Origin of the sequence: Citrobacter freundii complex sp. 2024EL-00216 (assembly GCF_043945515.1) — a bacterium.
In the GTDB taxonomy this organism is placed as follows: domain Bacteria; phylum Pseudomonadota; class Gammaproteobacteria; order Enterobacterales; family Enterobacteriaceae; genus Citrobacter; species Citrobacter portucalensis.
Genome location: NZ_JBIMRA010000007.1, coordinates 172,872 through 287,110, shown reverse-complemented (window position 1 = coordinate 287,110; position 114,239 = coordinate 172,872). Strand labels below are relative to the sequence as shown.

113 protein-coding genes and 1 riboswitch (2 of these 114 cut by a window edge) are annotated in these 114,239 nt (G+C 51.7%); of the genes, 62 read left to right on the top strand and 51 right to left on the bottom strand.

Annotated elements, in window-relative coordinates; genetic code table 11:
• Positions 1–50 carry the beginning of a dicarboxylate/amino acid:cation symporter gene (locus tag ACHHZ7_RS12135; RefSeq protein WP_003833882.1) on the bottom strand. It extends 1,210 nt beyond the left edge of the window, so the window shows 50 of its 1,260 coding nt (coding positions 1–50); it begins with the start codon at positions 48–50; its stop codon lies beyond the left edge, outside the window.
• Positions 51–456: 406 nt separating this feature from the next.
• Between ACHHZ7_RS12135 and tar the strand changes: the two genes are divergently transcribed.
• The 10 genes from tar (at position 457) to ACHHZ7_RS12085 (ending at position 11,976) form a co-directional block, all read left to right on the top strand.
• Complete coding sequence (gene tar, locus ACHHZ7_RS12130) at positions 457–2,112, top strand: methyl-accepting chemotaxis protein II (protein ID WP_003833879.1); 1,656 nt, start codon at positions 457–459, stop codon at positions 2,110–2,112.
• Between the two features lie 43 nt (positions 2,113–2,155).
• The gene (gene tap, locus ACHHZ7_RS12125) at positions 2,156–3,757 is read left to right on the top strand and encodes a methyl-accepting chemotaxis protein IV (RefSeq protein ID WP_048224218.1); all 1,602 of its coding nucleotides are present in this window, start codon (positions 2,156–2,158) and stop codon (positions 3,755–3,757) included.
• Positions 3,758–3,776: 19 nt separating this feature from the next.
• Positions 3,777–4,649, top strand: a complete 873-nt coding sequence (gene cheR / locus ACHHZ7_RS12120) for a protein-glutamate O-methyltransferase CheR (protein ID WP_060683686.1) — start codon at positions 3,777–3,779, stop codon at positions 4,647–4,649.
• Positions 4,646–5,695 (top strand): chemotaxis response regulator protein-glutamate methylesterase, encoded by a 1,050-nt coding sequence (locus ACHHZ7_RS12115; protein ID WP_003833872.1) that lies wholly within the window; start codon positions 4,646–4,648, stop codon positions 5,693–5,695. Before cheR ends, ACHHZ7_RS12115 begins: the two co-directional genes overlap by 4 nt.
• A gap of 17 nt (positions 5,696–5,712) precedes the next feature.
• On the top strand, positions 5,713–6,102 hold the full coding sequence (gene cheY / locus ACHHZ7_RS12110) for a chemotaxis response regulator CheY (protein WP_003034656.1): 390 nt from the start codon (positions 5,713–5,715) through the stop codon (positions 6,100–6,102).
• Between the two features lie 10 nt (positions 6,103–6,112).
• A complete protein-coding gene (gene cheZ / locus ACHHZ7_RS12105) occupies positions 6,113–6,757 on the top strand; it encodes a protein phosphatase CheZ (RefSeq protein WP_003034659.1) in 645 nt (214 codons plus the stop codon).
• Between the two features lie 158 nt (positions 6,758–6,915).
• Positions 6,916–8,067, top strand: coding sequence for a flagellar biosynthesis protein FlhB (flhB, locus tag ACHHZ7_RS12100; protein ID WP_003833866.1), 1,152 nt, complete (start codon positions 6,916–6,918; stop codon positions 8,065–8,067).
• Entirely contained in the window at positions 8,060–10,138 is a 2,079-nt protein-coding gene (gene flhA / locus ACHHZ7_RS12095) for a flagellar biosynthesis protein FlhA (RefSeq protein ID WP_003833865.1), read from the top strand. Before flhB ends, flhA begins: the two co-directional genes overlap by 8 nt.
• The gene (flhe, locus tag ACHHZ7_RS12090) at positions 10,138–10,530 is read left to right on the top strand and encodes a flagellar protein FlhE (protein ID WP_003833862.1); all 393 of its coding nucleotides are present in this window, start codon (positions 10,138–10,140) and stop codon (positions 10,528–10,530) included. Before flhA ends, flhe begins: the two co-directional genes overlap by 1 nt.
• A 306-nt stretch (positions 10,531–10,836) precedes the next feature.
• The gene (locus tag ACHHZ7_RS12085) at positions 10,837–11,976 is read left to right on the top strand and encodes a glycoside hydrolase family 105 protein (protein ID WP_060683687.1); all 1,140 of its coding nucleotides are present in this window, start codon (positions 10,837–10,839) and stop codon (positions 11,974–11,976) included.
• Here ACHHZ7_RS12085 and mrdA read toward each other — a convergent pair.
• Positions 11,948–13,885: a penicillin-binding protein 2 gene (gene mrdA / locus ACHHZ7_RS12080; protein ID WP_192464124.1), complete on the bottom strand. Its 1,938-nt coding sequence runs from the start codon at positions 13,883–13,885 to the stop codon at positions 11,948–11,950. The genes ACHHZ7_RS12085 and mrdA overlap by 29 nt on opposite strands.
• 230 nt (positions 13,886–14,115) lie before the next feature.
• Positions 14,116–15,849, bottom strand: a complete 1,734-nt coding sequence (gene argS, locus ACHHZ7_RS12075; RefSeq protein ID WP_003833857.1) for an arginine--tRNA ligase — start codon at positions 15,847–15,849, stop codon at positions 14,116–14,118.
• A gap of 238 nt (positions 15,850–16,087) precedes the next feature.
• Between argS and ACHHZ7_RS12070 the strand changes: the two genes are divergently transcribed.
• Positions 16,088–16,654, top strand: a complete 567-nt coding sequence (locus tag ACHHZ7_RS12070) for a VOC family protein (RefSeq protein ID WP_003833855.1) — start codon at positions 16,088–16,090, stop codon at positions 16,652–16,654.
• Between the two features lie 2 nt (positions 16,655–16,656).
• Complete coding sequence (gene cutC, locus ACHHZ7_RS12065; protein WP_048235198.1) at positions 16,657–17,403, top strand: copper homeostasis protein CutC; 747 nt, start codon at positions 16,657–16,659, stop codon at positions 17,401–17,403.
• Positions 17,404–17,637: 234 nt separating this feature from the next.
• Here the strand turns inward: cutC and cmoB are convergent, their stop codons facing one another.
• The 5 genes from cmoB to ACHHZ7_RS12040 form a co-directional block, all read right to left on the bottom strand.
• Positions 17,638–18,606: a tRNA 5-methoxyuridine(34)/uridine 5-oxyacetic acid(34) synthase CmoB gene (cmoB, locus tag ACHHZ7_RS12060; protein ID WP_003833851.1), complete on the bottom strand. Its 969-nt coding sequence runs from the start codon at positions 18,604–18,606 to the stop codon at positions 17,638–17,640.
• The gene (gene cmoA / locus ACHHZ7_RS12055) at positions 18,603–19,346 is read right to left on the bottom strand and encodes a carboxy-S-adenosyl-L-methionine synthase CmoA (protein ID WP_003034686.1); all 744 of its coding nucleotides are present in this window, start codon (positions 19,344–19,346) and stop codon (positions 18,603–18,605) included. Before cmoA ends, cmoB begins: the two co-directional genes overlap by 4 nt.
• Before the next feature lie 40 nt (positions 19,347–19,386).
• Positions 19,387–19,782, bottom strand: coding sequence for an MAPEG family protein (locus ACHHZ7_RS12050; protein ID WP_003833847.1), 396 nt, complete (start codon positions 19,780–19,782; stop codon positions 19,387–19,389).
• Positions 19,783–19,956: 174 nt separating this feature from the next.
• Complete coding sequence (locus tag ACHHZ7_RS12045; RefSeq protein ID WP_060683689.1) at positions 19,957–20,775, bottom strand: DUF72 domain-containing protein; 819 nt, start codon at positions 20,773–20,775, stop codon at positions 19,957–19,959.
• A complete protein-coding gene (locus tag ACHHZ7_RS12040; protein WP_060683690.1) occupies positions 20,772–21,338 on the bottom strand; it encodes a hydrolase in 567 nt (188 codons plus the stop codon). Before ACHHZ7_RS12040 ends, ACHHZ7_RS12045 begins: the two co-directional genes overlap by 4 nt.
• A gap of 264 nt (positions 21,339–21,602) precedes the next feature.
• Here ACHHZ7_RS12040 and aspS point away from each other — a divergent pair, with 264 nt between their 5' ends.
• The 6 genes from aspS to ruvB all read left to right on the top strand — a co-directional run bounded on the left by aspS (position 21,603) and on the right by ruvB (position 26,859).
• Positions 21,603–23,375: an aspartate--tRNA ligase gene (gene aspS / locus ACHHZ7_RS12035; RefSeq protein ID WP_003833841.1), complete on the top strand. Its 1,773-nt coding sequence runs from the start codon at positions 21,603–21,605 to the stop codon at positions 23,373–23,375.
• A gap of 1 nt (position 23,376) precedes the next feature.
• Positions 23,377–23,820 carry a dihydroneopterin triphosphate diphosphatase gene (gene nudB / locus ACHHZ7_RS12030; protein WP_003034863.1) on the top strand — a complete coding sequence of 148 codons (444 nt, stop codon included), beginning with the start codon at positions 23,377–23,379 and terminating at the stop codon, positions 23,818–23,820.
• Positions 23,821–23,848: 28 nt separating this feature from the next.
• The gene (locus tag ACHHZ7_RS12025; protein ID WP_003833836.1) at positions 23,849–24,592 is read left to right on the top strand and encodes a YebC/PmpR family DNA-binding transcriptional regulator; all 744 of its coding nucleotides are present in this window, start codon (positions 23,849–23,851) and stop codon (positions 24,590–24,592) included.
• A 34-nt stretch (positions 24,593–24,626) separates the two neighbouring features.
• Positions 24,627–25,148 carry a crossover junction endodeoxyribonuclease RuvC gene (gene ruvC / locus ACHHZ7_RS12020; protein WP_003034867.1) on the top strand — a complete coding sequence of 174 codons (522 nt, stop codon included), beginning with the start codon at positions 24,627–24,629 and terminating at the stop codon, positions 25,146–25,148.
• An 80-nt stretch (positions 25,149–25,228) separates the two neighbouring features.
• Complete coding sequence (gene ruvA / locus ACHHZ7_RS12015) at positions 25,229–25,840, top strand: Holliday junction branch migration protein RuvA (RefSeq protein ID WP_003034869.1); 612 nt, start codon at positions 25,229–25,231, stop codon at positions 25,838–25,840.
• Between the two features lie 8 nt (positions 25,841–25,848).
• A complete protein-coding gene (gene ruvB / locus ACHHZ7_RS12010) occupies positions 25,849–26,859 on the top strand; it encodes a Holliday junction branch migration DNA helicase RuvB (RefSeq protein WP_003034872.1) in 1,011 nt (336 codons plus the stop codon).
• Between the two features lie 78 nt (positions 26,860–26,937).
• On the opposite strand, the gene znuB is transcribed toward ruvB, so the two are convergent.
• Together znuB and znuC are read right to left on the bottom strand one after the other, a co-directional pair.
• Positions 26,938–27,723, bottom strand: a complete 786-nt coding sequence (gene znuB / locus ACHHZ7_RS12005; protein ID WP_003034874.1) for a zinc ABC transporter permease subunit ZnuB — start codon at positions 27,721–27,723, stop codon at positions 26,938–26,940.
• A complete protein-coding gene (gene znuC, locus ACHHZ7_RS12000; protein ID WP_003833829.1) occupies positions 27,720–28,475 on the bottom strand; it encodes a zinc ABC transporter ATP-binding protein ZnuC in 756 nt (251 codons plus the stop codon). The genes znuB and znuC overlap by 4 nt, the downstream gene beginning before the upstream one ends.
• A gap of 78 nt (positions 28,476–28,553) precedes the next feature.
• Between znuC and znuA the strand changes: the two genes are divergently transcribed.
• The 3 genes from znuA to lpxM all read left to right on the top strand — a co-directional run bounded on the left by znuA (position 28,554) and on the right by lpxM (position 31,924).
• A complete protein-coding gene (gene znuA, locus ACHHZ7_RS11995) occupies positions 28,554–29,498 on the top strand; it encodes a zinc ABC transporter substrate-binding protein ZnuA (RefSeq protein WP_003844151.1) in 945 nt (314 codons plus the stop codon).
• 15 nt (positions 29,499–29,513) lie between these two features.
• A complete protein-coding gene (gene mepM, locus ACHHZ7_RS11990) occupies positions 29,514–30,833 on the top strand; it encodes a murein DD-endopeptidase MepM (RefSeq protein WP_003833825.1) in 1,320 nt (439 codons plus the stop codon).
• 119 nt (positions 30,834–30,952) lie between these two features.
• Positions 30,953–31,924 (top strand): lauroyl-Kdo(2)-lipid IV(A) myristoyltransferase, encoded by a 972-nt coding sequence (lpxM, locus tag ACHHZ7_RS11985; protein ID WP_060683691.1) that lies wholly within the window; start codon positions 30,953–30,955, stop codon positions 31,922–31,924.
• Between the two features lie 46 nt (positions 31,925–31,970).
• Here the strand turns inward: lpxM and pyk are convergent, their stop codons facing one another.
• Both pyk and ACHHZ7_RS11975 read right to left on the bottom strand, forming a co-directional pair.
• Positions 31,971–33,413 (bottom strand): pyruvate kinase, encoded by a 1,443-nt coding sequence (gene pyk / locus ACHHZ7_RS11980; protein ID WP_003034890.1) that lies wholly within the window; start codon positions 33,411–33,413, stop codon positions 31,971–31,973.
• Between the two features lie 119 nt (positions 33,414–33,532).
• Positions 33,533–34,402, bottom strand: a complete 870-nt coding sequence (locus tag ACHHZ7_RS11975) for a MurR/RpiR family transcriptional regulator (RefSeq protein ID WP_008785051.1) — start codon at positions 34,400–34,402, stop codon at positions 33,533–33,535.
• 364 nt (positions 34,403–34,766) lie between these two features.
• On the opposite strand from ACHHZ7_RS11975, the gene zwf reads away from it, so the two are divergent.
• From zwf to kdgA, 3 genes are all read left to right on the top strand, one after another.
• Positions 34,767–36,242, top strand: a complete 1,476-nt coding sequence (gene zwf / locus ACHHZ7_RS11970) for a glucose-6-phosphate dehydrogenase (RefSeq protein WP_003833817.1) — start codon at positions 34,767–34,769, stop codon at positions 36,240–36,242.
• Between the two features lie 233 nt (positions 36,243–36,475).
• Positions 36,476–38,287 carry a phosphogluconate dehydratase gene (gene edd, locus ACHHZ7_RS11965; RefSeq protein ID WP_008785050.1) on the top strand — a complete coding sequence of 604 codons (1,812 nt, stop codon included), beginning with the start codon at positions 36,476–36,478 and terminating at the stop codon, positions 38,285–38,287.
• A gap of 34 nt (positions 38,288–38,321) precedes the next feature.
• Positions 38,322–38,963 (top strand): bifunctional 4-hydroxy-2-oxoglutarate aldolase/2-dehydro-3-deoxy-phosphogluconate aldolase, encoded by a 642-nt coding sequence (gene kdgA / locus ACHHZ7_RS11960; protein ID WP_003034901.1) that lies wholly within the window; start codon positions 38,322–38,324, stop codon positions 38,961–38,963.
• 67 nt (positions 38,964–39,030) lie between these two features.
• Here kdgA and purT read toward each other — a convergent pair whose 3' ends face one another.
• Positions 39,031–40,209 carry a formate-dependent phosphoribosylglycinamide formyltransferase gene (gene purT, locus ACHHZ7_RS11955; RefSeq protein WP_003833812.1) on the bottom strand — a complete coding sequence of 393 codons (1,179 nt, stop codon included), beginning with the start codon at positions 40,207–40,209 and terminating at the stop codon, positions 39,031–39,033.
• A 132-nt stretch (positions 40,210–40,341) separates the two neighbouring features.
• Between purT and yebG the strand changes: the two genes are divergently transcribed.
• The 4 genes from yebG (at position 40,342) to ptrB (ending at position 44,001) form a co-directional block, all read left to right on the top strand.
• The gene (gene yebG, locus ACHHZ7_RS11950) at positions 40,342–40,632 is read left to right on the top strand and encodes a DNA damage-inducible protein YebG (protein ID WP_032943780.1); all 291 of its coding nucleotides are present in this window, start codon (positions 40,342–40,344) and stop codon (positions 40,630–40,632) included.
• A gap of 120 nt (positions 40,633–40,752) precedes the next feature.
• Positions 40,753–41,106 carry a protein YebF gene (gene yebF / locus ACHHZ7_RS11945; RefSeq protein WP_020996626.1) on the top strand — a complete coding sequence of 118 codons (354 nt, stop codon included), beginning with the start codon at positions 40,753–40,755 and terminating at the stop codon, positions 41,104–41,106.
• Positions 41,107–41,200: 94 nt separating this feature from the next.
• Positions 41,201–41,860 carry a tellurite resistance TerB family protein gene (locus ACHHZ7_RS11940; RefSeq protein ID WP_048235202.1) on the top strand — a complete coding sequence of 220 codons (660 nt, stop codon included), beginning with the start codon at positions 41,201–41,203 and terminating at the stop codon, positions 41,858–41,860.
• An 86-nt stretch (positions 41,861–41,946) separates the two neighbouring features.
• Positions 41,947–44,001 (top strand): oligopeptidase B, encoded by a 2,055-nt coding sequence (gene ptrB / locus ACHHZ7_RS11935; RefSeq protein ID WP_192463962.1) that lies wholly within the window; start codon positions 41,947–41,949, stop codon positions 43,999–44,001.
• Here the strand turns inward: ptrB and exoX are convergent.
• The 3 genes from exoX to ACHHZ7_RS11920 all read right to left on the bottom strand — a co-directional run bounded on the left by exoX (position 43,992) and on the right by ACHHZ7_RS11920 (position 45,671).
• Positions 43,992–44,654: an exodeoxyribonuclease X gene (exoX, locus tag ACHHZ7_RS11930; protein WP_003833802.1), complete on the bottom strand. Its 663-nt coding sequence runs from the start codon at positions 44,652–44,654 to the stop codon at positions 43,992–43,994. The two genes, ptrB and exoX, sit on opposite strands and share 10 nt — an antisense overlap.
• 23 nt (positions 44,655–44,677) lie before the next feature.
• Positions 44,678–45,334, bottom strand: a complete 657-nt coding sequence (locus tag ACHHZ7_RS11925; RefSeq protein ID WP_008785043.1) for a carbon-nitrogen hydrolase family protein — start codon at positions 45,332–45,334, stop codon at positions 44,678–44,680.
• 106 nt (positions 45,335–45,440) lie between these two features.
• A complete protein-coding gene (locus tag ACHHZ7_RS11920; protein ID WP_003034925.1) occupies positions 45,441–45,671 on the bottom strand; it encodes a DNA polymerase III subunit theta in 231 nt (76 codons plus the stop codon).
• A 148-nt stretch (positions 45,672–45,819) separates the two neighbouring features.
• On the opposite strand from ACHHZ7_RS11920, the gene ACHHZ7_RS11915 reads away from it, so the two are divergent.
• Both ACHHZ7_RS11915 and ACHHZ7_RS11910 read left to right on the top strand, forming a co-directional pair.
• Positions 45,820–47,571, top strand: a complete 1,752-nt coding sequence (locus tag ACHHZ7_RS11915) for a recombinase family protein (RefSeq protein ID WP_003844143.1) — start codon at positions 45,820–45,822, stop codon at positions 47,569–47,571.
• 417 nt (positions 47,572–47,988) lie between these two features.
• On the top strand, positions 47,989–48,714 hold the full coding sequence (locus ACHHZ7_RS11910; protein ID WP_060683693.1) for an inovirus-type Gp2 protein: 726 nt from the start codon (positions 47,989–47,991) through the stop codon (positions 48,712–48,714).
• Between the two features lie 306 nt (positions 48,715–49,020).
• On the opposite strand, the gene ACHHZ7_RS11905 is transcribed toward ACHHZ7_RS11910, so the two are convergent.
• The 4 genes from ACHHZ7_RS11905 to ACHHZ7_RS11890 all read right to left on the bottom strand — a co-directional run bounded on the left by ACHHZ7_RS11905 (position 49,021) and on the right by ACHHZ7_RS11890 (position 52,447).
• Positions 49,021–49,599 (bottom strand): recombinase family protein, encoded by a 579-nt coding sequence (locus ACHHZ7_RS11905; protein WP_003844141.1) that lies wholly within the window; start codon positions 49,597–49,599, stop codon positions 49,021–49,023.
• Positions 49,600–49,952: 353 nt separating this feature from the next.
• Positions 49,953–50,855 carry a diguanylate cyclase gene (locus ACHHZ7_RS11900; protein WP_003844140.1) on the bottom strand — a complete coding sequence of 301 codons (903 nt, stop codon included), beginning with the start codon at positions 50,853–50,855 and terminating at the stop codon, positions 49,953–49,955.
• Positions 50,856–51,172: 317 nt separating this feature from the next.
• On the bottom strand, positions 51,173–51,364 hold the full coding sequence (locus ACHHZ7_RS11895) for a hypothetical protein (protein ID WP_008322661.1): 192 nt from the start codon (positions 51,362–51,364) through the stop codon (positions 51,173–51,175).
• A 492-nt stretch (positions 51,365–51,856) separates the two neighbouring features.
• Positions 51,857–52,447, bottom strand: a complete 591-nt coding sequence (locus ACHHZ7_RS11890; protein WP_032939142.1) for a hypothetical protein — start codon at positions 52,445–52,447, stop codon at positions 51,857–51,859.
• Positions 52,448–52,601: 154 nt separating this feature from the next.
• On the opposite strand from ACHHZ7_RS11890, the gene ACHHZ7_RS11885 reads away from it, so the two are divergent.
• The 5 genes from ACHHZ7_RS11885 to pphA all read left to right on the top strand — a co-directional run bounded on the left by ACHHZ7_RS11885 (position 52,602) and on the right by pphA (position 55,733).
• Positions 52,602–52,811 carry a hypothetical protein gene (locus ACHHZ7_RS11885; protein WP_003844137.1) on the top strand — a complete coding sequence of 70 codons (210 nt, stop codon included), beginning with the start codon at positions 52,602–52,604 and terminating at the stop codon, positions 52,809–52,811.
• Between the two features lie 258 nt (positions 52,812–53,069).
• Positions 53,070–53,444 (top strand): CopC domain-containing protein YobA, encoded by a 375-nt coding sequence (gene yobA, locus ACHHZ7_RS11880; RefSeq protein ID WP_153687338.1) that lies wholly within the window; start codon positions 53,070–53,072, stop codon positions 53,442–53,444.
• Between the two features lie 3 nt (positions 53,445–53,447).
• A complete protein-coding gene (gene copD / locus ACHHZ7_RS11875) occupies positions 53,448–54,320 on the top strand; it encodes a copper homeostasis membrane protein CopD (RefSeq protein ID WP_060683694.1) in 873 nt (290 codons plus the stop codon).
• Between the two features lie 20 nt (positions 54,321–54,340).
• Positions 54,341–54,679 carry a YebY family protein gene (locus tag ACHHZ7_RS11870; RefSeq protein WP_032943770.1) on the top strand — a complete coding sequence of 113 codons (339 nt, stop codon included), beginning with the start codon at positions 54,341–54,343 and terminating at the stop codon, positions 54,677–54,679.
• Positions 54,680–55,091: 412 nt separating this feature from the next.
• Entirely contained in the window at positions 55,092–55,733 is a 642-nt protein-coding gene (pphA, locus tag ACHHZ7_RS11865) for a protein-serine/threonine phosphatase (RefSeq protein WP_057066820.1), read from the top strand.
• Here the strand turns inward: pphA and ACHHZ7_RS11860 are convergent, their stop codons facing one another.
• From ACHHZ7_RS11860 to yebS, 5 genes are all read right to left on the bottom strand, one after another.
• Positions 55,734–55,925: a YebW family protein gene (locus ACHHZ7_RS11860; RefSeq protein WP_003034941.1), complete on the bottom strand. Its 192-nt coding sequence runs from the start codon at positions 55,923–55,925 to the stop codon at positions 55,734–55,736.
• Positions 55,926–56,027: 102 nt separating this feature from the next.
• Positions 56,028–56,264, bottom strand: coding sequence for a YebV family protein (locus ACHHZ7_RS11855; protein WP_029139506.1), 237 nt, complete (start codon positions 56,262–56,264; stop codon positions 56,028–56,030).
• Positions 56,265–56,364: 100 nt separating this feature from the next.
• Positions 56,365–57,786 carry a 16S rRNA (cytosine(1407)-C(5))-methyltransferase RsmF gene (rsmF, locus tag ACHHZ7_RS11850; protein WP_071845322.1) on the bottom strand — a complete coding sequence of 474 codons (1,422 nt, stop codon included), beginning with the start codon at positions 57,784–57,786 and terminating at the stop codon, positions 56,365–56,367.
• A 79-nt stretch (positions 57,787–57,865) separates the two neighbouring features.
• The gene (locus ACHHZ7_RS11845) at positions 57,866–60,499 is read right to left on the bottom strand and encodes a PqiB family protein (RefSeq protein ID WP_060683715.1); all 2,634 of its coding nucleotides are present in this window, start codon (positions 60,497–60,499) and stop codon (positions 57,866–57,868) included.
• Positions 60,468–61,751, bottom strand: coding sequence for a membrane integrity lipid transport subunit YebS (gene yebS / locus ACHHZ7_RS11840; RefSeq protein ID WP_008785036.1), 1,284 nt, complete (start codon positions 61,749–61,751; stop codon positions 60,468–60,470). The genes ACHHZ7_RS11845 and yebS overlap by 32 nt, the downstream gene beginning before the upstream one ends.
• Positions 61,752–61,879: 128 nt before the next feature.
• Between yebS and ACHHZ7_RS11835 the strand changes: the two genes are divergently transcribed.
• From ACHHZ7_RS11835 to htpX, 4 genes are all read left to right on the top strand, one after another.
• A complete protein-coding gene (locus ACHHZ7_RS11835) occupies positions 61,880–62,377 on the top strand; it encodes a GAF domain-containing protein (protein ID WP_060683716.1) in 498 nt (165 codons plus the stop codon).
• A gap of 96 nt (positions 62,378–62,473) precedes the next feature.
• Positions 62,474–63,160, top strand: coding sequence for an RNA chaperone ProQ (proQ, locus tag ACHHZ7_RS11830; protein ID WP_003833781.1), 687 nt, complete (start codon positions 62,474–62,476; stop codon positions 63,158–63,160).
• Positions 63,161–63,179: 19 nt separating this feature from the next.
• Positions 63,180–65,228: a carboxy terminal-processing peptidase gene (gene prc / locus ACHHZ7_RS11825; RefSeq protein WP_048235216.1), complete on the top strand. Its 2,049-nt coding sequence runs from the start codon at positions 63,180–63,182 to the stop codon at positions 65,226–65,228.
• A 192-nt stretch (positions 65,229–65,420) separates the two neighbouring features.
• Positions 65,421–66,302 (top strand): protease HtpX, encoded by an 882-nt coding sequence (htpX, locus tag ACHHZ7_RS11820; protein WP_003034964.1) that lies wholly within the window; start codon positions 65,421–65,423, stop codon positions 66,300–66,302.
• Positions 66,303–66,349: 47 nt separating this feature from the next.
• Here the strand turns inward: htpX and ACHHZ7_RS11815 are convergent, their stop codons facing one another.
• Positions 66,350–67,723 carry an MFS transporter gene (locus ACHHZ7_RS11815; RefSeq protein ID WP_048216186.1) on the bottom strand — a complete coding sequence of 458 codons (1,374 nt, stop codon included), beginning with the start codon at positions 67,721–67,723 and terminating at the stop codon, positions 66,350–66,352.
• 174 nt (positions 67,724–67,897) lie between these two features.
• On the opposite strand from ACHHZ7_RS11815, the gene kdgR reads away from it, so the two are divergent.
• The gene (gene kdgR, locus ACHHZ7_RS11810) at positions 67,898–68,689 is read left to right on the top strand and encodes a DNA-binding transcriptional regulator KdgR (protein ID WP_003833778.1); all 792 of its coding nucleotides are present in this window, start codon (positions 67,898–67,900) and stop codon (positions 68,687–68,689) included.
• 114 nt (positions 68,690–68,803) lie between these two features.
• On the opposite strand, the gene ACHHZ7_RS11805 is transcribed toward kdgR, so the two are convergent.
• Positions 68,804–69,043, bottom strand: coding sequence for a YobH family protein (locus tag ACHHZ7_RS11805; RefSeq protein WP_003034975.1), 240 nt, complete (start codon positions 69,041–69,043; stop codon positions 68,804–68,806).
• 164 nt (positions 69,044–69,207) lie between these two features.
• Here ACHHZ7_RS11805 and mgrB point away from each other — a divergent pair, with 164 nt between their 5' ends.
• From mgrB to rlmA, 6 genes are all read left to right on the top strand, one after another.
• On the top strand, positions 69,208–69,351 hold the full coding sequence (mgrB, locus tag ACHHZ7_RS11800; RefSeq protein WP_003034977.1) for a PhoP/PhoQ regulator MgrB: 144 nt from the start codon (positions 69,208–69,210) through the stop codon (positions 69,349–69,351).
• A gap of 74 nt (positions 69,352–69,425) precedes the next feature.
• Positions 69,426–69,710: a YebO family protein gene (locus ACHHZ7_RS11795; RefSeq protein WP_003833774.1), complete on the top strand. Its 285-nt coding sequence runs from the start codon at positions 69,426–69,428 to the stop codon at positions 69,708–69,710.
• Positions 69,711–70,346: 636 nt separating this feature from the next.
• Positions 70,347–70,490, top strand: a complete 144-nt coding sequence (locus ACHHZ7_RS11790) for a DUF2627 domain-containing protein (RefSeq protein ID WP_003034983.1) — start codon at positions 70,347–70,349, stop codon at positions 70,488–70,490.
• Positions 70,491–70,502: 12 nt separating this feature from the next.
• Positions 70,503–70,712 (top strand): transcription antiterminator/RNA stability regulator CspE, encoded by a 210-nt coding sequence (cspE, locus tag ACHHZ7_RS11785; protein ID WP_001062678.1) that lies wholly within the window; start codon positions 70,503–70,505, stop codon positions 70,710–70,712.
• A gap of 219 nt (positions 70,713–70,931) precedes the next feature.
• Complete coding sequence (gene ftsI, locus ACHHZ7_RS11780) at positions 70,932–72,677, top strand: peptidoglycan glycosyltransferase FtsI (RefSeq protein WP_003833773.1); 1,746 nt, start codon at positions 70,932–70,934, stop codon at positions 72,675–72,677.
• A 63-nt stretch (positions 72,678–72,740) separates the two neighbouring features.
• Positions 72,741–73,550 (top strand): 23S rRNA (guanine(745)-N(1))-methyltransferase, encoded by an 810-nt coding sequence (gene rlmA / locus ACHHZ7_RS11775; protein ID WP_060682075.1) that lies wholly within the window; start codon positions 72,741–72,743, stop codon positions 73,548–73,550.
• Here the strand turns inward: rlmA and mntP are convergent.
• From mntP to manX, 5 genes are all read right to left on the bottom strand, one after another.
• Positions 73,547–74,113, bottom strand: a complete 567-nt coding sequence (gene mntP, locus ACHHZ7_RS11770; protein WP_020996621.1) for a manganese efflux pump MntP — start codon at positions 74,111–74,113, stop codon at positions 73,547–73,549. The genes rlmA and mntP overlap by 4 nt on opposite strands.
• A gap of 130 nt (positions 74,114–74,243) precedes the next feature.
• Positions 74,244–74,348: riboswitch (yybP-ykoY riboswitch) on the bottom strand.
• Between the two features lie 198 nt (positions 74,349–74,546).
• Positions 74,547–75,005: a DUF986 family protein gene (locus ACHHZ7_RS11765; RefSeq protein WP_048216190.1), complete on the bottom strand. Its 459-nt coding sequence runs from the start codon at positions 75,003–75,005 to the stop codon at positions 74,547–74,549.
• A gap of 60 nt (positions 75,006–75,065) precedes the next feature.
• Positions 75,066–75,917, bottom strand: a complete 852-nt coding sequence (locus tag ACHHZ7_RS11760) for a PTS mannose transporter subunit IID (protein ID WP_003833769.1) — start codon at positions 75,915–75,917, stop codon at positions 75,066–75,068.
• 12 nt (positions 75,918–75,929) lie between these two features.
• A complete protein-coding gene (locus tag ACHHZ7_RS11755) occupies positions 75,930–76,730 on the bottom strand; it encodes a PTS mannose/fructose/sorbose transporter subunit IIC (protein WP_003021004.1) in 801 nt (266 codons plus the stop codon).
• Positions 76,731–76,788: 58 nt separating this feature from the next.
• On the bottom strand, positions 76,789–77,751 hold the full coding sequence (manX, locus tag ACHHZ7_RS11750; protein WP_003833768.1) for a PTS mannose transporter subunit IIAB: 963 nt from the start codon (positions 77,749–77,751) through the stop codon (positions 76,789–76,791).
• A 262-nt stretch (positions 77,752–78,013) separates the two neighbouring features.
• Between manX and ACHHZ7_RS11745 the strand changes: the two genes are divergently transcribed.
• Both ACHHZ7_RS11745 and yoaE read left to right on the top strand, forming a co-directional pair.
• Positions 78,014–78,223, top strand: a complete 210-nt coding sequence (locus ACHHZ7_RS11745) for a protein YoaL (RefSeq protein WP_008785027.1) — start codon at positions 78,014–78,016, stop codon at positions 78,221–78,223.
• Positions 78,211–79,770: a CNNM family cation transport protein YoaE gene (yoaE, locus tag ACHHZ7_RS11740; RefSeq protein ID WP_008785026.1), complete on the top strand. Its 1,560-nt coding sequence runs from the start codon at positions 78,211–78,213 to the stop codon at positions 79,768–79,770. The genes ACHHZ7_RS11745 and yoaE overlap by 13 nt, the downstream gene beginning before the upstream one ends.
• A gap of 6 nt (positions 79,771–79,776) precedes the next feature.
• On the opposite strand, the gene ACHHZ7_RS11735 is transcribed toward yoaE, so the two are convergent.
• The 4 genes from ACHHZ7_RS11735 to pabB form a co-directional block, all read right to left on the bottom strand.
• Positions 79,777–81,378 carry an EAL domain-containing protein gene (locus ACHHZ7_RS11735; protein ID WP_060682077.1) on the bottom strand — a complete coding sequence of 534 codons (1,602 nt, stop codon included), beginning with the start codon at positions 81,376–81,378 and terminating at the stop codon, positions 79,777–79,779.
• Positions 81,379–81,508: 130 nt separating this feature from the next.
• The gene (sdaA, locus tag ACHHZ7_RS11730) at positions 81,509–82,873 is read right to left on the bottom strand and encodes an L-serine ammonia-lyase (protein WP_003833765.1); all 1,365 of its coding nucleotides are present in this window, start codon (positions 82,871–82,873) and stop codon (positions 81,509–81,511) included.
• A gap of 183 nt (positions 82,874–83,056) precedes the next feature.
• On the bottom strand, positions 83,057–83,635 hold the full coding sequence (locus ACHHZ7_RS11725; RefSeq protein WP_003020991.1) for a CoA pyrophosphatase: 579 nt from the start codon (positions 83,633–83,635) through the stop codon (positions 83,057–83,059).
• A gap of 3 nt (positions 83,636–83,638) precedes the next feature.
• Positions 83,639–85,000, bottom strand: coding sequence for an aminodeoxychorismate synthase component 1 (gene pabB / locus ACHHZ7_RS11720; protein WP_032943759.1), 1,362 nt, complete (start codon positions 84,998–85,000; stop codon positions 83,639–83,641).
• 83 nt (positions 85,001–85,083) lie between these two features.
• Here pabB and ACHHZ7_RS11715 point away from each other — a divergent pair, with 83 nt between their 5' ends.
• Positions 85,084–85,263 (top strand): YoaH family protein, encoded by a 180-nt coding sequence (locus ACHHZ7_RS11715; protein ID WP_003020986.1) that lies wholly within the window; start codon positions 85,084–85,086, stop codon positions 85,261–85,263.
• Between the two features lie 6 nt (positions 85,264–85,269).
• On the opposite strand, the gene ACHHZ7_RS11710 is transcribed toward ACHHZ7_RS11715, so the two are convergent.
• Positions 85,270–85,614 (bottom strand): RidA family protein, encoded by a 345-nt coding sequence (locus tag ACHHZ7_RS11710; protein WP_003020984.1) that lies wholly within the window; start codon positions 85,612–85,614, stop codon positions 85,270–85,272.
• Between the two features lie 141 nt (positions 85,615–85,755).
• Here ACHHZ7_RS11710 and ACHHZ7_RS11705 point away from each other — a divergent pair, with 141 nt between their 5' ends.
• The 5 genes from ACHHZ7_RS11705 (at position 85,756) to rnd (ending at position 92,188) form a co-directional block, all read left to right on the top strand.
• Positions 85,756–87,666, top strand: coding sequence for an ATP-dependent DNA helicase (locus tag ACHHZ7_RS11705; RefSeq protein ID WP_060682078.1), 1,911 nt, complete (start codon positions 85,756–85,758; stop codon positions 87,664–87,666).
• Positions 87,667–87,724: 58 nt separating this feature from the next.
• A complete protein-coding gene (tsaB, locus tag ACHHZ7_RS11700) occupies positions 87,725–88,420 on the top strand; it encodes a tRNA (adenosine(37)-N6)-threonylcarbamoyltransferase complex dimerization subunit type 1 TsaB (RefSeq protein WP_060682079.1) in 696 nt (231 codons plus the stop codon).
• Positions 88,421–88,513: 93 nt separating this feature from the next.
• Positions 88,514–89,098, top strand: a complete 585-nt coding sequence (locus tag ACHHZ7_RS11695; protein WP_003020975.1) for a Slp family lipoprotein — start codon at positions 88,514–88,516, stop codon at positions 89,096–89,098.
• Between the two features lie 204 nt (positions 89,099–89,302).
• Complete coding sequence (gene fadD, locus ACHHZ7_RS11690; RefSeq protein WP_123969683.1) at positions 89,303–90,988, top strand: long-chain-fatty-acid--CoA ligase FadD; 1,686 nt, start codon at positions 89,303–89,305, stop codon at positions 90,986–90,988.
• 84 nt (positions 90,989–91,072) lie between these two features.
• Positions 91,073–92,188, top strand: coding sequence for a ribonuclease D (gene rnd, locus ACHHZ7_RS11685; RefSeq protein ID WP_057066803.1), 1,116 nt, complete (start codon positions 91,073–91,075; stop codon positions 92,186–92,188).
• 49 nt (positions 92,189–92,237) lie between these two features.
• Here rnd and ACHHZ7_RS11680 read toward each other — a convergent pair whose 3' ends face one another.
• From ACHHZ7_RS11680 to ACHHZ7_RS11665, 4 genes are all read right to left on the bottom strand, one after another.
• A complete protein-coding gene (locus ACHHZ7_RS11680) occupies positions 92,238–93,203 on the bottom strand; it encodes a PDR/VanB family oxidoreductase (RefSeq protein WP_060682081.1) in 966 nt (321 codons plus the stop codon).
• Positions 93,204–93,274: 71 nt separating this feature from the next.
• A complete protein-coding gene (yeaW, locus tag ACHHZ7_RS11675; RefSeq protein WP_003833746.1) occupies positions 93,275–94,399 on the bottom strand; it encodes a carnitine monooxygenase, oxygenase subunit YeaW in 1,125 nt (374 codons plus the stop codon).
• A 44-nt stretch (positions 94,400–94,443) separates the two neighbouring features.
• A complete protein-coding gene (locus ACHHZ7_RS11670) occupies positions 94,444–96,045 on the bottom strand; it encodes a BCCT family transporter (RefSeq protein WP_060682082.1) in 1,602 nt (533 codons plus the stop codon).
• 251 nt (positions 96,046–96,296) lie between these two features.
• Positions 96,297–97,379, bottom strand: coding sequence for a tartrate dehydrogenase (locus ACHHZ7_RS11665; protein WP_060682083.1), 1,083 nt, complete (start codon positions 97,377–97,379; stop codon positions 96,297–96,299).
• A gap of 103 nt (positions 97,380–97,482) precedes the next feature.
• On the opposite strand from ACHHZ7_RS11665, the gene ACHHZ7_RS11660 reads away from it, so the two are divergent.
• Positions 97,483–98,400, top strand: coding sequence for a LysR family transcriptional regulator (locus tag ACHHZ7_RS11660; RefSeq protein ID WP_020996618.1), 918 nt, complete (start codon positions 97,483–97,485; stop codon positions 98,398–98,400).
• A gap of 86 nt (positions 98,401–98,486) precedes the next feature.
• Here ACHHZ7_RS11660 and minE read toward each other — a convergent pair whose 3' ends face one another.
• Genes minE through minC form a run of 3 tightly spaced genes read right to left on the bottom strand, consistent with a single transcriptional unit; the run spans position 98,487 to position 100,300 of the window.
• Positions 98,487–98,753 (bottom strand): cell division topological specificity factor MinE, encoded by a 267-nt coding sequence (gene minE / locus ACHHZ7_RS11655; RefSeq protein ID WP_003833739.1) that lies wholly within the window; start codon positions 98,751–98,753, stop codon positions 98,487–98,489.
• Positions 98,754–98,756: 3 nt separating this feature from the next.
• Positions 98,757–99,569 carry a septum site-determining protein MinD gene (gene minD, locus ACHHZ7_RS11650; RefSeq protein WP_003020956.1) on the bottom strand — a complete coding sequence of 271 codons (813 nt, stop codon included), beginning with the start codon at positions 99,567–99,569 and terminating at the stop codon, positions 98,757–98,759.
• Positions 99,570–99,592: 23 nt separating this feature from the next.
• Positions 99,593–100,300 carry a septum site-determining protein MinC gene (gene minC, locus ACHHZ7_RS11645; protein ID WP_003833736.1) on the bottom strand — a complete coding sequence of 236 codons (708 nt, stop codon included), beginning with the start codon at positions 100,298–100,300 and terminating at the stop codon, positions 99,593–99,595.
• 126 nt (positions 100,301–100,426) lie between these two features.
• On the opposite strand from minC, the gene ACHHZ7_RS11640 reads away from it, so the two are divergent.
• The 3 genes from ACHHZ7_RS11640 to ACHHZ7_RS11630 all read left to right on the top strand — a co-directional run bounded on the left by ACHHZ7_RS11640 (position 100,427) and on the right by ACHHZ7_RS11630 (position 101,988).
• The gene (locus ACHHZ7_RS11640; RefSeq protein WP_003833735.1) at positions 100,427–100,720 is read left to right on the top strand and encodes a YcgL domain-containing protein; all 294 of its coding nucleotides are present in this window, start codon (positions 100,427–100,429) and stop codon (positions 100,718–100,720) included.
• A gap of 69 nt (positions 100,721–100,789) precedes the next feature.
• Complete coding sequence (locus ACHHZ7_RS11635; RefSeq protein ID WP_057066794.1) at positions 100,790–101,449, top strand: fumarylacetoacetate hydrolase family protein; 660 nt, start codon at positions 100,790–100,792, stop codon at positions 101,447–101,449.
• A 92-nt stretch (positions 101,450–101,541) separates the two neighbouring features.
• Complete coding sequence (locus tag ACHHZ7_RS11630) at positions 101,542–101,988, top strand: YcgN family cysteine cluster protein (RefSeq protein WP_003020944.1); 447 nt, start codon at positions 101,542–101,544, stop codon at positions 101,986–101,988.
• A 29-nt stretch (positions 101,989–102,017) separates the two neighbouring features.
• On the opposite strand, the gene ACHHZ7_RS11625 is transcribed toward ACHHZ7_RS11630, so the two are convergent.
• The 3 genes from ACHHZ7_RS11625 to nhaB form a co-directional block, all read right to left on the bottom strand.
• Positions 102,018–102,359 carry a DUF1971 domain-containing protein gene (locus ACHHZ7_RS11625; RefSeq protein ID WP_003020940.1) on the bottom strand — a complete coding sequence of 114 codons (342 nt, stop codon included), beginning with the start codon at positions 102,357–102,359 and terminating at the stop codon, positions 102,018–102,020.
• 110 nt (positions 102,360–102,469) lie between these two features.
• Positions 102,470–103,000, bottom strand: a complete 531-nt coding sequence (dsbB, locus tag ACHHZ7_RS11620; RefSeq protein WP_003844060.1) for a disulfide bond formation protein DsbB — start codon at positions 102,998–103,000, stop codon at positions 102,470–102,472.
• A gap of 141 nt (positions 103,001–103,141) precedes the next feature.
• On the bottom strand, positions 103,142–104,686 hold the full coding sequence (gene nhaB / locus ACHHZ7_RS11615) for a Na(+)/H(+) antiporter NhaB (RefSeq protein WP_008785014.1): 1,545 nt from the start codon (positions 104,684–104,686) through the stop codon (positions 103,142–103,144).
• Positions 104,687–104,922: 236 nt separating this feature from the next.
• On the opposite strand from nhaB, the gene fadR reads away from it, so the two are divergent.
• Positions 104,923–105,642, top strand: a complete 720-nt coding sequence (fadR, locus tag ACHHZ7_RS11610) for a fatty acid metabolism transcriptional regulator FadR (RefSeq protein WP_003833559.1) — start codon at positions 104,923–104,925, stop codon at positions 105,640–105,642.
• A 102-nt stretch (positions 105,643–105,744) separates the two neighbouring features.
• Here fadR and ACHHZ7_RS11605 read toward each other — a convergent pair whose 3' ends face one another.
• A complete protein-coding gene (locus ACHHZ7_RS11605; RefSeq protein ID WP_003833557.1) occupies positions 105,745–107,277 on the bottom strand; it encodes a SpoVR family protein in 1,533 nt (510 codons plus the stop codon).
• Between the two features lie 322 nt (positions 107,278–107,599).
• Here ACHHZ7_RS11605 and ACHHZ7_RS11600 point away from each other — a divergent pair, with 322 nt between their 5' ends.
• Complete coding sequence (locus ACHHZ7_RS11600) at positions 107,600–108,898, top strand: D-amino acid dehydrogenase (protein ID WP_003833553.1); 1,299 nt, start codon at positions 107,600–107,602, stop codon at positions 108,896–108,898.
• A gap of 12 nt (positions 108,899–108,910) precedes the next feature.
• Positions 108,911–109,981, top strand: a complete 1,071-nt coding sequence (gene dadX, locus ACHHZ7_RS11595) for a catabolic alanine racemase DadX (RefSeq protein WP_060682084.1) — start codon at positions 108,911–108,913, stop codon at positions 109,979–109,981.
• A gap of 104 nt (positions 109,982–110,085) precedes the next feature.
• On the opposite strand, the gene ACHHZ7_RS11590 is transcribed toward dadX, so the two are convergent.
• Positions 110,086–111,819: a potassium/proton antiporter gene (locus tag ACHHZ7_RS11590; protein WP_008785011.1), complete on the bottom strand. Its 1,734-nt coding sequence runs from the start codon at positions 111,817–111,819 to the stop codon at positions 110,086–110,088.
• Between the two features lie 97 nt (positions 111,820–111,916).
• Positions 111,917–112,831 carry a muramoyltetrapeptide carboxypeptidase gene (gene ldcA, locus ACHHZ7_RS11585; protein ID WP_060682085.1) on the bottom strand — a complete coding sequence of 305 codons (915 nt, stop codon included), beginning with the start codon at positions 112,829–112,831 and terminating at the stop codon, positions 111,917–111,919.
• Positions 112,832–112,929: 98 nt separating this feature from the next.
• On the opposite strand from ldcA, the gene emtA reads away from it, so the two are divergent.
• The gene (emtA, locus tag ACHHZ7_RS11580) at positions 112,930–113,541 is read left to right on the top strand and encodes a membrane-bound lytic murein transglycosylase EmtA (protein ID WP_016153365.1); all 612 of its coding nucleotides are present in this window, start codon (positions 112,930–112,932) and stop codon (positions 113,539–113,541) included.
• A gap of 11 nt (positions 113,542–113,552) precedes the next feature.
• Here the strand turns inward: emtA and ACHHZ7_RS11575 are convergent, their stop codons facing one another.
• Positions 113,553–114,239: the 3' portion of a flagellar brake protein gene (locus tag ACHHZ7_RS11575; RefSeq protein ID WP_048235228.1), read on the bottom strand. The gene runs 48 nt beyond the window's last position; only the last 687 of its 735 coding nucleotides appear in the window; its start codon lies off the right edge, out of view — the gene reads right to left on this strand; it ends in the stop codon at positions 113,553–113,555.

The window sequence follows — 114,239 nt, the reverse complement described above, 5'->3', positions numbered from 1 at the left end:
GCCAGCATGAAGATCACGATAAACAACGTGAGTTTGTTTGCATTTGCCACTAAAAAGCCCTCAGTAAGGATTTAACATTTATTGATCGGTTACTCATTTTTTATACTTATTAAGTGGTAACGAGGTATTCATCATATAAATTGGATTAAAGCGTAAGCGGATACAACTTTTTTTAATTTTTTATCCGTTTTGTTGTGGTATTTACGATGTGTATGTGTGATCTCAATCACATAAAAATGCGTATTTCGGCCATTCTGACCGTGCTCACCGATGAAAACAAATGTTATTTACATGATAATTATGGTGTTTTTATGTGAATGATTTGTGGTTGCTGCACACCCGTTTTATCTTCCCCTCGCCAGGCTTCACATCCCTTCAGGATTTCCTTTTCGCAAACGTAAAGTTATCTCAGCGAGTGCCGATAACGTTGATAACTCGTTTTCAGGAAGGTGCCTTATGTTTAACCGTATCCGCGTTGTCACAATGCTGATGATGGTGCTGGGGGTTTTCGCACTGCTACAGCTTGTTTCCGGTGGTCTGTTGTTTTCTTCATTGCAGCAGAATCAGCAAAGTTTTGTTATTTCTAACGATCTTCGACAGCAGCAAAGTGAACTCACCTCAACATGGGATCTGATGCTGCAGACACGAATCAATTTAAGCCGTTCTTCTGCGCGCATGATGATGGATGCGTCTAACCAGCAAAGCAGCGCAAAAAACGATCTGCTGAAGAATGCGAAAGCATCGCTGGCGCAGGCTGAAACGCATTACGCAAAATTTAAAAACATCACACCGTTGCCGGAAATGGCAGAAGCCAGCGGCAACGTCGAGGAAAAATATCAGCAGTACCATGCGGCCCTGGCAGAACTGGTTCAGTTTCTGGAAAGCGGCAATATGGACGCCTACTTCGCGCAGCCTACGCAGGGAATGCAAAACGCGCTCGGCGAGGCGCTGGGCAAGTACGCCAGCGTTAGCGAAAAGCTTTACGTCCAGGCATTTGATCAAAGCGCACGGGATTACCATTTCGCCCAATGGCAGCTCGGCGTGCTGGCCGTGGTGCTGGTGCTGATTCTGGTGGTGGTCTGGTATGGCATCCGTCATACCCTGCTTAATCCTCTGTCCCGTGTCATTGCCCATATCCGGGAAATCGCCAGCGGTAACCTGACCGCAACTCTCGCCGTTAGTGGCCGTAACGAAATCGGCGAGTTGGCCAGTACGGTTGATCATATGCAGCGCTCGCTGACGGAAACCGTCACTCTGGTGCGTGAAGGCTCTGATGCGATTTATTCCGGTACCAGCGAAATTGCCAGCGGAAACACTGACCTTTCATCTCGTACGGAACAGCAGGCGTCTGCACTGGAAGAGACCGCAGCCAGCATGGAACAGCTGACCGCAACTGTGAAGCAAAACGCGGACAACGCGCGTCAGGCCTCGCAACTGGCAAAAAGCGCGTCCGATACCGCGCAGCATGGCGGCAAAGTGGTTGATAGCGTGGTGAACACCATGCACGAAATCGCCGATAGCTCGAAGAAAATCGCCGACATCATCAGCGTCATCGATGGTATTGCCTTTCAGACCAACATTCTCGCACTGAACGCGGCGGTTGAAGCAGCGCGTGCCGGTGAGCAAGGCCGCGGCTTTGCCGTGGTGGCGGGTGAAGTGCGTAATCTGGCAAGCCGCAGTGCGCAGGCGGCGAAAGAGATTAAGGCATTGATTGAAGATTCCGTTTCCCGGGTTGATACCGGTTCCGTACTGGTAGAAAGCGCCGGCGAAACAATGAACGATATCGTCAATGCCGTGACGCGGGTGACCGACATTATGGGCGAGATTGCCTCGGCATCTGACGAGCAAAGCCGGGGGATTGATCAGGTTGCGCTCGCGGTCTCTGAAATGGATCGTGTTACGCAGCAGAACGCCTCTTTGGTACAGGAGTCAGCTGCCGCAGCGGCCGCTCTTGAAGAACAGGCCAGTCGCTTAACGCAGTCGGTATCGACTTTCCGTCTTGCGTCACGTCCGGCCTCGACAAAACCACGCGATACACGATTACCAGCAGCCCCGAGCGCATCCTATCCGCGCCAGAGCATTGAACAAGATACGAATTGGGAAACATTTTGACTGATAGTTAAACCGCGGCCAGTGCCGCCCGATGGGAGCGTTGATGTTTAATCGTATTCGAATTTCGACCACGCTGTTTTTGATTTTAATCCTCTGCGGTGTTTTGCAGATTGGCAGTAATGGCTTGTCCTTCTGGGCATTTCGGGACGGTTTTCAGAACCTGAATCAGGTCGAACGGAGTAATCAGCAACGCGCTGCGCTGGCCCAAACCCGCGCTGTGTTATTACAGGCCAGTACGGCCCTTAATAAGGCAGGGACGCTGACCGCCCTGAGCTATCCGCCAGAGGACATCAAAACGCTGATGACCCTCGCGCGCGACAGCCTGGCGCAGTCTGAATTGATGTTTAAACGCTTTATGGCGACGTCGGATTCGACGGAACAAGGCAAGGCGCTGTTAGGCGCAACTGAGAAAAATTTCAACCAGTGGCATAGCGCTCTCGCGCATCAGGCCACCTGGCTTGAAAACAATCAGTTGTCAGATTTTCTGACCGCGCCGGTGCAGGCGGCTCAGGATGCTTTTGATGCGAATGTGAATGCGTGGCAGAGCAACATCGACAGCGTGTTGCAAACGGCGGGAGAGCAGAGTCAGCGTAATTACCATATGTCGGGGGTGATTTTCGCCACCATGGTGGTACTGGCGGCACTGCTCACCAGCGGTGCGCTGTTCTGGTCGCGCAAGATGATCGTTCAGCCGCTGGCGATTATTGGCAGCCATTTCGACAGTATTGCCGCGGGGAACCTGGCACGACCGGTAGCGGTTTATGGGCGCAATGAGATCTCGGCCATTTTTGCCAGCCTGCAGAAGATGCAAAAGGCGTTACGCGAAACGGTCAGTGACGTTCGTCAGGGCAGCTCAGCCATGCATAGCGGTATTTCAGAAATTGCGATGGGCAATAACGATTTATCTTCGCGAACCGAACAGCAAGCGGCCGCTCTGGCGCAAACGGCGGCCAGCATGGAGCAACTGACCGCCACCGTCGGCCAGAACGCTGATAACGCACGCCAGGCGTCAGGAATCGCCAAAAGTGCGGCAGACACAGCGCATAAAGGTGGCGAGCAGACGTCCCGGGTCGCCAGCACCATGCATGAGATTTCTGCCAGCTCGCAGAAAATCGGCGACATCATCGGCGTGATTGACAGCATTGCCTTCCAGACCAATATCCTGGCGTTGAATGCCGCGGTAGAGGCTGCCAGGGCGGGGGAGCAAGGGCGTGGTTTTGCCGTCGTCGCTGGTGAGGTGCGTAATCTGGCAAGCCGTAGCGCACAGGCGGCGAAAGAAATTAAGGGACTGATTGAGGAATCTGTCACCCGGGTGCATCAGGGCTCGCAGCTGGTGGATATGGCGTCGCGCACTATGACGGAAATAGTCAGTTCGGTGACCCGGGTTAACGACATCATGGGCGAGATTGCCTCGGCATCCGATGAACAGCGCAGAGGCATTGAGCAGGTGGCGCAGGCCGTCAGCCAGATGGACTCCGTGACGCAGCAAAACGCCGGTCTGGTGGAAGAAGCCGCATCCGCCGCCGGACAACTTGCCACGCAGGCCGATCATCTTTCTGCTTGTGTCGCATTTTTTAAACTTGAAGAGCAAACCGTAGCAAAACAAGAGTTGGCGCAGCCTCAGGTTGCGCCCGTTGTATCCTGAATGTGATTGAGAAGGCGCTATGACATCATCTCTGCCCCCCGGGCAAACGTCATTATTGTTACAGATGACACAGCGCCTCGCGCTGTCTGACGCGCATTTTCGTCGGATATGTCAATTAATCTACCAGCGTGCGGGGATCGTACTGGCCGACCATAAGCGGGACATGGTTTATAACCGCCTGGTTCGTCGTCTGCGTACCCTGGGGCTGGATGACTTTGGTCGCTATCTCAGCATGCTGGAAGCTAACCAGAACAGTGCTGAGTGGCAGGCTTTTATTAACTCCCTGACTACCAACCTGACCGCATTTTTTCGCGAAGGGCATCATTTTCCGGTGCTGTCAGATCACGCTCGTCGGCGCAGCGGTGAATACCGCGTCTGGAGCGCGGCGGCGTCAACCGGAGAAGAACCCTACAGCATTGCGATTACGCTTGCCGATACCTTAGGTATGGCACCGGGCCGCTGGCGCGTTTTTGCCAGCGACATTGATACCGAAGTGCTGGAAAAGGCCAGAAACGGCATTTACCGCCTCGATGAGCTAAAGACGCTGTCACCCCAGCAGTTGCAGCGTTATTTCATGCGCGGCACCGGGCCGCATGAAGGACTGGTACGCGTTAGGCAGGAACTGGCAGGTCATGTTGAATTTTCCAGCGTGAACTTACTGGATAAGCAGTACAACGTGCCTGGCCCTTTTGATGCCATATTTTGTCGTAACGTGATGATCTATTTCGATAAAACGACACAACAGGACATTTTGCACCGTTTTGTTCCACTTCTTAAACCTGACGGGCTGCTGTTTGCAGGTCATTCAGAAAACTTTAGCAACCTTGTGCGCGAGTTTAGCCTGCGTGGACAGACCGTGTATGCGCATGCGCCAGGTAAGGATAAAGCATGAGTAAAATCAGGGTGTTGTCGGTAGATGATTCTGCATTGATGCGTCAAATCATGACCGAAATTATTAACAGCCACAGTGATATGGAAATGGTGGCGACGGCGCCGGATCCGTTGGTCGCCCGGGATTTAATCAAAAAATACAATCCCGACGTCCTGACGCTGGACGTGGAAATGCCGCGCATGGACGGCCTCGACTTCCTGGAGAAGTTGATGCGCCTGCGTCCAATGCCTGTGGTGATGGTTTCTTCACTGACCGGCAAAGGTTCAGAGGTCACGCTGCGGGCCTTGGAACTGGGGGCGATTGATTTTGTCACCAAACCGCAACTGGGGATCCGCGAAGGGATGCTGGCATATAGCGAGATGATTGCCGAAAAGATCCGCACCGCATCGCGCGCAAAACTGGCGGCCCATAAGCCCATGGCGGCACCGACGACCTTGAAAGCAGGGCCGTTACTCAGTTCGGAAAAGCTGCTGGTGATTGGGGCGTCAACCGGAGGAACAGAGGCAATTCGCCATGTACTCCAGCCATTGCCGCTTTCAAGCCCCGGTATTCTTATTACCCAGCATATGCCGCCAGGGTTTACCCGTTCGTTCGCCGAACGTCTGAACAAACTGTGCCAGATAACCGTGAAAGAGGCAGAAGACGGAGAGCGCGTACTCCCGGGGCATGCGTATATCGCGCCGGGCGACAAGCATATGGAACTGGCGCGCAGTGGCGCGAACTATCAAATCAAAATTCATGACGGTCCGCCGGTTAATCGGCATCGGCCCTCAGTGGATGTGCTGTTCCATTCGGTGGCGAAACATGCGGGGCGCAATGCCGTCGGGGTGATCCTGACCGGTATGGGCAACGATGGCGCAGCCGGAATGTTAGCGATGAATCAGGCGGGAGCCTGGACCATTGCGCAAAACGAAGCAAGTTGTGTGGTGTTCGGCATGCCGCGCGAGGCCATCAATATGGGTGGCGTAAGCGAAGTGGTCGATCTTAGCCAGGTGAGCCAGCAAATGCTGGTGAAAATTAGTGCCGGACAGGCAATACGTATTTGAATCAGGAGTTTATTTTTATGGCGGATAAAGAGCTTAAGTTTTTGGTTGTGGATGACTTTTCCACCATGCGTCGCATCGTGCGTAACCTGCTTAAAGAGCTGGGATTCAACAATGTTGAAGAGGCTGAAGACGGCGTGGATGCGCTGAACAAGCTGCAGGCTGGGGGATTCGGTTTTGTTATTTCTGACTGGAACATGCCGAACATGGATGGACTGGAACTGCTGAAAACCATCCGTGCCGATGGCGGGATGGCTTCTCTGCCGGTGCTGATGGTCACGGCAGAAGCGAAAAAAGAGAACATCATTGCGGCAGCACAGGCAGGTGCCAGTGGCTATGTCGTGAAACCGTTCACGGCGGCGACGCTGGAAGAAAAACTGAATAAAATCTTTGAGAAACTGGGCATGTGAGGGTGTGATGATGATGCAACCACAAATTAAACCTGCTGACGAACACTCTGCAGGGGACATCATCGCGCGCATCGGCAGTTTGACCCGAATGCTGCGCGACAGCCTGCGTGAACTGGGGCTGGATCAGGCCATTGCCGAAGCGGCAGAAGCGATTCCTGATGCCCGCGATCGTCTCGATTACGTTGTACAGATGACCGCGCAGGCGGCGGAGCGTGCGCTAAACAGCGTAGAAGCTTCGCAGCCGCATCAGGACGCGATGGAAAAAGGGGCCAAAGACCTGACTAAACGCTGGGATGAATGGTTCGAAAATCCGATCGAACTGTCCGATGCTCGTGAACTGGTCACCGATACCCGTCAGTTCCTTGGTGATGTGCCTGGACATACCAGCTTTACCAATGCCCAGTTGCTGGACATCATGATGGCGCAGGATTTCCAGGATCTCACCGGTCAGGTCATCAAGCGCATGATGGATGTTATCCAGGAGATTGAACGTCAGCTGCTGATGGTTCTGTTGGAAAACATTCCGGAACAGGGCGCACGTCCAAAACGTGAAAACGAAAGCTTGCTTAACGGCCCGCAGGTTGACGCCTCGAAAGCCGGCGTAGTAGCAAGTCAGGATCAGGTTGACGACCTGCTGGATAGCCTCGGGTTCTGATGCGTATTTGCCGGATGTGAGGCGTGGGCCTCTCATCCGGCTTACGCGCAATTCTGCTTAAAGCCATAAATCCCGTCTTTTTTACCGCTTACTCTTCCCATTGCTGGATAGCTGTTCTGGCATCATTCTCGCCTATATCTCTATCCAGGGTCTGATGCGTGGCAGAAGAAAGCGACGACGACAAAACAGAAGCCCCCACACCCCACCGACTTGAAAAAGCGCGGGAAGAAGGGCAGATCCCCCGCTCCAAAGAGCTGACCTCACTGCTTATTTTGCTGGTGGGTGTGTGCATTATCTGGATCGGTGGGGAGTCGCTTGCCCGCAGGCTGGCTGGCATGCTGTCGGCCGGATTACGTTTTGACCACAGTATGGTTAACGACCCTAATCTGATCCTCAGCCAAATCATCCTGCTGATTAAAGACGCGATGATTGCGCTGTTGCCGTTGATTACCGGCGTCGTTCTGGTGGCTTTAATTTCCCCGGTGATGCTTGGCGGCTTGATTTTCAGCGGTAAATCCCTGCAACCCAAATTCTCTAAGCTGAATCCGCTGCCGGGCATTAAGCGCATGTTTTCCGCGCAAACCGGCGCAGAACTGCTCAAAGCGATACTGAAGTCCACGTTAGTGGGAAGCGTGGCCGGATTTTATCTCTGGCATAACTGGCCAGCGATGATGCGTCTGATGGCGGAGTCACCGATTACGGCGATGGGCAACGCCCTGGATTTAGTCGGTATGTGTGCACTTCTGGTGGTACTTGGCGTCATTCCGATGGTGGGGTTCGACGTCTTTTTCCAGATCTATAGCCATGTGAAAAAGCTACGTATGTCGCGTCAGGATATCCGCGATGAATTTAAGCAAAGCGAAGGTGACCCGCACGTTAAAGGCAAAATACGTCAAATGCAGCGCGCGGCCGCTCAGCGTCGCATGATGGCGGATGTGCCGAAAGCAGACGTTATTGTCACTAACCCTACGCACTACTCAGTGGCGTTGAAGTATGACGAGAACAAAATGAGTGCGCCGAAAGTTGTTGCGAAAGGGGCCGGGCTGGTTGCGTTGCGCATTCGTGAAATTGGCGCAGAGCACCGTGTCCCGACATTAGAAGCGCCGCCACTGGCGCGTGCACTCTATCGCCATGCTGAGATTGGTCAGCAAATACCGGGGCAATTATACGCCGCCGTTGCTGAAGTACTGGCATGGGTATGGCAGCTAAAACGCTGGCGTCTGGCTGGCGGCAAGCGTCCACCACAACCTGAAAACCTTCCGGTGCCAGAAGCACTGGATTTTATGAACGAGAAGAATACTGATGGCTAATCTGGTCGCGATGCTGCGTCTGCCCAGCAACCTGAAATCCACGCAATGGCAAATCCTTGCCGGACCGATCCTCATCCTGCTGATTCTGTCGATGATGGTGCTGCCGCTGCCGGCTTTCGTCCTCGATTTGCTGTTCACATTTAACATTGCGCTGTCGATCATGGTGCTGCTGGTGGCGATGTTCACCCAGCGTACACTGGAGTTTGCCGCATTCCCGACGATTTTGCTGTTTACCACATTATTACGTCTGGCCCTGAACGTCGCGTCTACCCGTATCATCTTAATGGAAGGACACACCGGCGCGGCGGCGGCGGGGAAGGTGGTTGAAGCCTTCGGCCACTTCCTGGTGGGCGGTAACTTCGCGATCGGCATCGTGGTCTTCGTGATTCTCGTCATCATTAACTTTATGGTAATCACCAAAGGTGCAGGGCGTATCGCCGAGGTTGGCGCGCGCTTCGTGCTGGATGGCATGCCCGGCAAGCAGATGGCGATTGATGCGGATTTGAATGCCGGTCTGATTGGCGAAGATGAAGCTAAAAAACGACGCTCGGAAGTGACCCAGGAAGCGGATTTTTACGGCTCAATGGACGGTGCGAGTAAATTCGTCCGTGGAGATGCCATCGCTGGTATTTTGATCATGGTAATCAACGTGGTCGGCGGTCTGTTAGTTGGGGTGTTGCAGCATGGTATGAGCATGGGCAGCGCTGCGGAAAGTTATACCCTGCTGACCATCGGTGACGGGCTGGTGGCACAAATTCCTGCGCTGGTTATCTCTACCGCGGCGGGTGTTATCGTGACCCGCGTGAGTACCGACCAGGACGTAGGCGAACAGATGGTGACCCAACTGTTCAGCAACCCCAGCGTCATGTTGCTCAGTGCGGCGGTACTTGGACTTTTGGGTCTGGTTCCGGGCATGCCGAACCTGGTGTTTCTGATGTTTACTGCCGCATTGTTGGCTCTGGCATGGTGGATGCGCGGTCGTGAGCAAAAAGCGCCAGATGAACCGCAGCCGGTGAAAATGCCGGAAAACAACTCCGTGGTGGAAGCCACATGGAACGACGTGCAGTTGGAAGATTCGCTGGGCATGGAGGTAGGTTACCGCCTGATCCCAATGGTGGACTTTCAACAGGATGGCGAGTTGCTGGGGCGAATTCGCAGTATTCGTAAGAAATTTGCCCAGGATATGGGCTTCCTGCCGCCGGTGGTACACATTCGAGACAATATGGATCTGCAGCCAGCCCGCTATCGAATTTTGATGAAAGGGGTAGAAATTGGCAGCGGTGACGCCTATCCGGGACGCTGGCTGGCCATTAACCCGGGTACTGCCGCCGGGTCGCTGCCGGGTGAGAAAACGGTCGATCCGGCGTTCGGACTGGACGCTATCTGGATTGAAAGCGCATTGAAGGAACAGGCGCAGATTCAGGGCTTTACGGTGGTTGAAGCCAGTACTGTTGTCGCTACGCATCTAAACCACCTGATTGGGCAGTTCGCCGCTGAGCTGTTTGGCCGTCAGGAAGCGCAGCAGTTACTGGATCGAGTGTCGCAGGAGATGCCAAAGCTGACGGAAGATCTGGTGCCGGGCGTTGTGACGCTCACCACGCTGCATAAAGTGCTGCAGAACTTGCTGGATGAGAAAGTACCGATTCGCGATATGCGCACCATTCTTGAAACGCTGGCGGAACATGCGCCGTTGCAAAACGATCCGCATGAGCTTACCGCGGTCGTCCGTGTTGCGTTAGGACGTGCCATCACTCAGCAGTGGTTCCCGGGTAATGAAGAGGTTCAGGTTATCGGTCTTGATACTCCGCTCGAGCGTTTGCTGCTGCAAGCGCTGCAGGGGGGCGGCGGTCTGGAGCCTGGGCTTGCAGACCGACTGCTGGCCCAGACTCAGGAAGCGCTGTCCCGGCAGGAAATGTTGGGCGCGCCGCCGGTCTTGCTGGTTAATCACGCGTTACGTCCGTTACTGGCGCGGTTTTTACGCCGCAGCATCCCGCAGTTGGTGGTGTTATCGAATATGGAGCTTTCCGATAACCGCCATATCCGCATGACGGCGACCATTGGAGGTAAATAATGCGTAAGTTACTGTGGTTGTTGTTTTTTCCTCTGGTGGCGCAGGCCGCCGGAGAAGGGGCCTGGCAGGCAAGTGGCATGGGGATCACCTTAAATCACCGTGGCCAGTCAGCCTCGTCTGATCCTTTGGTTCCCAGCCAGCCGGTCTCAGGCTTGATGACGCTGGTGGCCTGGCGCTATGAGCTGAATGGCCCAACGCCCGCAGGTTTGCGGGTGCGTTTATGTTCTCAGTCCCGTTGTGTCGAACTGGACGGGCAAAGTGGGACCACCAACGGGTTCAATAACGTTCCGGCCATTGAACCGATGCATTTTGTCTGGGAGGTCCCCGGCGGTGGTCGCCTGATCCCCGCGTTACGCATTCAGAGCAATCAGGTGATTGTGAACTACCGTTAACACCCTCCGTCATTCAGACCAGCAGTTGAAACTGCTGGTTGCTTCAACATTCCAGTCTCTCATTCAATTAAATAGAAACGCCGTTTTATAAAATAAGTGACGTACGTTGCCGGACTCTTTGTATTCTTGCCATTTCACGAATCCTTCTGGCAGAAATAGAAAGGTTTCACTTCCTGTTAGCTTTTACTGTGACCCTATAAGGATGCCCATTGTCAAAGCGAGGATTGCGGGGCCTCCAAAAAAGCTGCTGCGCCGTAACAGGGGCAGGTCACAGCATTGAATCCGACATTGACAGAGGTTTAGTAAATGATTGTTTACCCGGTTAAACATAGCCCGTTATTGCGCCAGCCAGAACATTTTATTGCCAGGGATGAATTAAAAACGCTGATCAAAAAGGTGACGCATAACCTGGTCAATATTCATGACGAAACCGGCGAGTTCTTGCTGCGTCTGGACGATGGACGCGTAATTGATACTAAAGGCTGGGCGGGATGGGAGTGGACACACGGCGTCGGCCTGTACGGGATGTATCAGTACTATCTGCAAACCGGCGATGAAACGATGCGCGATATCATCGATAGCTGGTTTGCCGATCGCTTTGCTGAAGGTGCAACCACTAAAAACGTGAACACCATGGCGCCATTTTTAACGTTGGCGTATCGCTATGAAGAGACGCGTAATCCAGCGTATCTGCCGTGGCTCGACAGCTGGGCTGAGTGGGCAATGCATGAGATGCCGCGTACCGAATTTGGTGGTATGCAACACATCACGCTGGCGGAAGAAAACCATCAACAGATGTGGGATGACACGCTGATGATGACGGTTTTACCGCTGGCGAAGATTGGCAAGCTACTCAATCGCCCGGACTACATCGAAGAGGCAACGTATCAGTTCCTGGTGCACGTGCAAAACCTGATGGATAAAGAAACGGGGCTGTGGTTCCACGGCTGGAGCTATGAAGGAAATCATAACTTTGCTAATGCCCGCTGGGCGCGTGGCAACAGTTGGTTAACTATCGTGATCCCGGACTTCCTCGAATTACTTGATTTACCGGAAAACAATGCTGTTCACCGCTATCTGGTACAGGTCCTGAACGCGCAAATCGCGGCGCTGGCGAAATGCCAGGATGAAAGTGGGTTGTGGCATACCTTGCTGGACGACCCGCAGTCGTATCTGGAAGCATCGGCAACTGCCGGATTTGCCTATGGGATCCTCAAAGCAGTACGTAAACGCTATGTTGGGCAAGAGTATGCGTCGGTAGCCGAAAAAGCCATTCGCGGCATTGTGCAGCATATTTCACCGGAAGGTGAACTGCTGCACACCTCGTTTGGTACCGGGATGGGACACAATCTCGATTTCTACCGCAACATCCCTCGGACCTCCATGCCTTACGGACAGGCGATGGCGATGCTGTGCCTTACCGAATACTTGCGAAAGTATTTTTGATATCGGTATTCGATGGCGATACCGCTATCGGTCCTGATTGTTCAGTCGTCACTGTTTGTACCGTATTGTCCTGCGGGGCAAACAGATGATCCATGATTTGACGCATAACCGGCGCGGCGGTGACACCATCGCTGCCGCCGTTTTCCAGAATTAACGCCACCGCGACCTTCGGGCTCTTATAAGGTGCAAATGCGGTATAGAACACGTGGTCGCGCAAGCGGACAGGGATCATCTTCGCATTGTAGGTCTGATTTTCTTTCAGGCTAAAGACCTGCGAGGTGCCGCTTTTTGCCGCAATGCCGTAAGGCGCGGTGTGAAAGAACTTATAACCTGTACCATTTGGTTCATTCGCCATGCCGAACATCGCCTGACGCACCAGTCCCCAGTAGGGCGATGAGGCTGAGGCGATTTGTGACGGTACTTCTGGAGCCTGATACGGCGTGATGGTTTTGCCGCTCTCTTCATCGAGCAGCAGGTGAGGGACGATAACCTTGCCGTTGTTAATCAGTGCGACCATGGCTTTTACCATCTGGATAGGTGTGGCAATCCAGTAGCCCTGACCGATGCCAACTGAAATAGTGTCCCCCTGATACCAGGCTTTTTTGTGCACTTTTTGCTTCCATTCGCGGCTCGGGAGCAGGCCGTTATACTCCTCATCAAGATCGATGCCGGTCGGTTTACCGTAACCAAACTGGCTGAGCATGCTGTTAATCCGGTCGATCCCCATCATATACGCCACCTGATAGAAGAACGTATCGGCAGACTCTTCTATCGCTTTGGTGACATCCAGCATACCGTGGCCCGTTTTTTTCCAGTCACGGTAATGTCGCTCGGTGCCGGGTAGCGTCCAGGTAGGGGCGCCGAAGAAACTGATCTGCGGCGTGATTACCCCGTTCAGTAATGCCGACATCGCCATATACGGTTTGACCGTTGAAGCGGGAGGGTACAATCCCTGCGTGACGCGGTTGATTAATGGCAGGTCTTTATCCTGGAGTAGCTTGTTATAGTCCTGATAGCTGATGCCTTTGACAAACGGATTAGGGTCATAGCTGGAGTTTGAGACCATCGCCAGTACGGAACCGTCGTGTGGATCTTCAACCAAAACGGCGGCACGCTGGCCAGCCAACAAGCTCTCAATGTATTGCTGTAAATGTAAATCCAGCGTCAGATGGATATCTTTTCCGGCAACGGGCGGCACATCTTTGATCAGGCGTACGATGCGTCCGTGGTTATCTACTTCCACCTCCTGATAACCGGTTTTTCCATGCAGTTCGTTTTCGTAATAGCGCTCAATACCTTGCTTACCGATGTTGTGATCGGCGGCGTAGTTCTCCGCCAGACCCTTTTGATCCAGTGCTTTCAGGTCGTTGTCATTGATTTTTGAAACATAACCCAGGACATGCGCCAGCGCCGCACCATAGGGATACTGGCGGTCTTCGTAACTATTGATGTTGACGCCGCTAAAATGAAACTGGTTTACTGAGAAACGGGCGATTTCGACATCGGTTAGCGCATTTTTTAGCACCACAGGACGATAGCGGCTGCTGGCTTTCAGCTCATGGCGAAACTGGTCTATGTCATCAGGTGTGAGGTCAACGATCGGCGTGAGCTGCTGGAGTAACGCATTCATATCGCTGATTTTATACGGCGTAACGGAAATATCGTACCAGGTAACGTTGCGCACCAGCGGGATGCCGTTGCGATCGTAAATCATGCCACGCGTTGGGGCGACGGGCAGCATTTTGATGTCGTTTGCATTCGACCGGGTGGTGTAATACTGGTGCTGGCAGATTTGTAAGTTATACAGATTGTAAATCAGGATGCCAAAACAGATTACTACCAGGCCAAAGGCCACCAATACACGCCGCTGGAAGAGCTTTTCTTCCGCCTCAAAATCTCTGAATGTCATTGACCCGTACCCGATTAATTCGCCGCCTAATGATACGGAGGCTTAGACGGGATGACAGGCAAAAGATGTTCCATATCTCTAGGGAAATGTGTCATTCCTTGTGGGTTGTTACAAATTACAGTAAGCGTAGCCGTTTCTTGTCGACCTGATTGCGCTGCCTACGAGGGCGGTCATTCGGGGAAATAAAAAAGCCCGCGACATAGCGCGGGCTTTCACATTAGTTGAGGTGATTACATACGTTCTACGGTTTCGATACCCAGTGTATCCAGACCCAGCTTCAGGGTTTTCGCCGTCAGCTGTGCCAGCTTCAGTCGGCTGTTACGAATCTCTTCGTTTTCAGCGCTGAGAATAGGGCAGTGCTCATAGAAGCCGGAGAACAGACCAGCAACGTCGTACAGGTAAGCACACATCACGTGTGGCGTACCTTCACGCGCAACGACGGTCAGCGTTTCTTCAAACTGCAGCAGACGCGCCGCCAGTTGAGCCTCACGATCTTCGCTGATAACGACCTGCGCATTTGCCAGCGCGCTTTCGTCGATATCTGCTTTACGGAACACGGACAGTACGCGGGTATAAGCGTACTGCATATATGGCGCGGTGTTACCTTCGAACGCCAGCATGTTGTCCCAGTCGAAGATGTAGTCGGTGGTACGGTTTTTGGACAGATCCGCATATTTCACTGCGCCGATACCGACCGCATTTGCCAGTTTTTCCAGTTCGTCGGCAGGCATGTCCGGGTTCTTCTCCGCGACCAGACGACGTGCGCGCTCCAGCGCTTCATCCAGCAGATCGGCCAGTTTAACCGTGCCGCCCGCGCGGGTTTTGAAGGGTTTACCGTCTTTGCCCAGCATCATACCGAACATGTGGTGTTCCAGCGGCACTGAATCCGGCACATAACCGGCTTTACGTACGATGGTCCAGGCCTGCATTAAGTGCTGATGCTGGCGAGAGTCGATGTAATAAAGAACGCGATCGGCATGCAGGGTTTCGTAACGATACTTGGCGCAGGCGATGTCGGTTGTGGTGTAGAGATAGCCGCCATCTTTCTTCTGAATGATAACGCCCATCGGTTCGCCTTCCTTGTTCTTATACTCATCAAGGAATACGACGGTAGCGCCTTCGCTTTCAACAGCCAGGCCTTTCGCCTTCAGATCGGCGACGATGCCAGGTAGCATCGGGTTGTACAGGCTTTCGCCCATGACGTCGTCACGGGTCAGGGTAACGTTGAGGCGATCGTAGGTTAACTGGTTCTGCGACATGGTAATGTCGACCAGTTTGCGCCACATCTCGCGGAAGTATTCGTCACCGCCTTGCAGTTTTACGACATAACTACGGGCGCGTTCCGCGAAGGCTTCATCTTCGTCGTAATGTTTTTTCGCATCACGGTAGAAACCTTCCAGGTCAGCCAGCGCCATCTCTCCGGCATTTTCCTGCTGCTGTTTTTCCAGCCATGCGATGAGCATACCGAACTGAGTACCCCAGTCGCCGACGTGGTTAGCGCGAATAACGTTGTGACCGAGGAACTCCAGCGTACGCACCGCCGCGTCACCGATGATGGTGGAACGCAGGTGACCAACGTGCATCTCTTTCGCTACGTTAGGCGCGGAGTAGTCAACCACGACGGTTTGTTTAGCCGGTTGAGTGACGCCCAGACGATCGGAAGCCAGCGCCTGCTGAACGTGCTGCGCCAGAAATGCCGGATCGAGAAAAATATTGATAAAGCCCGGGCCTGCAATTTCAACTTTGCTGGCAATCCCGTTGAGATCCAGATGAGTCAGCACCTGCTCAGCCAGTTGTCGCGGCGCCATACCCAGTTTTTTAGCGACAGCCATCATGCCGTTAGCTTGATAGTCGCCGAACTGTACTTTTGCTGACTGACGAACCTGCGGTTCGCAATCTGCAGGCGCGCCTGCAGCAATCATGGCCTGACTGACTTTTTCTGAGAGAAGAGCCTGAATATTCACCGGAATACCTTACATTTATGAAGCGGCCTAAAATTCACCGCACCAGTTTAAGAATTAAGGGCGGGAGTATACTGCAAATGCCCGTTGCCGTCAGCATTGTGTGTACCGCCAGTAGCCTGAAATATAAACAATGCAATGGCGTAAATTTATTCATGATGTGTTCGAAGAAAACAGCGGTTGGATGGCGCAGCGCAACAGAGTAAATTAGCGACTTTGAACATGGATATGAGCTTTTAATATGGCGAACTGGCAAACCGTTGCAGAACTACAGGATATTTCTGCAGATTTACCGCATTTCACGCAGGCATTAACGGAACTTTCTACCCGTCTTGGGCTGGATATCACAGGCCTGGAAGCCGATCACATTTCCTTGCGTTGCCATCAAAATACCACCGCAGAGCGCTGGCGTCGTGGGTTTGAACAGTGCGGTGAATTGTTGTCAGAAAACATCATTAACGGCAGACCTATTTGTCTTTTTAAACTGCATGAGCCGGTTTGTGTGCAACATTGGCAATTTTCCATCGTCGAACTGCCGTGGCCGGGCGAAAAACGCTACCCACATGAAGGCTGGGAACATATTGAAATTGTTCTGCCGGGAGAGGCGGAAACGCTGAATGCGCGAGCGCTGGCGCTGCTTTCCGATCACGGTCTGAGTCAACCGGGCATTTTTGTGAAAACCAGCTCGCCAAAAGGTGAGCGTGAGCGTTTACCGAATCCGACGCTGGCGGTTAGCGATGGTAGCGTGACGATAAAATTCCATCCGTGGTCGATTGAAACCATTGTGGCAAGCGAACGTCAGGAGTGAGCATGGCTATACTGGAAATCTGCTGTTACAGCATGGAGTGCGCGCGCACGGCGCAGCAAAACGGCGCGGATCGTATTGAACTATGCTCAGCACCCAAAGAAGGGGGCTTAACGCCGTCACTGGGCGTCTTGCGTTCCGTTCGCCAGCACATTTCGATTCCCGTCAATCCCATTATTCGCCCACGTGGAGGCGACTTTTGCTACACCGAAGGTGAATTTGCTGCAATGCTGGATGATATTGCGATGGTCAGGGAACTGGGATTCTCAGGGCTGGTGACCGGCATTTTAGATGTGGATGGCAATGTCGATATGCCGCGCATGGAGAAAATAATGATTGCCGCCGGTTCGCTGCAAGTCACTTTTCATCGGGCCTTTGATATGTGTGCTAACCCACTCAATGCGCTTAAAAAATTAGCTGATTTGGGCATTGCCAGAGTACTCACTTCAGGGCAAAAATCAGATGCGGCGCAAGGTTTAACAAAAATAATGGAACTTATTGCGCAGCCCGGTGCTCCAATCATTATGGCCGGAGCGGGGGTTCGCGCCTCGAATTTGTCCCTGTTCCTTGATGCTGGAGTGCAGGAAGTCCACAGTTCTGCCGGAGTATGGCTGGCTTCACCAATGCGTTATCGCAATTCGGGGTTGTCGATGTCTTCGGATGCGCAGGCGGATGAGTATTCGCGCTATGCGGTAGACGGGACGGCGGTTGCTGAAATGAAAGCAATCATTGCACACCATCAGGCCAACTGATTTTACCGTTGCATCATGTCGCCCAATATGATGCTTGCTCGTACCAGGCCCCTGCAATTTCAACAGGGGCCTTTTTTTCTCCTTCATATTTCAAGCCGCAGCAGCGTTGGCCGCCTCGCGCACCCCGGTCACGTAGTTATCTACGCTCCCAGGGATTTGCTACGTTGCCGCCTTGCTGCAACTTGAACTATTTTGGAGAAACGGTGCTATACGTAACGGTCATTCGGCAATCTATTACGGCTTACGCGCAATCAATACTGCGCGTAATGGGGCGGGGTAGCCTTCCACCGTTTTGCTGTGGTCGTTCGGGTCGAGGAAGTCGGCTAGCGACTCGGTTACCATCCACTCGGTGCGGCGTTGCTCTTCGGTGGTGGTGACGCAGACATCGGCGATGCGCACATCAACAAAACCGCATTTTTCCAGCCAGTTTTTTAAAGCCAACGCAGATGGAATAAAGTAGACGTTACGCATTTGCGCGTAGCGATCGCCCGGCACCAGAACGGTATTTTCATCACCTTCGACGACCAGCGTTTCCAGCACCAGCTCGCCATCTTTAACCAACTGATCCTTCAACTGCCACAGATGTTCCAGCGGCGATCGGCGGTGATAAAGCACGCCCATGGAGAACACGGTGTCAAAGGCGTTTAGCGCTGGAAGTTGCTCAATACCCAGCGGCAGCAGGTGAGCACGCTGGTCATTGCCCAGCAGTTTACGTACCGCCTCAAACTGGCACAGAAACAGTTGCGTAGGATCGATCCCAACCGCCAGATGCGCTCCAGCGCCAATCATGCGCCACATGTGATAACCACTGCCACAGCCAACATCAAGAATGGTACGGCCGGTGAGATCAGACAAGTGCGGCAGAACGCGATCCCACTTCCAGTCGGAACGCCATTCGGTATCGATGTTGACGCCGTACAGCGAGTACGGTCCTTTACGCCATGGCATCAGGTTACGCATCAGGGTGTCGATACGTTTAAGCTGGCCTTCGCTGAGCGGTTCTTTACTTTCTGCGGTAACGCTGTGCAGTAAGTCCAGACGATGCGGCGTCAGCTCGGGCAGAAACTCGACGGCGTTTGACCATTGTTTAAATAAACCATGCTGATCGCGCTGCCAGGCAGCGATTTGCGCCGGAAGCGTTTCCAGCCAATGGGACAGATGATTTTTGGCAATCAACTGATAAAAGTTACCAAAATCGATCATGCGCTAACCTCAGCTTTCAACGCCACCAGAGAGCCAAAGTTGAAGCACTGGAACCACAATTCGCTGTGCTCAAAGCCGGCCTGATGCAGTCGCGCTTTGTGCGTTTCTACCGAGTCGGTCAGCATCACGTTTTCCAGCATGCTGCGTTTCTGACTAATTTCCAGTTCGCTGTAGCCATTGGCCCGTTTGAAGTCGTGGTGCATGTTGAACAGCAGCTCGCCAACGTTAGCGTCTTCGAAACTGAATTTTTCAGACAGCACCAGCGCGCCGCCGGGATTCAACCCTTGATAAATCTTATCCAACAATGCCTGGCGCTCAGGTGGCTCAAGGAATTGCAGGGTAAAATTCAGCACCACCATCGAGGCGTTTTCGATAGTAATGTTGCGAATATCGCCTTCGACAACCTCAACCGGGGTCGGTGCCTTATAGGCGTCAATATGACGACGGCAGCGCTCAACCATCGCCGGGGAGTTATCGACGGCAATAATTTTGCAATTCTCGTGATGAATATTGCGACGCACCGAGAGCGTCGCCGCGCCCAGAGAACAGCCCAGATCGTAGACCTGCGTGTTGGGTTGTACGAAACGTTCGGCCAGCATGCCAATCATAGAAATGATATTGGAATAGCCAGGAACGGAACGCTGGATCATATCCGGGAAGACTTCAGCTACCCGTTCATCAAAGGTCCAGTCACCCAGACTGGCGATAGGCGCAGAAAAAAGCGTGTCGCGGTGAGACATAACGTAAAAATCCGGGAAAAATAAAGTGGCGTATTGTGCGCTAATGCAGGGAGAAAACCAACTCCCAGGGCATATACCAAAGATTCGCCAGCACCATTAGCAACAGCGAACACCAGGTTGCGCTCATGCCTGAACGGCGCCAGCGGAAAAGCCGGTGGTGGAATCCGTAATAATGCATCAGTCGTCCGGCAATCAACATCAGCCCGCAAATATGCACCATCCACGTCTCTGCACCGTTCATTTCCATAAATAACAGCAGCACTAACGCGACGGGAATATATTCCACCGCATTACCGTGAATGCGGATAGCGCTTTGCAGTTCGCTAAAACCTCCATCGCCATAGGCAACGCGATATTGCATGCGCAGGCGAACGACGTCAAAGGAGAACTTTATTAACAATAACGCACCCAATACGGCATAAAGCGCGCTTACCATACAAACTCCCTTTACTCGTCATACTTCAAGTTGCATGCGCGGTGGCTGTACTCGCTCCCCTCAGTCACTTACTAATGTAAGCTCCTGAGGATTCTCTCCCTTGCCATCTTCCTGCAACTCGAATTATTTAGAGTACGGTTGGGTTGATGGCACTGACTATGATAGGTGGCATTTTCAGAAAAGAGAAGATTGCTGTGGAATCGAGGGTGCTGATCCGATCTCTGGTAGGGCGCTGCGTAAATCTGCCCATAGCGTATCAACAAGCTCCGGAGCCTGCGCGATGTCCGGCGTATGCAAAAACAGATACGGCGTCGTGGTGCGTTGCCATAGCGACAGCTTGGTCAGCCAGACGGCAAAAAGCTCGCTGTTTTGTGCCATATTATCGCTACCGATAAAGCGTACCATCGGATGGTTTGCCGTCACCACCGCATGCACCGGAACCTTCGGTTTCTTGCGCTGGGCGTCACGTATTGCTTCAGTATGCGGGATTGCGGCATGCACCGGGCGGCTGTCCAGAATCACCCGGTTTACTCCACGCTCGTGTAAACCGCGATTAAATAGCTGCTCGGCTTCGCCTTTGGCAAAAAAGTCTGGATGGCGAACTTCCACACCGTAGGTAAAGGATTTCGGGAGCGTATCGAGAAACTGCCACAGGGCAGGCAGATCGCGTGGGCTAAAAGTCGCAGGTAATTGCAGCCAGTATTGTCCAATGCGCGATTCCAGCGGCGACATGCGCGTAAAAAATTCCTGTACCAGGTCATCACAATTACGCAGCGCAGCCTGATGCGAAATGGTCGCCGGAAATTTAAAACAAAATCGAAACGCATCGGTGGTCTGTGCCTGCCAGCGGGCAACAATATCGGATTTAGGCAGCGCATACAGCGTGGTATTGCCCTCCACGCAGTTAAAGTGGCGGGCATACTCTTCAAGGCTGGTGATCCCCAGACGCACCCATTTTGGATGCGACCACTGGGGTAAACCGATATAAATCATAGCGCTTGCAGAATCTCCTCCACGCTGCGAACGCGCGCAATGCGCGGGAAAATGTGGGTCATGCTGGCCTGGTGTTGCTCAGCACTGGCGGCGCTACAGGCATCCTCTGCAATGATAAGACTGAAACCCAGCTCCCACGCATTTCGCGCCGTCGACTCAACGCCAATGTTCGTCGAGATCCCGCACAGGACGATGGTATCAATACCCCGGCGACGCAGCTGCAATTCCAGATCGGTACCATAGAAGGCTCCCCACTGGCGTTTAGTCACTTCGATATCGCTGGCGCATTTCCCCAGAGAAGCTGGGTAATGCCACCAGTTTTCAGGCAACGCTTTAGCCGGAGTTTGCGCATCAACCGGTTGTTTCAGCGCTTCGGCGTAATCGTCAGACCAGCCGACGCGCACCATTACCACCGGGGAACCGTGGGCACGGAATTTTTCCGCCAACTGCGCGGCGCGGGTAACCACATCATGTGCCGTATGAGGGCCGCCAGCGAAAGGCAGGATCCCTTCCTGTAAATCAATTACGACAAGGGCGGTTGTTTTAGCGTTCAATTCCAGCATGGTCACTCCAGTAATAAAAGAATTCCGTTACACCTTAATCGCGAATCAGTGTGAAAGGGGCGACAATTTTTGTTATTTTTTGTGAGATTACGCAATGCCCGTCGAGGAAACAGGCGTACAGTCAGTACCGGACTTATCGTGCGGCAGAATTTCCAGTATAATAGCCGCCTTTTTTCATTCAGTTGTGACATTCAGCTAAAGCTGCGACTTCGTCATCTGCGAGACAGGTGACAATCCGCCTGCGGCAAAGTTAAGGGATATCTCATGCGTACAGAATATTGCGGACAGCTACGTCTGTCCCACGAGGGGCAGCAGGTGACTCTGTGTGGTTGGGTCAACCGTCGTCGTGATCTTGGTAGCCTGATCTTTATCGATATGCGCGACCGCGAAGGTATCGTGCAGGTATTTTTCGATCCGGACCGTGCGGACGCGTTAAAGCTGGCCTCCGAACTGCGTAATGAGTTCTGCATCCAGGTTACGGGCACCGTGCGTGCGCGTGACGCGAAAAACGTCAACGCCGATATGGCGACGGGCGAAATTGAAGTGCTGGCCTCCGATCTGACCATCATCAACCGTTCAGACTCGCTGCCGTTGGACTCTAACCACGTCAACACCGAAGAAGCGCGACTGAAGTATCGCTATTTAGATCTGCGTCGCCCTGAAATGGCGCAGCGCCTGAAAACGCGTGCCAAAATCACCAGTCTGGTGCGTCGTTTTATGGACGACCACGGCTTCCTCGACATCGAAACACCGATGCTGACCAAAGCGACACCGGAAGGCGCGCGCGATTACCTGGTACCTTCTCGCGTACATAAAGGTAAATTCTACGCGCTGCCGCAATCACCTCAGTTGTTTAAACAGCTGCTGATGATGTCTGGCTTTGACCGCTACTATCAGATTGTTAAATGCTTCCGTGATGAAGACTTACGTGCTGACCGTCAGCCTGAATTTACCCAGATCGACGTTGAGACTTCCTTCATGACCGCACCGCAGGTGCGTGAAGTGATGGAAGCGCTGGTGCGTAACCTGTGGCTGGAAGTGAAAGGTGTGGATCTGGGTGATTTCCCGATCATGACCTTTGCCGAAGCTGAGCGTCGTTACGGTTCCGATAAACCAGACCTGCGTAACCCGATGGAGCTGGTTGACGTTGCCGATCTGGTGAAAGACGTTGAGTTCGCAGTGTTCTCTGGTCCGGCAAACGATGCGAAAGGCCGCGTAGCTGCTCTGCGTGTACCGGGTGGTGCTGCACTGAGCCGTAAGCAGATCGACGATTACGGTAACTTTATCAAGATTTACGGCGCGAAAGGCCTGGCTTACATCAAAGTCACCGAACGTGCGAAAGGTCTGGAAGGTATTACCAGCCCAGTTGCTAAGTTCCTGAACGCAGAAATTGTGGAAGCGATTCTGGCACGTACCGGTGCACAAGACGGCGACATGATTTTCTTCGGTGCCGACAACAAGAAAGTGGTTGCCGACGCGATGGGCGCGCTGCGTCTGAAACTGGGTAAAGACCTGAACATCACCGACGAAGCCAAATGGGCGCCGCTGTGGGTTATCGACTTCCCAATGTTCGAAGACGATGGTGAAGGCGGGCTGACCGCAATGCACCACCCGTTCACCGCGCCGAAAGATATGACGGCCGCTGAGCTGAAAGCTGCGCCGGAAGACGCGGTTGCCAACGCGTACGATATGGTCATCAACGGCTACGAAGTAGGCGGCGGTTCCGTGCGTATTCACAACGGCGACATGCAGCAAACTGTATTCGGTATTCTGGGCATTAATGAGCAAGAACAGCGTGAGAAATTCGGCTTCCTGCTGGATGCGCTAAAATATGGTACACCGCCGCATGCTGGCCTGGCGTTTGGTCTGGACCGTCTGACTATGCTGTTGACCGGTACTGACAACATTCGTGACGTTATTGCTTTCCCGAAAACCACGGCTGCAGCGTGTCTGATGACTGAAGCGCCAAGCTTTGCCAACGCAGCTGCGCTGGCGGAACTGAGCATTCAGGTTGTTAAGAAGGCCGAGAATAACTGATATGACATATAAACAGCCTGTCTCGGTGTTAGTCGTGATTTATGCAAAGGACACCGGGAGAGTGCTGATGTTACAGCGACGCGACGATCCTGATTTCTGGCAGTCGGTCACCGGCAGCCTTGAAGAAGGTGAAACCGCGTCGCAAGCCGCTATGCGCGAAGTAAAGGAAGAGGTCGCCATTGATGTTGCATCTGAGCAACTGACCTTAATTGACTGTCAGCGCACGGTGGAGTTTGAGATTTTTAGCCATTTACGTCATCGCTATGCACCGGGAATTGAACGTAATACTGAATCCTGGTTTTGCCTGGCACTTCCCTCAGAACGAGAGATCGTGTTCACCGAACATCTGACCTATCGTTGGGTTAATGCGGTTGAAGCCGCCCAATTAACCAAGTCGTGGAGTAACCGGCAGGCGATTGAAGAGTTTGTAATTAACGTCGCCTGAAAAGGCGCGCTTTTTGGAGATATTATTTATGGCAGGTCATAGTAAATGGGCCAACACCAGACACCGTAAAGCAGCGCAGGATGCTAAACGCGGTAAAATTTTCACCAAAATAATTCGTGAGCTGGTGACGGCGGCTAAACTGGGCGGCGGCGATCCGGATGCTAACCCTCGTCTGCGTGCAGCGGTAGATAAAGCGCTGGCTAACAACATGACCCGTGACACCCTGAACCGTGCAATCGCGCGCGGTGTGGGTGGTGATGAAGATTCCAACATGGAAACCATCATCTATGAAGGTTACGGTCCTGGCGGTACAGCCGTTATGATTGAATGTCTGTCTGACAACCGTAACCGTACCGTTGCGGAAGTGCGTCACGCGTTCACGAAAACGGGTGGTAACCTCGGTACCGACGGTTCCGTGGCTTATCTGTTCAGCAAAAAAGGCGTTATCTCCTTTGAACAGGGCGACGAAGACGCCATCATGGAAGCGGCGCTGGAAGCAGGTGCTGAAGACGTTGTGACCTTCGACGACGGCGCAATTGACGTTTACACCGCGTGGGAAGAGATGGGCAAAGTGCGTGACGCGCTGGAAGCGGCTGGTCTGAAAGCGGACGCAGCTGAAGTGTCTATGATCCCATCCACCAAAGCGGATATGGATGCAGAAACGGCGCCGAAGCTGATGCGTCTGATCGATATGCTGGAAGACTGCGACGACGTGCAGGAAGTTTACCACAACGGTGAAATCTCCGATGAGGTTGCTGCCACCTTAGAATGATGTGGTTAAGCCATAAAATAACAGGAGATGCGTGATGTCTATTATTCTCGGCATTGACCCGGGGTCTCGCATCACCGGTTATGGCGTTATTCGTCAGGTCGGCAGACAGCTGACCTACCTCGGCAGCGGCTGCATTCGCACCAAAGTCGACGATCTCCCGTCACGTCTGAAATTGATTTACGCGGGCGTGACGGAAATCATTACCCAGTTTCAGCCGGACTATTTTGCCATTGAGCAGGTTTTTATGGCGAAGAACGCCGACTCGGCGCTAAAGCTGGGACAGGCTCGCGGCGTGGCAATCGTTGCGGCGACCAATCAGGATCTACCGGTCTTTGAATACGCGGCCCGCCAGGTAAAACAGACCGTGGTGGGGATCGGTAGCGCGGAAAAAAGCCAGGTCCAGCATATGGTACGCACGCTGCTAAAACTCCCGGCGAATCCGCAAGCAGATGCCGCGGATGCACTAGCGATTGCCATTACCCACTGCCATGTCAGTCAGAACGCCATGCAAATGAGCGAGTCGAGGCTGAATTTGGCGCGAGGTCGGTTACGTTAGTGACAAATGAGGCTGGATATCTATCCAGCCTTTTTTTATGATAGCGCATTACCTTTTAGCCCTTAACGCAGGAGCGTCACGTGATAGGCAGACTCAGAGGCATCATTATTGAAAAACAACCCCCGCTGGTCCTTCTGGAAACGGGCGGGGTAGGCTATGAAGTGCATATGCCGATGACCTGTTTCTACGAGTTGCCGGAAGCCGGGCAAGAAGCGATTATTTTCACCCATTTTGTGGTGCGAGAAGATGCTCAGCTATTGTATGGCTTTAACAACAAGCAAGAGCGCACGCTGTTTAAAGAGTTAATCAAAACCAATGGCGTGGGGCCGAAGCTGGCGCTGGCGATCCTCTCCGGTATGTCTGCTCAGCAGTTCGTTAATGCCGTAGAGCGCGAAGAGCTGGGCGCGCTGGTGAAATTACCGGGTATTGGTAAGAAAACCGCAGAACGCCTGATTGTAGAAATGAAAGACCGCTTTAAAGGTTTGCATGGTGATCTCTTTACACCTGCAGCGGATCTGGTCCTGACGTCTCCGGCAAGCCCGACAACTGACGACGCCGAGCAGGAAGCGGTTGCTGCGCTGGTGGCGTTGGGCTATAAACCACAGGAAGCCAGCCGCATGGTGAGCAAAATTGCCCGCCCTGATGCCAGCAGTGAAACCCTGATTCGTGAAGCGCTTCGCGCGGCATTGTGAGGTAACGGATGATTGAAGCAGATCGCCTGATTTCGGCTGTCAGCACTACCCCTGAAGATCTGGTGGATCGTGCGATTCGCCCAAAATTGCTGGAAGAGTATATTGGCCAGCCTCAGGTTCGTTCGCAAATGGAGATTTTTATCCAGGCGGCGAAGCTGCGCGGTGATGCTCTCGATCACCTGCTGATTTTCGGTCCTCCTGGTCTTGGTAAAACTACGCTTGCCAATATTGTCGCCAATGAAATGGGCGTTAATCTGCGCACCACGTCTGGTCCGGTACTGGAAAAAGCGGGTGATCTGGCGGCAATGCTTACCAACCTTGAACCCCACGATGTGCTGTTTATCGATGAAATTCATCGTCTGTCACCGGTGGTGGAAGAGGTGCTGTATCCGGCGATGGAAGATTATCAGCTGGATATCATGATTGGTGAAGGACCGGCTGCCCGTTCGATTAAGATCGATCTGCCGCCGTTTACGCTAATCGGGGCGACGACGCGCGCCGGGTCGTTAACCTCTCCGCTGCGTGACCGTTTTGGTATTGTGCAGCGCCTGGAATTCTATCAGGTGGCTGACCTGCAGCACATTGTAGGACGCAGTGCGCGTTTTATGGGCCTGGAAATGAGCGATGAAGGCGCGCTGGAAGTGGCACGCCGCGCCCGCGGTACGCCGCGTATCGCCAACCGTTTATTACGCCGGGTACGCGATTTCGCTGAAGTGAAGCATGACGGCACGATTTCGGCTGATATTGCCGCCCAGGCGCTGGATATGCTCAATGTGGATGCGGAAGGATTCGATTATATGGACCGTAAGCTGCTGCTGGCGGTTATCGATAAATTCTTTGGCGGGCCGGTAGGACTGGATAACCTGGCAGCGGCGATTGGGGAAGAGCGTGAAACCATTGAGGACGTGCTGGAGCCGTATCTGATTCAGCAAGGTTTTCTACAACGTACGCCGCGTGGACGTATGGCAACCGTGCGCGCCTGGAACCATTTTGGCATTACACCGCCACAGATGCCTTAATGCCTGATGTCGCGACGCTCATCAGGCCTGGGCGATTTTGTAGGCCCGGTAAGCGCAGCGCCACCGGGCAACGCATGCTTAGCTCGCTTGCTTTTTCATCATGCTGAAAATAAACAGCAGCGCGGCGCACAGCACCACGGAAGGACCTGCCGGGGTGTCATAGAAGGCCGAGAAGGTCAGCCCGCCTGTAACCGCTATCATTCCCACTCCAACGGCAACCCCAGCCATCTGCTCCGGCGTACGGGCAAAGCGACGGGCGGTCGCCGCAGGGATGATAAGCAGTGAGGTGATAATCAGCGCCCCGACAAACTTCATCGCCACGCCAATCGTTAACGCCGTAACCAGCATCAGCAGCAGCTTCACGCGTTGCAGCTTCACGCCATCGACAAATGCCAGATCCGGACTGATGGTCATCGACAGCAGGTTACGCCACTGCCAGAACAGAATCGCCAGAACAATAACCACGCCGATGGCGATGGAGATAAGATCTTCTGGCGTCACGGCGAGCAAATCACCAAACAGGTAAGCCATCAGATCCACACGGATGTTGGACATCAGGCTGACAACAACCAGCCCCAATGACAATGCGCTGTGCGCCATAATACCCAGCAAGGTATCGATCGCAAGGTGAGGGCGCTTCTCCAGCCATACCAGACCGCCAGCCAGCAACAGGGTGACGGCGATAACCGCATAGAAAGGGTTTACGTCCAGCAGCAGGCCAAAGGCGACCCCCAGCAGCGAAGCGTGGGCCAGCGTATCACCGAAATAAGACATTCGACGCCAGACTACAAACGAGCCGAGTGGGCCAGCGGCACAGGCCAGCATGATCCCAGCTAACCAGCCGGGTAATAACAATTCAATCATGAGTGACCATTTCCCCGGCGTAAGACGATACGACCCTGTAAATCGTGGCGGTGATTGTGATTATGACGGTAAATTCCGAGTTGTTCGGCGCCGCGTTGCCCGAACATTGAGATGAATTCCGGGTGCATAGAAACCACTTCCGGCGCACCGGAACAGCAAATATGATGGTTCAGGCACAGTACCTCATCGGTTTTGGCCATCACCAGATGCAGGTCATGGGAAACCATCAGCACGGCGCAATCCAGTTCACGTCGCAACTGGTCGATAAGGTCGTACAGTGCGACCTGCCCATTGACATCCACGCCCTGGGTTGGTTCATCGAGCACCAGTAGCTGAGGTTTATTCAATAAAGCACGGGCCAACAGGACGCGTTGCGTTTCCCCGCCAGAGAGCTTTTGCATCGGCGCATCCATCAGATGCCCGGCCTGAACGCGCTTCAGTGCCGGAAGGATATCCTCTTTTTTGGTGCCGGGACGTAAGCGCATAAACCGACTTACCGTCAGTGGCAGCGTAGTATCTAGGTACAGTTTTTGCGGTACATAGCCAATCCGCAATTGACCATTACGCTTGATTACTCCCTCATCAGCCGCTACCAGCCCTAATACAACGCGCACCAGCGTAGACTTCCCGGCACCATTTGGGCCGAGAAGCGTTAAAATTTTACCGGGTCGAAGTTCAAGCGATACGTCAGACAGGACGCGGCGTTGACCATAAGAGACCGAGACATTTTCCAGTGAAACCAAAGTCGTCATATCAATTTTAGTCTTGCAGAAGTTATAGAATGTTATAATATCACATTTCTTACATTCATTACGATGATTGGTCGCATTATGTTACATAAAAATACGCTTCTTTTCGCAGCATTATCCGCTGCTCTTTGGGGTAGTGCAACACAGGCAGCAAATGCCGCTGTGGTGGCCTCACTCAAGCCGCTGGGGTTTATTGCTTCAGCCATTGCAGACGGGGTAACAGACACTGAGGTTCTCCTGCCTGACGGGGCTTCCGAACATGACTATTCACTGCGTCCATCAGACGTAAAACGCTTACAGGGCGCGGACTTAGTTGTTTGGATTGGACCTGAGATGGAAGCGTTTATGGAAAAGTCAGTCAAGAATATTCCTAACGCGAAACAGGTAACGATTGCGCAGCTCAATGACGTGAAACCGTTACTCATGAAAGGTGCCGATGACGACGATGACGATCATGGACACAATGATGCTGGCAGTGAAAAAAGTGACGAGCATCACCATCATGGCGATTACAACATGCATCTTTGGCTTTCCCCAGAGATAGCGCGGGCCTCAGCGGTTGCAATCCATGAAAAATTAGTGGAACTTATGCCGCAAAGTCGAGCCAAACTTGACGCCAACCTGAAGGATTTTGAGGCACAATTAGCCGCAACCGATAAGCAGGTAGGTAACGAGCTCGCACCGCTCAAGGGAAAAGGTTATTTCGTTTTTCATGACGCCTATGGCTACTACGAAAAACACTACGGACTAACACCGCTTGGTCACTTTACCGTGAACCCTGAGATTCAACCTGGTGCGCAGCGTTTACATGAAATAAGAACACAGTTGGTTGAGCAAAAAGCAACCTGCGTTTTTGCTGAGCCACAGTTCAGGCCAGCGGTCGTTGAAGCCGTCGCGAGAGGGACATCCGTTCGAATGGGAACGTTGGATCCGCTCGGAACGAATATCAAACTGGGTAAAACAAGCTATTCAGCGTTTTTGAACCAATTAGCCAACCAGTATGCGAGCTGCCTGAAAGGAGATTAATGAGGAAGTGAATACGTGCAACAGATAGCCCGCTCTGTCGCTCTGGCATTTAATAATCTGCCGCGACCCCATCGCGTTATGCTGGGGTCGCTTACCGTACTGACATTGGCCGTCGCCGTCTGGCGGCCTTATGTTTACCATCCCGATTCTGCACCCATCGTTAAAACTATCGAGCTGGAAAAAAGCGAAATTCGTTCACTGTTGCCTGAGGCCAGTGAACCTATCGATCAGGCCGCGCAGGAAGACGAAGCCATTCCGCAGGATGAACTGGATGACAAAACGTCTGGTGAAGCCGGCGTGCATGAGTATGTCGTCTCTACAGGCGATACGCTGAGCAGTATTCTTAATCAGTACGGCATCGATATGGGTGACATCAGTCAGCTCGCTGCTTCCGATAAAGAACTGCGCAATCTGAAAATTGGTCAGCAGTTATCCTGGACCTTAAGCGCGGAAGGTGACCTGCAGCGCCTGACCTGGGAAGTGTCCCGCCGTGAAACCCGCACTTACGATCGTACTGCGACAGGTTTCAAAATGAGCAGCGAAATGCAGCAGGGCGATTGGGTTAACAGCCGTATCAAAGGCACGGTGGGCGGAAGCTTCGTCGCCAGCGCCAAAGAGGCCGGACTGACCAGCTCTGAAATCAGCGCGGTGATTAAGGCCATGCAGTGGCAGATGGATTTCCGCAAACTGAAAAAAGGCGATGAGTTCTCAGTGCTGATGTCTCGCGAAATGCTGGACGGTAAGCGCGAGCAAAGCCAGCTGCTGGGCGTGCGTTTACGTTCTGAAGGCAAAGACTATTACGCCATCCGTGCTGAAGACGGTAAGTTCTATGACCGTAACGGTACCGGGCTGGCGAAAGGCTTCATGCGTTTCCCGACGGCGAAACAGTTCCGCATCTCCTCGAACTTTAACCCGCGTCGCCTGAATCCGGTGACTGGACGCGTAGCACCGCACAAAGGTGTCGACTTTGCGATGCCGCAGGGGACGCCGGTACTGTCGGTTGGCGATGGTGAAGTGGTTGTAGCGAAGCGTAGCGGCGCTGCCGGATACTATGTTGCGGTTCGTCATGGTCGCACCTACACCACCCGTTATATGCACCTGCGTAAGCTGTTGGTGAAACCAGGTCAAAAAGTGAAACGTGGCGATCGTATCGCGCTGTCAGGTAACACCGGGCGTTCAACAGGTCCGCATCTGCACTACGAAGTGTGGATCAACCAGCAGGCCGTGAACCCTCTGACGGCGAAACTGCCGCGTACAGAAGGTCTGACCGGCTCGGATCGCACCGATTATCTGGCGCAGGTGAAAGAAGTTATGCCTCAGCTACGTTTTGATTAATTAGCACACTGATAAAGCCGGTACGCGATGCGTGCCGGCTTTTTTATTTTGTACGGCGCACGGCGCGCCGCTACACTATCAGCAGATTTACTTTTCGCGGCACCAGACACTGGAAGAGCATGGAAACGAAAAAAAAGAATATTGAGTATATCCCTGAGTTTCATAAATCATTTCGCCATCCGCGCTACTGGGGCGCCTGGCTGGGTGTAGCGGCGATAGCTGGGGTTGCGTTAACGCCAGCGTCATTTCGCGATCCTATTCTGGCAAAGCTCGGACGGATGGTTGGACGCTTGGGAAAAAGCTCACGTCGCAGAGCGCTGATCAATTTATCCCTTTGTTTTCCTGAACGCAGCGAAGCTGAGCGCGAAGCCATTGTCGATGAGATGTTCGCGACCGCCCCTCAGGCGATGGTCATGATGGCGGAACTCGCCCTGCGAGGGCCGGAGAAAATTCAGAATCGGGTTGACTGGCAGGGCCTTGAAATCATCGAAGAGATGCGCCGCAACGATGAAAAAGTGATTTTTCTCGTTCCTCATGGCTGGGGCGTAGATATCCCGGCGATGCTGATGGCTTCCCAGGGACAGAAAATGGCAGCAATGTTCCACAATCAGGGAAACCCGGTATTTGATTACGTCTGGAACACGGTACGCCGTCGTTTCGGAGGTCGATTACATGCGCGTAATGATGGCATCAAACCGTTTATTCAGTCTGTACGTCAGGGATATTGGGGATACTACCTGCCGGATCAGGACCATGGGCCTGAGCACAGCGAGTTTGTCGATTTTTTTGCTACCTATAAAGCAACGTTACCGGCAATTGGTCGCTTGATGAAGGTTTGCCACGCGCGTGTAGTGCCGCTGTTTCCGGTGTATGACGGTAAAACTCACCGCCTGACGATTAAGGTCCGTCCTCCGATGGATGACATCCTGACAGCGGATGACCACACCATTGCCAGACGAATGAACGAAGAGGTGGAAATTTTTGTCACGCCTCATGTCGAACAATACACCTGGATACTGAAACTGCTTAAGACGCGTAAACCCGGCGAGATTGAGCCCTATAAGCGCAAAGATCTCTATCCGAAGAAATAAAAAAAAGCCTCTCAAACGAGAGGCTTTTTTACATCAAACGCTGGTGTTACTCGACGGTCAGGATACGCGTGGTGTTAGTTGAGCCAATAGTGCTCATCACATCGCCCTGTGTCACGATCACCAGATCGCCGGAAACCAGATAGCCTTTATCGCGCAGCAGGTTCACTGCTTCATTGGCGGCAACGACGCCATCTGTTTCGCTGTCAAAGTGAACCGGGGTGACACCGCGATACAGAGAGGTCAGATTCAGCGTACGTTCATGACGAGACATCGCGAAAATTGGCAGACCGGAACTGATACGAGAAGTCATCAGCGCAGTACGACCGGACTCCGTCATAGCGATGATAGCGGTGACTCCTTTCAGGTGGTTAGCAGCGTACATCGCTGACATCGCAATTGCTTCTTCAACGTTATCAAACTGCACGTCAAGGCGGTGTTTAGAGACGTTGATGCTTGGGATCTTCTCTGCACCCAGGCAAACGCGCGCCATTGCCGCGACGGTTTCCGCCGGGTACTGACCTGCTGCTGTTTCGGCAGAGAGCATTACGGCATCGGTGCCGTCGAGGACGGCGTTAGCCACGTCCATCACTTCCGCACGAGTCGGCATTGGGTTGGTGATCATCGACTCCATCATCTGTGTGGCGGTGATGACCGCACGGTTCAGCTGACGCGCACGGCGAATCAACGCTTTCTGAATACCTACCAGCTCAGGGTCACCGATTTCAACACCCAGGTCGCCACGGGCTACCATCACTACGTCAGAAGCCAGGATGATGTCATCCATCGCATTCTGGTCGCAGACGGCTTCTGCACGTTCTACCTTGGCGACAATTTTCGCATCGCAACCGGCGTCGCGCGCCAGACGGCGGGCATAGTTTAGATCTTCGCCGCAGCGCGGGAAGGAGACAGCCAAATAGTCAACGCTGATTTGCGCAGCGGTAATGATGTCGGCTTTGTCTTTTTCGGTCAGGGCTTCAGCAGAGAGACCGCCGCCCAGTTTGTTGATGCCCTTGTTATTGGACAGCGGGCCACCGACAGTGACTTCGGTGAAAACTTTCATGCCCTGAACTTCCAGCACTTTAAGCTGTACGCGCCCGTCGTCGAGCAGCAGGATGTCGCCAGGCACGACGTCTGCAGGCAGTCCCTTATAATCAATACCGACTTTTTCTTTGTCGCCTTCGCCTTTACCGAGGTTGGCGTCTAACAGGAACTTGTCGCCAACATTAAGAAAAACTTTACCTTCTTTAAAGGTAGATACGCGGATTTTAGGTCCCTGCAGGTCACCCAAAATAGCTACATGACGTCCCAGTTTTGCGGCAATTTCACGGACCTTATCCGCCCGCAGTTTGTGATCTTCTGGAGAGCCGTGGGAAAAGTTCATACGTACGACGTTCGCACCCGCGGCGATAATCTTCTCAAGGTTGTTATCGCGGTCAGTTGCCGGGCCTAACGTGGTAACGATTTTGGTTCTGCGAAGCCTTCTGGACATGTAATACTCCGTTGACTGAAACAACTAGGTGTTGCGTGAACATTAATCCGGCCGTTCTCAAACATTAACGGTAAAATGAACGACCCGGATGATAAAAGGGTAGAACATTGTTATTGCTTTTAGCGGTCATCACTCTTGATGAGTAATTCTTTATCAAAACGCGATTCCTTGAGCGCTTCCTTGACACGCTTCAAGTTATCTCTAAATTTTGCCCCTCGGCGCAAAGTAAATCCTGTAGCCAGCACATCTATCACGGTCAGTTGAGCAAGTCGAGAGACCATGGGCATATAAATGTCAGTATCTTCCGGTACATCGAGGGTAATAGCCAGCGTGGCTTCACGCGCCAGTGGCGTGCCGGGAGAGGTGAGGGCGATAACCATAGCGTCGTTTTCCCTTGCTAACTGCGCCAGTTCAACCAGACTTTTGGTTCTTCCAGTATGAGAAATAAGCACAATGACGTCGTCGTCGCTACAATTCATACAACTCATCCGTTGCAGGACAATGTCGTCGGAATAGATTACCGGTACGTTAAAGCGGAAAAATTTGTTCATCGCGTCGTGTGCGACCGCGGCGGAAGAACCTAAACCAAAGAAGGCGATTTTCTTCGCCTGGGTTAACAAATCTACCGCCCGGTTTACCGCCGCGTTATCCAGCGACTGACGAACGTGGTCAAGGCTTGCCATCGCCGATTCGAAGATTTTCCCCGTATAAGATTCTACGCTGTCATCCTCATCCACATTGCGATTAACATAAGGGGTACCATTTGCCAGACTTTGTGCCAGATGCAGTTTAAAATCAGGGAAGCCGCGCGTATCCATGCTACGACAGAAACGGTTCACCGTCGGTTCGCTGACGTTGGCTTCTACAGCAAGCGCAGCGATGCTTGAGTGAATTGCCTGCTCGGGAGAGGCAAGAATAATGTCGGCGACTTTACGCTCTGACTTGCTCAAATGTTCCAGTTTTAACTGGATTTTTTCCAGCATATTCATGATGTAGGTAGACTCATGGGTCATGGGCAAAAACGATTTCAACGATAAGGGGAAATCGAGTGGTAACTCTGGTAGATAGTACCCCTGCTAGTGCAGCAACGGGGCAAAATGGACAAAATAGTTGTTGTTTTTTTTCATTACATGATCGGAGTCGGATTTTCATACTTCTTCATGGGTACGAAAAAGACGACTTTTTTATCCATTTTGATGGGTTATACGCCAATAAAGCGGCTGTTCGCGGTAACAGCACGGCTGGATAAGCGTTTACGGTTTCCGGATTCACGTAAAAGCAGTACAGTGCACTGTAATAAAATTACAACCAGTGTCTGGCAAAAGCACCAGGCACTTAATTGAGGAGAATGACATGGCGGTAACGCAAACAGCCCAGGCATGTGATCTGGTCATTTTCGGCGCGAAGGGCGACCTGGCGCGACGGAAATTGCTGCCTTCCCTGTATCAACTGGAAAAGGCCGGCCAGATTAACCCGGATACCCGCATCATTGGGGTTGGGCGTGCCGACTGGGACAAAGCAGCCTATACCAAGGTTGTGCGCGAAGCGCTCGAAACCTTCATGAAAGAAAAAATTGATGAAAGTTTGTGGGAAACCCTCAGCGGTCGTCTTGAGTTTTGTAACCTGGACGTCAACGACACCGCCGCGTTTAAGCGTCTGGGCAAAATGCTGGATCAAAAATCGCGTACCACCATCAACTATTTCGCAATGCCGCCGAGCACTTTTGGCGCGATCTGCAAAGGTCTGGGTGAAGCAAAGCTGAATGCTAAGCCTGCCCGCGTGGTGATGGAAAAACCGCTGGGTACATCACTGGCAACATCCCGTGAAATCAACGATCAGGTTGGCGAGTATTTCGAAGAGTGCCAGGTTTACCGCATCGACCACTATCTCGGCAAAGAGACGGTACTGAACCTGTTGGCACTGCGTTTTGCCAACTCCCTGTTTGTGAATAACTGGGATAACCGCACTATCGACCACGTAGAAATTACCGTGGCGGAAGAAGTGGGCATTGAAGGGCGCTGGGGCTACTTTGACCAGGCCGGTCAAATGCGCGACATGATCCAGAACCACCTGCTGCAGATCCTGTGCATGATCGCGATGTCTCCGCCGTCCGATCTGAGCGCCGACAGCATCCGTGATGAAAAAGTGAAAGTACTGAAATCACTGCGTCGCATCGATCGTTCGAACGTACGTGAAAAGACAGTTCGTGGTCAGTACACCGCCGGTTTTGCCCAGGGCAAAAAAGTTCCGGGATACCTGGAAGAAGAAGGCGCAAACAAGAGCAGCAACACGGAAACGTTTGTGGCGATCCGTGTGGATATCGATAACTGGCGCTGGGCGGGCGTACCATTCTATCTGCGTACCGGTAAACGTTTACCGACCAAGTGCTCTGAAGTGGTGGTTTACTTCAAAACGCCTGAGCTGAACCTGTTCAGAGAATCCTGGCAGGACCTGCCGCAGAACAAGCTGACTATCCGTTTGCAGCCTGATGAAGGTGTCGATATCCAGGTACTGAACAAAGTGCCGGGACTGGATCACAAGCATAACCTGCAAATTACCAAACTTGACCTGAGCTACTCCGAAACCTTCAACCAAACGCATCTGGCCGACGCTTATGAGCGCCTGCTGCTTGAAACGATGCGCGGCATTCAGGCGCTGTTTGTGCGTCGAGATGAAGTTGAAGAAGCATGGAAGTGGGTCGATTCTATTACCGAAGCCTGGGCAATGGACAACGATGCACCGAAGCCGTATCAGGCCGGCACCTGGGGACCGGTTGCCTCTGTGGCCATGATTACCCGTGATGGTCGTTCATGGAACGAATTCGAGTAAAATATCATCTAGCCCATAGGTGTTATTTTACCGGTAACATGATCTAACACAGATTGTAGAATAATTTTTGCACTTTTAAGCTCCGCGTGGATTCACCCGCGGGGCTTTTTTTATTACACTGCCTGAAACGATTTTGCCCCTGAGCTACGGCTAACAAGCGATTCAGCTGTTTTTAACCCAACTGAAACACATTGTTGATCCAACGCTCTGACAGATAAATTTTAGGAGCCTCTATGAATCCGAATTTGTTACGCGTAACAAAGCGTATTGTCGAACGTTCTCGCGACACGCGTTCCGCCTACCTTGCCCGTATTGAACAAGCGAAATCGACTACCGTTCATCGTTCACAACTGGCGTGCGGTAACCTGGCGCATGGTTTTGCTGCCTGCCAGCCGGATGACAAGGCCTCGCTGAAAAGCATGCTGCGTAACAATATCGCGATCATTACCTCCTATAACGACATGCTTTCCGCGCATCAGCCGTACGAACATTATCCCGACATCATTCGTAAAGCGCTGCATGAAGCCAATGCGGTAGGCCAGGTCGCTGGCGGTGTTCCTGCGATGTGCGACGGTGTGACCCAGGGACAGGATGGGATGGAGCTTTCGTTGCTGAGTCGCGAAGTGATTGCGATGTCGGCTGCTGTCGGCCTCTCACACAATATGTTCGACGGCGCGTTATTCCTTGGCGTGTGCGACAAAATTGTCCCGGGGTTGGTGATGGCGGCACTGTCATTTGGTCATCTGCCTTCGATCTTTATTCCCTCCGGCCCGATGGCGAGCGGTCTGGCGAACAAAGAAAAAGTGCGTATCCGTCAGCTGTATGCTGAAGGCAAAGTCGATCGCATGGCGCTGCTTGAATCCGAAGCGGCGTCTTATCACGCACCGGGGACCTGTACGTTCTATGGCACGGCAAACACCAACCAGATGGTGGTGGAGTTTATGGGGATGCAACTGCCTGGGTCCTCATTCGTACACCCGGATGCCCCGCTGCGCGAGGCGTTGACCGCCGCGGCTGCTCGTCAGGTAACGCGTCTGACCGGCAACGGCAATGAATGGATGCCGATCGGTAAAATGATCGATGAAAAAGTAGTGGTGAACGGTATTGTCGCGCTGCTGGCGACCGGGGGGTCAACCAACCATACAATGCACCTTGTTGCGATGGCGCGCGCAGCCGGGATTCTGATTAACTGGGACGACTTCTCCGATCTGTCCGATATCGTGCCGTTGATGGCGCGTCTGTATCCGAATGGTCCGGCAGATATTAACCACTTCCAGGCAGCGGGTGGCGTGCCGGTGTTAATGCGCGAACTGCTGAACGCGGGTCTGCTGCATGAAGATGTGAACACCGTTGCCGGGTTTGGTTTGTCGCGTTACACCATGGAACCCTGGCTCAACGATGGTGAGCTGGACTGGCGCGAAGGGGCAGCGAAGTCTCTGGACAGCAATGTGATTGCTACCATCGATCAGCCATTCTCCCACCACGGCGGTACCAAAGTGCTGAGCGGTAACCTCGGACGTGCTGTGATGAAAACGTCGGCGGTTCCGGTAGAAAATCAGGTAATTGAAGCGCCCGCGGTTGTTTTTGAAAGTCAGCATGATGTATTGCCGGCCTTCGATGCGGGACTGCTCGACCGTGATTGCGTAGTCGTTGTGCGCCATCAGGGACCAAAAGCAAACGGAATGCCAGAATTACATAAACTCATGCCGCCACTTGGTGTATTATTGGACCGTTGTTTCAAAATTGCGTTAGTTACCGATGGACGACTTTCAGGTGCTTCAGGTAAAGTGCCTTCAGCAATCCATGTAACCCCAGAAGCCTATGATGGCGGGCTGCTGGCAAAAGTACGCGATGGCGACATCATTCGTGTGAATGGACAGACAGGTGAATTGACGCTGCTGGTTGATGAAGAGGAACTTGCTTCTCGTCAGCCTCACATTCCTGACCTCAGCGCATCGCGCGTGGGCACAGGCCGTGAAATGTTCAGCGCGTTGCGTGAAAAGCTGTCCGGTGCGGAACAGGGCGCAACCTGTATCACTTTTTAAGACTTATTTTGTAATCAGGCGAGAGAAAACTCTGATGAAAAACTGGAAGACAAGTGCAGAAGCAATCCTGACCACTGGCCCGGTTGTACCGGTTATCGTGGTTAATAAACTGGAACACGCAGTGCCGATGGCAAAAGCGCTGGTTGCAGGCGGCGTGCGCGTTCTGGAAGTGACCTTACGTACCGCATGTGCGATGGATGCCATTCGCGCGATCGCAAAAGAAGTTCCGGACGCTATCGTTGGTGCAGGTACTGTACTGAATCCACAACAGCTGGCTGAAGTGACCGAAGCCGGTGCACAGTTTGCTATCAGCCCGGGCCTGACCGAGCCGCTGCTGAAAGCCGCAACGGAAGGCACTATTCCGCTGATCCCTGGTATCAGCACCGTGTCTGAACTGATGCTGGGTATGGACTACGGTTTGAAAGAGTTCAAATTCTTCCCTGCTGAAGCAAATGGTGGTACCAAAGCGCTGCAGGCAATTGCGGGTCCGTTCTCTCAGGTGCGTTTCTGCCCAACCGGCGGTATCTCTCCGGCGAACTACCGTGACTACCTGGCACTGAAAAGCGTGCTGTGCATCGGTGGTTCCTGGCTGGTTCCGGCGGATGCGCTGGAAGCGGGTGATTACGATCGTATTACCAAGCTGGCTCGTGAAGCAGTAGAAGGCGCGAAGCAGTAAGCCGTTAATGCGTAAACCGTAGGTCGGATACGGCATCAATGCTTTATCCGGCCTACGGGTCTGGTTTTTATCCTGCGACTTTCACCTGTGCGGCTGCGTCTTTCGCGCGTATCACCGCATCTTCAATGCTCTGTGCTGTGGCCAGCACAACGCCCAGACGACGGCTCCCGTCGATTTCCGGCTTGCCAAAGAAACGCACTTGCATACCCGCACCTACAGCGGCTTGCACGTTATCAAACGTGATATTCTGGCTGGTAAGTTGCGGCAGAATAACGGCGGAAGCAGAAGGTCCATACTGGCGGATTTCGCCAACGGGCAGACCGAGAAATGCACGTACGTGCAGGGCAAACTCAGACAGATCCTGCGAAATTAAGGTCACCATACCCGTGTCGTGAGGGCGAGGGGAGACTTCGCTGAAAATCACCTCATCACCGCAGACAAACAGCTCCACGCCAAACAGTCCGTGACCGCCCAGCGCCAGTACCACCTTGCGGGCAATCTCCTGCGCGCGCGCAAGCGCCAGGTCACTCATCTGCTGCGGCTGCCAGGACTCGCGATAATCGCCATCTTCCTGGCGATGACCTACCGGCGCGCAGAAATGTACACCATCAACGGCGCTGACGGTTAGCAGGGTGATTTCAAAATCAAAATTCACTACGCCTTCGACGATAACGCGTCCGGCGCCTGCCCGGCCTCCCTGTTGAGCATAGTTCCACGCTTCGGTGAGCTGATCGGCTGAACGGATAAAGCTCTGCCCCTTGCCGGAAGAACTCATGACCGGCTTCACAATGCAGGGATAGCCGATTTCGGCAACGGCCTCACGAAAGCGTGTTTCGGTGTCTGCAAAACGGAAAGATGATGTGGGTAAAGACAACTCTTCGGCGGCGAGGCGACGGATTCCTTCCCTGTTCATGGTCAGTTGGGTCGCTCGTGCGCAAGGCACGACGTGTTGACCTTCCTGTTCCAGTTTGACCAGCATATCCGTGGCAATCGCCTCTATTTCCGGCACGATGTAATGTGGTTTTTCACGTTCGACAAGCTGGCGTAATGCCTCGCCATCCAGCATGTTAATTACGTAGGAGCGATGGGCAACGTGCATGGCTGGCGCGTCGGGGTAACGATCCACGGCAATGACTTCCACACCCAGGCGTTGGCATTCAATCGCCACTTCTTTACCCAGTTCACCTGAACCTAATAACATCACTCGCGTTGCTGCGGGACGCAGCGCTGTGCCTAATAACGTCATAAATTAATCCCCTGTTTTATCTGGGCGCAGTATATACGAAAACGTTTGCGTCTGTCTTTATTACCAGGTTGATTTCAGGGCTTAAAAAGAATATACTGTACATAAATACAGGTAATTTAAGAGGCTGCAAAAATGGCGGTTGAAGTTAAATACGTAGTCATTCGGGAAGGTGAGGAAAAAATGTCGTTTACCAGCAAAAAGGAAGCCGATGCGTATGACAAAATGCTGGATACAGCAGATCTGCTCGACACATGGCTGGAGCAATCGCCGGTAGCGCTCGAAGACGAGCAGCGTGAAGCTCTTTCCCTGTGGCTGGCTGAGCAAAAAGATGTGCTGAGCGCCATTCTGAAAAACGGCAAGCTGCCTTCGCCACAGGCTGTCGAAAACGATGCACACACTGAGGATGATACTCAGGCTGCCTGAAACGACTTGCGCTCCTGACGTTTTGTACCATGCTTTTCCCTGAATCATTGTGCAATCCCTGACGTTATTTCACGTTGCCGCAGGCAACCTGAAGGACGAAGGGAGATTAAGGAGAAAAGAATGTATAAAAAAAGAGCGTTATTGAGCCTGCTGTTATTGTCTGCCAGCGTATCGGTATTTGCGGCAAATATGGAAAGCAAGAATGTTCAGTTCCCCAAGTGCGAAGGACTGGATGCTGACGGTATTGCGGCAAGCGTGAAACGTGACTATCAGCAAAATCGCATCGCGCGCTGGGCTGACGATCAAAAACTCGTCGGGCAAGCGGACCCTGTCGCCTGGGTCAACACGCCCGATATTACGGGCAAAGACGGGAAATGGTCAGTTCCCCTGACGGTTCGCGGTAAAAGCGCGGATATTCACTATCAGGTAAAAGTCGACTGCAAAGCCGGAACGGCGGAGTATCAGCCGCAGTAACGCAGGTATTTGCACATCTTTTGATGACCTGAACACTTCCTGACATCCCCTCGGGTACGCTTTGATGATTATTCGTCTGTACTTGAGGGGCAAAATGGCTAATTGGCTGAATCAACTACAATCTCTTCTTGGGCAAAAAGGATCCTCTACGTCATCTTCTGGCGAGCAAGGGCTGAGTAAACTTCTGGTTCCAGGCGCGTTAGGCGGTCTGGCAGGATTACTGGTTGCCAACAAATCTTCACGTAAATTACTGAGTAAATACGGCACCAGCGCGCTTCTGGTGGGCGGCGGTGCGGTTGCCGGTACCGTGTTATGGAACAAGTACAAAGATAAAGTTCGCGCTGCGCATCAGGATGAGCCGCAGTTCGGTGTACAAAGCTCACCGCTGGATGAGCGAACCGAGCGTCTGATCCTGGCGCTGGTTTTTGCGGCGAAAAGCGACGGTCATATTGATGCTAAAGAACGAGCGGCCATTGAGCAGCAGCTTCGTGAAGCGGGCGTGGAAGAGCAGGGCCGCGTTCTGATTGAACGAGCCATTGAACAACCGTTAGATCCCCAGCGCCTGGCGCAAGGGATCCGCAACGAAGAAGAAGCGCTAGAAATTTACTTCCTGAGCTGTGCGGCGATTGATATCGACCACTTTATGGAGCGTAGCTATCTCAATGCGCTGGGCGATGCGTTGAAGATCCCGCAGGATGTTCGTGAAGGTATTGAACAGGATCTCAAAGAACAAAAACAGGCTTTACCGGGTTAATTGCTTACCGCTAAGGTGCATGTTTCGCTTGCATCATTGCTGTCTTTTGCCACCCTTATAGGATGTTTAAGCAAAAGAACAATGACATGCTACCAAAAGCTTCTCGTATTCCCCACGCCATGACGCAGCATGGCGATACTCGTGTTGATAATTATTACTGGCTGCGAGATGACACCCGCTCGCAGCCAGAAGTGCTGGATTATCTGCAACAAGAAAATGCGTATGGCCGCCAGGTTATGGCCTCGCAGCAGGCTTTGCAGGATCGCGTCCTGAAAGAAATTATCGACCGTATCCCGCCTCAGGATGCTTCCGCCCCCTATGTGAAGAATGGTTATCGCTACCGGCATATTTATGAACCGGGGTGCGAATATGCTATTTATCAGCGTCAGTCTGCTTTCAATGAAGAGTGGGATGATTGGGATACTCTGTTGGATGGGAACCTGCGCGCGGCACACAGCGAGTTTTATACGCTGGGAGGACTGGCGATATCTCCGGATAACACCATCATGGCGCTGGCGGAAGATTATCTCTCTCGCCGGCAATATGGCGTGCGTTTTCGCAACCTGCAAAGCGGCAACTGGTATCCGGAAGTGCTGGAAAACGTCGAAGCGGATCTGGTCTGGGCGAATGATTCTCAGACTTTCTATTACGTGCGCAAGCACGAAACAACGTTATTGCCGTATCAGGTGTGGCGACATACGGTCGGCTCGCCATCGTCACTGGATGAGCTGGTGTATGAAGAAGCCGATGATATGTTTTATGTCAGCCTGCATAAAACCACCTCGCTGCACTATGTGGTTATTCATATCGCCAGCGCGACCACCAGTGAGGTTTTACTGCTTGACGCAGAACTGGCGGATGCCGAACCGTTGGTCTTTTTAGCGCGACGCAAAGACCATGAATACAGTCTCGATCACTATCAACACAATTTTTATCTGCGCTCCAACCGTCAGGGGAAAAATTTCGGCCTGTATCGTACCCGCGTTCGTGATGAGCAAGCCTGGGAGACGCTGATCCCTGCGCGCGACAACGTGATGCTCGAGGGCTTTACGCTATTCACTGACTGGCTGGTGGTAGAAGAGCGTCAGCGGGGCTTAACCAGCCTACGACAGATTAATCGTAAAACGCGCGAAGTGGTCGGGATCGCCTTTGACGATCCGGCTTATGTGACCTGGCTTGCCTATAATCCAGAGCCGGAGGCATCGCGCCTGCGCTATGGCTATTCCTCCATGACCACCCCGGACACGTTGTTTGAACTGGATATGGACACCGGGGAACGTCGTGTGCTTAAGCAGACGGAGGTCCCCGGATTTGATGCGGCGAATTACCGTAGCGAACACCTATGGATAACCGCGCGTGATGGCACCGAGGTTCCGGTTTCGCTGGTTTATCATCAAAAGTATTTCCTGAAAGGAAAAAATCCGTTACTGGTTTATGGCTATGGATCATATGGCGCCAGCATGGACGCCGATTTCAGCAGCAGCCGTTTGAGCTTACTGGATCGCGGCTTTGTTTATGCTATTGCCCATGTGCGTGGCGGTGGTGAATTAGGACAACAGTGGTACGAGGACGGTAAATTTCTGCACAAGAAAAATACCTTTAATGATTACCTCGACGTCTGTGATGCGTTGCTAAAAATGGGCTATGGCGCGCCTGAGTTATGCTATGGCATGGGCGGAAGCGCCGGAGGCATGTTAATGGGCGTCGCCATTAATGAGCGCCCGGAACGCTTCCATGGTGTTATTGCTCAGGTGCCGTTTGTCGATGTGGTAACCACAATGCTCGATGAATCAATTCCCCTGACGACCGGTGAGTTTGAAGAGTGGGGGAATCCGCAGGACGAAGAGTATTACACCTATATGAAAAGCTACAGCCCGTATGACAATGTAACCGCGCAGGCATACCCACATCTGCTGGTCACGACGGGATTACACGATTCCCAGGTGCAATACTGGGAGCCAGCAAAATGGGTGGCAAAACTGCGTGAGCTGAAAACGGACGATCGTTTGCTGCTACTTTGCACGGATATGGATTCCGGACACGGCGGTAAATCCGGGCGTTTTAAATCTTACGAAGGCGTGGCCCTTGAGTACGCTTTTTTGATTGGACTGGCGCAGGGAACACTGCCTGCTCAGGCGTGATCCAAATAGTGTTTTAGCGTTAATCGCAGTTCCGGGCTCATATTGTCAAGGTTATTAAATAACCAGCGCAGATAGCCCGGATCGCGCTCAGCCACTTCTGATACCGGTTTTCCGCGGTACTTACCAAAAGTGAAAGTAGTGAGTAACGCGGGACGGCCGGTAATATCGACCATTTGATCGGCTGTCCAGCCTGACGTCTGCATGATGTCGATCAGCAGTGCCGCAGTAATGTAGCAATCGTACAGGGCGCGGTGATGGTGGAGACCCGCTGGCGTCTGGACGCTCAGCTTGCGCGATTTATACAGCGCCATGTTGCTGTATTTGATCCCCGGCCACAACCGACGGGAGAGCTTCATGGTGCAAATCCATTCCCCGGGCATATCGGGCAATACGCGGCGGTCAAAGCTGGCATTGTGCGCCACGTACCACTCGCTGCCGTAATACTGCGGGATGACGTCTTCAATCCATGGCTTATCGGCCACCATTGCTTCAGTAATGCGATGGATAGCCATCGCCTGTGGGCTGATGGGGCGGTCAGGGCGTACCAGGTGGCTCATGGGGTTGACTATTTTTCCGTCAACCACGTCGACAGAAGCAATTTCAACAATGCCTCCCTGTAGACCACAGGTTTCTGTATCTATTATGCGCAACATGCCATGCTCCTGACCCAAAACGACTAGCGTAATGGAATGATATCACCTTGCCAACCCCGTGGCGTGCGTTGGCCGGTTAACAGTAACGAACCGCTGTCTGCGCGAACAATCAATCGACCTCGTTCATCCCATAACGCACTGCTACCCCGCGCATTGGCCATTAATACCGCGATGGCGAATTTATGTGAGAAACTTTGTAGGCGAGATGTAGAGGAGAGCAGTTCCGGTTCACTGACTGACTGGCAGCTGGTGAACAGCGAATAGGCCGGGTCGATATCAATGCCTTCCGGTTGGCTATCTACAACGCTGATGGCATTTCGCTGTCTGGCAATACAGGCCCCGTGGCTCTGATGGAAGGTTAGTGGCGAAGTCATCCAGGGAGAGAAAAGTGCAATGCCTTTCACGAACCGGTTGTTATGTTCTACCGGTAGTCCCGCAATTATCGTCATGCGATAAGTCGCGGCGGCATGTGCGAGAGGTTCTAACAGCGCTTCATCGGGTGGGGCAGGAAGCGCGTCATTCTCATCAACACAACCCAGCAATGAGAGGGAAGGGAAGACCAGCAATTCACATTGGCATTGAGCTGCCGCATGAATGAATTGCAGGTGATGCGCGACATGTTCGGTAACTGAGGTGTGAAGAGGTTCGTATTGTGCTGCTGCGATTTTCCAGTATGACATAATGATTTCCTTTTCATAGTGTCTACAACCATCCTTAATGTGTGGATTAAGAATATGCTTATACTGTAGCAGGCGTCATGTAAGGAATCGTAACGTAATATAAGTTTTATTTAACTTTAGGCTCGTATGGTAAACGTGAAAGCGAAACGGATGCCAGGCGGTGCGCGATGAGTCTTTCGCGGAACCAGTCGCGTAAATGCTCTGGCTGTTCGCGTTCAACAACTTCTGCAACAACGGGCATATTGTATCGCTCCTTAAATGCCACTCCAGCCGCAGCCAGATCGACATTGACCTTATCCATTTCCGCTTGCTCAAGTTTGGCCAGATTGATGTTCATGGGCTTCTCCTTTTCTCTGTCTTTCGGCGCGCAAAGTTACTAAGAGTGTGCGTTAATGGCAAGCCATAATATAAATAGATGCCAATCAATGCAGTTGATGTAAACTAGTGACATCCACAAGGAAACGGACCTACTGAGACACCACTACATGAAAAAATTATACAGCTATATCCGCTGGTCAAGCCAGAAACAAACGGTGGGGACATCTTTAGCTAGGCAGACAGAAGCTGCACGCAATTATGCTACTGAGAATGGCTTGGAATACGCAGAAATTAGAGACGCTGGGATATCCGCATTCAAAGGTAAAAATATTACACATGGTGCTTTAGGTTCATTTATTCAAGCTGTCAAAGATGGGGTTATAGAAAAGGATTCAACCATTTTTATTGAAAACTTGGACCGACTCACGCGGAGCGGGGTAGGGACTGCACAAAAGCTATTGCTTGATTTGCTCGATCTAGGTTTGACTGTAGTAACAGGTATGGATCAGCGCGTCTATACGATGGAATCAGCAAATGAAAATCCTACAGATATGTTGATTTCATTGCTGATGTTCAGTAGAGCAAACGAAGAATCTAAAACTAAACAGAATCGCACCAACAACACTGCTAGGGCGCTTGTTGCTCGTTTTAAACAAGGTCAACCCACCAACATAAAAAACATGAGTAATGATCCGTGGTGGTTTGACTCGAGTGGTTCGAAATATGAAGCAGTTAAACCACATCCGGTTCACTGGGTTGCAGCACAAAAGGCTGTAGAGCTGTTCCTTATGGGGTGGGGTTGCTTCCGTGTCACTGCATATCTGAATTCACATTTAGACTTATATCCAGCCCCAAAACCGACAAAGAGACAGATTGATCAAGGTGTAAAAAAATGGGCAGTCCCTAACTTGGTGACGATGAGAAAAAACCCTGCATTAATGGGGGTGAAGAAACTGACAATTGAAGGTTATGAGCACAAGCTAGATGGGTATTACCCTGCGTTGGTGACGCCTGAACAGTTTGCACGTATTCAGGACATCAGAACTGGGAACAAGTTTGTACAAGGTGAACAGAAAAAAATGATCAGCCTTTTATCTGGATTAGGTGTTCTGAAGTGTGGGTTATGCGGTGGTCCTATGATTGCATATAGTCGAGAAGGTCGACTTCGCTATGTTTGTTCAAATGGAAAAATTCAGAAATCGTCCTGTAAGGTCTGGTCAGTTAACGGAAGTATTGTTGAGAATTTAACAGCCCGTGCTCTGGTGTACGGATATACGCATAGTATCCTGTTAGGAAACACTAAAACGGAAGATTTGACGCCATTAATTGAATCTAAAGAGACTGAACTGGGGTTAGTAAAGAAACAGTTAACCAATCAGGCGCAGGCGATCAGCACGATTGGACCGATTCAGGAATTAATAGAACAAGTTGCAGTGCTTTCACAGCGTGAGCAATCCCTATTATTAGAACTGGACTCCCTGAAACAGAAATTAGCTCTACAGGGTTCAGAGAACGAGTTGGATGAGTTGATCATAAAGACACTTAGCCTGTTTTCAGATGAACTATTGGGCGATGTCACCCATACTGACCGGATGCAAATCCGCGAGGTTGTAAGAAAGTGCCTACCTGAAATCACTATTTCAAAATTAAAAGACAAAGCCTTGAGAATTGATTTCAGATTTCATGACTATAGCCACATGACTTTTCAAGGGGTTATGCAGGGTAAAGAAAAATCTTATACGCTTACTAGGACGCCGCATGATCAGCTTTATACAAAGTTCGCGGCTGTTTTTTCTGATGTTCTAGAAACATCTCTAGACGCTACAGATATTGATGGATACATGGCTGCATCGGACAGGATGGTCGCCGCATTGGGGCTGCCGGAACCATTAGGAAGAGACTTTTTCTCGAAAAGATAATATTGGTCGTGGCGGTATCTGTTGCTGGTTCTGACCGCGCCAGAACGCATCAATTCCTGCCCGTATGTAACCAGAATGTCAGCGCTGCCCACTGATCCAAAGCAAAGCACTTATCAACTGGGAAGTACCTTGTTGGGTTATCGCAAAAACGGCAAAATGGCAGAAGCAAACCCGAAAAATACCACAGATTAAAAATAATCTTTGCACTGCCATGACTTGTGCGCTATTGTAATTTTGGGATTATCTACATCATGTAAACTTTCTTCGAAAAAATTTTATCCATCTTTTTTACCATTAGCCTTTGTCTGATGGGGTTTATGCTACCCGTAATTGCTTCGTTTTACGGTGGTCAGATGGTAATAACTTATACGTGTGTGTACGCGAGGGTTGTTTACATAAATAACTAACGGGGTTGTTGTGTCAGAAGAAGGAACTACTCATTCAGTACTCACACAGGCTACTCCTTACACAACCAAAGTCCATACACACGGGCGTTACAAGGTCATCACAGGTGATGTTTTCATTCGTCATGGTTACGCCTACCCGATCAACACCACCGACCAATCTGGTATTCGCCTTGATATCCTTACCCCAGTAGCAGAACAGCTTGATGCAATACTATCCATCTACAGCCGGGTTTACTTCTCTCGCTTCGATTTACGCTTACCTGAGAATACCCCAATAGACACAGGCAACAGGTGGGTAAGCGACCTGTTTAAAAAACTACGTGAACGTCTGAAGTCTAAATTAAACCGACCTGTGGGGTTGGCAGAACCGATCCTCAACTTTGCTTATGGCTGGGTACGGGAGCAAGAGAAAGCAAAACAGGTGCATTACCATTGCTGGATTGCCCTCCCGCATCGACAGGTCAGACGCCTTGGGACACCCACAAGTGGCATTGCCGGAAGCATTGTTGAAATCTGGATGGGTCTGACGGGCGGTAAAGCGGCGCTGGTGGAACTGCCAAAGGCAACGGAAAGATATCCGAATTATTACATTATCGAAAGAAATAAGCCGAAAACGCTCGAGGGGCCTTTTCTGTGGGTATCGTATCTGGCGAAAGAGCGTGGGAAGTATCAGACCGGAAATGGGGATCGGGTACACTCAACATCAGAATTGAGCAATAAAAACCATAATTGCTAAATCCTTCGCGTAACGCTCTCTACGGCCTTCAAATCAGGAGGCAGTACCTTCGCATTACCCACGCCACAAAAAGCGCTCACGATAGCGCTCATTGCGTTTAACAATGCCTTCTCTCATATATCACGGCTCAACTTTTGAATATAGCACCACATCTCTATCTTTTCCACGTAGATTTAAGCTGGTGTGCGGCTCCGCTGGATTTACTGACGCCGGAATATTTCGGATTAATTGACCCGAAAATAGCCATAATTAAGCCTCACACGTTGGCAGGGCAGTATCTGAATCTTAGTGAAGACAGGTTAAATCTTACGCCTCTTTGATGTTCCAGTTTCGTTTGATAGTTGGGAGACTTAAATTCAATGCTAACGCCGCTTTGGACTGACTCAGCCCCTTAGCTCTGGCTTCCTGTACACGCTGAAGGGTATCTGACGCAACCGGACGGCCTAACTTCTTCCCTTCCTTCCTGGCTCTTACTAAACCCTCTTTTGTACGTTCAATGATGCGGGATTTTTCGAACTCTGCAAACGCAGAAAACATTTGCAGCATCAACTTCCCTTCCGCGCTGGAAAGGTTACGCACAGGCAGATCCAGTGAAACAACATCAATCCCTTTATCCACCAGCATCGTAATGGTTTGCTGCACGTCGATGTTGTCCCTTCCCAGGCGGTCCAGTTTCAATACTACAAGCTGATCCCCAGCCTCCAGTTTATGAGTCACCATATCAGCAAAGCCTTTGCGCTGCATTGCCTGTACTCCTCCTGACACGGTTTCTGATACCACCCTGTTATCATTCACCTCATAGCCAGCCTGACGAATCGCCATAATCTGGTTTTCTGTCGACTGTTCGCTGGTGGACACACGGCAATATGCAAATGTACGGCTCATAATCACTCCCCTGATTGGTATCAAAAACGGTATCATAATTAACTAATGGTATCATAATGTCAATATGCTAATTTAATGACACCAATTTAAGGTAGGGTTTACTGGTATCATAAAACGTTCGATTGTTGATACTACTCTGTTCGACGCCAGCGGTGACACCCGTATGATATTTGTAAAAGATCGAGAGTTACCTTTACGTGCGGAGAGAACCTGCCTGGCAGATCAGACAATTTGTTGATGATATTTTAAACGGAGGGTCTGAACATAACAGGGCATGTTCAGACCCTCATATCATATTTTCAGGTAACTATTTGTTATATTTTGACAATTTACTTTACTGGCATTAGAGGCTGCTATCTAGATATCCGACTCGGCTCTCCATCAGCCATAACCGTCACACAACAATTACGCCCATTATTTTTACCGTAGTACATAGCATTATCCGCTCGGGCAATTACCGAATGCAGTTCCTCATGTGCTTCCACACGGGTTAGTCCCCCCGTTACAGTAATATGCACTAGCTGCCCAGAAATAATGATCTCATAACTACTCAGGTTGCAACGGATACGTTCCGCAGCAGATTCAGCGGCCATGCGACCTTTTGTCTCCAGCAGTATAATAAACTCTTCACCGCCAAAACGGTAAAGACGCTCTGAACGGCGAGTCGCTGAACTTAACCTGCTCGCAACCAGTCTAAGCACTTCATCGCCCGCGTTATGCCCCCAGGTATCATTGATGCTTTTAAAACGGTCAATATCCAGCATTAGCACATAAAATTCGGACAGGTTTCGTCGGCAACGCTCAAGAAAGGATGGATATTCTTGGTATAACAGATGCCGTAATGGTAACCCTGTTAAGGTGTCATGCTGGTTACGGAATGTAGAGAGACTGGATCTGTAGGTCTCTATACTGTCAATAAATGCAAGTTGGCAGCCATGATACTGGCTAACCAGTTCTTTTGTCGTGGTTCCGGATACTACAGCCTGCATTAACATTCGAGTAATATTGTGCATCGCGTCGTGATTGCGGCTGATACTCAAAACCATATTTCTGTCTAGGGTATCGCCCCGCATACGCAACGTCAGCCATTCACAAAACTGACAATGAAGATGAGAATCATTATCTATTATGTTGTGATCGGTCAAATCACCAAACAAGATCAGGTACAGTAATTTTTCCCCCCGGAGATAATGCTCTTTAAGCGCCGCATTCAATGCGGATAATGAAGCATCAATATCATCAATATTAAATGTCATCGCTTACCCCTTCTGATTTGGAATAATAGAGTTTGGCGACATAGCTGAACTCAGGAAGATAGATGCTTGTCTTGCGGATAACATACAGTTTTGTAACAACCATCAGAATCAACATCTCCAAAGCAGTATGGGGGGCGACTCAACGTGTTACGAATCAGACTAACGTCACCGTAAGTATGTTATTACCACTTTCTGACGTTAATCATTTGAGATATATCATTAAATTTTCATTCCAGATGATAAAGATGTAAAAGAAGCAGGGGGCCAGTCTAAAATAATATAATGGTGAAGGGTTCTGGGGGCTGGTTCAGGAATATTTACTCCTTTTTCTTATGTTGCTTACTACGCAAATCAATTACATTATATTCTGGCGCAAATCCTCTGATGTTTTTAAGAATGTAATCCCTCTGTGAAGAGCTTAAGTCCGGGTGCTCCAATAAGCGCCTTAACGCATCCCTAAAATTTTTCCACAAGCGTCTTTCTTCATCATCCATTTCAAAAACTTCCATCAGATTAGTCTCAATACACACTAGAATAAAATATCTGGTTTGACTACCACTAAAGCATAAATTTTTTATGCTGTGGGAGGGGAGATTGAGATCCTGATCAAATATAATGAAGTACCTTTATAGTACCAATGTGCTTCAGTGGGGAATCAATATAAAATCCAAAGGGCTTCGTTTACCACGACCACATGAAAAGATGCTAGAAATCAATATTTTTTGTAACGAAAGTGAGTTATTTTCTTTTAGCCTAGACTAGGCAAGTAGATTCTTTGTAACGTAGGGCAATTGCCCCTCAGGAGGTTTACGGGTTAACCTCCTGAGAATCTTATTTATCAATAATGTTACGTTTATGAGCAGCGAGAAGCGGCCTGGCCGATCAGACATTGTGCCGGGGATATTATTCTTCTGTGCGCTATTTGGTAATAAGGTACATCTGAAATCTTCGTGGCGGTAGACTGGGTAAGATTTGGGGATTGCTCCCCCTGCGTCGGTCTATTACTCAAGAAAGCCACTCAGCGGGGCTAACGTCACATAAATGTAATCGTCGTTACGCTCTTCAATGGTGATGGGCATATCAATGCCATTACTCAACACAGCTTTCGCGCGATAGTTTTTGTCTGCAACCTTCTTCACATCCTCCACAACAAGGCACTTCACCTCACTCCCCTTGTCTTTGAATATTGAAGTCGTGATCTCACAAGCGCTCGTCTTAAGTGTTTCGCTGTCATCTAAAACAACAGTGATGGCGGAACAACTCAACGCAACTGCAATGTATGCGAAGAACCACGCCCATCGTGTGCTCATCTTCAAGTCAGCAGTTTTAGCCCTCCCGTAAACGTAAAGAGGTGGAAAAATGAGAATCCCCAGAGCCGACCCTACAAACTGAGGTTTGGATTCGTTGCCAGCCTTAACTATTTCCTTCTGGTCGAAAATCACACAGATGATGGCAGCCACATAGAAAACGATGAGAGCAGCCACATCATTCATGGTGAAAAAGTAAATAGCCGGGAACAGGACTGGAATCGCCATGTAGAGATAGAAGTACAGATTATTGTTTTTCATTTGGTTAGTAGTCAAAGCCATCATCCTTTCATGCCGTGAAGTGAAAATCTCATGCATACACTCTAACTAGTTCTATGAATAATTTCTATCAAATCGATAATTATTTTTGATCGATTGATGTATTTTCATGGCGGCACTTACACTGAGTTAGCACTGATGACAACAAGGGGAATGAAAAATGAAAAGATATGCAGCGATACTTATCGGATTGATAATGACCTTCAGCGCTGGCGCTGGGCGTGTGACCATGAACAATCCGGAACAGTCAACCACAGGGAACGGGAAAACCTTATGTGTGTATAGCAATAGTATTTATACGTTTACTTACATCACAAAATCGAAACACTGTCCTTACATCAAGACTTTTGATACAAACGATAGTGAGTAAAATTTCTTTTTTTTTATTGGGTTACATACTGAGTACGGTCTGCGATATATTACAACCATAGGGTTGAGAACGCCTGATGTATGACTAAAGGAATTGCCCTTGTAGTGGTTCTTTTTGAGTTTATAATAAATATAAATCAGGTAGTTAAACGATTCGCATCAAACATAATTATGGCAAGACAGAAATGATGATTCTCGACTCGACCATTGTAGAAGGTTATTCTCTACAGGTTAGACATAACAAAAAGGAATAGTTGAAATGGCTTCATCTGCATCTATGCTTCGCAACGCGCTCATCGTACTCGCCAGCGTTCTGGCAACACCTGCGGCATTGGCGCATGCCCACCTCACAAAACAAAGTCCGGTGGCTAACGCTGAAATTGCGGCATCTCCTCAGGCGTTGACGCTGAATTTTTCTGAAGGCGTAGAGCCGGGATTCAGCGGTGCAACGCTGACCGGTCCTAACAAAGAACAGATCAAAACGGGCAAGGCATCGCGCAGTGAGCAGGACAAAACGCAGCTGATTGTTCCGCTTGATCAAACGCTTGAAGCAGGAAAATATACGGTCGACTGGCACGTTGTCTCCGTGGATGGTCACAAGACGAAGGGGCAATATACCTTTAGCGTGAAATAACCAATGCTGGCATTTACCTGGGTTGCGCTACGGTTTATCCATTTTACCGCTTTGATGCTGGTGTTTGGCTGTGCGCTTTATGGCGCATGGCTGGCCCCCGTTTCGGTTCGTCGTTTAATGATGCGTCGTTTTTTACGTCTGCAACGGCATGCTGCAACGTGGAGCTTTATCAGCGCGACGCTGATGCTGGCGATTCAGGGTGGGTTAATGGGCTCAGGCTGGAGGGATGTTGTCTCTCCAGATGTTTGGCTCGCCGTGTTGCAAACGCAATTTGGCGGCGTCTGGTTATGGCAGATTATCCTCGCGTTGGTCACGCTGGTGGTGACCATCATGGTGCCGCGCAGTATGCCGCGACTGCTGTTAATGCTGACAATTGCGCAGTTTATTTTGCTGGCTGGCGTCGGACATGCGACGCTGCACAGCGGTATCCCTGGCGCAATCCAGCAGGTTAACCACGCCTTACATTTGGTATGCGCTGCCGCCTGGTTCGGCGGTTTGCTGCCCGTACTTTACTGTATGCGAATGGCGCAAGGTCGCTGGCGGGAACAGGCCATCAGTACCATGATGCGCTTCTCACGCTATGGGCATCTTTTCGTTATCGGTGTTTTACTAACCGGTATTATGAATGCGCTGTTTATTGTCGGTTTTTCTGTTCCCTGGCACATGGCTTACGGGCGACTGCTTTTGTTAAAAGGTGCCCTGGTCATGTTAATGGTGGCGATTGCGCTGGTGAATCGGTATGTTCTGGTACCACGCATGCGGAAGGATAACCGTGGCATGACTCTCTATTTTATTTGGATGACCAAGCTGGAATGGGGTATAGGAGCCGTTGTGCTGGCGATTGTCAGCTTGTTTGCAACCCTTGAACCTTTCTGATTGATGGACTGGCGAAACGCATGAAAAAAATCATTATCTCTTTATTACTCCTGGCAAGCTCCGGAGCCGCGCTGGCTGCGCCGCAAGTCATTACCGTCAGCCGTTTTGAGGTTGGCAAAGATAAGTGGGCGTTTAATCGGGAAGAGGTGATGCTGACCTGCCGTCCAGGTAACGCGCTGTATGTCATCAATCCCAGTACGCTGGTGCAATACCCGTTGAATGATGTCGCCAGACAGCAGGTGGAGAGCGGAAAAGTCACGGCAAAGCCGATCGAGATTATCCAGATCGATGATCCGGCGAAACCGGGCGAAAAAATGAGCCTGGCACCGTTTGTAGAGCGTGCAGAAAAGCTCTGCTAATTGTCAGATGTAGCGCTCTGATTTCCAATAAAAAACCGCAAGCATCTCGCAGGAGAACTTGCGGTTTTTGCGTTTGGATGCGTAACAAACGTCCTTTTTTTCCGGCCACTTTAGTCGCGGACTGGAAAACCTGGCGCTGTCATCTATTCTTAAATGGCAGGGTAACTTAGCCTGCATTAATGCCAACTTTTAGCGCACGGCTCTCTCCCAAGAGCCATTTCCCTGGACCGAATACAGGAATCGTATTCGGTCTCTTTTTATGTGGCGAATGCGATGCCATCCAGGGCAAAACACGGCGTATTGCATGCTGCATTCTCCATAAACCATACCATACTCCTGCCCACGATCGTCCAGGCTTTTTTGCCATCATTGCTAAAATTATAACCAGGTACCCTTGTATTCTGGAGGCGACATGGGACGACCTGGCAATATCTATCAACGAATCGACGGTACGCAGTGGCGTCACGTCTGGGTGGTTGGGGACATCCACGGTTGCTTCTCATTATTGATGGCTAAATTGCGCCACTGTCATTTTGATCCGTGGCAGGACCTGCTGGTTTCAGTGGGAGATGTTATCGATCGCGGGCCTGACAGTTTGCGCTGCCTGAAATTACTGCGTAAAAGCTGGATTGTCGCGGTCAGGGGGAACCATGAACAGATGGCGCTGGACGCGCTGGCGACGGGGGATCAATTCATGTGGTTTATGAATGGAGGCTCGTGGTTCGAGCAGGCGGAGCAACCGGCAGCGAAATTTGCTCTTGAAGCGTGTTGGCAGTTACCCTGGATTCTGGAGCTGCATTGTCAGAACGGTATACACGTTATTGCTCATGCCGATTACCCGGATGATGATTATCAGTGGCTAAAAGAGATCGATTTACAGCGCGTGCTGTGGGACCGCTCGAGACTGATGAACAGTGGTTGTGCGATTCACGGCGCGGATCACTTCTGGTTTGGTCACACGCCGTTGCGCCATCGGCTGGATCGCGAGAATCTACACTATATTGATACCGGTGCTGTATTCGGCGGCGAGTTAACGCTGGTACAACTGCAATAATCAAAAATCGCTGTATTCCTGGGCCGGATGCCAGAAACTGTCGATGTAGTCGTCCGCAGGTAAACATCCGCCGTTACGAATACGTTGATCGTCCATCGATATCAGGCACTGCTGCTCAGTTTTGTAGACATCAACCACGATATCTTCACAACCGCCATCCAGATAGCACACAAAAAGAACCAGCGTGAACATTCCATCCTCAAATGGTAAAGCCATACCTGTAGTGTAGAAGATGTTGATAGATGAGGGAAATTAACCAAGAAATAACCCGTCTGGCGACGGGTTCTTTTTGAATCAGGCAAGGCGCATGATCCAGGCATCTGACTTACGATCGTAGTGTTCGCGAAATAGTACTGAATGTTCTCCGTTCAACAGGGCCGGGACGCTGGTGTCGGCATCCCAGGCATCCAGTTGCATACATAAATCCGGATCGGATTTACACGGAATGGTTAACGTTCGGTCCCCCGGCGATTCGCCATGTAACTCGGCGTCGTCGATTTCAAAAGCGCCAATGCGCACACTGGTTTTCATCATCGTGCTCTCCGTTAATTTGCTGGTTGTGGTACGACCAGTTAGGCCGTCCATTTTTCAGCGTAGTCAACGTTAGCAAAAGCGCCAGTAAAAACGTGCGTTATCCCGTAAAGAGTTTGCCATCCCGGACAAGATCGCGCGGGTAACTATTCTTCAGTCGCGATCCAATGCGTTTTGCCAGACCGATCGGCTGATGCTGGAACGTAACCAGTACGTCGTCACTCGTCGGTGCGGTTTGCGGGTAAACATCTCTACCGCGATACCACTCTTCCGCTTCGGCAAGGGTCAGTTCGAATGCATGGCTGTGGTTCGGGTCGGCGAGGGCGATAACGGCCTCATGCTGCCAGCGATACCCTTTATTGTGGGTTTCGGCCAGTTTGATCCCGAGTCGAGAAAAGCGAACCTTGCCAATCAGAGGTTCAATTTCAGTCGGGAACAGCCAGATCTCTTTATCGCGCTGCCACAGGCGCAAATTATCTTCCCACTGCAGTCCACAAGCGCTCGCGGCTTGCGTGACAAGCGCAGATTCGCGTCCTTTAAGCGGGCTAAACGGGAAGTTTCCGACTTTGTACTTCGGCGCAGGTAGTGCAGGGATTGAAGCTGTTTTGCGCAAACGCGCAACGAAGAAACCTTCGCAATCGTAAATCTGCGGGAATACATGCAGGAATCCTTCCGGCGTCAGGGCGCGTTCGGCCTGCGGAAATAAATCGCCCAGAGGTAAAAACTCGACGGCATCAGGGTAGGTCTCAATCAACCACTGCATGATATTTTCATTTTCGTCACGATTAAGCGTACAGGTCGAGTAAACCAATGTGCCACCGGGACGCAGGGCGTGGAAGGCGCTGTCGAGCAGTTCGCGCTGGGTTGCGGCAATTTCCAGATTACTTTCTACGGACCAGTTTTTTAGCGCATCGGGGTCTTTACGCACCACGCCTTCACCGGAACACGGTGCGTCGAGCAATATGGCATCAAATGATTCCGGCAACGCAGCACCAAATACGCGTCCGTCAAAATGGGTCAGGGCGACGTTGGCTATCCCGCAACGGCTGATATTGGCATGCAGGACTTTGACGCGACTGGCAGAAAACTCATTCGCCAGAATGGCGCCTCGATTATTCATTTTTGCGGCAATTTGCGTGGTTTTGGAGCCGGGGGCTGCCGCAACATCCATTACGCGTTCCGGGGTATTGCCTTCGGCGAACAGTGCTGCGACTGGCAGCATTGAACTGGCTTCCTGAATATAAAACAGGCCGCTTAAATGTTCTGCGGTGCTGCCGAGCGGCACTGACTCTTCATCATCGCGCTCGATCCAAAAGCCTTCAGCACACCAGGGAACCGGAGTGAGAGACCAGTTGTAAGGTGCTGTCAGCGCGAGGAAATCGGCAACGGGGATTTTCAGCGTATTGACGCGAATGCTGCGGCGCAACGGGCGCTGACAGGCAGCGAGAAATTCATCGAATGAGAGCGTGGAAGGCATTGCTTCACGCATTTGAGTCAGAAAGGCGTCGGGAAAATAAGCCACTTGGTACCACCGGCAAAAAAACAGGTGCGCAGTGTAGCATAAGTGCTCCGGCGCGAGTACGCCGGAGCAAGTGGAGAGATTAACGTGGCAGGGCGGTTCCCCATTCACGCCACTCTTTCGGTTCACTTTCCAGCAACAGGAAGTGTTTACCTGCCTGTGCTTTCGGAGCCAGCGGTGTACCTGGTGGAGTCGCGAAGGCGATGCCGCCGCGGATGAACTGATTGAAGGTACCGGTCTTCACGACACCGCCGGTCAGGCCGAAGTCGAGATTGTAGCCGGATGCCAGCCAGAACACGGAGTTGTTGCGTACCAGATGCTGATAGCGTTGGCTAATGCGCATGGCAACCATCACACGATCGGAAAGCGAGCCTAGCGTCAGCCCGGTGACGGTCCCCACTTCAATACCTCTGAACAAAACCGGGGTTCCGATATTCAGCGAACCTGCTTCTGGTGCTTCAACCACAATACTCAGACCATCGAGGTAACGAGAGTCGGTAATGGTGGCTTCCTGCAGCTCAAAATCACGGCGCGGATTACCGCGTCCTGGTTCAACGTTGATATACGGCTGCAGGATTGTATCCAGATGCTCCACGCCCGCTGCCGAAATTTGCGGGGTGATCACGGAGAAACGGGTACCGCTTCGCGCGAAGGTCTGCACGTATTCCGGGTACAGAACCGCTTTTGCCTGAACTTCGTTACGGGCGGTGATCAGCTCAAGCGTCTGGATCTGTCCGATATCGATTCCCAGGTAGCGAATCGGCATGCCTGCAGCGAGTTTACCGGCATCGAACGCATGCAGCGTTATCTGGCCGCCGACCGCACGCGCGGCGGTTTCCGAAGCATACAGAATACGCTTGTCGCCTTTACGTTGGCTGGCGCTGGCACCGCTTAAATTATCGAAGCTAATCGCCCCTTTAAGCGCGCGTGAAAGGGGAGATGCCTGTACGGTTAATCCGCTGCCGTTAAGCTGAACTTTTGCTCCGCCTTCGGCCCAGAACACGCTGTTGCTGGTCAACAGGTTGCGATATTCCGGTTTGATATGCAGATCGATATCAAACGCATCGGCGCGAGGACGAACGCTAATCACTTCACCGACCTCGAATTTGCGGTAAAGCACCACCGAGCCGGCCTGCACATCAGGCAGCGTTTCGGCGCTCAGGCTGACCGTGGTGGTTGGCAGATCGCTCAGACTGTTTTCAATCGCTTTCTCCAGGTTAGCGTAAAGCGGGTAGCTTTTTTTCATTTCACCCTTAGTACCGGGCAAAATACGAATGCCGCCGCTGAGCCACTCACTGGCGCTTGCGCCAAGGAACTCCACGCCATCAAGTCCGACTTTGACATCCACGCGGCTGTTCACCACGAACTTACTGTCACCCTGCACCAGGTCACGATGCTGTGGTTCAACAGCAACGGTAAATGAGACGCCTTTGCTGGAAAGCGTACGCTCAATCACCTGACCGACCTGTACGCCGTGAAGAATTAGCGGCTGGCCAGCATCAATACCGTAACTCTCCGGCGCGGTCAGCGTAAACGTCATGACGCCTGGGTCGTGTAACAACGACTTCTCAGCGGGAATAACGACGAACTGGTTACGCGGCTCGCCTTCGCCAGGTACTAGCTCGAAAGTTTTACCTGTTAGCAGCGAACTAAGATTCACATCGCTTAACGATAATTTAGGGCTGTGTAACTCAATTCGTGTGTTGTCACGCAGCAGCGTTACGACGCTGGGATCGACCGTCATTTCGCCGGTGACTTTACCGCCTGGGTTTAAATCCAGTTTTGTGAGCTGACCGACTTCTAATCCTTGATACATCAGCGATGTTGAGCCTGCTTTGAGTCCATCTCCGCTGGGTAAATCAAGCTTGACGATTACTCCACGCTGGCTGTGCGCGAGATCCTGATATAGACCAAACGTGTCGTCTGCCGCAGCAGGTTTTGAGTCTTCGGGTGAATCAAAAGCAATGGCACCGTTGACCAGCGCCGCCAGACTCTCCAGTTTTACCTTCGCACCGCTAAGGCTGACATCCGCATTTACACCGGAGACGTTCCAGAAGCGGCTGCCTTTTTTCACCAGATTGGTGAAGCGACGTTCAATCAATACATCGATGGTTACGCCCTGATTGTTCGGGTTGATGGTGTAGTCATAGACCCTGCCCACCGGAATCTTACGGAAATAAACCAGTGAACCGCTATTAAGCGATCCGAGATCAGGGGCGCGCAGATGCAGCATTAAATCGCCATTATCCAGACGATACTTGGGCTGGGTGTCGAGGGCGACGAAATGATCCTCGGCCTCGCCAGTACCGGGCATCATGCCGATATAGTTGCCGCCAACCAACGCATCCAGACCAGAAACCCCAGCCAGCGACGCCTTCGGCGTGACCAGCCAGAACTGGGTATCTTTGCGCAGAGCATCTTTCATGCTCGATTTGATGCTGACGCGGACTTCAATTTTGCGCAGATCTTTGCTGAGGTTGATATCCTGTACCGTGCCCACTTCAACGCCCTGATAACGAACGGGAGTACGGCCTGGCACAATGCCGTCCGCAGACATAAAGTCAATGGTCACGGTATTGCCGCGATCTTCATAGCTTCCCCAGATAAGCCATCCTGCGATCATCAGCGCGATGAACGGCAGCAGCCAGAACGGGGAGATACGGCGTTTTGTTTTAATCTGCGCTTCAGTCTGCGAAGCGGGCGTTTCCTGACTCATGTGCATCCCAAAGTAAGCGGCTGTCCAGCCATTCCACAGCAAGAATAGTCAATATTACCGCTGCGCCGAAATAAAACGCAGCCGGTCCCATAGTAAAAGCAAGTATCTGATCGCGATTTATCAGCGACATGGTTAACGCGATAACAAAGAGATCCAGCATCGACCAGCGGCCAATCCAGGTCACCATACGCAGTAGTTTTATACGGGTGCGCAACCCTTGTTCACAATTAAAGTGGATGCTGAATAGCAACGTAAACATCACAATCACTTTGGTGAATGGCACTAATATACTGGCGATAAACACGATCGCCGCTACGCCGACATTACTGTTTGCCAAAGACATTATGCCTGACAGGATTGTGTCTTCCTGTCGGCCGCCGTTGACATAAATTATCGAGATGGGCAGCAGGTTAGCGGGCAAAAGCAGGACAATCGAGGCCAGCAGTGCCGCCCAACACTTTTGGATACTTTGATTTCTGCGCCAGCGCAACGGGATATGGCAGCGAGGGCAGCGACCGCGGGCGTCCGGATAACCTGTAAAATGGCAGCCGAGGCAGACGCGGAGCTTATCATCGGGCCGACGAGCCGGTCTTTGCGGGTAGAAACGGTCCCAAAGCTGCTCAACGTTAAGGTGCGACAGCGTCAAAATACTCAGGATCACCAGCGCAATAAAAGCAAACAGCCCCACGCCAGGCTGCAAAAAAGCATAGTCCTGAACCTTGATTGATGCGACGCCGATACCCACCAGGTAAATATCGAGCATCACCCACTCTTTGAGCCTTTCCAGCATCAGCAGCACCGGGCGCAGGTTCATCCCGAGAATATTACCAAACCACAGATAAGCGATTGAGGTCACGAGAATTAGTGGCGCACCAGCGACGCAAAAAAGCACGAAGGAGGCGGTGAGGGGATCACCTTGTCGGGTCATTTGCCAGATGCCTTGCATCACATTGGCATCAATGCGCACGCCTAATAAATAGATGTGCAGGAGTGGCTCTCCCCAGGCAAAGGGCATCAGCAGCAACATGGTGAAAGCCATTGCCGCCAGTCGCGTTAACGACCAGTCGCGTCCGTCACGAATTTTTGCCTGGCAGCGTGGGCAAAAGGCACTTTGGTGCGAACGCATTTTAGGCAAGCTAAATATCAGGTCACATTCAGGGCAGCGATGATAATGTGCACGAGGTAGTGCCTCACCGATGGACCTGATGGCTATTTTTTTAGTTGGCGTGATGCGTGGTGTCGTTAAGGCCATGTATCGCGAATCAAATTGTTGAAGTAATGTTATCTTAACTCATGACGGGAATGATCTTGAGCATTAACGCATTTAATGTTTATTTTAGTAGGCTGCAGTTTTAAGTAAGACAACTAAGTGATTATATAATGAACAAAATAGAGCTATACACGGATCTGAACCGTGATTTTCAGGCATTGATGGCAGGTGAAACCAGTTTTCTGGCAACGCTGGCGAATACCAGCGCATTGTTGTACGAGCGTCTTGCAGAAGTGAATTGGGCCGGTTTTTACCTGCTTGAGGACGATACGCTGGTGCTTGGTCCCTTCCAGGGCAAAATTGCCTGCGTGCGGATCCCGGTAGGGCGCGGTGTGTGCGGTACCGCAGTGGCGCAGAACCAGGTTCAGCGTATTGAGGACGTACATGGTTTTGATGGGCACATCGCCTGTGATACCGCTAGCAACGCTGAAATCGTCCTGCCGATTGCTGTCGACAATCAGATAATCGGCGTGCTGGATATTGATAGCACGGCATTTGGCCGCTTTACTGAAGAAGATGAACAAGGTCTGCGTACGCTTGTGGCACAGCTTGAAACCGTGCTTGCAACGACGGATTACAAAAAATTCTTTGCGCGCGTCGCAGGATAATCAACGGATAACGTAGCAATTACTGATGACGTCATTATAATGTCGCCTGTTCATGCCTGCGCTTGTTGGCTACGTCCGTTGTAATCAGGAAATTTCATGGAAAATCAACCTAAGTTGAATAGCAGTAAAGAAGTCATCGCGTTTCTGGCCGAACGCTTCCCGCAGTGTTTTAGTGCGGAAGGCGAAGCGCGCCCACTGAAAATTGGCATTTTTCAGGATCTGGTAGAGCGTGTTGAGGGTGAAATGAACCTCAGCAAGACGCAGCTCCGTTCTGCCTTACGTCTCTATACTTCAAGCTGGCGCTATCTGTATGGCGTTAAATTGGGCGCAACGCGTGTTGATCTCGACGGCAACCCTTGTGGTGAGCTGGATGAACAACATGTTGAACATGCTCGCAAACAGCTGGAAGAAGCTAAAGCCCGTGTTCAGGCGCAACGCGCAGAGCAACAGGCGAAAAAACGCGAAGCGGCCGCTGCCGCCGGTGAAAAAGAAGACGCCCCGCGTCGCGAGCGTAAGCCGCGTCCTGCACCGCGTCGTAAAGAAGGTGCTGAGCGTAAACCTCGCGCTGAAAAACCAGCAGCAAAAGCACCGCGTGCTCCTCGCGAAGAACAGCATACCCCGGTATCTGATATTTCAGTACTGACGGTAGGGCAGTCTCTGAAGGTGAAAGCAGGAAATAATGCGATGGATGCCACCGTATTAGAAATCACCAAAGATGGCGTCCGTGTACAGCTGAATTCGGGTATGTCTTTGATTGTACGCGCAGAACACCTGGTGTTCTGAAACGGAGGCCAGGCCTGGCATGAACACTTTTTTTAGGCTTACTGCGTTAGCTGGTCTGCTTGCATTAGCAGGCCAGGCACTTGCTGTGGAAGACATCACGCGTGCCGATCAAATCCCCGTGTTAAAGGAAGAAACCCAGCATGCGACGGTAAGCGAACGTGTGACGTCGCGTTTTACGCGATCACACTATCGCCAGTTCGATCTGGATCAGGCGTTTTCGGCAAAAATTTTTGACCGCTATTTGAATTTGCTCGACTACAGCCACAACGTGCTGCTGGCGAGCGATATCGAACAGTATGCAAAAAAGAAAACGGTCCTCGGCGATGAACTGCGCACCGGCAAGCTGGATGTCTTTTACGATCTCTATAATCTGGCGCAAAAACGCCGATTTGAACGTTATCAGTACGCATTAAGCGTACTGGCACGTCCAATGGATTTCACCGGTAACGACACCTTTAACCTCGACCGAAGCAAAGCGCCGTGGCCGAAGAGCGAAGCAGAGCTTAATGCGCTGTGGGACGGCAAGGTTAAATTTGACGAACTCAGCCTGAAGCTGACCGGTAAAACCGATGCGGAAATCCGCGAAACGCTGACGCGCCGTTACAAATTTGCGATTCGCCGTCTGGCGCAGACCAACAGCGAAGATGTGTTCTCACTGGCGATGACAGCGTTCGCCCGTGAAATCGACCCGCATACTAACTATCTCTCTCCGCGCAATACCGAGCAGTTCAATACTGAAATGAGCTTGTCTTTGGAAGGTATTGGCGCGGTTCTGCAGATGGATGATGACTACACCGTCATTAACTCCATGGTGGCAGGTGGTCCGGCAGCCAAGAGCAAAGCGATCAGCGTTGGCGATCGTATTGTCGGCGTCGGGCAGACGGGCAAGGGCATGGTCGATGTGATTGGCTGGCGTCTGGATGATGTCGTGGCACTGATCAAAGGACCTAAAGGCAGCAAGGTGCGCCTTGAAATTCTGCCTGCCGGTAAAGGTACCAAGACGCGCACCGTGACGCTAACGCGTGAACGTATCCGTCTCGAAGACCGTGCCGTTAAAATGTCCGTGAAAACCGTTGGCAAAGAAAAAGTCGGCGTACTGGATATTCCTGGTTTCTATGTTGGCCTGACTGATGATGTCAAAGTCCAGCTGCAGAAACTGGAAAAACAGAACGTCAGCAGCATCATCATCGATCTGCGTACCAACGGCGGTGGAGCACTGACTGAAGCGGTTTCGCTTTCCGGTCTGTTCATTCCATCCGGCCCGGTGGTTCAGGTTCGTGACAATAACGGTAAAGTGCGTGAAGACAGCGATACCGACGGCGTTGTGTACTACAAAGGCCCGCTGGTGGTATTGGTCGATCGCTTCAGCGCCTCAGCATCAGAGATTTTCGCTGCGGCAATGCAGGATTATGGCCGAGCGCTGATCGTTGGTGAACCAACCTTCGGTAAAGGCACCGTTCAGCAGTATCGCTCCCTGAACCGTATTTACGATCAGATGCTGCGTCCGGAATGGCCAGCGCTGGGTTCTGTTCAGTACACGATCCAGAAATTCTACCGCGTAAACGGTGGCAGCACGCAGCGTAAGGGTGTTACGCCGGATATCATCATGCCGACAGGTAATGAAGAAACTGAAACCGGCGAGAAGTTTGAAGATAACGCGCTGCCGTGGGACAGCATTGATGCTGCGACTTACACCAAGTCAGATAATCTGACGCCGTTCGGACCTGAATTGCTGAAAGAGCACAATGCACGTATTGCGAACGATCCTGAGTTCCAGTACATCATGAAGGACATTGCGCGTTTCAATGCGATGAAGGATAAGCGCAACATCGCTTCTCTGAATTACGCTCAGCGTGAAAAAGAGAATAACGAAGATGACGCAATGCGTCTGGCGCGTATTAACGATCGGTTCAAGCGTGAAGGCAAACCGCTGCTGAAGAAACTGGACGATCTACCGAAGGATTACCAGGAACCGGATCCATACCTGGATGAAACGGTAAAAATCGCGCTCGACCTGGCGCATCTTGAAAAAGAAAAGCCAGCGGAACAGCCCGCAACCAGTCAATAACCTCGAACAGGCACAAGAAATTGTGCCTGTTTTTTTAACAAGTGCATGAAGACGTCAGTCTGATACGATAAAATGTAAAGTTGTGTCTTTCTGGTGACTTAGCACCTATGGATGCTTGAAAATAGTCATAAGACCCATACGATATGGGTAATCGCATAGTGCGTTTTGTTAAATTGAGGTTAAAAGAAAATTATGATGCGAATCGCGCTCTTCCTGCTGACGAACCTGGCTGTGATGGTCGTTTTCGGGCTGGTATTGAGCCTGACAGGGATTCAGTCAAGCAGCGTTCAAGGCTTGTTGATCATGGCACTGCTGTTTGGTTTTGGTGGTTCCTTCATTTCGCTGCTGATGTCCAAATGGATGGCGTTAAAGTCCGTTGGCGGGGAAGTGATCGAACAGCCTCGCAATGAAAGAGAACGCTGGCTGATGAATACAGTCGCGAATCAGGCCCGCCAGGCCGGGATCGCTATGCCGCAGGTTGCAATCTACCATGCGCCAGATATTAACGCGTTTGCTACCGGTGCGCGCCGGGATGCCTCGCTGGTGGCTGTAAGTACTGGCCTGTTGCAAAACATGAGTCCGGATGAAGCCGAAGCGGTTATCGCGCATGAGATCAGCCACATTGCTAATGGCGATATGGTTACCATGACGTTAATTCAGGGTGTGGTGAACACTTTCGTTATCTTTATCTCACGTATTCTGGCGCAGATTGCCGCTGGGTTTATGGGAGGCAACCGCGATGAGGGAGAGGGTAGCAACGGTAACCCGTTAATCTACTTTGCGGTAGCGACGGTACTGGAGCTGGTATTTGGTATTCTGGCGAGCATTATTACGATGTGGTTCTCACGTCATCGTGAATTCCATGCGGATGCAGGCTCAGCGAAACTGGTGGGTCGTGAAAAAATGATCGCCGCGCTACAGCGCCTGAAAACCAGCTATGAGCCGCAGGAAGCGACCAGCATGATGGCATTCTGCATCAACGGTAAATCCAAATCGTTGAGTGAGCTGTTTATGACTCACCCGCCGTTGGACAAACGTATTGAAGCGCTGCGCAGCGGTGAATACCTGAAATAATTGGCAGCAGACTTAAAATAAAAAGCGCGTCGACAGACGCGCTTTTTTTATGCCTGAACTCGCGGTTGTGTGATTCGTAAGCCACTCACGATTGCGGCTAGCGAAGCCAGAATACCCGCTGTTATCAGCGAAACGTGTGTTCCGCTGTCGCCAAACTGATTTAGCATCAGCGCAACCAGTGCGGCCCCGGTACTCTGGCCCAGTAAACGCGCCGTTCCAAGCATACCGCTCGCGCCTCCGCTACGATCACGCGGCGCGGAGGTGATGATGGTGTGATTATTCGGTGACTGGAACAAGCCAAAACCCGCACCGCACAAAATCATTGGCCAGATGATATTAAAATCAGAAGGTGATGCGGGCAGCAACACCAGCGAAAACAGCCCACACGCCATTACTGCCATGCCCAGCGCGCCCAGCAGACCCGCATGAACACGTTCAATCAAATATCCCGCCAGTGGGGCCATCACCATGGTTGCCAGTGGCCACGGCGTCAGCAGCAGGCCCGTTTCAACCTCGCTGCGCCCGAGAACCGTTTGCATGAAAAATGGGAGAGAAACCATCGCCAGCATCTGTGCGCTGAATGAACAGATTGAAGTACAAATAGAGAGTGAAAACAGCGGAATGCGCAGCAGATCAACCGGTAGTAACGGTACTGGCAATGCGAGTTGGCGGCGGATAAAGAAAAACCCTACCACGAGAAGCCCCACAAGTTCAGCACCAATCAGTTTTAGCGACTGTCCCTGCGCAAATCCGCTGAGTGCCGTGATTAACAAACCGAATGTTAAGGCGTTCATCACTGCGCTGGGCAGATCGAAGCGCGGTTTATTGCTACGTGATGAATTGGGTGGCAAAAAACGCATAGCCAGTAGCAGGGCGATGATCCCCAGTGGAACGTTAATCAGGAATAGCCATTTCCACGAGGCAATAGAAAGAATAGCCGCCGCAATAGTCGGACCCGCTGCCGAGGATACAGCCACGATAAAGGAGTTAATACCCATTCCGCGGCCAAGCTGGCGCTGAGGATAAATGAGTCGGATCAATGCCGTATTAACGCTCATCAGCGCCGCGCCGCCAAACCCCTGAGCCACGCGCGCTAACGTCAGCATATGCAGCGAGTCTGACAAGGCACAAAATAGCGACGCCAACAGAAACACGACCAGACCACACTTATAAATGCGTCGGTAGCCAAACATATCACCTAAAAAAGAGAGCGATAACAGCGAAACAACGATCGCAATTTGGTAGGCGTTCACAATCCAGATTGAGCTGGCGGGTGAGGCCTGAAGATCGGTGGCGATAGTCGGGAGGGCAACGTTCGCTATTGCGCCGTCGAGTACTGCCATAGAGATGCCAATAACAATGGTTAAAATTGCGCCATATCGCTGGGGCAATGGCAGACCATCGGTCTGAGTTTTTTCCATAGGAAGTCAATATTGTCGGAATTTATGATGAGAATAATAATTTTAGCATTGATATTCAGGCGTTAGGTCGCAGATTTGTAACTAAGTAAGCAAAGAGCGATTGCGAGGGCTGATACGTGAAATTATAATAAAAACCGGTTCTGATTTTTATAAAACACTCGAAAGGGGTGATAAATGGCAATCGCAGATCTGGATAAACAACCCGATTCTGTATCTTCCGTGCTGAAGGTTTTTGGCATCCTGCAGGCGCTGGGTGAAGAGCGCGAAATTGGTATTACCGAGTTGTCGCAACGCGTCATGATGTCGAAAAGCACCGTTTATCGCTTTTTGCAGACCATGAAAACGCTGGGCTATGTGGCACAAGAAGGGGAGTCTGAGAAATACTCACTGACCCTGAAACTATTCGAGCTGGGTGCTCGCGCGTTACAAAACGTCGATCTTATCCGTAGCGCTGATATTCAGATGCGCGAACTTTCGCGCCTGACCAAAGAGACAGTACACCTTGGCGCACTGGATGAAGACAGCATCGTCTACATTCATAAAATCGACTCCATGTACAATCTGCGCATGTATTCTCGCGTAGGTCGCCGTAATCCACTGTACAGCACGGCTATCGGTAAAGTTCTGCTGGCATGGCGTGACCGCGATGAAGTGAAGCAAATTCTGGATGGTATTGAGTACAAACGCAGTACCGACCGTACTATTACCAATACTGATGAATTGCTGGTACTGCTGGATAAAGTCCGTGAGCAGGGCTACGGTGAAGACAACGAAGAACAGGAAGAAGGTCTGCGCTGCATCGGTGTGCCGGTGTTTGACCGTTTCGGTGTGGTGATTGCAGGCTTGAGTATTTCATTCCCGACGCTGCGTTTCTCAGAGGAACGTTTGCACGAGTATGTGGCGATGCTGCATACGGCTGCGCGTAAAATTTCAGAACAAATGGGTTATAACGACTATCCGTTCTAATCTGGCGTAATAGCGTCAACTTAAAAACCCCAGGTATTTTTGTATCTGGGGTTTTTTATGAACAGTCATAACGTTAGTTGGTGCAAATAACGTAGCGTATGTATTGTTGCTATATTAACCGTTATCAATAATGACCGTACTTTTTCTTAGCAAAGGGCAATCCGACAGGCCAATGATACCGCTGTTTGTGTGGACGTATTGTGCGGTGCTGGTTCCGCGGGCGGTCAGATATTGGCATTGCAAGCCCAGACCCGCTGCATTCTCCTTACTTCCAATCAAAATTCCGTAGCCGCTCAGTAATAAACCGATCCAAACCAGAGCTAACAACACAATAGCGCGGATTATCAGACGCATTACAACCTCTTATCTTTTCTCGTTATTATTAGATTAGCCTGTACATGGGATGAAACAAGTGAATCATTCCTAAAAAGATTGAATGCCGATACAGTTAACGCTGGGTTTAGGTAACGCATGATAATTTATAGACATAAGATGTAGATTCGAAGAGTGGAGCTGGAGTGAAAAAAATTCGCTGGGTAGTGCTGATAGTTGTCGTGCTGGTATGCATACTGATGTGGGCGCAAGTGTTCAACATCATGTGCGATCAGGATGTACAATTTTTCAGCGGTATTTGTGCCATCAATAAATTTATTCCCTGGTAAGCGCATTTTTGCCACAGTTGATTACCTTCTTGTGCGGCAGTGGTAAACTACGCTGTCTACATTGAGGTGGTGAAATGAACGAAGTTTTGAATTCTGGCGCGTTGAGTTTGGCGTCTTTGGCTGTATCGGTGGTGATTCTGGTTGTCGGGCTTGTACTGTGGTTTTTCGTCAATCGGGCAAGTTCGCGTACTAATGAGCAGATTGAGCTGCTTGAAGCATTGTTAGATCAGCAAAAAAGACAGAACGCATTGCTCCGTCGCCTTTGCGAAGCTAACGAACCTGAAAAAGCAGCAGAGCCTGCTGCGGTCACAGCGAAGGATGAAGATGATGACATCATCCGCCTGGTAGCTGAGCGGTAAAAACGGTATGACAGGGTGAGGATCTGTTGCTTTTGTTCTCAGATGTTTCATCCTGTCACCAACGTGCCAGATTATTTTCTTCTGTACATGTCGTGTAATTAGCACTCTGATACGCGTGTAAACTCAGTATTTTCAGATGCTCCAACCAATTAATATCTTATCCCCGGTCTGATATAAATATAATTTCCCATACGATAAAAATATGATTATGTCATTTTTGTGATAGCGATCGTTTTATTAACAGCGAAACGTTTCTCTTACTTTTTTTGTGCATTGTCATCATTCTTTCATTATTTTGGTGCAAAAGCAGAAGGCGGATCTCATTTTTACGCTTGTGACATTTTATGCATTACTAAGCATAAAAAATGATATCCGGCACACCCTGTAACAGCTAATCTGGAACAACCGAAGCTATTGAGCTATGGTAGAAATGTCCCGGCTATGGTGCAAGCCAGGCGGGGGATGGGGCGAGCGGCGGGAATATAACACTACTCGGTGTGGCGCATAACTGTGCAGTTGCTGTTTGATGAACGACGGGATTTGTGCGACCGATCGAGACACGTTTAAAAATGGCTTGCCATTATTAACGTTGTATGTGATAACACGTTTTGGGTTAAACGAGGTACAGTTCTGTTTATGTGTGGCATTTTCAGTAAAGAAGTCCTGAGTAAACACGTTGACGTTGAATACCGCTTCTCTGCCGAACCTTATATTAGTGCCTCAAGCAGTAATGTCTCAGTTTTATCTATGTTATGCCTGCGGGCGAAGAAAATACTCTAAGGAATTTTGCAAATGGCAAAGATTAAAGGTCAAGTTAAGTGGTTCAACGAGTCTAAAGGTTTTGGTTTCATTACTCCGGCTGATGGCAGCAAAGACGTGTTCGTACACTTCTCCGCTATCCAGGGTAACGGCTTCAAAACTCTGGCTGAAGGCCAGAACGTTGAGTTCGAAATTCAGGACGGCCAGAAAGGTCCGGCTGCTGTTAACGTAACAGCTATCTGATCGACACCACTGATTTGAAGCGCATATGCGCAACCATCTCAGATATAAAGCCTCGCCTATGCGGGGCTTTTTAATTCAAAATACGTCTAAATATTTCTAAATGCCCTTCCATTAGCGCTTTGTTGCAAAGGCGTGATGTTCGTAGCATAGTTTTCCCCGCTTTCTTACGACATTTCTCGTTAAATCAGACACCTGAAAAACTATCTTGCTGGAGACCAGGTGAAAAAGAAAAACGACGGCGACGCGCGCAATTTTACTCCCGTACGTTTTGCCCTGCTTTGTGTGGCAATATTATTGAGTCTGGGGTTGCTGCTGGGTCGGGTTGCGTGGCTGCAAATTGTCACGCCGACGAGTCTGGTGAAACAGGAAGACATGCGTTCGTTACGTGAGGTAACTATTGCCTCGCCGCGCGGGATGATTACCGACAGAGAAGGGCGACCGCTGGCGGTAAGTGTTCCGGTTAACGCCGTATGGGCCGATCCTAAGACCATCATCAGCAAGGGAGGCGTGGGTTACAACGAACGCTGGCAGGCTCTGGCAAGGACTCTGCATTTGTCACTGAGTACGCTGGCGGAACGCGTTAACAGTAATCCTGGCGGACGTTTTATTTATCTGGCACGACAAATTTCCCCTCAGCAGGCTGAGTGGGTCGATGATCTTAATCTCCCGGGCATCAACCTGCGCGAGGAATCCCGCCGGTTCTATCCCGCAGGCCACGTAGCGGCGAATCTCATTGGTTTTACCAACATTGATGGACAAGGCATTGAAGGGCTGGAAAAGAGCTTTAATAACCAGCTGATGGGTAAACCTGGCTCCCGTCTGGTACGTAAAGACAAATTTGGCCATGTCATCGAAAATATCACCGAAGTTACGCCTGTACCTGCACACGAATTACAGCTCAGCATCGACGAGCGTCTGCAGACGGTCACCGAAGATGCGTTGGACAATGCCGTTACGTGGAATAAAGCAGAATCAGGAGCCGCAGTGCTGGTCAACATTGCTACCGGTGAAATACTGTCCATGGCGAGCTTTCCTGACTTCAACCCCAATAATCGTGATGGCGCGGTACTGGATGATTTTCGTAACCGTGCAATTAGCGATACGTTTGAACCCGGTTCAACCGTTAAACCGCTGGTGATCATGACTGCACTCCAGCAGGGGATAGTACAACCCGACAGCGTGATTGATACCCATCCTTTTTACCTTGATGGGCATCGTATTCGTGACGTCGGATTTTACCCGGAACTGTCGCTCACCGGAATTTTGCAGAAATCGAGCGATACCGGCGTGTCGCACCTTTCATTGGCTATGCCTGTCCAAAAATTGCTGGATACCTATAAAAGCTTTGGTTTTGGCGATCCAACCGGACTGGGATTAACCGGTGAAAGCAGCGGTTTGATGCCTCAGCGCCGCTACTGGAGCGATTTGGATCGCGCGACCTTTGCATTTGGTTATGGGTTAATGGTAACGCCGCTGCAGTTGGCGCACGTATATGCAACCATTGGTAGTTTTGGTATCTATCGGCCCCTTTCGATTACCCGTATTGACCCGCCGGTAATCGGTACCCGAGTGATGCCGGAGGCGCTGGTTCACCAGGTTGAACATATGATGGAAAGCGTTGCGTTACCCGGTGGTGGGGGAACTAAAGCCGCGGTCAGGGATTATCGCGTGGCGGTTAAAACAGGAACGGCAAAGAAAATTGGTGATGACGGTAAGTATGTCGATAAATACGTGGCCTACACGGCAGGCGTTGCGCCAGCGAGCGACCCGAAATTTGCACTGGTGGTCGTCATCAATAATCCGCAAAACGGTGCTTATTATGGTGGGGCTGTCTCTGCGCCTGTCTTCAGCCAGATAATGGGTGATGTCCTGCGTCTGGAGAACGTTAAACCGGATGGTATGCCTGCTGACTCCGATCATCTGCTGGTGATGCACGGCAGCAACGTATCCTCGCCGTCGTTGTAAGTTATTTTCCCAGGGCGCAATTCGCGTTACACTTGCGCCCTTAAGTCACCTGCCGGAGTTGTCATGTCGTTTTCCTGTCCTCTTTGCCACCAGCCTCTTACTCAAGCGAATAACAGTTTTGTCTGCCCCGGGCGGCACCAGTTTGACGTGGCGAAAGAAGGGTATGTCAACTTACTGCCGGTTCAGCATAAACGATCGCGCGATCCGGGTGACAGCGCTGAGATGATGCAGGCACGACGGGCATTTCTTGATGCCGGGCACTATCAACCGTTGCGTGATGCGATTGTGAATGTGCTGAAAGAGAAGTCGACTTCAGAAGATGCAGCGATCCTGGATATTGGCTGTGGGGAAGGGTATTACACCCATGCGTTTGCCGACGCGCTGACGGGTTGTACAACCTTTGGTCTTGACGTCTCCAAAGTGGCAATTAAAGCTGCAGCCAGACGCTATCCGCAGGTGACCTTTTGCGTTGCCTCCAGCCATCGTCTGCCGTTCGCAGATGAGTCAATGGATGCCATCATCAGGATCTACGCGCCCTGTAAAGCGCAAGAGCTGGCACGCGTGGTTAAACCGGGGGGATGGGTTATCACCGCCACGCCGGGACCGCGTCATTTAATGGAACTGAAAGGGCTTATTTATGATGAGGTGCGTTTGCATGCGCCGCACAAAGAGCAACTGGACGGTTTTGTTCTGCAACAGAGTATTGCGCTGGGGTATCAGATGCAGCTTCAGGGCAGCGAGGCCGTTGCGTTACTGCAAATGACGCCGTTCGCCTGGCGGGCAAAGCCGGAGGTGTGGGAAACGTTAGCGGAGAAAACGACGTTTGACTGCCAGACCGACTTTAGTATTCATGTCTGGCAGCGTCTGAATTAACCGTGGAAGTGTGCCCAGAGGATCTGGGCACCGATACCAATCAGCACCACCCCACCCAAAATTTCTGCTCGTTTGCCCAGCATCGGGCCAATGAAACGACCAATCATCATGCCGAGCGTGGACATAATCAATGTGGCGCAGCCGATGGCCAGCGCAGTGGCAATAATATTGACCTGCAGGAAAGCCAGACCCACCCCGACGGCCATTGCGTCGAGACTGGTGGCAATGGCGGTGGTAACCAGCAGCCAGAAACCATGACGGCGCTGCGGTTCTTCATCTTCATCACCGTTATCGCGAAAACCTTCGATTATCATTCGCCCGCCTAAAAAGATCAGCAGAATGAAGGCGATCCAGTGGTTCCACTCCAGCACGAATTTGCTGGCCAACATACCCATGCCCCAGCCAATCAGCGGCGTAAGCGTTTCAACTGCGCCGAATATCAGACCTGTGCGCAATGCTTCAGAAAATTTGGGTTTATGCAGTGTGGCGCCTTTGCCAATTGATGCAGCGAAAGCATCCATCGACATGCCAAAAGCGAGAAGAACGGTAGCGGTGAGATTCATAACAGCGTCCTGACCGGGGTATCCATAAAACACATCACTGCCCCCAGTAACCATGCATACAGGCCGGAATCACTGTAAATACAGCGCCATTCAGATATGCATTGCAGTTGATGTGCCTATGGTCTCGCCTGACTGAACCTGTAAATTCAGTCCGTACGCGCCACGTTTTTCAACGAGTATGTTGACGCGTACATTTCCGGAGTCTGGAAATCGGCTACTCCCCAACGACGGGCGCAACCTTAACATATTTTGAGAATATAAAACAAGAAACGCAGAAATAATATTTGACTTCTAATTGAAAACGATTTTCATTTAGATTTATTTATAAAGAAAACGTTAAAATAAATAACATTGTGGACAGTTAAATATAGCCTTGGCTATGTTTGTTTTTATACTGATATATAAAAAACATAGTTTAGGCTATATTTTTAACCTATTGATTTGAAATTAAAAGTTTATATATCTTCTCAAGATCGTCTATATTTCGTACGCGGATCAACAATCTTCGATGTTCTAATTGCATCACTAATACACCGTCTTCAGATAAATTCATCTCTTTAATGCGGTTATATTCAATCCAGACGTTGGCGAAGAAAAAACCTTTCTGCTTGAAGATGATTTTTGGCGTACGGATCCAGAACAGATACAACCCCATCAATACCAGTGCACATAATAACCATGTGGTAAATTGCGCGCCGTGGCTGGTGATGTTGTTGTAGATAAGAATAGCTACCAAGCCAAGGAAGATAACGCTGTCGACTCTGCTGCGGGGAAGCAGGGCGACAGTAAGCAGAGTAGGGCCATTACGGCGGGGCATGATGAACTGATCGTAAATGGCATACGCCAGCAGCGAAAAGATAAATAGAACCAGCACCAGGTCCGTGATAGTCATGAATCCTCAACCCTCTAAATAGAAAAACCGGGGGCAAGCCCCCGGTGATGTACAACAGTCTTACAGGCCGAGCAGTCCGACAGCGTAGCCCGCGATACCGATGACGAAGAAGCCAACGATGATCCACAGCGGGTTCACTTTCTTACGCAGCAGCCACATACAAGCGAATGTCAGCAGCAGAGGAACCAGACCCGGCATCAGCTGGTCAAGGATAGTCTGCACGGTGGTAACACGAGTCTGACCATCCTGACCGGTGATAGTGGAAACCACCAGCGGGATGTTTACGTGCGTCCACTTGTTAACCAATGCCCCCATGACAAACAGGCCGAGGATTGACGCCCCCTCGGTCAGTTTCTGCAGGAAGCCGCCGCCCATATCTTTAACGATATCGACACCTTTACGGTAGCCATATGCCACACCGTAATAACGGGTTGCCAGACGAACCAGGTTAAACAGGATGAAGAACAGCAGTGGCCCCAGCAGGCTGCCGCTCATCGCGATACCTGCGCCGAGTGCGGCGAAGACCGGACGTACGGTACCCCAGAAGATCGGGTCACCGACGCCTGCCAGCGGACCCATCAGACCAACTTTGATACCGTTGATGGCACCATCGTCAATCTCTGCGCCGTTTGCACGCTGTTCTTCCATTGCCAGCGTAACGCCCAGTACTGGAGCCGCTACGTACGGATGGGTGTTAAAGAATTCCAGGTGACGCTTAATCGCTTGCTTACGTGCATCGTTGTTTTCCGGGTACAAGCGGCGGATAGCCGGTACCATGGAGAAACAGAAACCCAGCGCCTGCATACGTTCGAAGTTCCATGAACCCTGAAACAGGTTAGAACGAATGAACACGCCACGAATGTCACTCGGAGTGAGTTTTTTCTCGGTGGTAGTTTTAGTCATATCAACCATTTCGCTCACCTGCTAGTCCAGTTCGTTATCGAGATCGTTATTGCCAGCCGCCGCAGCAGGTGCACCGGCTACGCGGTTATATTTCGGGCTCAGCTGAATGTAGAGGATGGCCATGACTGCGCCAATCACACCCAGAGCAACCAGGTTGAAGTTAGTAAATGCCGCGGTGACGAAGCCGAGGTAGAAGAATGGCATCAGATAGCCTGCGCGCATCATGTTGATGACCATCGCATAACCAACCACTACGATCATACCGCCTGCGATGTTCAGACCACCGGTTACGACTTCCGGAATGGCGTTAAGCATGCTCTGAACTTCACTGGTACCAACAGAAATCGCTACGATTACCGCCGGGATAGCGATACGCATAGCCTGCAGGAACAGCGAGGATACGTGCAGCCAGGAGAGCGCAGTCAGGTTACCGTTTTCGGCTGCCTTATCCGCTGCGTGCTGGAATGCTACGGTGATTGTACGAACGATAATGGTCAGTACCTGGCCTGCTGCTGCCAGTGGGATAGCCAGCGCGATACCGGCACCAATGCTTTGGTGACCCGCGATAACCAGAACGGTAGAGATAATTGAGGCCAGTGCGGCATCTGGTGCAACCGCAGCACCGATGTTCATCCAGCCCAGGGCGATCATTTCCAGGGTACCACCGATGATGATACCGGTTTTCATATCCCCGAGAACGGCACCAATCAGCGTACAGGCCACCAACGGACGGTGGAACTGAAATTCATCGAGTACCGACTCCATACCCGCGATACATGCGACGATGAACACCAGCACAATCTGAAGAGTGGTAATCTCCATTGTACTTCTCCTATTGCTATACAGACTTAAGTGTGAAAACTAAGTAAATGCCAGAGAATTATTTCACCTTGGCAATCAAATCCATCATTTTCAGTTTCTGATCGGTAGAAACCTTACGGGCCTCAAGCTCAATACCGCGTTCGTTGAGTTTCTTGAAGGCTTCGATGTCTTTGTCATCGACAGAAATTGCGTTGTTTACCTGCGTTTTACCCTGACGGAAAGCCATACCGCCAATGTTTACGGAGGTAATTTTCACACCACCTTCAACGATACGTTCTACGTCGGTTGGGTTGGTGAACAACAGCATCACACGCTCACCTGCATATTTCGGGTTGTTGTAGACGCGGATCATTTTCGCGACATCAACCACATGCGCCGTCACACCCGGAGGTGCTACCTGAGTCAGCAGCGTTTTACGCACGGTATCGGCGGCAACTTCATCACTGACGACGATAATGCGCGTTACGTTGGTTTCTTTGGTCCAGCGAGTTGCCACCTGACCATGGATTAAGCGGTCATCAATACGCGCCAGGCCGATCTGCATATAATCGTTCGGCCCCATCGGTTTCGCGGGGGTTGCTGCTTTCGGTGCCGCGACGGGGGCAGGAGCGGCTTTTTCCACCGGTTTTGCTTTCAGCGCTTTCACGCCTTCGCTGCCGGTTTCAACGGCCAGTGCCACTAATTCATCAAAGCTTGGGTTGTCATCACGCGCCATGAAGGTCTCAACCAGCATGGGAATGTTCACACCGGCGATTACTTCGTAATGCTCTTTATCGACGACAATGCGGCTCGCAGCGTTAAACGGGCTGCCTCCCCATGTGTCAACGAGAAACAGCACGCCTTTACTGGTATCGAGTTTTGCCAACTGAGCGTTGTACTTTTCGATCAGCGTTTCAGCATTTTCGCCTGGAACGAAATCGATCCAGCCGACGTTTTCCTGCTCGCCTAACAGCATCTCTGCCGTCTTAAGTAACTGCTCTGCAGCCCAACCATGTGTGCCTATTACAATAGCAATGGTCACTTGCTACCTCCTTTATTATCGTTAACACATCAACGTGAAGATGTATTTGAATCGTCGTCCGCAATCGAATCGATTCAGATAAGGGTTACAAAGAAAAACCTATGATTTTCGTGAATTATTTTAGATATCGAAAAAAATATTTTATGTGATGAAGATCCGTAATTTAACTTCCGATAAAAAGAAATTTCGAAGGGTAAAATATCTCCGAAACAACTTATTGCAAAGGAAGGTAAATCTTTGCTAAAAACAGCTTCTCTCTGTTATGTTTAGCATCTGTTTAATTACTCAGGAGTATAGGGCAGTAGCCCACCATATGGATCGTCACCGACGTCATTTCACCTTCAGGCCTTATCAAGCCTGTCAGATTGGCACTTTTTGCCACAAATTTTCTCTGCATATCGCTTTAACGCCTGAGATCCTCAGCGCGCAGTTTGGTCATTCCTTAAGCAGGAGCTTGTCATGGAATTATTAATGGACCCGCAGATTTGGGTGGGTTTGCTCACGCTTGTCGTTCTCGAAATTGTTCTGGGTATTGATAACCTGGTCTTCATTGCGATCCTGGCTGATAAGCTGCCGCCGAAACAGCGTGATAAAGCGCGTTTAATCGGTTTGTCACTGGCACTGATTATGCGTCTGGGCTTGTTGTCCGTGATTTCGTGGATGGTGACGCTGACAAAGCCGCTGTTCACGGTAATGGACTATGCGTTCTCGGGGCGCGATCTGATTATGCTGCTGGGGGGTATCTTCCTCTTGTTCAAGGCTACGACAGAGCTGCATGAGCGGCTGGAAAACCGTGAACATGATACCGGGCAGACGAAAGGGTATGCGAGCTTTTGGGTTGTCGTAACACAGATTGTCATCCTCGATGCGGTGTTCTCGCTGGATGCCGTGATTACGGCGGTCGGCATGGTCAACCATCTGCCAGTGATGATGGCGGCAGTAGTGATTGCCATGGCCGTGATGCTGCTGGCCTCTAAGCCGCTGACACGATTTGTGAACCAACACCCGACGGTGGTGGTGCTGTGTCTGAGCTTCCTGTTGATGATTGGTCTGAGCCTGGTTGCCGAAGGGTTTGGCTTCCATATTCCGAAAGGTTATCTGTATGCGGCGATTGGTTTCTCGATCATCATCGAGTTGTTTAACCAGATTGCCCGTCGTAACTTTATTCGCCACCAGTCGACGCTGCCGCTGCGTGCACGTACTGCCGATGCAATCCTGCGTCTGATGGGCGGTAAACGTCAGGCCAGCGTGCAGATGGAATCCGATAACCCGGTGCCTGTTCCTGTCCCGGAAGGCGCGTTTGTGGAAGAAGAACGCTATATGATCAACGGCGTCCTCTCCCTGGCGTCGCGTTCGTTACGCGGCATTATGACGCCTCGTGGTGAAATCAGCTGGGTTGATGCCGACCTGAGCGTGGCAGAAATTCGCGAGCAGTTGCTCTCTTCACCTCACAGCCTGTTCCCGGTATGCCGTGGCGAACTGGATGAAATCATCGGTATCGTGCGTGCTAAAGAGCTGCTGGTGGCGCTGGAAGACGGTGTGGATGTGGCGGCGATTGCCTCTGCTTCTCCGGCTATTGTTGTTCCGGAGACGCTGGATCCGATCAATCTGTTAGGCGTACTGCGTCGTGCCCGCGGTAGCTTCGTTATCGTCACTAACGAGTTTGGCGTAGTACAGGGTCTGGTCACGCCGCTGGACGTATTAGAAGCCATTGCCGGTGAATTCCCGGATGCCGATGAAACACCTGAAATTATTGCTGATGCAGGTGGTTGGTTGGTCAAAGGCGGTACCGATCTGCATGCGTTGCAACAGGCGCTGGACGTGGATACGTTAGTGAATGAAGACGAAGATATCGCCACGGTGGCAGGTTTAGTCATTGCGGCTAACGGCCATATTCCACGCGTAGGTGATGTTATCGAGGTTGCACCGCTGAGCATTACGATTGTCGAAGCGAATGACTATCGTGTGGATTTAGTTCGCATTGTTAAAGAACAACCCGCTCACGACGAAGACGAGTAATCGGGTTTAGCGAAACGGCATGACGGGCATACTGTGTCGCCCGTTATGTCGGGTGGGCGGCGGCGTGCTGCCCGCCAGCCATTTTGGGAAATCACGCAGCGGCATTGGCTTTGCGTACAAAAAACCTTGCAACAAATGTACGCCGTGTCGGCGCAAATGCTGAGCCTGCGCCTGGGTTTCAACGCCTTCCGCCACCAGTTCTATATTCAATTTTTTCCCCAAAGCGATAATGATGTCTGTGACGGTTGAGTTCACGGCGTCTGTTCCTATTGCCGAAGTAAATGATTTATCGATCTTCAGCACATCCGGGCGGAGTTTTTCCAGCCAGGAGAGCGAGCTGTTACCGGTACCGAAATCATCAATTGCCAGTTTTACGCCAAGACGATTTAATTCGCGTACGACCCGATAATCCACATCCAGTAACGCATCTCGTTCGGTCAGTTCGATAACCAACTGCTGGATTGGGTGCTGGCTGAACCAGTACTGATTAAGATCTTTTAGCAGCGTGCCGTTACGAAAATGGCTGGCGGCGACATTAATCCCAATATGAAACTGACTGCTCATCGGGAAAACGTGTCTTTGCTGAATGGTTTCTGCGATGACATGACGGGTTAGCGGCACAATCAGGTTGTGCTCCTCAGCGATGGGAATAAACACTTCCGGAGAGATCCAACCCTGGCGTGGGTTATTCCAGCGTAGAAGAATCTCCACGCCCATGCATTGCTGGGTTTGCGCATTAAGCAGCGGCTGGCAAAATAGCTCGAATTCCCGAGCAGCAAGGGCCAGATTAATCTCCCAGGAAAAACTCATTCTGCTGGCGGTCGCCAGCCATGCCAGGTAACCCACTAATAAACTTAGGATCACCGCCAGCGGCAGCTGTGTTGGCAGATGTTTAATCGCCAGTTCACTGGGACCGGGGCCGGTGACGCTAATGGTAAACGGGAAATGTTGAGATGACAGCTGGTAGCGTTTTTCATCATTTAGCTTAGGCAGAGTATCGACCACACCTTGATCATACAGTAGATGCCGATTACCAACGGTTAAGCTGGCATCGGTGATCTGCGGCGGCTGGGGTTCAAGCAACATAGACGACAATAAATCAATATTGACGATTTCCAGCACGCCATTTTCACCATCGGCAGAGGATGGATACCATTGCGTCAGAATCGGGCTACCTTTTATCAGTGAATGGTCAGTAGACAGCAGCAGTTGCGGTTCCCGGCTGGGTAATTCGGGCTGTAGTTGACGAATGGGGACATTGCGATACCCAAAAATGCTGGAGCAATAGAGGATCCCGCTTTGAATCAGATTAATAGAACGCACCGTTTGCAGTCTTGCGGCATGTTTGCTTAACGGTAAACGTGCCACTGAGCAGGGGAGGCCAATTAACGGCAGCAATACATCACGTCCGGTCTGCAAGGGTAAAAGCACGTCATCCAGTTCTTCTACAGCATGGTTGGCAAAGGTGACGATATTTCGGTGATTTAAATTACGCTCCGAAATAAATCGGACAGTTAATGTGAGGATGAGCGTCAGTAGTGCACATACTGTGCAGACGATTAAGCGATTCCGGCGATAATTTTTAATGATCCGTTGTGCTGTTTGCATGCGGGCCGCCCGATAAGCCGTTGGTCACAGAAGCCAACAGCAACAGAGCAAGTGTAGTGGGGAAAATTACAGTAGACGAGGGAGAGGGGGCAAATTCGCCCATCCGTCGCAGATGGGCGAAAATTAAGTATTAGTCACATTGAACTTTGATTGCCAGGCCACCGCGTGACGTTTCGCGGTATTTGGCGTTCATGTCTTTACCTGTTTCGTACATGGTCTCAATGACTTTATCCAGCGAGACGCGCGGCGCGCTGGTACGGCGCATTGCCATACGCGCAGCGTTGATCGCCTTCACTGAAGCAATGGCGTTACGCTCAATGCACGGAACCTGTACCTGACCGGCAACCGGATCGCAGGTTAAGCCGAGGTTATGTTCCATGCCGATTTCGGCAGCAACACACACCTGCTCAGGGCTCGCGCCCAACAGTTCAGCCAGACCAGCGGCAGCCATGGAGCAGGCTACACCCACTTCACCCTGACAACCTACTTCTGCACCAGAGATTGAGGCGTTCATTTTGTACAACGCGCCAATTGCACCGGCCGCCAGGAAATAGCGGGTATAGATATCCGGGCTGACGGACTCGATGAAATGATCGTAATAGGCCAGTACCGCAGGCACGATACCGCAGGCACCGTTGGTTGGCGCTGTCACCACGCGACCGCCCGCGGCGTTTTCTTCGTTAACGGCCAGCGCGAACATGTTCACCCAGTCGATCACGTTCATCGGATCGTTGGACAGCTTATCGCTGGAAACCAGCATACGACGCAGAGCTGAAGCACGACGAGGAACGCGCAGCGGACCCGGCAACACACCTTCGGTGTTCATGCCACGATCGATACAGGCCTGCATGGTTTGCCAGACGTGGCCAAAGTACTCTTCAATCTCTTTTTTGCTGTGCAGAGCAAGTTCGTTCTGCATCGCCATGCCAGAGAGAGACAGGCCGGTGCTATTGCAGTACTCCAGCATTTCAGTCGCGGATTTGAACGGATAAGGCACGCTGACCTCGCCCGCGGCATCCTGACCAAAATGTTCTTCATCAACGATGAATCCACCGCCGATTGAGTAGTAGGTTTTGCTATAAATGACGGTTTCGCCATTGTACGCATGGATCTGCATTCCGTTTTCATGCAGCGGCAGGTTGCCGTTGTGAAAACGCATCCCGTCATTCTGCGGGAAATCCACTTCGTGCTGACCCTGTGCAAGCAGCAGGCGTCCACGCGTTTCTACGTCGCGGATAAATCCGGGGATGCTATCAATATCCACGGTAGCAGGCTCATTGCCTGCCAGACCCATAATAATGGCGATATCGGTGTGGTGACCTTTACCCGTGAGCGACAGTGAACCATACACGTCGACGGCGACACGAGTAACGCTGTCCAGTAATCCTTTTTCGACCAGGTCATCGACGAACTGTTTACCCGCCTTCATAGGCCCTACGGTATGGGAAGATGAGGGACCAATCCCCACCTTAAACATGTCGAATAGACTAATCACGATAATACTCCTACAGGGCGACTGGGCTTTCCAGTAACGATGTTATAACTGCGCATAGTGTAAGAGGGAACGCGGCGATCGGCTTAACTATTCACATGAATTAAACTAATAGATAACCGCGGTTTTACTAATGTTGTGACCTGAGTTTCAAGTTGTCTATGGCGCGCGTAAAGATAAGTATAGTCAGGGCTTGACGCCAATTTGCAGCGCCAGCTCACGAATTATTCCGGCAGTCATTCCCCAGACGAAATATTGCTCATACCAGGAAAGCCATACGCGATGTGAATCGCCACGACGGTAAATATCCAACGGGTGGTAACGACCTAAATGCAGGGCCTGGGCCAGCGGCATTTCGAACACGGCTGAAACTTCATCTTCACTGGCGCGATACGGCAGATTAGGCGGGATAATGCCTACCACTGGGGTGACCTGGAAACCGGTCACGCTGTCGACCGGCGGCAGAACACCGATCACTTCTACGCATGAAGGCGGGATCGCCACCTCCTCCTGTGCCTCGCGAAGGGCGGCGGCAATTAACGAGGCATCACTGCTATCCACCGCCCCACCGGGGAAGGCGACCTGTCCGGCGTGCTTGCGCAGGTGAACGGAACGCTGGGTTAACAACAACCCCGGCTGTGGACGACGCACGACGGGGATCAGTACGGCGGCCTGGCGCTGGTTTAACGCGGCATGATTGACCTGCGGGCGCAGGAGTTGAAAGCGCGATAAGAAATCATCAAGCGTCAGGCTGCTGTATTCCACGTCTCAGTTCTCCAGTTGGTGCAAAATACGATTCACTTTATCAAATGTTTCCTGATATTCAGCGTCTTCCTGACTGTCCGCCACTATGCCGCCGCCAGCGGAACAATAAATTTGTCCGTTTGTGGCTGTCAGCGTGCGAATGGTGATGCTGGTATCCATATTGCCGCAGAAACTCAGATAACCGATGCTGCCGCACCAGGCATTACGTCTTTGTGGCTCCAGTTCGTCAATAATTTCCATCGCCCGCACTTTCGGCGCACCGGTAATAGAGCCGCCGGGGAAGGCGGCGCGTAGCAGATCGGTGGCGTGTAATGACTCTGGCAGACGTGCGGTAATGGTGCTGACCAAATGATGAACGGCAGGGAACGGTTCGACGACAAACAGCTCCGGAACCTGTACTGACCCCGGTACGGCAACGCGGCCAATATCATTACGCATCAAATCGACGATCATCAGGTTCTCCGCACGATCCTTCGGCGAATTCGCCAGCCGCCGGGCCTGCTCACGATCGGCATCGGCATCTTCAAGCCTGGGCAACGTACCTTTAATAGGACGCGTCTGGATATGCTGGTTCTCCAGCAGAATAAAACGTTCCGGCGAAAGACTGAGGATAACGCCTTCCTCAAGACGAATAAACGCGCTGAACGGGGCGCGGTTAGCGTGATTGAGTTTGACAAATGCCTGCCACTCATCCCCCTCGTAATGCGCTTGAAAACGCTGCGCGAGGTTGACCTGGTAACAATCGCCGCTGTGCAGATAGCCCTGTACCTGGCGGAATTTTTCGCCATACCGGGCGCGGCTCATATTGGACTGCCACGCCGAGGTCAATGTAAACGGCTCACGCGTTGGCGGTTGTTGCGCGTCGAGCCATTTCAGGCGAGCCTCGACATCGGTATGGCTGAGCAGCGATACGGTCTGCAACTTGTGGTCAACAATCAGCGCCCAGTCGTAAATGCCAACGGCCATATCCGGTAGCGTAATATCGCGCTCAGCAATAGTGGGCAGAGATTCAAAGCGTCGGCCAAGGTCGTAGCCAAACAGACCTAACGCGCCGCCCTGAAACGGCAGATCCGGGTGATACTCGGGGTGAATCTTGTGTGCAGCTAGCGCGGAATGTAATACCGTCATTGGATCATCAAGCGAGCGCGTGATTGCGTGCCCGTCCTGCACTACGGTCTCTTCAGCACGTGTAACCAACGTGGTGACGGGATCCGCCACCAGAATATCAAAGCGGTTATGCGGATGGTCGGCTTGACCTGAATGCAGCAGCATCGCCCAGGGCAGATGGCTTAATGTCGAAAAATAGCGTTCAGCGGCGTCCTGACGCCAGGGTAATGTGATTACTGCGGGAGATAACGTCTTCATCAGTCCTGACTCGTTGCTACTCTACTGGCTAACTGCCCGGTAGCATGAAATAATTAGCGCAGACAATTTAGCAGGAGTTAACAATGTTTGCAGGTTTACCTTCACTCAGTCATGAGCAGCAGCAAAAAGCGGTAGAGCGTATTCAGGAGCTGATGTCGCAGGGGATGAGCAGCGGACAAGCCATTGCTCTGGTTGCTGAAGAGTTACGCGCCAGTCATACCGGCGAGCGGATCGTGGCGCGTTTTGAAGATGAAGACGAATAACGCCGCTTAAACTGCAGCGATTATCTTAATCTCAACTTTGTATTTCGGGTTCATCAATCCGGCCTGAACGGTACAACGTACCGGCGCGTGGCCAGCAACGACCCACGCGTCCCAGGCTTTGTTCATGGCGGCAAAATCGTTTTTGTCTGCCAAAAACAGGGTGGCATCAAGAATACGTGACTTGTTACTGCCTTGTTTTTCCAGCACCGCATCAATTTGCGCCAGCGTATTTGCCGTCTGCTCAAAGGCGTCTGCATCCAGATTTTCCGGCACGCCGGTGTAATACAGCGTGTTGTTGTGGATTACCACGTCGGACCAACGCGCTTCGGCATCAATGCGCACAATCGTCATAAATCATTCCTCGTTTACGTTTTTTCATAATAGCTTTGGGTTGCGCCAAGACTGCCATAATGTTGTGCCCACGTCACCTCTTCAACTGGCGAAAGACCCGCTGGCCTGACATAATCCCTGTTCAAATGAACAGGGGGCAGTGTGACGGACGATTTTGCAGCAGACGGTCAGTTGGCTAAAGCGATACCGGGTTTTAAACCGCGAGAACCACAGCGGCAGATGGCCATCGCCGTCAGTCATGCCATCGAAAAATCACAACCGCTGGTGGTAGAAGCCGGAACCGGAACGGGTAAAACCTACGCTTATCTTGCCCCAGCGCTGCGTGCCGGAAAGAAGGTCATTGTCTCCACGGGCTCGAAGGCGTTGCAGGATCAGCTATACAGCCGCGACCTCCCGACCGTCGCGAAAGCACTGAAGTTCACCGGTAAACTGGCGCTGCTGAAAGGGCGTTCAAACTATCTGTGCCTTGAGCGTCTCGAACAGCAGGCGCTGGCGGGTGGCGACTTGCCGGTACAAACGTTAAGCGACGTCATTCTGCTGCGCTCCTGGTCAAATCAAACCCTTGATGGGGACATCAGCACCTGCGTCAGCGTGGCGGAAGACTCTCAGGTCTGGCCGCTGGTGACCAGCACTAATGACAACTGTCTGGGCAGCGACTGCCCGCTGTATAAAGAGTGTTTTGTCGTTAAAGCGCGTAAAAAAGCGATGGATGCGGATGTCGTCGTGGTTAACCATCATCTGTTTCTCGCCGATATGGTGGTAAAAGAGAGCGGGTTTGGCGAACTGATCCCGGAAGCTGATGTGATGATCTTCGATGAAGCGCATCAGTTACCGGATATCGCCAGCCAGTACTTTGGTCAATCGCTCTCCAGTCGCCAGCTGTTAGACCTGGCGAAAGACATCACCATTGCCTATCGCACCGAGCTGAAAGACACTCAGCAGCTGCAAAAGTGCGCCGATCGCCTTGCACAAAGCGCTCAGGACTTCCGCTTGCAGCTTGGTGAGCCGGGCTATCGCGGAAACCTGCGGGAACTGCTGGTCGACCAGCGCGTACAGCGCGCGTTTTTGCTGCTCGATGACACGCTGGAGCTGTGTTATGACGTGGCGAAGCTGTCTCTTGGGCGTTCGGCATTGCTGGATGCCGCGTTTGAGCGCGCCACGCTTTATCGTGCGCGTCTGAAGCGCCTGAAAGAGATCAACCAGCCAGGCTTCAGCTACTGGTATGAATGCACCTCCCGCCATTTCACCCTCGCGCTGACGCCGCTTACGGTGGCGGATAAATTCAAAGAAGTGATGGAACAAAAGCCGGGCTGCTGGATTTTTACTTCCGCGACGCTGTCGGTAAACGATGACCTTCATCATTTCACTGCACGACTGGGTATTGAAGATGCCGAGTCGATGCTGCTGCCGAGCCCATTTGATTACACGCGCCAGGCGCTGCTGTGCGTGCCGCGTAATCTCCCGCAAACCAACCAGCCGGGGGCTGCGCGTCAGCTGGCATCCATGCTGCGACCTATTATCGAGGCGAACAACGGTCGCTGTTTTATGCTGTGCACTTCGCACGCGATGATGCGCGATCTGGCGGAACAATTCCGCGCTACCATGACGCTTCCCGTACTGCTGCAGGGCGAAACCAGCAAAGGACAACTGCTACAGCAGTTTGTCAGCGCAGGTAATGCGCTACTGGTTGCCACCAGCAGCTTCTGGGAAGGCGTGGACGTGCGCGGCGATACGCTGTCGCTGGTGATAATCGATAAACTGCCGTTTACCTCGCCGGACGACCCGCTGTTAAAAGCCCGAATGGAGGATTGTCGACTGCGCGGCGGCGATCCGTTTGAAGACGTCCAGTTGCCGGATGCGGTAATCACCCTGAAGCAGGGTGTAGGGCGTCTGATACGTGATGCTGACGATCGCGGCGTGCTGGTGATTTGCGACAATCGTCTGGTTATGCGGCCATACGGCGCCACCTTCCTGGCGAGTCTTCCTCCTGCGCCGCGGACGCGTGACATCGCTCGCGCGGTTCGCTTTCTCGCCATACCAACGACTGAGTAATTTGTTACGGAGTGTGGTAAGATGCGCGCCAAATTTATTGATCTGATCACAAACACCCATGCGAATTCTGGCTATCGATACCGCCACAGAGGCGTGCTCTGTTGCCCTGTGGAATGACGGTACTATCAAGGCTCACTTTGAGCTTTGCCCACGAGAACACACCCAACGAATTTTACCGATGGTTCAGGAAATCCTGGCCGCTGGCGATCTCACGTTAACCGATATCGACGCCCTGGCGTTTGGTCGCGGTCCCGGCAGTTTCACCGGCGTGCGTATCGGTATTGGCATTGCTCAGGGGCTGGCGTTAGGCGCAAACTTACCGATGATCGGCGTCTCCACCCTGGCTACCATGGCGCAGGGCGCCTGGCGTAAGTCGGGCGCGACTCGCGTGCTGGCGGCGATTGACGCGCGAATGGGCGAAGTCTACTGGGCCGAATACCAGCGTGATGACAACGGTAACTGGCACGGTGAAGAAACCGAAGCGGTGTTAACCCCCGAGCAGGTACATGAGCGTTTATTGCAGCTGTCTGGCGACTGGGTGACGGTCGGGACGGGCTGGCCGGCATGGCCAGAGCTTGGTAAAGACAGCGGGCTGACGCTCAGCGATGGTGACGTGCTGCTTCCAGCGGCTGAAGACATGCTGCCCATCGCCACGCAAATGCTGGCTGCGGGTGAGACCGTAGCGGTCGAACACGCTGAACCGGTTTATTTACGTAACACCGTGGCGTGGAAGAAACTTCCCGGTAAAGAATGAATCTTAGTAGTAGAACCCGGCTAAGACGTACAGTCGTCAGTGCACAGCATTGTGAACAGGCCGGGGCAGAAGCTAAGAAAAGGGAGTCACAATATGGCGGTGCAAAAGCAGTTATTGAAAGGTGTGTTGGCGGGGGCCTTAGCGTTAATGCTTAGCGGCTGCGTCACCATCCCGGATGCGATTAAAGGTTCGAGCCCGATGCCGCAGCAGGATCTGGTGCGGGTGATGAATGCGCCGCAGCTGTATGTCGGACAGGAAGCGCGTTTCGGCGGCAAAGTGGTGGATATTCAGAACCAGCAGGGAAAATCCCGTCTGGAAATTGCCACCGTTCCGCTCGATAGCGGTGCACGCCCCGTGCTGGGTGAAGCCTCTCGTGGGCGGATATATGCTGATGTAAATGGCTTCCTTGACCCGGTGGACTTTCGCGGGCAACTGGTCACCGTCGTCGGCCCGATAAGCGGTACAGTGGACGGAAAAATCGGTAATACGCCGTATAAATTCATGCTGATGCAGGTAACTGGTTATAAACGCTGGCATATTACTCAGCAGATTGTCATGCCGCCTCAGCCTATCGACCCCTGGTTCTACGGTGCGCGTGGCTGGCCTTACGGTGGCTACGGCGGATGGGGCTGGTACAATCCCGGCCCGGCACAGGTTCAGACCATAGTAACAGAGTAACTCTTTGTTTTAATGGTAAAAGAAACAGCGGCTCGTCCGCTGTTTCTGCATTAACGTGGATATAAGAAAAATAAATAGTGACGTGCTTCGCAACCTTGTCGTTGTGTAATAAACAAACTGGTACGCTGAGTTAATATTATGTTAACAGTTTGTTTATTGCCTGGGGTTGTGATGACGACGAATACGCATTTTAGAGGTGATGTATTGAAAAAGGTTTGGCTTAACCGTTATCCCGCTGGTGTTCCTGCGGAGATCAATCCTGACCGTTATCAATCCCTGGTGGAACTCTTTGAACACTCAGTAAGACGGTATGCCGATCAGCCCGCGTTTGTAAACATGGGGGAGGTGATGACCTTCCGCAAGCTTGAAGAGCGTAGCCGTGCGTTTGCCGCATATTTGCAACAGGGGCTCGGGCTGAAAAAGGGCGATCGCGTCGCGCTGATGATGCCGAATCTGCTGCAATATCCGGTCGCACTGTTTGGGATTTTACGTGCCGGCATGATCGTCGTGAACGTGAACCCGTTGTATACGCCTCGCGAGCTGGAACATCAGCTCAACGACAGCGGCGCGTCGGCGATTGTCATCGTATCTAACTTTGCTCATACGCTGGAAAAGGTGGTCGACAAAACGTCGGTGCAACACGTGATCCTGACGCGTATGGGCGATCAGCTGTCTACCGCCAAAGGAACGCTGGTTAACTTTGTCGTGAAGTACATCAAGCGCCTGGTGCCGAAGTATCACCTGCCGGATGCCATCTCATTTCGCAGTGCGCTGCAAAACGGCTATCGCATGCAGTATGTGAAGCCCGAAGTGGTGTCGGAAGATTTGGCGTTTCTGCAATATACCGGCGGGACAACCGGCGTGGCGAAAGGCGCGATGCTCACGCACCGCAACATGCTGGCTAACCTGGAGCAGGTTAACGCCACCTACGGCCCATTGCTGCATCCGGGCAAAGAACTGGTGGTAACGGCTCTACCGCTGTATCACATTTTTGCGCTGACGATGAACTGCCTGCTGTTTATTGAGTTGGGTGGTCAAAACCTGCTGATTACTAACCCGCGTGATATCCCAGGACTGGTCAAAGAGCTGGCGAAGTATCCGTTAACCGCGATGACCGGCGTCAATACGCTGTTTAACGCGCTGCTAAATAACAAAGAGTTTCAGCAACTGGACTTCTCGTCACTGCACCTTTCAGCAGGTGGCGGAATGCCGGTTCAACAGGCGGTAGCTGAACGTTGGGTGAAGCTGACGGGGCAGTATCTGCTGGAAGGCTATGGTCTGACGGAGTGCGCCCCGCTGGTGAGTGTCAACCCTCACGATATTGACTACCACAGCGGAAGTATCGGTTTACCGGTTCCCTCCACTGAGGTCAAGCTGGTGGACGACGACGACAACGAAGTGCCGCCGGGAGAACCGGGTGAGCTGTGTGTGAAAGGTCCACAGGTGATGCTGGGCTACTGGCAGCGACCAGACGCCACTGACGAAATCATCAAAGACGGCTGGCTGCACACCGGCGATATTGCGGTGATGGATGATGAAGGCTTCCTGCGTATTGTCGATCGTAAGAAGGACATGATCCTGGTATCCGGCTTTAACGTCTATCCGAACGAAATTGAAGACGTGGTTATGCAACACCCTGGCGTGCAGGAAGTGGCTGCTGTTGGGGTTCCGTCCGGCAGCAGCGGTGAAGCGGTGAAAATTTTCGTGGTGAAGAAAGATGCCTCGTTAACCGATGACGCGCTGGTCACTTTCTGTCGTCGTCACCTGACGGGCTATAAAGTACCAAAGCTGGTGGAGTTTCGCGATGAGTTGCCGAAATCTAACGTTGGTAAAATTTTGCGACGAGAATTACGTGACGAAGCGCGTGCCAAAGTGGACAATAAAGGCTGAGCGTTAAGTCAGCCAGTAGAAAACGCCGGGAAATCCGGCGTTTTTTTTGGCGCAAACCTAAGAGAGCACGATTTGAATTATCAAATGATCACCACGGACGACGCGTTGGCCACGCTGTGCGAAGCCGTCCGTGAATTTCCGGCGATAGCCCTGGATACAGAATTTGTTCGCACGCGTACCTATTATCCGCAGTTGGGGCTGATCCAGCTGTTTGATGGCAAACACGTTGCTCTGATTGATCCGCAGGGGATCACCGACTGGTCGCCGCTGCGCGATATTCTGCGTGATACTGCCATCACCAAATTCCTGCATGCAGGTAGCGAAGATCTGGAAGTGTTTCTCAACGCTTTTGGCGAACTGCCGCAGCCGTTGATTGATACACAAATTCTGGCTGCTTTTTGCGGTCGTCCGCTGTCGTGGGGGTTTGCCGCGATGGTGGAAGAGTTTACGGGGGTGGCGCTGGACAAAAGCGAATCCCGCACCGACTGGCTGGCCAGACCGCTGACCGAGCGTCAGTGTGAGTACGCGGCGGCTGATGTCTGGTATCTATTACCGATCACCACAAAACTGATGGTTGAAACTGAAGCCAGCGGCTGGCTGCCAGCCGCACTGGACGAATGTCGCTTAATGCAGCAGCGTCGCCAGGAGGTTCTGGCGCCTGAAGACGCATGGCGCGATATCACTAACGCCTGGCAGTTGCGTACTCGTCAGTTGGCCTGCCTGCAACTGCTTGCCGACTGGCGACTGCGTAAAGCGCGTGAGCGCGATCTGGCGGTGAACTTTGTGGTGCGTGAAGAACACCTGTGGGCGGTCGCTCGTTATATGCCAGGGAGTCTGGGTGAACTGGACAGCCTCGGCCTTTCCGGTAGTGAAATTCGCTTCCACGGCAAAACGCTGATTTCTCTGGTAGAAAAAGCGCAGGCTTTACCGGAAGAATCACTGCCACAGCCGCTGCTGAATTTGATGGATATGCCTGGATACCGCAAAGCGTTTAAAGCTATTAAGGCGCTGGTTGCCGAGGTAAGTACTGAGCATAATCTTAGCGTCGAACTGCTGGCTTCACGCCGTCAAATCAACCAGCTACTCAACTGGCACTGGAAATTAAAGCCGCAGCAGACCCTGCCGGAGTTGGTTTCCGGTTGGCGTGGCGAACTGATGTCCGATCGTCTCAACGCGCTGCTGCAGGAATATCCGCAGTAAGTCACCAGACTCGCCGGGTTGCGCCATTGCTAACCCGGCCTGCGCAACGCTACAAATCAAGCACCAGGCGCTTACCTTTGGCGCGTGAGCAGCAAATAAGCATGCTTTGCTGGCTGGCTTTTTCGTCGTCGCTGAAATACTGATCGCGGTGATCCGCTTCCCCTTCAAGAATCGTCGTTTCACAGGTGCCGCAAACACCTTCCCGGCACAGGCACTCAACGCGCGCGGCTTTGTTATTTTCGATAACCTGCAAAATGGTCATCTCTTCCGGGACCACAAACTCGCGTCCGGAACGCGCCAGAACCAGGGTAAAGGCATCACCGCTTTTATCTTCCAGCGCAAATTGTTCGAAATGTAGCGTATTGCTGTCCAGTCTATGGAGGGAAGCCACTTCTCTGTCGGCATCGTTGAGCACTGCTGGCCCGCAGGTGTAAATATGTGTGCCGGGTTCGATATCGGCCAGCAGGCGAGATAAATCAAGGCGGGTCCCTGCGCTTGACAGATGCAGATGAATACGATCGACGCTGGGGTGTTGCAGAAGTTCGTCATAAAACGCGCAGTTGTCCTGACTTGGAGAGCAATAATGCAGTTGCCATTGCGCCTTAGAGTGTTCCAGTTCCGGGATATGCGATAAAAACGGTGTGATGCCGATACCTCCAGCAATCAACAGATGTTGTTGTGCCTGAGGGGCGAGGGCGAACAGATTGTTTGGTGTGGAGATCGTGAGCGTGTCGCCGGGTTTCACGTTTTGATGCAGATATCGTGAGCCGCCTTTGGATGCTTCCTCCAGTCGTACGGCGATTTGCCAGGCGCTCGTATCAAAGGGGGAACTCATCAGCGAGTAAGCATTGCTGTACAGATTCTCGCCATCGCGCATCTGCACGATAATATGGCTGCCACCCTGAAACGCGGGCAACGGCTCGCCTGATGTCGCCGTTAAAGTAAAGCGTTTTACCTGCGCGGTAATCGTCTCAATCCGGCTGACCCGGACTTCTTGCATTTGATAATCAGACATTGCGGCACTCCCTAAAAAATCTGTCCGGCGCGGCTTAACGATGCGCCGGAACCTGTCGTTACAGCCTCTGGTTATTCCTGAAACACCTGCGCGACCAGATTATGGAAATGGGCAATGCCATGTTCGGAGATACCGCTGCCGCTGGTGTCGGCCATAATGCGGCCCTGACCGCGATACCCGCGCGATTTCAACCCTTTTTGGACGCTTTCAACCAGACGTAAATCTTCAGGGCGGAAGACGTTGCGATACCATTCGATCAGTTGTTTCTGCTCTTCGGTCAGCTCTTCGTTGGTGAAGTAGATGTCATAGTTTTGCAGCGTAGTTTCTGCATCCACTGGAAATTCGTAGATAACGGTCATCATGCCTTTGATTGGCGTAACGTTGAGCATGGTGCACGGCCACAGCCAGAAACCGTGGAAGGCGGCATCAACACCCTCTTCGAACTTAAATGACTGCTCTGACGGTTTGGCGAAACCGTATTGTAGCGTCCAGTTGCCGTGCATAGTATGCCAGTAACGATCAACCTGAACCGAGTCGGAAAAACCAGGGTGAGCCGGGCCGCAGTGGTAGCACTCCAGATAGTTATCGACAATATTCTTCCAGTTGGCTGGAGTTCGGGTCGTAAAGCGCGCCGCCAGCTTCAGGTCATGCACATCAGGGCAGGCTTCGATAACTTTGTCTGCAAGACCTGGGAGTTGTTCTTCTACGCTGCCCGCGTTCGGATCCATGTTGATAAACACGAATCCGGCATATTCTTCCAGCCGTACCGGGGTGAGATGTGCTTTCTCACTGTCGAAGTTGGCAACGTTTTCGCAGTTACGTGCATGCGCCAGGTTACCGTCAAGCTTGAATGCCCAGGCGTGGTAAGGGCAGGTAATCACATTTTTCGCTTTCCCTTCGCCGCTCAACAGTTGATGACCACGATGCGGGCAAACGTTGTAGAACGCGCGCAGCACGTTATCGCGACCACGTACCAGCACGATGTTCTCGCCAATCACTTCCCGGGTTACATAGTCATTGGGTTTCGCCAGTTCGCTACTGTGGGCTACACAAATCCAGCTCTTAGCGAACACTTTCTCCTGCTCGTGCTCGAAGGCCTGATGGTCGGTATAGAACCGGGCAGGGATAGTCCAGGCGTCCTGCGGGTTGGCACAGAAATTTTGCGGCAGAATAAACTCAGGGCTCAGATTGCTCATTGGAATACCTTTAATTTGTGAGTAAGAGGATTTTTTACTGGCACTTAATTGTCGCCTTTGAGTAATGTCCCGGCCGGTGGTGCGACGGGGACGTCCACTGGGGTTTCGGGAAGATGACTTTCAATTTGATGCGCTGGAACGTGGGCATAGTCCTGCCGTACCCAGCGAAGAAAACCGCCGACTTTCACCAACAGAATGGCGAGGAAGGGAAGTGCGGTCAGAACCACCGTGGTCTTCATGGTTTCCAGGGACGCGCCGGTGAACAAAATTGATAATGGGATCAGGGTGATGACCACGCACCAGAACAGACGTAAGCTACGCTGCGGATCTTCCCCTTCCTGCAGGTTACGCGTGCTGGTGGCCGCCATGGTGTAGGCGACGGCATCCATATGCGAGGCGAGAAAAATAATCATGATCGCCAGATACGCCACCAGGAACAGTTTCCCGGCAGGCAACGACATCAACACTTGCTGTACGGCTGTTTCGCCGCCTAACGTGGCCATAACCTGCGGTACGTCGATCACACCGTTCACAAATTGGTGAATGGAGTAGCTTTCCATCACGCCAAAGAAGAACCAGCAGCCAACGGTACTACCCAGGATTAACGCCCAGATAACCTCTTTGATTTTGCGACCACGGGATACGCGAGTGACAAACATTGCCACGCCAGGGGTGTAGGAGATCCACCACAGCCAATAGAACACCGTCCAGTTGCGGGTGAACTCACCGTTGCCGAGCGGGTCGGTGAACAGACTCATCTGCAAAAAGTTTTGTGTCGTCAGACCGATGGCGTTAATGATGTTGTTGGTGATGAACTCGGTCGGGCCGACAATCAGCACCAGCAGTGGCAGTAAAAACGCCCCCCAGCCGACCATTTTGCTCAGACGTTGCAAGCCGTTGTTGATGCCAATCCAGGAGCTCAGACAGAAAATGCCGCCAGAGAACAGGATAACAAACGCCTGTACGGTGAAGTTATCCGGTAAACCTGTGAGAGCAGATAAACCACGGGTAAAGGTGGCGGCGGTGACAACCAGAGAGATGGTTAACGCGCCAACTGTGGCGATCAGGAACATCAAATCAACCAGCCGGCCCCAGACGCCCTGCGGATGCACGCCGGTGATAGCGGCGATTATTCCGGACAGGCTCAGCCCTTTGTTTTTCCGCACATGAAAGTGGTAGGCCATGGTTAATGAAGCCAGCGTATAGGTCGCCCAGGCGCTGATTCCCCAATGGAAAAAAGAGTAGGGTAAGCTGTATTCCAGCGCTTTTTGCGAGTGCGGAGCGATATTCAGACCCGGGGTCTGGTAATAATAGGCCCACTCAGCAACGCCCCAGTAGAGCGTGGAGGAACCTAGTCCGGCACAAATAAACATAAACAGCCAGGACAGCGTGCTGTATTCCGCTTTTCCTTCTCCCAGACGAATGTTGCCGTATTTGCTGGTGGCCAGCCAGACGACCAGACCCATCGCCATCAGAACGAGGATCTGCACGGCGGAACCCAGCATCCGGGTAACGCCGTTAAAAAGGGTATTTGCGACTTGTGCAGACTGCTGAGGGAAGAGACTAAGTGTGGCGGCGATGAAAAGAATAGCCACCAGACTGATGGCTATCAGCGGCATGTCTTTTTTCTTAACGTTGCTCAACATGGGATCTCCTGGGCACAGTTGCCCGCGTATGGCATTAGCCTGTCGTTGTTATCATGCTGTAGGGAATCAGTGATTTTGTATTTAACAATTTTATTATTTGTTATTTACATGAATTAAACAATTGCTCGATGCGTGAAGCAATAAAACACGGAACGGAAATAATAAAAGGTGAATTGGCGCAGGTTATTGGCGCCATAAAAAGCATAAAAAAGCCGCGTCAGTGACGCGGCTCATATTCTGTGGTTTGACCTCTAACGCAATGCCCGAGAGATGGCCTCGCCAACCTGTTGGGTGGTGGCATTGCCTTTCATATCCGGTGTTTTCGGGCCGCTGGCAATAACCTGCTCAATTGCCGCCAGAATACCGTCGTGGGCGGCTTTATAGTTAGCATCACCGTTGCCAAGGAAGTCGAGCATCATGGCGCCAGCCCAGATAGTCGCTATAGGGTTGGCGATGTTCTTGCCGTAGATATCGGGGGCCGAACCGTGTACTGGCTCGAACAGAGACGGGAAGGTGCGTTCCGGGTTTAAGTTGGCTGAAGGCGCAATGCCGATCGTTCCGGTACAGGCTGGACCGAGATCGGAGAGGATGTCGCCAAACAGGTTGGAGGCAACCACCACGTCAAAACGCTCCGGCTGCATCACAAAGCGGGCGCAGAGTATATCAATATGCTGTTTATCCCAACGGATCTCGGGATAGTGGGCCGCCATTGCTTCCACGCGCTCGTCCCAGTACGGCATGCTGATGGCCAGGCCGTTGGATTTGGTCGCCGAGGTCAGGGTTTTGCGCGGGCGATTTTGTGCCAGCTCGAAAGCGTAACGCAATATACGATCGACGCCGCGACGGGTGAAGACCGACTCCTGGATAACCACTTCGTGTTCTGTACCTTCGCTTACGCGTCCGCCGAGTGAAGAGTATTCTCCCTCGGTGTTCTCGCGCACCACGTAGAAATCGATGTCGCCAGGCTGCTTACCTGCCAGTGGGCAAGGTACGCCCGGAAACAGGCGTACCGGGCGCAGGTTGACATACTGGTCGAATTCGCGGCGAAACTTAAGCAGCGAGCCCCATAATGAGATGTGGTCCGGTACGGTTTCCGGCCAGCCAACGGCACCAAAATAGATAGCATCGAAGGATTGTAAATGCTCGTGCCAGTCATCCGGCATCATCTTCCCGTGATGGGCGTAGTACTCGCAGCTGGCCCATTCCATTTGCTCAAAGCTGAGTGACAACCCCCAACGCTCGGCGGCTGCCTGCAACACCTGAATGCCTTCAGGCAGGACTTCTTTACCAATGCCATCTCCGGGGATAGCGGCAATACGACAGGTTTTCTTCATAGCAGCTCTCACTTGTACGCCATCAAAATTGACTTTCCCCGTATCCTATAATTGACTGATTAATAGTTAATCCCCCTAACTGGTGAAACATAAAACACAGATCATGAATAATCTGCCTCTGCTAAATGATTTACGCGTCTTTATGCTGGTTGCCCGTCGTGCGGGATTTGCCGCCGTTGCCGAAGAGCTGGGCGTATCTCCGGCTTTTATCAGTAAGCGCGTTGCCCTGTTGGAGCAAACGCTGAACGTGGTGCTGTTGCACCGAACAACGCGGCGCGTAACCATCACGGAAGAGGGGGAGCGGATCTACGAATGGGCACAGCGGATCCTGCAGGATGTCGATCAGATGATGGACGAGCTGTCCGATGCCAGGCAGATCCCGCAGGGGATGCTACGAATTATCAGTAGCTTTGGTTTTGGCCGCCGGGTGGTCGCTCCGGCGCTGTCTGCGCTGGCAAAAGAGTACCCGCAGTTAGAACTGAGGTTCGATGTTGAAGACCGTCTGGTCGATATGGTCAATGAGGGCGTCGATCTCGATATTCGTATCGGGGATGATATCGCGCCGAACCTGATTGCCCGCAAGCTGGCGACTAACTATCGTATTCTGTGCGCCTCGCCGGAATTTGTGGCGCGGCATGGAGTGCCGAAACAACTGAACGATCTTTCTACTTTCCCCTGCCTGGTTATTAAAGAACGTGACCATCCGTTTGGTATCTGGCAAATGCGTAATAAAGAGGGCGCACACTCAATAAAGGTTACGGGGCCGCTGTCGTCTAACCATGGCGAAGTGGTACATCAATGGTGTCTGGATGGGCAGGGAATTGCTTTGCGTTCGTGGTGGGACGTTTGCGACAACATTGCCAGCGGACATCTGGTGCATATATTGCCTGAGTATTATCAACCCGCCAATATATGGGCGGTTTATGTCTCCCGGCTGGCGACGTCGGCAAAAATCCGTATTACGGTTGAGTATTTACGCCGCTATTTTGCCGAAAACTACCCAAAGTTTACTTTGGAATAAATGCTCGATAGGTTAGTCAGAGACAGAAAATAAAAAAGGCAGAATAATCTGCCTTTTTCGTAACCATGATTTAGCGACAAAAGAGCTTATTTAGACTCTTCCGCTTCAGGTAATGTCACGTTAAGTTCGAGGATCGAAATATCGCCGTCTTTTTGTTCAAGTTGTACTGTGACCATTTCGGGATCAATTTGTACATACTTGCAGATAACGTCGAGAATATCCTTGCGCAGCTGCGGTAAATAATGTGGCTCGGCGTCACTACGACGACGTTCCGCAACAATAATCTGCAGTCGCTCTTTAGCGATGTTCGCTGTGCTCTTTTTCCGCGAGAGAAAAAAATCCAGTAATGCCATAACTTATCCTCCGAACAGGCGTTTGAGGAAACCTTTCTTCTCTTCTTCAATGAAGCGGAAAGGACGTTCTTCTCCCAACAGACGGTCTACGGTATCAGCATAGGCTTTACCGGCATCAGCATTGATGTCGAGAATAACCGGCTCACCCTGGTTAGACGCGCGCAGGACCGACTGATCTTCAGGAATCACGCCAACCAGCTTGATTCGCAGAATTTCCAGTACGTCTTCCATGCTCAGCATGTCACCTTTATTTACGCGGCCAGGGTTGTAGCGCGTCAGCAACAAATGCTCTTTAATTGGATCTTCACCGTTTTCCGCGCGACGAGATTTCGACGCCAGAATACCCAGAATACGGTCAGAGTCACGTACAGAGGAGACTTCCGGGTTGGTGGTAATAATCGCTTCATCGGCAAAATACAGGGCCATCAGCGCACCAGTTTCAATACCCGCCGGAGAGTCGCAGACGATGAAGTCGAATTCCATCGTTTTCAGATCGTCCAGAACTTTCGCGACGCCTTCACGCGTCAGCGCGTCTTTATCGCGAGTTTGTGAGGCCGGAAGAATAAAGAGATTTTCGGTACGCTTATCTTTGATTAGCGCCTGATTTAACGACGCATCGCCCTGAATAACGTTGACGAAGTCGTAAACGACGCGGCGTTCACAACCCATAATCAGATCAAGATTACGCAGGCCGATATCAAAATCAATAACGACAGTTTTCTTTCCCTTCTGGGCCAAACCTGTAGCGATGGCCGCGCTGGAGGTGGTTTTGCCAACGCCCCCTTTACCCGAAGTAACAACAATAATGCGTGCCATAGAAATTCCTTGTTAAAAAGGGATCAATTCAACGGTTGAACTGTCAAAGCGTTCTCTGCTAATTGCAGACGTGCCGCTTTGCCATAAAATTCTGCTGGGATTTTATCACTCAGCCAATAAACACCTGCGATAGACACCAGTTCTGCCGTCAGATGGGTACAAAAAATTTGCGCTTCCCGGTCACCGCTTGCGCCTGCCAACGCACGGCCTCTCATCATTCCATAAACATGAATATTGCCATCAGCGATAAGCTCTGCGCCTGCACTGACGTGGCTTGTAACAATCAGATCACATTGTGGTGCATAAATGCGCTGACCGGAACGAACCGGCACATTTATTAATCGTGTTTTTGTGATGGGAGTAACGTTTTGTGGCGGAGCGACGGGAGCCGGGGCCTCAACGGGCGCAGGACGAATAGCTTTTTCTTTACCTTCAGTCAGTAAAGGAAGACCCATTTCGTCGATTTCTGCCTTGAGTCTGGCGTCTTTGCATCCGCTAACGCCGATAATTCGCAATCCGGTAGACGCGACAACCTTCTGCAGCGCTGACCAGTTTACCGGGCTTTCAAGACCACTCACGTTAACCACTACGGGAGCATGTTTTAAAAAAGCAGGTGCCTGCGCGATTTTGTCTTCCAACGCCTGACGAATAACCTCGGGTTCTGCTTCATGTAAATGAACCACTGATAAGGTGAAGCTACTGCCTTTAAGCTCGATTGGCGTGTTTGACATCCTGGCCTTACTCAATTTGCTATTTATCATCCCCAGCGCGGGGTGATATTCCGAAGACTATAAGGCATGTTATAGTCAGTATTATATTGAGGCAAGCCACCATTCCGTGAATTCAGAGTAAAAGATATGTTTTGTGTGATCTACCGAAGCAGTAAACGTGACCAGACCTATTTATATGTCGAAAAAAAAGACGATTTCTCGCGAGTTCCTGAAGAACTGATGAAAGGATTTGGTCAGCCGACGCTGGCAATGATGTTGCCGCTTGATGGCCGTAAAAAGCTGGTTAATGCCGATCTGGAAAAAGTAAAACAGGCACTCACCGAGCAGGGCTATTATTTACAAATACCACCGCCGCCAGAAGATTTACTTAAACAGCATCTGGCCGCGACGAAACAAAATACACCAGACGATAAACGTTAAACTGCATCCGGCAGCAGCACGCCCCATCGATGCAGTACCTGAAATTGATAACTACGTTAGGGGAAAGTAATGTATCAACATCATAACTGGCATGGTGCTCTGCTGGATTATCCGGTGAGTAAGGTGGTTTGCGTAGGGAGTAACTATGCCAACCATATTAAAGAGATGGGTGGAACGCCTCCGGAAGAACCGGTGCTGTTTATTAAACCGGAAACCGCGCTGTGCGATTTACGCCAGCCGCTGGTGATCCCATCTGATATGGGTTCGGTTCACCATGAAGTTGAGCTGGCTGTTTTGATTGGCGCGACCCTACGTCAGGCGACGGAAGAACATGTGCGCAAAGCCATTGCGGGCTATGGCGTCGCGTTGGATCTGACCCTGCGTGATATTCAGGGCAAAATGAAGAAGGCGGGGCAACCGTGGGAAAAAGCGAAGGGCTTTGATAACTCTTGCCCGCTGTCAGGGTTTATTCCGGTGGCGGAATTTAATGGTGATCCTCAGGATACGATGCTCGGGTTAACGGTTAACGGTGAGCAGCGCCAGCACGGCACCACGGCGGATATGATCCATCACATCGTTCCTTTGATTGCCTACATGAGTCGTTTCTTTACCCTCAAAGCGGGCGATGTTGTGTTGACGGGGACGCCAGCAGGAGTTGGGCCGTTAAACAGCGGTGATGAGCTGGCTATCAGTTTTCATGGTCAAACGCTGACGACACGCGTGCTGTAATCTCTTCTTGCCGCCTTTTCGGGCGGCAAAACTTGCATCAGCGTGTCAGACTGGTTATAAGGTGCAGCTTTATTGCAATAGCGGATACCCTGATGAGCGACATACCTTTCTGGCAAAGTAAAACCCTGGATGAAATGACCGATGCCGAGTGGGAGTCATTATGTGACGGGTGTGGTCAATGCTGCCTGCATAAGCTGATGGATGAAGACACCGACGAAATCTATTTTACTAACGTCGCGTGTAAGCAGCTCAATATCAAAACCTGTCAGTGCCGTAATTACGAACGCCGATTCGAGTACGAGCCTGACTGTATCAAACTGACGCGCGATAATCTGCCTACCTTTGAATGGCTGCCGATGACCTGTGCGTATCGTCTGCTAGCGGAAGGTAAAGGGCTGCCGGAGTGGCATCCACTGCTGACGGGATCAAAAGCGGCGATGCACGGTGAACGTATTTCAGTACGTCATATTGCGGTGAAAGAATCGGAAGTGCGTGACTGGCAGGATCATATTCTGAACAAACCTTCATGGGCGGACTAAGCCGCCCATCGATTAGCAGGCGTTAAGGCTTAAGACTTTTTCGCCTGATACATCTCATCGCCATGGTTGTCATCTTCAACCCAGAAATTGATGTTGAATTGCGCGTCGTCGCTTAATTCAACGCGATGCCAGTACTGCGGCGGACTGGTCGCAAACTGACCGGCATTAATCACCACTTTTACTTCAGGCTCTTTTGCGTCTTCATTGGCAAAGCCGTAATACGTTACCGTACCTTCCATCACGCAAAGCTGGCCAAAAACGCCTGCTGCAGTGTTATGGTGAGAAAGCAGTGCTGCCGGGACGTTGTCTTTCGTGAAGAAGGGAGTAGAGCGTTTAACTTTCCAGTTTGCCGGGATGCGTAAATGGGACATAAGACATCTCCTTGGTGTGGCATCTATAAGATGTATTTAATATACATCTTATAGATGCCAGCAGGCAATGAATTTAAGGCAAAAAAAACGCTCCCGAAGGAGCGTCTCTGTTAGCGACCGAAGAGGTCACGTTTTTTCGGTTTGAACGGCTGTGCTATCACTACCAGCACGGCGACCACCAGGTAGGCGGCGAAGATCCCCAACAGCCACTGCGGCATTTCCAGGGTTAAAAAAGACCACTGGCGCTCAGCACAGTCACCGGACGCTAAAAACACCTGCGGCAGCCATTTGTCCAGCGGCAGCCAGCTTGGGAAGCGTGCGGCAAAATCACAGGTCATAAACGGGGATGGGTGCAGCTGAATCATGGTGTGCTCATACGCTAACTGAAGTCCGCGCCAGGCACTGTAAATCCAGATTATCATCGCCACATAGCGCAGCGGTGTTTTTGGTGCGATAGCACCCACCAGCCCTGCACCCATCACGCCAAATAATGCGCTACGTTCGTAAATACACAACACGCAAGGTTTTAGCAGCATGACGTGCTGGAACCACAGCGCGACGAGCTCCAGCGCAAAGGCGGTTAACGCCAACAATAACCATGCTCCACGACCTCGGGAGCACTGGTTTAAAAATCGCAACATAATCATTTCCCTGCAACATGCGTAGAGACCGCAGTTTAAACCAATTCACTTTATGCGCCACTAGCGGGAATTGAAAATTTGCGTAATCGGATATTTATCATGCAAAAAGTCAAACCGGGCAGTGATTTGCCCGGTTAATTGTTATGAAAGTGTAGCTAACCAGCCCGTTTGGGTCATCCACTCGGTCACCGGAACTAGCGTGAACTCGACGCAAAGCAGGCCGACGAGCGTCAGGACGAGAGTATAAGGCAGGGCCATCCACACCATGCGACCATAAGAGAGGCGAATCAACGGCGCCAGTGCAGAGGTCAGCAGGAACAGGAATGCAGCCTGGCCGTTTGGCGTGGCCACCGAAGGCAGGTTGGTCCCGGTATTGATCGCCACCGCCAACAGCTCAAATTGGTTAAGGCTGATGGTCCCATGTTCCATCGCGGCTTTGGCTTCATTGATGTAAATCGTACCAACAAAAACGTTATCAGAGATCGAAGACAGCAGGCCGTTGAAGAGATAAAACAGCGTCAGTTGTGCATGTTCAGACGACTGCAAAACAAACTGAATAATCGGCGAAAAGAGCTGTTGATCGATAATCACCGCGACAATAGAGAAGAACACGGTCAGCAGCGCGGTGAAGGGTAGCGACTCGGTAAAGGCTTTACCTATCGCATGTTCGTCGGTGACACCGGTCAACGAGGTTGCCAGAATGATGACGGACAGACCAATTAATCCAACCTCCGCCAGATGCAGGGCCAGAGCAACGACCAGCCAGACGCCAATAATCGCCTGGACAATCAGTTTGATTTTGTCCTGGCGGGTACGTTGTTGGCGGCTCTGATCGTCAAACTGTTGCAGGACATCACGGACGGTCTCCGGCAGCGTTTCGCCATAGCCAAACCAGCGCAATTTCTCGACCAGTACACAGGTTAACAGGCCGCAAATCAGTACCGGGACGGTAACTGGCGACATGCGCAGGAAGAAGTCGCCAAAATGCCAGCCAGCCGCTTTGGCAATAATCAGGTTTTGTGGCTCGCCCACCATGGTCATCACGCCGCCTAACGCCGTACCGACACCAGCGTGCATCATCAGGCTACGCAGAAAACCGCGGAACTGCTCAAGTACGACTTTATTGTGCTGATCGATATGGCTGTCATCAAGCATGTTGTTGTCTTCCGCGCGAGAAGAAGCAACGCGATGGTAGATACCATAAAACCCGACCGCAACGCTGATTACCACGGCAACGACGGTCAGCGCATCGAGGAACGCAGAGAGGAAAGCGGCTGCAACACAAAAAGACAGTGACAGCAGCGTCTTGGAGCGAATAGTGAGCAGCAGACGCGTGAAAATGAACAGTAATAACTGCTTCATAAAGTAGATGCCTGCCACCATAAACATCAGCAGCAATAACACCTCAAGGTTTGCGGCAACCTCTTCACGCACATGCGTGGCGCTGGTCATACCAATAATGACAGCTTCGATAGCCAACAGCCCGCCTGGCAGCAGTGGGTAGCATTTTAACGCCATCGCCAGCGTGAAAATGAACTCGGCCACCAGCAACCAGCCGGCGATAAAAGGGTTGATGAAAAAAATAATCGGGTTAACGACTAAGAAGACAAGCAGTGCAAGTTTGTACCAGTCTGGTGATTGACCTAAAAAATTGCGCCACATAGCGCGGCCCCATGATAGCTCCATGGTGATTTCCCTACCTTTAAAAATGAAATCATGTTTTTATGTTTGACCGCAAAGCTTAGCGGGAGGAGGGAGTACAGGCAAGCTATTCACGAGACTGGCAATGTTGGCTGTGCTGTAGCGTTATTTGGAAAATGAAGCCTTGATCCACTTTTTCTTCATTGCGTCAGCTATCAGCTAAGATACCCATCTGGTATGATGTGTGTAACTATGTTTTGCTGTGTAATGGAATTTTTACTATGGTCATTAAGGCGCAAAGCCCGGCTGGGTTCGCGGAAGAGTACATCATTGAAAGTATCTGGAATAACCGCTTCCCACCTGGCACTATTTTGCCCGCTGAACGTGAACTCTCCGAACTTATTGGGGTGACACGTACCACGCTACGCGAAGTATTGCAGCGGTTGGCGCGAGATGGCTGGTTGACCATTCAACACGGCAAACCGACGAAGGTGAATAACTTCTGGGAAACCTCCGGGCTGAATATTCTTGAAACGCTGGCGCGTCTCGATCACGAGAGTGTCCCGCAGTTGATTGATAATCTGCTGTCCGTGCGTACCAATATTTCGACGATCTTTGTTCGCACTGCGTTTCGCCAGCATCCTGATAAAGCACAGGAGGTTCTGGCGACGGCAAATCAGGTGGCCGACCACGCTGACGCATTTGCCGATCTGGACTATAACATTTTCCGCGGCCTGGCATTTGCCTCCGGCAATCCGATTTACGGTTTGATCCTCAACGGTATGAAAGGATTATATACCCGCATTGGTCGTCATTATTTTGCCAATCCGGAAGCGCGCGCGCTGGCGCTGAGCTTCTACCGTAAACTGTCAGAACTCTGCGAGCAGGGCGCTCATGAGCAGGTGTATGAAACGGTGCGTCGCTATGGTCACGACAGTGGCGAAATTTGGCATCGCATGCAAAAGAGCCTGCCGGGCGATTTGGCGATTCAGGGCCGTTAATTGCTCAAAGCCGGATGGCGACGGCAAAGCGTTTTCTCCGGCCTACAATACGTGCACTTCGTAGGCCGGATTAGGTGTTTACACCGCCTCCGGGAATAAGATTTACAGACCGTTCATCCTTGGCGGGCAACGCTCCAACAGCTCCACGCTGCCATCTTCATTCTGTTGCTCCAGCATCACGTCAAAACCCCAAAGCCGGTGTACGTGCTTGAGCACTTCTTTGCGTCCTTTATCCAGCGGCGCGCGGTTATGCGGAATATAGCGTAAGGTGAGCGAACGGTCGCCACGCAGATCGACATTCCAGATTTGAATATTCGGCTCCAGGTTGCTGAGGTTGTATTGCGACGACAACCTGTTGCGGATCTCACGATATCCTTCCTCGTTATGAATCGCAGAAATCTCCAGATAGTTGTGACGATCGTCATCCAGCACGGTGAACAGACGGAAATCACGCATCACCTTTGGCGACAGGAACTGGCTGATAAAGCTCTCATCTTTGAAATCGCGCATCGCAAAATGCAGGGTTTCCAGCCAGTCAGAACCCGCTATGTCCGGGAACCAGTATTTGTCCTCCTCGGTCGGCGACTGACAAATACGTTTGATATCCTGGAACATGGCAAACCCCAGGGCATAAGGGTTTATCCCGCTATACCATGGGCTGTTGTAGGGCGGCTGAAATACCACATTGGTATGGCTATGCAGAAACTCCAGCATAAACCGTTCGGTGACTTTACCTTCATCATAAAGGTGGTTCAGGATAGTGTAATGCCAGAAAGTGGCCCAGCCCTCGTTCATCACCTGCGTCTGTTTCTGCGGATAAAAATACTGGCTGACCTTGCGTACAATGCGCAACACTTCGCGTTGCCAGGACTCCAGCAGCGGGGCGTTCTTCTCCATGAAGTACAGCAGGTTCTCCTGTGGCTCAGAGGGATAACGCCGGGCTTCCGCCACGGTTTTCTCTTCCTCTTTCTTCGGCAGCGTGCGCCACAACATATTCACCTGGCTTTGCAGATACTCTTCACGGCTTTTCTGACGGGCTTTCTCTTCCTGTAGGGAGATTTTTTGCGGGCGTTTGTAACGGTCAACGCCGTAGTTCATCAGCGCATGGCAGGAGTCGAGCAGCTTTTCGACTTCATCCACGCCGTAACGCTCTTCACACTGGGTAATATAGTTTCGCGCGAAGATCAGGTAATCGACAATGGAACTGGCATCCGTCCAGCTTCGGAACAGGTAGTTGTTTTTGAAAAAGGAGTTGTGTCCGTAGCAGGCATGCGCCATCACCAGCGCCTGCATGGTGATGGTGTTCTCCTCCATCAGATACGCGATGCACGGATTGGAGTTGATAACGATCTCATAGGCCAGCCCCTGCTGACCATGCTTATACAAGCGCTCGGTTTCAATAAACTTTTTACCAAACGACCAGTGAGGATAGTTGATCGGCATCCCGACGCTGGAATAAGCGTCCATCATCTGTTCGGAGGTGATTACCTCGATTTGGTGCGGGTAGGTATCCAGTCTGTAGAGTTTCGCCACGCGGTCTATCTCTGCCAGATAGACATCCAGCAGATCAAACGTCCAGTCGGGTCCATCGCTTAACCGTGTGCTGTCCTTGTTCATGGAATCAATCGTAGCCATTCGCGCACCCTCATTGTTGGCGGCACTCTCTGTCTGGAGTACCTCATGTCAAGCATAGATCATGGTGTTAAAAAACGTGCTGCGGCAGAAATTTTTTCTTTGCGATTTCACGTTAGCGAGGCGTCGAAAAATGGCATGGCCGCAAAATTTTATGCTGGATAAAAATAACGCACAGCAGGAGATGCCAAAGCGGAGAGTCCCCAGTCATCACCGCTATATGTGAGGTAAGTCACCATAAAAAAGCCATATGTTGAATAATATTTTCAACTGAGTTATCAAGATGTAATTAGATGATTGTTCTTTTACTGTTAACGGAGTGGCTATGCGAGTTGTCATACTGGGAAGTGGTGTCGTTGGCGTGACCAGCGCCTGGTACTTAAGTCAGGCTGGACACGATGTCACCGTCATTGATCGTGAGCCCGGTCCGGCACTGGAAACCAGTGCGGCGAACGCGGGGCAAATCTCTCCAGGTTATGCAGCACCATGGGCGGCACCAGGCGTACCGCTAAAAGCAATTAAGTGGATGTTTCAGCGCCACGCTCCGCTGGCCGTCCGTCTTGACGGAACCCAGTTCCAGTTGAAATGGATGTGGCAGATGCTGCGCAACTGCGACACCAGCCACTACATGGAAAACAAAGGACGCATGGTGCGACTGGCGGAATACAGCCGTGATTGCCTGAAAGCGCTGCGCGCCTCTACCGGTATCGAGTACGAAGGGCGCCAGGGCGGAACCCTGCAACTTTTCCGTACTGCCCAACAGTATGAAAACGCCACCCGCGACATCGCCGTGCTCGAAGACGCTGGCGTGCCATATCAACTGCTGGAAGCAAACCGTCTGGCGGAAGTCGAACCCGCACTGGCAGAAGTGGCGCACAAACTGACCGGTGGTCTGCGTTTACCGAATGATGAAACCGGCGACTGCCAGCTGTTTACCCAGCGTCTGGCTCAGATGGCGGAGCAGGCGGGCGTTAAGTTTCGCTTTAACACCCCGGTCGATAAGCTGCTGAGCGATGGTGAGCAGATTTATGGCGTCCAGTGCGGCGAAGAGATAGTTAAAGCCGATGCCTATGTGATGGCGTTTGGTTCGTACTCCACGGCAATGCTGAAAGGGATCGTTGATATCCCGGTCTATCCGCTCAAAGGCTATTCGTTGACTATTCCGGTGGCGCAAGACGACGGTGCGCCGGTTTCTACTATCCTTGATGAAACCTACAAAATCGCTATTACCCGCTTTGACAATCGTATTCGCGTTGGCGGCATGGCGGAGATTGTCGGCTTTAATACAGAATTGCTACAACCTCGTCGTGAAACGCTGGAAATGGTCGTACGCGATCTCTTCCCGCGCGGCGGTCATGTGGAGCAGGCAACCTTCTGGACCGGACTGCGTCCGATGACGCCGGACGGAACGCCGGTGGTGGGGCGCACCCGCTTTAAGAATCTGCTGCTCAATACCGGCCACGGCACGCTGGGTTGGACCATGGCCTGCGGCTCCGGTCAGCTACTGAGCGATATCCTTTCTGGCCGCACGCCAGCCATACCTTATGACGATCTGAGCGTGGCGCGTTACAGTCCGGGGTTTACCCCATCTCGTCCACGGCATTTACATGGCGCACATAACTGATAAGGACGTGAGATGACCCGCCCGATACTGGCCAGCATTGACCTGCAGGCGTTGAAACAAAATCTGACCATTACCCGCCAGGCCGCACCGGACGCCCGCGTCTGGTCGGTGGTGAAAGCCAATGCGTATGGACACGGTATTGAACGCGTCTGGAATGCGCTGGGCACAACCGATGGTTTTGCCATGCTCAATCTTGAAGAGGCGATAACCCTACGCGAGCGCGGATGGAAAGGCCCGATACTCATGCTGGAGGGTTTTTTCCACGCCGAAGACCTGACCGTATATGACAATTATCGACTCACCACCTGTGTACACAGTAACTGGCAGCTAAAAGCATTGCAGAATGCGCGCCTGAAGGCGCCGCTCGATGTTTACCTGAAGGTGAACAGTGGTATGAACCGCCTTGGTTTTTTACCGGAAAGAGTTCCCACGGTCTGGCAACAGCTGCGGACGATGCCCAACGTCGGTGAAATGACGCTGATGTCACATTTTGCCGATGCAGAGCACCCGGAAGGTATCCAGGAGGCTATGACACGTATTGCGCAGGCAACTGAAGGGCTGGAGTGCAGACGATCGCTGTCGAATTCGGCAGCCACGCTGTGGCACCCTGAAGCGCATTATGACTGGGTTCGTCCGGGCATTATTTTGTATGGTGCGTCGCCTTCAGGACAATGGCGGGACATCGCTAACACCGGCCTGAAGCCAGTGATGACGCTGAGCAGTGAGATCATCGGCATACAGACGCTGAAAGCTGGCGATCGGGTGGGCTACGGTGGACGCTACACTGCCAGCGGCGAGCAGCGCATTGGCATTGTAGCGACCGGCTATGCAGACGGTTATCCACGCCATGCGCCAAGTGGTACTCCGGTGCTGGTGGACGGTGTACGTACCGGGACGGTGGGGACAGTCTCAATGGATATGTTGGCGGTAGATCTGACACCATGCCCGCAGGCAGGGATCGGGACGCCGGTAGAGCTGTGGGGCAAAGAGATTAAAATTGACGATGTGGCCACCGCCGCAGGTACGGTAGGCTACGAGTTAATGTGTTCTCTGGCGCTGCGCGTGCCAGTTGTGACGGTGTAACTTTATATAGCATTGCCTGATGCTGCTGCGTTTATCAGGCCTCCAGAGTCAGTGCATTTTGTAGGCCGGGTAAGGCGCAGCCGCCACCCGGCAAAACATCCGCTTTACTCATCCTCATCTTCAGCAACGCGAACACCGACCTTCAGCACCGCATTATCTTCCTTCTCGGCTACGGTCCAGATCATGCCAGCGAATTCCACCTGGTCACCGACGACCGGCGCGGCACCAAGCAGATGCTGGACAATTTCACCCAGCGTTTGCTGCTTATCACGATACTCGGTGCCATCTTCCAGGCCATAAATCAGCGCCACATCGGCATATTTTGCGCTGGCTTCAAGAATAAAATCACCGAAGAAGCGCTGGTCTAACGACACAGGTGGCGACTGGCTGAACAGCTTGCCAAGAGCCGGGAGATCGCGCTCGCGGCCAATAACACACAATACGTCGCCTTCGCGAAGACGTGTGCTGCCGGAGGGGTGAAACAGCACGTTGTCACGAAACAGGGCGGCTATTCGCGTTTCTTCCGGCATATGCAGGTCGCGCAATGCGGCTCCTACGCACCACTTATCGGCGCTGAGCTGATAAACAAACTGCTCCCACGGGTTATCCGGATGAATATCCAGGCCAATGCGCGACACGGGCCAGCCAACAGGAGGGACCACCACTTTGGCTTTTTTAGCGGCCCATGAAAGAGAGGTTCCCTGGAACAGCAACGAGATCAGTACCACGAAGAAGGCGACGTTAAAGAACAGGCGTGCATTCTCCAGACCCGCCATCATTGGGAAGACGGCGAGGATGATGGGTACCGCACCGCGCAGACCCACCCAACTGATGAAAATGCGCTCGCGCAGATTGAAGCCGCGAAACGGCAGCAGTCCGGCGAAAACCGAAAGTGGGCGGGCAATGAAAATCATCCACGCAGACAAAATCAGCGCAGGAACCACGATAGGCAGCAGGTCGGACGGCGTAACCAGCAGTCCGAGCACCAGGAACATGGCGATTTGCGCCAGCCAGGCCAGACCGTCGAAGTTTTGCAGAATGCCAAACCGGTTGCGAATAGGGCGATTACCCAGCAAGAAACCACACAGATAAACCGCCAGAATACCGCTGCCTTCCAGCGCAGTGGTCAGGGCAAAAATCAGGATCCCACCGCTTAACGCCAATAGCGGATACAGTCCGGCAGGCAGAGAAATGCGGTTAATCATCTGCTGGAGCATATATCCACCGCCCAGACCGATAACGATGCCTAAGCCAAACTGCTGGATAATGTGCACCGCGAACATCCAGCTTAAACCGGTTTCGTGGTTTTGGATCATGGCGATGAGCGTGATGGTCAAAAACACGGCCATCGGGTCATTACTGCCGGATTCAATTTCCAGCGTAGAGCCAACGCGTTCGTTAAGCCCCTTACCGCCAAGCAGGGAAAAGACCGCCGCGGCGTCGGTTGAACCAACAATCGCGCCAATCAGGAGTCCTTCGATAAGATCCAGATGAAACAGCCACGCGGCCATCATGCCAGTGAGTCCGGAAGTAATCAGCACACCGACCGTCGCCAACGATAGCGCCGGGCCTAACGCAACGCGAAAAGAGCTGGCCTGGGTGCGCATCCCGCCGTCGAGCAGGATAACTGCCAGTGCCAGGTTACTCACCATGTAGGCGAATGGATAGTTATCGAAAGGTATGCCGCCTATACCATCTACGCCCGCTAACATACCGATAGCGAGAAATATCACCAGGATAGGGATACCAAGACGTGATGAGAATGAACTGAGTAAGATACTGCAGGTGACGAGAACGGAACCCAAAATAAAAAGGCTAATAATTGCTGCGGCATCCAACGTTCGGTTACTCCTGAATTACGCTGTTTCGTATTAATAAACCCTACCATAATAACGACAGAAACAGCGTTTTGCTTAGCCCCATTAGCCGCTTTTTTTACGATTTTAGTACCGGATGCCCACTTAAGGTGAGCTGAGTGCCGTTTTTATCATTTTTCAGCACCGCATTGGCTCCCAAAGGCAGAGTGACAGTGCGTTGTTCATGGCCAAAATCGAGGCCGCAGATCAACGGTACTGACAATCTGGCGCGCAGAAAATCACAAACTGAATCAAGATTGTAACCAGCGTCGTAGTCATTGGGTGCGCTACCGCTAAAACTGCCGAGGATAATGGCGTTTTGCTGGGCCAGTATTCCGGCGTGGTACAGCTGCAGCAGCATACGCTCGACACGGAATGGATGCTCGTTAATGTCTTCCAGCACCAAAATGCCGTTTTTGATGGCCGGCATCCACGGTGTACCCATCAACGAAATGATCATCGCCAGATTTCCGCCCCACAGAGTACCTTCAGTTGCGCACTGTGGACCGTCACCCTGCCATTCGAGGGTAAATTGGGCATTACGCAAAGCCTGCCAGAAATGGTGCTCGGTGAATGCGTTCATTTCTTCGGCGCCGAAGTTCGCCGCCAGCATCGGGCCGCTGAAGCTAATCACATTCCCCTGTGCCAGCAGACCACACTGGATCGCCGTAAAATCGCTGTGTCCGCACAGCAGCAGCGGATCTTGTTGCTGGCGGGCTGCCAGCCCCTGCCAGTCAATATCTTCCAGTAAACGGCTCGCGCCATAGCCGCCGCGTACCGCCATCACAATGGTATCGGGGGTTTTCAGATTAACGAGCGAGTTCACATCAGCAAGCCTTTCTGCCTCTGTCCCCGCAAAACGCTGGCAGCGGCGCGCAATGACCGCTGAATTGTCGACCTGATGACCGGCCTCAATAAGACGCGCAAGCCCACGTAAGGCAGCCTGCTGATTGATACAGTAGCCCGACGGGGCAATTAAGTGAAACCGGGACATGGCATTTCCTTGCTACAACTAAAACCAAATGTATATCATGCCGCGTAGGTATGTCGTTGTCACCTCAGCGACAGGTTCCGGCTATAAGGATAGATGACGTGAAATTGAGATGGTTTGCTTTTTTGGTTGTATTACTTGCGGGCTGTAGTTCAAAACAGGATTACAAAAACCCGCCGTGGAATGCTGAAGTTCCGGTTAAACGCGCAATGCAATGGATGCCGATCAGTGAAAAAGCCGGTGCGGCCTGGGGTGTCAGTCCACAATTGATTACCGCTATTATCGCCATTGAATCAGGCGGAAATCCGAATGCGGTCAGTAAGTCCAATGCGATTGGTCTGATGCAGTTGAAAGCATCAACTTCAGGACGCGATGTTTATCGCCGCATGGGCTGGAGCGGAGAGCCGTCGACCAGTGAGTTGAAAAACCCCGAGCGCAATATCTCCATGGGGGCCGCATACCTGAGTATTCTCGAAACCGGGCCGCTGGCCGGGATTGAAGATCCGCAGGTGATGCAGTACGCGCTGGTAGTATCGTACGCCAACGGTGCGGGCGCACTGTTACGCACGTTCTCATCCGACAGGAAAAAAGCGATCAATAAAATCAACGACCTCAGCCCGGATGAATTTATTGAACATGTTGCGGACAATCATCCGGCGCCGCAGGCCCCGCGCTATATCTGGAAGCTTCAACAAGCGCTGGATGTGATGTAATTCAGGTGATGCTAATCGCGCACCTTGTTCGACTTTTCCCGGGCCTCGCGTTCAAGGGAAAAAATAATCCGCTGTAAGTTCCGCTCCACCGCCGGGCCGACGTTGAGAAAACGAAAGCTCAGGCGGGGAGTGGTAATCGTTTCGTTTTTCCCATCGATAACCTTGCGCTCACTAATGGAAATAAGCTGGGCGTCAACGTGATACACCCCCCATTGCTCCATATTTAGTTCAACCTGCGAGAAGCGCATACCTTCTGCCAACCCCTCTGGTTTTGCCACTTCTAACAGCCCGCCCATGCCGCCGAGAGACAGATCGAATAAGCGAAAATGCAGAATGCTGTTGTCCGGCATTTTTGCCGTGCAGCGATAGGGAGGATGCAGCGGAGCGCCGATGCGGAAATATTCCCGACGCTGCACAAACCACAGAGAAGGCGGCAAGGATGAAATAAACGCCGGCAGTTGCTGATACTCGCCTTTTTTCAGCTGTGGCAGGGTGAATTCTACTTTGGCTCCCTGCGTTTCGGCGATAATTGAGATCTGGCTGGCCCGCTGTACGGCCTGGTTTTCATATTCTTGGCTGCCAAAATCCATGATCAGTTCATCGGGACTGACGGTCAGAATTTTGCTGATGAACTGGCCGCCTGACCAGGAGATACGCAGTGGAACCTGCTGCGACTTTAAGTCCCGAAGTACACCTAA

Bases quoted from the DNA above. Each gene is read 5' to 3' on its own strand.
- tar (WP_003833879.1), top strand. From the start codon at position 457: ATGTTTAACCGTATCCGCGTTGTCACAATGCTGATGATGGTGCTGGGG.
- tap (WP_048224218.1), top strand. From the start codon at position 2,156: ATGTTTAATCGTATTCGAATTTCGACCACGCTGTTTTTGATTTTAATC.
- cheR (WP_060683686.1), top strand. From the start codon at position 3,777: ATGACATCATCTCTGCCCCCCGGGCAAACGTCATTATTGTTACAGATG.
- ACHHZ7_RS12115 (WP_003833872.1), top strand. From the start codon at position 4,646: ATGAGTAAAATCAGGGTGTTGTCGGTAGATGATTCTGCATTGATGCGT.
- cheY (WP_003034656.1), top strand. From the start codon at position 5,713: ATGGCGGATAAAGAGCTTAAGTTTTTGGTTGTGGATGACTTTTCCACC.
- cheZ (WP_003034659.1), top strand. From the start codon at position 6,113: ATGATGCAACCACAAATTAAACCTGCTGACGAACACTCTGCAGGGGAC.
- flhA (WP_003833865.1), top strand. From the start codon at position 8,060: ATGGCTAATCTGGTCGCGATGCTGCGTCTGCCCAGCAACCTGAAATCC.
- flhe (WP_003833862.1), top strand. From the start codon at position 10,138: ATGCGTAAGTTACTGTGGTTGTTGTTTTTTCCTCTGGTGGCGCAGGCC.
- ACHHZ7_RS12085 (WP_060683687.1), top strand. From the start codon at position 10,837: ATGATTGTTTACCCGGTTAAACATAGCCCGTTATTGCGCCAGCCAGAA.
- mrdA (WP_192464124.1), bottom strand. From the start codon at position 13,885: ATGACATTCAGAGATTTTGAGGCGGAAGAAAAGCTCTTCCAGCGGCGT.
- ACHHZ7_RS12070 (WP_003833855.1), top strand. From the start codon at position 16,088: ATGGCGAACTGGCAAACCGTTGCAGAACTACAGGATATTTCTGCAGAT.
- cutC (WP_048235198.1), top strand. From the start codon at position 16,657: ATGGCTATACTGGAAATCTGCTGTTACAGCATGGAGTGCGCGCGCACG.
- cmoB (WP_003833851.1), bottom strand. From the start codon at position 18,606: ATGATCGATTTTGGTAACTTTTATCAGTTGATTGCCAAAAATCATCTG.
- cmoA (WP_003034686.1), bottom strand. From the start codon at position 19,346: ATGTCTCACCGCGACACGCTTTTTTCTGCGCCTATCGCCAGTCTGGGT.
- ACHHZ7_RS12050 (WP_003833847.1), bottom strand. From the start codon at position 19,782: ATGGTAAGCGCGCTTTATGCCGTATTGGGTGCGTTATTGTTAATAAAG.
- ACHHZ7_RS12045 (WP_060683689.1), bottom strand. From the start codon at position 20,775: ATGATTTATATCGGTTTACCCCAGTGGTCGCATCCAAAATGGGTGCGT.
- ACHHZ7_RS12040 (WP_060683690.1), bottom strand. From the start codon at position 21,338: ATGCTGGAATTGAACGCTAAAACAACCGCCCTTGTCGTAATTGATTTA.
- aspS (WP_003833841.1), top strand. From the start codon at position 21,603: ATGCGTACAGAATATTGCGGACAGCTACGTCTGTCCCACGAGGGGCAG.
- nudB (WP_003034863.1), top strand. From the start codon at position 23,377: ATGACATATAAACAGCCTGTCTCGGTGTTAGTCGTGATTTATGCAAAG.
- ACHHZ7_RS12025 (WP_003833836.1), top strand. From the start codon at position 23,849: ATGGCAGGTCATAGTAAATGGGCCAACACCAGACACCGTAAAGCAGCG.
- ruvC (WP_003034867.1), top strand. From the start codon at position 24,627: ATGTCTATTATTCTCGGCATTGACCCGGGGTCTCGCATCACCGGTTAT.
- ruvB (WP_003034872.1), top strand. From the start codon at position 25,849: ATGATTGAAGCAGATCGCCTGATTTCGGCTGTCAGCACTACCCCTGAA.
- znuB (WP_003034874.1), bottom strand. From the start codon at position 27,723: ATGATTGAATTGTTATTACCCGGCTGGTTAGCTGGGATCATGCTGGCC.
- znuC (WP_003833829.1), bottom strand. From the start codon at position 28,475: ATGACGACTTTGGTTTCACTGGAAAATGTCTCGGTCTCTTATGGTCAA.
- znuA (WP_003844151.1), top strand. From the start codon at position 28,554: ATGTTACATAAAAATACGCTTCTTTTCGCAGCATTATCCGCTGCTCTT.
- lpxM (WP_060683691.1), top strand. From the start codon at position 30,953: ATGGAAACGAAAAAAAAGAATATTGAGTATATCCCTGAGTTTCATAAA.
- pyk (WP_003034890.1), bottom strand. From the start codon at position 33,413: ATGTCCAGAAGGCTTCGCAGAACCAAAATCGTTACCACGTTAGGCCCG.
- ACHHZ7_RS11975 (WP_008785051.1), bottom strand. From the start codon at position 34,402: ATGAATATGCTGGAAAAAATCCAGTTAAAACTGGAACATTTGAGCAAG.
- zwf (WP_003833817.1), top strand. From the start codon at position 34,767: ATGGCGGTAACGCAAACAGCCCAGGCATGTGATCTGGTCATTTTCGGC.
- edd (WP_008785050.1), top strand. From the start codon at position 36,476: ATGAATCCGAATTTGTTACGCGTAACAAAGCGTATTGTCGAACGTTCT.
- kdgA (WP_003034901.1), top strand. From the start codon at position 38,322: ATGAAAAACTGGAAGACAAGTGCAGAAGCAATCCTGACCACTGGCCCG.
- purT (WP_003833812.1), bottom strand. From the start codon at position 40,209: ATGACGTTATTAGGCACAGCGCTGCGTCCCGCAGCAACGCGAGTGATG.
- yebG (WP_032943780.1), top strand. From the start codon at position 40,342: ATGGCGGTTGAAGTTAAATACGTAGTCATTCGGGAAGGTGAGGAAAAA.
- yebF (WP_020996626.1), top strand. From the start codon at position 40,753: ATGTATAAAAAAAGAGCGTTATTGAGCCTGCTGTTATTGTCTGCCAGC.
- ACHHZ7_RS11940 (WP_048235202.1), top strand. From the start codon at position 41,201: ATGGCTAATTGGCTGAATCAACTACAATCTCTTCTTGGGCAAAAAGGA.
- ptrB (WP_192463962.1), top strand. From the start codon at position 41,947: ATGCTACCAAAAGCTTCTCGTATTCCCCACGCCATGACGCAGCATGGC.
- exoX (WP_003833802.1), bottom strand. From the start codon at position 44,654: ATGTTGCGCATAATAGATACAGAAACCTGTGGTCTACAGGGAGGCATT.
- ACHHZ7_RS11925 (WP_008785043.1), bottom strand. From the start codon at position 45,334: ATGTCATACTGGAAAATCGCAGCAGCACAATACGAACCTCTTCACACC.
- ACHHZ7_RS11920 (WP_003034925.1), bottom strand. From the start codon at position 45,671: ATGAACATCAATCTGGCCAAACTTGAGCAAGCGGAAATGGATAAGGTC.
- ACHHZ7_RS11915 (WP_003844143.1), top strand. From the start codon at position 45,820: ATGAAAAAATTATACAGCTATATCCGCTGGTCAAGCCAGAAACAAACG.
- ACHHZ7_RS11905 (WP_003844141.1), bottom strand. From the start codon at position 49,599: ATGAGCCGTACATTTGCATATTGCCGTGTGTCCACCAGCGAACAGTCG.
- ACHHZ7_RS11900 (WP_003844140.1), bottom strand. From the start codon at position 50,855: ATGACATTTAATATTGATGATATTGATGCTTCATTATCCGCATTGAAT.
- ACHHZ7_RS11895 (WP_008322661.1), bottom strand. From the start codon at position 51,364: ATGGAAGTTTTTGAAATGGATGATGAAGAAAGACGCTTGTGGAAAAAT.
- ACHHZ7_RS11890 (WP_032939142.1), bottom strand. From the start codon at position 52,447: ATGATGGCTTTGACTACTAACCAAATGAAAAACAATAATCTGTACTTC.
- ACHHZ7_RS11885 (WP_003844137.1), top strand. From the start codon at position 52,602: ATGAAAAGATATGCAGCGATACTTATCGGATTGATAATGACCTTCAGC.
- yobA (WP_153687338.1), top strand. From the start codon at position 53,070: ATGGCTTCATCTGCATCTATGCTTCGCAACGCGCTCATCGTACTCGCC.
- copD (WP_060683694.1), top strand. From the start codon at position 53,448: ATGCTGGCATTTACCTGGGTTGCGCTACGGTTTATCCATTTTACCGCT.
- ACHHZ7_RS11870 (WP_032943770.1), top strand. From the start codon at position 54,341: ATGAAAAAAATCATTATCTCTTTATTACTCCTGGCAAGCTCCGGAGCC.
- pphA (WP_057066820.1), top strand. From the start codon at position 55,092: ATGGGACGACCTGGCAATATCTATCAACGAATCGACGGTACGCAGTGG.
- ACHHZ7_RS11860 (WP_003034941.1), bottom strand. From the start codon at position 55,925: ATGTTCACGCTGGTTCTTTTTGTGTGCTATCTGGATGGCGGTTGTGAA.
- ACHHZ7_RS11855 (WP_029139506.1), bottom strand. From the start codon at position 56,264: ATGAAAACCAGTGTGCGCATTGGCGCTTTTGAAATCGACGACGCCGAG.
- ACHHZ7_RS11845 (WP_060683715.1), bottom strand. From the start codon at position 60,499: ATGAGTCAGGAAACGCCCGCTTCGCAGACTGAAGCGCAGATTAAAACA.
- yebS (WP_008785036.1), bottom strand. From the start codon at position 61,751: ATGGCCTTAACGACACCACGCATCACGCCAACTAAAAAAATAGCCATC.
- ACHHZ7_RS11835 (WP_060683716.1), top strand. From the start codon at position 61,880: ATGAACAAAATAGAGCTATACACGGATCTGAACCGTGATTTTCAGGCA.
- proQ (WP_003833781.1), top strand. From the start codon at position 62,474: ATGGAAAATCAACCTAAGTTGAATAGCAGTAAAGAAGTCATCGCGTTT.
- prc (WP_048235216.1), top strand. From the start codon at position 63,180: ATGAACACTTTTTTTAGGCTTACTGCGTTAGCTGGTCTGCTTGCATTA.
- htpX (WP_003034964.1), top strand. From the start codon at position 65,421: ATGATGCGAATCGCGCTCTTCCTGCTGACGAACCTGGCTGTGATGGTC.
- ACHHZ7_RS11815 (WP_048216186.1), bottom strand. From the start codon at position 67,723: ATGGAAAAAACTCAGACCGATGGTCTGCCATTGCCCCAGCGATATGGC.
- kdgR (WP_003833778.1), top strand. From the start codon at position 67,898: ATGGCAATCGCAGATCTGGATAAACAACCCGATTCTGTATCTTCCGTG.
- ACHHZ7_RS11805 (WP_003034975.1), bottom strand. From the start codon at position 69,043: ATGCGTCTGATAATCCGCGCTATTGTGTTGTTAGCTCTGGTTTGGATC.
- ACHHZ7_RS11795 (WP_003833774.1), top strand. From the start codon at position 69,426: ATGAACGAAGTTTTGAATTCTGGCGCGTTGAGTTTGGCGTCTTTGGCT.
- ACHHZ7_RS11790 (WP_003034983.1), top strand. From the start codon at position 70,347: ATGTGTGGCATTTTCAGTAAAGAAGTCCTGAGTAAACACGTTGACGTT.
- cspE (WP_001062678.1), top strand. From the start codon at position 70,503: ATGGCAAAGATTAAAGGTCAAGTTAAGTGGTTCAACGAGTCTAAAGGT.
- rlmA (WP_060682075.1), top strand. From the start codon at position 72,741: ATGTCGTTTTCCTGTCCTCTTTGCCACCAGCCTCTTACTCAAGCGAAT.
- mntP (WP_020996621.1), bottom strand. From the start codon at position 74,113: ATGAATCTCACCGCTACCGTTCTTCTCGCTTTTGGCATGTCGATGGAT.
- ACHHZ7_RS11765 (WP_048216190.1), bottom strand. From the start codon at position 75,005: ATGACTATCACGGACCTGGTGCTGGTTCTATTTATCTTTTCGCTGCTG.
- ACHHZ7_RS11760 (WP_003833769.1), bottom strand. From the start codon at position 75,917: ATGGTTGATATGACTAAAACTACCACCGAGAAAAAACTCACTCCGAGT.
- ACHHZ7_RS11755 (WP_003021004.1), bottom strand. From the start codon at position 76,730: ATGGAGATTACCACTCTTCAGATTGTGCTGGTGTTCATCGTCGCATGT.
- ACHHZ7_RS11745 (WP_008785027.1), top strand. From the start codon at position 78,014: ATGTTTAGCATCTGTTTAATTACTCAGGAGTATAGGGCAGTAGCCCAC.
- yoaE (WP_008785026.1), top strand. From the start codon at position 78,211: ATGGAATTATTAATGGACCCGCAGATTTGGGTGGGTTTGCTCACGCTT.
- ACHHZ7_RS11735 (WP_060682077.1), bottom strand. From the start codon at position 81,378: ATGCAAACAGCACAACGGATCATTAAAAATTATCGCCGGAATCGCTTA.
- pabB (WP_032943759.1), bottom strand. From the start codon at position 85,000: ATGAAGACGTTATCTCCCGCAGTAATCACATTACCCTGGCGTCAGGAC.
- ACHHZ7_RS11715 (WP_003020986.1), top strand. From the start codon at position 85,084: ATGTTTGCAGGTTTACCTTCACTCAGTCATGAGCAGCAGCAAAAAGCG.
- ACHHZ7_RS11710 (WP_003020984.1), bottom strand. From the start codon at position 85,614: ATGACGATTGTGCGCATTGATGCCGAAGCGCGTTGGTCCGACGTGGTA.
- tsaB (WP_060682079.1), top strand. From the start codon at position 87,725: ATGCGAATTCTGGCTATCGATACCGCCACAGAGGCGTGCTCTGTTGCC.
- ACHHZ7_RS11695 (WP_003020975.1), top strand. From the start codon at position 88,514: ATGGCGGTGCAAAAGCAGTTATTGAAAGGTGTGTTGGCGGGGGCCTTA.
- rnd (WP_057066803.1), top strand. From the start codon at position 91,073: ATGATCACCACGGACGACGCGTTGGCCACGCTGTGCGAAGCCGTCCGT.
- ACHHZ7_RS11680 (WP_060682081.1), bottom strand. From the start codon at position 93,203: ATGTCTGATTATCAAATGCAAGAAGTCCGGGTCAGCCGGATTGAGACG.
- yeaW (WP_003833746.1), bottom strand. From the start codon at position 94,399: ATGAGCAATCTGAGCCCTGAGTTTATTCTGCCGCAAAATTTCTGTGCC.
- ACHHZ7_RS11670 (WP_060682082.1), bottom strand. From the start codon at position 96,045: ATGTTGAGCAACGTTAAGAAAAAAGACATGCCGCTGATAGCCATCAGT.
- ACHHZ7_RS11665 (WP_060682083.1), bottom strand. From the start codon at position 97,379: ATGAAGAAAACCTGTCGTATTGCCGCTATCCCCGGAGATGGCATTGGT.
- ACHHZ7_RS11660 (WP_020996618.1), top strand. From the start codon at position 97,483: ATGAATAATCTGCCTCTGCTAAATGATTTACGCGTCTTTATGCTGGTT.
- minE (WP_003833739.1), bottom strand. From the start codon at position 98,753: ATGGCATTACTGGATTTTTTTCTCTCGCGGAAAAAGAGCACAGCGAAC.
- minD (WP_003020956.1), bottom strand. From the start codon at position 99,569: ATGGCACGCATTATTGTTGTTACTTCGGGTAAAGGGGGCGTTGGCAAA.
- minC (WP_003833736.1), bottom strand. From the start codon at position 100,300: ATGTCAAACACGCCAATCGAGCTTAAAGGCAGTAGCTTCACCTTATCA.
- ACHHZ7_RS11640 (WP_003833735.1), top strand. From the start codon at position 100,427: ATGTTTTGTGTGATCTACCGAAGCAGTAAACGTGACCAGACCTATTTA.
- ACHHZ7_RS11635 (WP_057066794.1), top strand. From the start codon at position 100,790: ATGTATCAACATCATAACTGGCATGGTGCTCTGCTGGATTATCCGGTG.
- ACHHZ7_RS11630 (WP_003020944.1), top strand. From the start codon at position 101,542: ATGAGCGACATACCTTTCTGGCAAAGTAAAACCCTGGATGAAATGACC.
- ACHHZ7_RS11625 (WP_003020940.1), bottom strand. From the start codon at position 102,359: ATGTCCCATTTACGCATCCCGGCAAACTGGAAAGTTAAACGCTCTACT.
- dsbB (WP_003844060.1), bottom strand. From the start codon at position 103,000: ATGTTGCGATTTTTAAACCAGTGCTCCCGAGGTCGTGGAGCATGGTTA.
- nhaB (WP_008785014.1), bottom strand. From the start codon at position 104,686: ATGGAGCTATCATGGGGCCGCGCTATGTGGCGCAATTTTTTAGGTCAA.
- fadR (WP_003833559.1), top strand. From the start codon at position 104,923: ATGGTCATTAAGGCGCAAAGCCCGGCTGGGTTCGCGGAAGAGTACATC.
- ACHHZ7_RS11605 (WP_003833557.1), bottom strand. From the start codon at position 107,277: ATGGCTACGATTGATTCCATGAACAAGGACAGCACACGGTTAAGCGAT.
- ACHHZ7_RS11600 (WP_003833553.1), top strand. From the start codon at position 107,600: ATGCGAGTTGTCATACTGGGAAGTGGTGTCGTTGGCGTGACCAGCGCC.
- dadX (WP_060682084.1), top strand. From the start codon at position 108,911: ATGACCCGCCCGATACTGGCCAGCATTGACCTGCAGGCGTTGAAACAA.
- ldcA (WP_060682085.1), bottom strand. From the start codon at position 112,831: ATGTCCCGGTTTCACTTAATTGCCCCGTCGGGCTACTGTATCAATCAG.